Origin of the sequence: Enterococcus sp. DIV1096b, assembly GCF_050498765.1 — a bacterium.
In the GTDB taxonomy this organism is placed as follows: domain Bacteria; phylum Bacillota; class Bacilli; order Lactobacillales; family Enterococcaceae; genus Enterococcus_D; species Enterococcus_D entomosocium.
The window spans coordinates 1-115,343 of sequence record NZ_JBMHEK010000001.1 but is presented as its reverse complement, the minus strand read 5'-3'; the positions used below and the strand labels follow the sequence as shown (position 1 = coordinate 115,343).

Annotated in this window: 100 protein-coding genes, 1 pseudogene and 1 other annotated feature; of the genes and pseudogenes, 25 read left to right on the top strand and 76 right to left on the bottom strand. The window is 44.6% G+C overall.

Features of this window, described 5'->3' with window-relative positions; genetic code table 11:
• The first annotated feature begins 400 nt into the window (after positions 1-400).
• Positions 401-1,165 (top strand): flagellar motor stator protein MotA, encoded by a 765-nt coding sequence (gene motA, locus IGJ17_RS00505; protein WP_005232810.1) that lies wholly within the window; start codon positions 401-403, stop codon positions 1,163-1,165.
• A gap of 13 nt (positions 1,166-1,178) precedes the next feature.
• Positions 1,179-1,943 carry an OmpA/MotB family protein gene (locus IGJ17_RS00500; protein ID WP_008376629.1) on the top strand — a complete coding sequence of 255 codons (765 nt, stop codon included), beginning with the start codon at positions 1,179-1,181 and terminating at the stop codon, positions 1,941-1,943.
• 146 nt (positions 1,944-2,089) lie between these two features.
• On the opposite strand, the gene IGJ17_RS00495 is transcribed toward IGJ17_RS00500, so the two are convergent.
• Entirely contained in the window at positions 2,090-4,135 is a 2,046-nt protein-coding gene (locus tag IGJ17_RS00495) for a methyl-accepting chemotaxis protein (RefSeq protein ID WP_008376630.1), read from the bottom strand.
• 283 nt (positions 4,136-4,418) lie between these two features.
• Complete coding sequence (locus IGJ17_RS00490) at positions 4,419-5,228, bottom strand: aldo/keto reductase family protein (protein WP_144330744.1); 810 nt, start codon at positions 5,226-5,228, stop codon at positions 4,419-4,421.
• Positions 5,229-5,400: 172 nt separating this feature from the next.
• On the opposite strand from IGJ17_RS00490, the gene IGJ17_RS00485 reads away from it, so the two are divergent.
• Positions 5,401-5,793 (top strand): YbaN family protein, encoded by a 393-nt coding sequence (locus tag IGJ17_RS00485; protein ID WP_005232815.1) that lies wholly within the window; start codon positions 5,401-5,403, stop codon positions 5,791-5,793.
• An 81-nt stretch (positions 5,794-5,874) separates the two neighbouring features.
• On the opposite strand, the gene ppdK is transcribed toward IGJ17_RS00485, so the two are convergent.
• A complete protein-coding gene (ppdK, locus tag IGJ17_RS00480) occupies positions 5,875-8,508 on the bottom strand; it encodes a pyruvate, phosphate dikinase (RefSeq protein WP_429961014.1) in 2,634 nt (877 codons plus the stop codon).
• A gap of 190 nt (positions 8,509-8,698) precedes the next feature.
• On the opposite strand from ppdK, the gene IGJ17_RS00475 reads away from it, so the two are divergent.
• From IGJ17_RS00475 to IGJ17_RS00465, 3 genes are read left to right on the top strand one after another with little or no spacing between them, the layout of a single operon-like run.
• Positions 8,699-9,334, top strand: a complete 636-nt coding sequence (locus IGJ17_RS00475; protein WP_005232817.1) for a helix-turn-helix transcriptional regulator — start codon at positions 8,699-8,701, stop codon at positions 9,332-9,334.
• A gap of 12 nt (positions 9,335-9,346) precedes the next feature.
• Positions 9,347-10,165, top strand: coding sequence for a pyruvate, water dikinase regulatory protein (locus IGJ17_RS00470; protein WP_005232818.1), 819 nt, complete (start codon positions 9,347-9,349; stop codon positions 10,163-10,165).
• Positions 10,155-12,026: a fructose-bisphosphatase class III gene (locus IGJ17_RS00465; protein ID WP_005232819.1), complete on the top strand. Its 1,872-nt coding sequence runs from the start codon at positions 10,155-10,157 to the stop codon at positions 12,024-12,026. The genes IGJ17_RS00470 and IGJ17_RS00465 overlap by 11 nt, the downstream gene beginning before the upstream one ends.
• 33 nt (positions 12,027-12,059) lie before the next feature.
• Here the strand turns inward: IGJ17_RS00465 and IGJ17_RS00460 are convergent, their stop codons facing one another.
• The 7 genes from IGJ17_RS00460 to IGJ17_RS00430 form a co-directional block, all read right to left on the bottom strand.
• Positions 12,060-12,473 (bottom strand): phosphate-starvation-inducible PsiE family protein, encoded by a 414-nt coding sequence (locus tag IGJ17_RS00460; protein WP_005232820.1) that lies wholly within the window; start codon positions 12,471-12,473, stop codon positions 12,060-12,062.
• Positions 12,474-12,771: 298 nt separating this feature from the next.
• A complete protein-coding gene (locus IGJ17_RS00455) occupies positions 12,772-13,338 on the bottom strand; it encodes a hypothetical protein (protein WP_005232821.1) in 567 nt (188 codons plus the stop codon).
• Positions 13,339-13,607: 269 nt separating this feature from the next.
• Positions 13,608-14,111: a general stress protein gene (locus tag IGJ17_RS00450; RefSeq protein WP_008376644.1), complete on the bottom strand. Its 504-nt coding sequence runs from the start codon at positions 14,109-14,111 to the stop codon at positions 13,608-13,610.
• A 240-nt stretch (positions 14,112-14,351) separates the two neighbouring features.
• Positions 14,352-16,454: an SH3 domain-containing protein gene (locus IGJ17_RS00445; RefSeq protein WP_429961013.1), complete on the bottom strand. Its 2,103-nt coding sequence runs from the start codon at positions 16,452-16,454 to the stop codon at positions 14,352-14,354.
• A gap of 221 nt (positions 16,455-16,675) precedes the next feature.
• On the bottom strand, positions 16,676-17,905 hold the full coding sequence (locus IGJ17_RS00440; RefSeq protein ID WP_429961012.1) for an L-lactate MFS transporter: 1,230 nt from the start codon (positions 17,903-17,905) through the stop codon (positions 16,676-16,678).
• A 90-nt stretch (positions 17,906-17,995) separates the two neighbouring features.
• Positions 17,996-20,422, bottom strand: a complete 2,427-nt coding sequence (locus tag IGJ17_RS00435; protein WP_429961011.1) for a flavocytochrome c — start codon at positions 20,420-20,422, stop codon at positions 17,996-17,998.
• A gap of 18 nt (positions 20,423-20,440) precedes the next feature.
• Positions 20,441-21,046: an NADPH-dependent FMN reductase gene (locus tag IGJ17_RS00430; RefSeq protein ID WP_008376652.1), complete on the bottom strand. Its 606-nt coding sequence runs from the start codon at positions 21,044-21,046 to the stop codon at positions 20,441-20,443.
• Positions 21,047-21,309: 263 nt separating this feature from the next.
• Here IGJ17_RS00430 and IGJ17_RS00425 point away from each other — a divergent pair, with 263 nt between their 5' ends.
• Positions 21,310-22,224, top strand: coding sequence for a LysR family transcriptional regulator (locus IGJ17_RS00425; RefSeq protein WP_086294335.1), 915 nt, complete (start codon positions 21,310-21,312; stop codon positions 22,222-22,224).
• A 65-nt stretch (positions 22,225-22,289) separates the two neighbouring features.
• On the opposite strand, the gene IGJ17_RS00420 is transcribed toward IGJ17_RS00425, so the two are convergent.
• The 3 genes from IGJ17_RS00420 to IGJ17_RS00410 all read right to left on the bottom strand — a co-directional run bounded on the left by IGJ17_RS00420 (position 22,290) and on the right by IGJ17_RS00410 (position 25,510).
• Positions 22,290-23,231 (bottom strand): FAD:protein FMN transferase, encoded by a 942-nt coding sequence (locus tag IGJ17_RS00420; protein ID WP_086294334.1) that lies wholly within the window; start codon positions 23,229-23,231, stop codon positions 22,290-22,292.
• Between the two features lie 136 nt (positions 23,232-23,367).
• Positions 23,368-24,576, bottom strand: a complete 1,209-nt coding sequence (locus IGJ17_RS00415) for an NAD(P)/FAD-dependent oxidoreductase (RefSeq protein ID WP_005232831.1) — start codon at positions 24,574-24,576, stop codon at positions 23,368-23,370.
• Positions 24,577-24,607: 31 nt separating this feature from the next.
• Entirely contained in the window at positions 24,608-25,510 is a 903-nt protein-coding gene (locus tag IGJ17_RS00410) for a prenyltransferase (protein ID WP_008376658.1), read from the bottom strand.
• A 93-nt stretch (positions 25,511-25,603) separates the two neighbouring features.
• On the opposite strand from IGJ17_RS00410, the gene IGJ17_RS00405 reads away from it, so the two are divergent.
• Positions 25,604-26,584 carry a polyprenyl synthetase family protein gene (locus IGJ17_RS00405; protein WP_005226544.1) on the top strand — a complete coding sequence of 327 codons (981 nt, stop codon included), beginning with the start codon at positions 25,604-25,606 and terminating at the stop codon, positions 26,582-26,584.
• A gap of 54 nt (positions 26,585-26,638) precedes the next feature.
• Here the strand turns inward: IGJ17_RS00405 and cydC are convergent, their stop codons facing one another.
• From cydC to IGJ17_RS00380, 5 genes are all read right to left on the bottom strand, one after another.
• A complete protein-coding gene (gene cydC / locus IGJ17_RS00400) occupies positions 26,639-28,399 on the bottom strand; it encodes a thiol reductant ABC exporter subunit CydC (protein ID WP_086316736.1) in 1,761 nt (586 codons plus the stop codon).
• Positions 28,392-30,113, bottom strand: coding sequence for a thiol reductant ABC exporter subunit CydD (gene cydD, locus IGJ17_RS00395; RefSeq protein ID WP_005232835.1), 1,722 nt, complete (start codon positions 30,111-30,113; stop codon positions 28,392-28,394). The genes cydC and cydD overlap by 8 nt, the downstream gene beginning before the upstream one ends.
• Entirely contained in the window at positions 30,110-31,129 is a 1,020-nt protein-coding gene (gene cydB / locus IGJ17_RS00390; protein ID WP_005232836.1) for a cytochrome d ubiquinol oxidase subunit II, read from the bottom strand. Before cydB ends, cydD begins: the two co-directional genes overlap by 4 nt.
• Entirely contained in the window at positions 31,126-32,556 is a 1,431-nt protein-coding gene (locus IGJ17_RS00385) for a cytochrome ubiquinol oxidase subunit I (protein WP_005232838.1), read from the bottom strand. The genes cydB and IGJ17_RS00385 overlap by 4 nt, the downstream gene beginning before the upstream one ends.
• A gap of 182 nt (positions 32,557-32,738) precedes the next feature.
• Positions 32,739-33,704 (bottom strand): transcriptional activator, Rgg/GadR/MutR family domain protein, encoded by a 966-nt coding sequence (locus tag IGJ17_RS00380; RefSeq protein WP_429961010.1) that lies wholly within the window; start codon positions 33,702-33,704, stop codon positions 32,739-32,741.
• Positions 33,705-33,799: 95 nt separating this feature from the next.
• Between IGJ17_RS00380 and IGJ17_RS00375 the strand changes: the two genes are divergently transcribed.
• The gene (locus IGJ17_RS00375) at positions 33,800-34,741 is read left to right on the top strand and encodes an ABC transporter ATP-binding protein (RefSeq protein ID WP_061053538.1); all 942 of its coding nucleotides are present in this window, start codon (positions 33,800-33,802) and stop codon (positions 34,739-34,741) included.
• Positions 34,738-35,490, top strand: coding sequence for an ABC transporter permease (locus IGJ17_RS00370; protein ID WP_429961009.1), 753 nt, complete (start codon positions 34,738-34,740; stop codon positions 35,488-35,490). The genes IGJ17_RS00375 and IGJ17_RS00370 overlap by 4 nt, the downstream gene beginning before the upstream one ends.
• An 81-nt stretch (positions 35,491-35,571) precedes the next feature.
• On the opposite strand, the gene IGJ17_RS00365 is transcribed toward IGJ17_RS00370, so the two are convergent.
• From IGJ17_RS00365 to IGJ17_RS00345, 5 genes and pseudogenes are all read right to left on the bottom strand, one after another.
• The gene (locus IGJ17_RS00365; protein ID WP_429961008.1) at positions 35,572-37,011 is read right to left on the bottom strand and encodes a glycoside hydrolase family 1 protein; all 1,440 of its coding nucleotides are present in this window, start codon (positions 37,009-37,011) and stop codon (positions 35,572-35,574) included.
• Positions 37,012-37,055: 44 nt separating this feature from the next.
• Positions 37,056-38,321: a PTS sugar transporter subunit IIC gene (locus tag IGJ17_RS00360; protein ID WP_008376678.1), complete on the bottom strand. Its 1,266-nt coding sequence runs from the start codon at positions 38,319-38,321 to the stop codon at positions 37,056-37,058.
• Between the two features lie 110 nt (positions 38,322-38,431).
• The gene (locus IGJ17_RS00355; protein WP_008376679.1) at positions 38,432-39,238 is read right to left on the bottom strand and encodes a MurR/RpiR family transcriptional regulator; all 807 of its coding nucleotides are present in this window, start codon (positions 39,236-39,238) and stop codon (positions 38,432-38,434) included.
• A gap of 149 nt (positions 39,239-39,387) precedes the next feature.
• Positions 39,388-39,679: pseudogene (locus tag IGJ17_RS00350) on the bottom strand (type II toxin-antitoxin system RelE/ParE family toxin).
• Entirely contained in the window at positions 39,669-39,998 is a 330-nt protein-coding gene (locus IGJ17_RS00345; RefSeq protein WP_008376683.1) for an AbrB/MazE/SpoVT family DNA-binding domain-containing protein, read from the bottom strand. The pseudogene IGJ17_RS00350 and the gene IGJ17_RS00345 overlap by 11 nt, the downstream one beginning before the upstream one ends.
• Positions 39,999-40,253: 255 nt before the next feature.
• Here IGJ17_RS00345 and IGJ17_RS00340 point away from each other — a divergent pair, with 255 nt between their 5' ends.
• Positions 40,254-40,610 (top strand): MmcQ/YjbR family DNA-binding protein, encoded by a 357-nt coding sequence (locus tag IGJ17_RS00340; RefSeq protein ID WP_005232842.1) that lies wholly within the window; start codon positions 40,254-40,256, stop codon positions 40,608-40,610.
• Between the two features lie 107 nt (positions 40,611-40,717).
• Here IGJ17_RS00340 and IGJ17_RS00335 read toward each other — a convergent pair whose 3' ends face one another.
• From IGJ17_RS00335 to IGJ17_RS00265, 15 genes are all read right to left on the bottom strand, one after another.
• Positions 40,718-42,160, bottom strand: a complete 1,443-nt coding sequence (locus IGJ17_RS00335) for a glycoside hydrolase family 1 protein (RefSeq protein WP_005226517.1) — start codon at positions 42,158-42,160, stop codon at positions 40,718-40,720.
• 221 nt (positions 42,161-42,381) lie between these two features.
• Positions 42,382-43,701 (bottom strand): PTS sugar transporter subunit IIC, encoded by a 1,320-nt coding sequence (locus tag IGJ17_RS00330; protein ID WP_016611642.1) that lies wholly within the window; start codon positions 43,699-43,701, stop codon positions 42,382-42,384.
• A 7-nt stretch (positions 43,702-43,708) separates the two neighbouring features.
• On the bottom strand, positions 43,709-44,989 hold the full coding sequence (locus tag IGJ17_RS00325; protein WP_086372494.1) for a DUF4038 domain-containing protein: 1,281 nt from the start codon (positions 44,987-44,989) through the stop codon (positions 43,709-43,711).
• Positions 44,990-45,034: 45 nt separating this feature from the next.
• Positions 45,035-45,892: an alpha/beta hydrolase gene (locus IGJ17_RS00320; protein WP_061053532.1), complete on the bottom strand. Its 858-nt coding sequence runs from the start codon at positions 45,890-45,892 to the stop codon at positions 45,035-45,037.
• Positions 45,893-45,904: 12 nt separating this feature from the next.
• Positions 45,905-47,353 (bottom strand): FGGY family carbohydrate kinase, encoded by a 1,449-nt coding sequence (locus IGJ17_RS00315; protein WP_142437328.1) that lies wholly within the window; start codon positions 47,351-47,353, stop codon positions 45,905-45,907.
• 1 nt (position 47,354) lies between these two features.
• Complete coding sequence (locus IGJ17_RS00310) at positions 47,355-48,296, bottom strand: transketolase family protein (protein WP_429961007.1); 942 nt, start codon at positions 48,294-48,296, stop codon at positions 47,355-47,357.
• Complete coding sequence (locus tag IGJ17_RS00305) at positions 48,283-49,119, bottom strand: transketolase (RefSeq protein WP_005231740.1); 837 nt, start codon at positions 49,117-49,119, stop codon at positions 48,283-48,285. The genes IGJ17_RS00310 and IGJ17_RS00305 overlap by 14 nt, the downstream gene beginning before the upstream one ends.
• Entirely contained in the window at positions 49,110-50,528 is a 1,419-nt protein-coding gene (locus IGJ17_RS00300) for an L-fucose/L-arabinose isomerase family protein (RefSeq protein WP_142437330.1), read from the bottom strand. Before IGJ17_RS00300 ends, IGJ17_RS00305 begins: the two co-directional genes overlap by 10 nt.
• Before the next feature lie 31 nt (positions 50,529-50,559).
• Entirely contained in the window at positions 50,560-50,847 is a 288-nt protein-coding gene (locus IGJ17_RS00295; protein ID WP_142437331.1) for a PTS cellbiose transporter subunit IIB, read from the bottom strand.
• A 155-nt stretch (positions 50,848-51,002) separates the two neighbouring features.
• Positions 51,003-52,010 carry a LacI family DNA-binding transcriptional regulator gene (locus IGJ17_RS00290; RefSeq protein ID WP_142437332.1) on the bottom strand — a complete coding sequence of 336 codons (1,008 nt, stop codon included), beginning with the start codon at positions 52,008-52,010 and terminating at the stop codon, positions 51,003-51,005.
• Positions 52,011-52,127: 117 nt separating this feature from the next.
• Positions 52,128-54,149: a type I pullulanase gene (gene pulA / locus IGJ17_RS00285; protein WP_008376710.1), complete on the bottom strand. Its 2,022-nt coding sequence runs from the start codon at positions 54,147-54,149 to the stop codon at positions 52,128-52,130.
• 40 nt (positions 54,150-54,189) lie between these two features.
• Positions 54,190-54,828 (bottom strand): DUF624 domain-containing protein, encoded by a 639-nt coding sequence (locus tag IGJ17_RS00280; RefSeq protein WP_005232876.1) that lies wholly within the window; start codon positions 54,826-54,828, stop codon positions 54,190-54,192.
• 6 nt (positions 54,829-54,834) lie between these two features.
• Complete coding sequence (locus IGJ17_RS00275) at positions 54,835-55,722, bottom strand: carbohydrate ABC transporter permease (RefSeq protein ID WP_005232877.1); 888 nt, start codon at positions 55,720-55,722, stop codon at positions 54,835-54,837.
• Positions 55,723-55,738: 16 nt separating this feature from the next.
• A complete protein-coding gene (locus tag IGJ17_RS00270; RefSeq protein ID WP_008376715.1) occupies positions 55,739-56,671 on the bottom strand; it encodes an ABC transporter permease in 933 nt (310 codons plus the stop codon).
• Between the two features lie 148 nt (positions 56,672-56,819).
• Positions 56,820-58,490, bottom strand: coding sequence for an extracellular solute-binding protein (locus IGJ17_RS00265; protein ID WP_016611650.1), 1,671 nt, complete (start codon positions 58,488-58,490; stop codon positions 56,820-56,822).
• A gap of 205 nt (positions 58,491-58,695) precedes the next feature.
• On the opposite strand from IGJ17_RS00265, the gene IGJ17_RS00260 reads away from it, so the two are divergent.
• Positions 58,696-60,201: a response regulator transcription factor gene (locus tag IGJ17_RS00260; RefSeq protein WP_008376719.1), complete on the top strand. Its 1,506-nt coding sequence runs from the start codon at positions 58,696-58,698 to the stop codon at positions 60,199-60,201.
• A complete protein-coding gene (locus IGJ17_RS00255; RefSeq protein WP_142437334.1) occupies positions 60,195-61,898 on the top strand; it encodes a histidine kinase in 1,704 nt (567 codons plus the stop codon). The genes IGJ17_RS00260 and IGJ17_RS00255 overlap by 7 nt, the downstream gene beginning before the upstream one ends.
• 74 nt (positions 61,899-61,972) lie before the next feature.
• Here IGJ17_RS00255 and IGJ17_RS00250 read toward each other — a convergent pair whose 3' ends face one another.
• On the bottom strand, positions 61,973-62,674 hold the full coding sequence (locus tag IGJ17_RS00250; protein ID WP_005232882.1) for a TetR/AcrR family transcriptional regulator: 702 nt from the start codon (positions 62,672-62,674) through the stop codon (positions 61,973-61,975).
• A gap of 225 nt (positions 62,675-62,899) precedes the next feature.
• On the opposite strand from IGJ17_RS00250, the gene IGJ17_RS00245 reads away from it, so the two are divergent.
• From IGJ17_RS00245 to IGJ17_RS00235, 3 genes are read left to right on the top strand one after another with little or no spacing between them, the layout of a single operon-like run.
• Positions 62,900-63,226 (top strand): PadR family transcriptional regulator, encoded by a 327-nt coding sequence (locus IGJ17_RS00245; RefSeq protein ID WP_005232883.1) that lies wholly within the window; start codon positions 62,900-62,902, stop codon positions 63,224-63,226.
• The gene (locus tag IGJ17_RS00240) at positions 63,213-63,803 is read left to right on the top strand and encodes a DUF1700 domain-containing protein (protein WP_005232884.1); all 591 of its coding nucleotides are present in this window, start codon (positions 63,213-63,215) and stop codon (positions 63,801-63,803) included. The genes IGJ17_RS00245 and IGJ17_RS00240 overlap by 14 nt, the downstream gene beginning before the upstream one ends.
• On the top strand, positions 63,800-63,964 hold the full coding sequence (locus IGJ17_RS00235) for a hypothetical protein (RefSeq protein ID WP_005232885.1): 165 nt from the start codon (positions 63,800-63,802) through the stop codon (positions 63,962-63,964). The genes IGJ17_RS00240 and IGJ17_RS00235 overlap by 4 nt, the downstream gene beginning before the upstream one ends.
• A 291-nt stretch (positions 63,965-64,255) precedes the next feature.
• Here IGJ17_RS00235 and IGJ17_RS00230 read toward each other — a convergent pair whose 3' ends face one another.
• Positions 64,256-64,741, bottom strand: coding sequence for a hypothetical protein (locus IGJ17_RS00230; RefSeq protein ID WP_005226468.1), 486 nt, complete (start codon positions 64,739-64,741; stop codon positions 64,256-64,258).
• 258 nt (positions 64,742-64,999) lie between these two features.
• On the opposite strand from IGJ17_RS00230, the gene IGJ17_RS00225 reads away from it, so the two are divergent.
• Positions 65,000-66,373, top strand: coding sequence for an MFS transporter (locus tag IGJ17_RS00225; RefSeq protein WP_142437335.1), 1,374 nt, complete (start codon positions 65,000-65,002; stop codon positions 66,371-66,373).
• Between the two features lie 124 nt (positions 66,374-66,497).
• On the opposite strand, the gene treP is transcribed toward IGJ17_RS00225, so the two are convergent.
• A complete protein-coding gene (gene treP / locus IGJ17_RS00220; protein ID WP_142437336.1) occupies positions 66,498-68,477 on the bottom strand; it encodes a PTS system trehalose-specific EIIBC component in 1,980 nt (659 codons plus the stop codon).
• A 336-nt stretch (positions 68,478-68,813) separates the two neighbouring features.
• Between treP and IGJ17_RS00215 the strand changes: the two genes are divergently transcribed.
• Genes IGJ17_RS00215 through treR form a run of 3 tightly spaced genes read left to right on the top strand, consistent with a single transcriptional unit; the run spans position 68,814 to position 72,877 of the window.
• Positions 68,814-71,441 (top strand): glycosyl hydrolase family 65 protein, encoded by a 2,628-nt coding sequence (locus tag IGJ17_RS00215; protein ID WP_142437337.1) that lies wholly within the window; start codon positions 68,814-68,816, stop codon positions 71,439-71,441.
• Positions 71,442-71,455: 14 nt separating this feature from the next.
• Positions 71,456-72,106 (top strand): beta-phosphoglucomutase, encoded by a 651-nt coding sequence (gene pgmB, locus IGJ17_RS00210; protein WP_005232889.1) that lies wholly within the window; start codon positions 71,456-71,458, stop codon positions 72,104-72,106.
• A 54-nt stretch (positions 72,107-72,160) separates the two neighbouring features.
• Positions 72,161-72,877, top strand: a complete 717-nt coding sequence (treR, locus tag IGJ17_RS00205) for a trehalose operon repressor (protein WP_005226457.1) — start codon at positions 72,161-72,163, stop codon at positions 72,875-72,877.
• 300 nt (positions 72,878-73,177) lie between these two features.
• Here the strand turns inward: treR and rny are convergent, their stop codons facing one another.
• The 7 genes from rny to yfmF form a co-directional block, all read right to left on the bottom strand.
• Positions 73,178-74,752, bottom strand: coding sequence for a ribonuclease Y (gene rny, locus IGJ17_RS00200; RefSeq protein WP_005232891.1), 1,575 nt, complete (start codon positions 74,750-74,752; stop codon positions 73,178-73,180).
• Positions 74,753-74,995: 243 nt separating this feature from the next.
• Entirely contained in the window at positions 74,996-76,039 is a 1,044-nt protein-coding gene (gene recA / locus IGJ17_RS00195) for a recombinase RecA (RefSeq protein ID WP_008376737.1), read from the bottom strand.
• 102 nt (positions 76,040-76,141) lie between these two features.
• Entirely contained in the window at positions 76,142-77,380 is a 1,239-nt protein-coding gene (locus IGJ17_RS00190; protein ID WP_005232893.1) for a competence/damage-inducible protein A, read from the bottom strand.
• Between the two features lie 127 nt (positions 77,381-77,507).
• Positions 77,508-78,089 (bottom strand): CDP-diacylglycerol--glycerol-3-phosphate 3-phosphatidyltransferase, encoded by a 582-nt coding sequence (pgsA, locus tag IGJ17_RS00185; protein WP_042890631.1) that lies wholly within the window; start codon positions 78,087-78,089, stop codon positions 77,508-77,510.
• A gap of 132 nt (positions 78,090-78,221) precedes the next feature.
• Positions 78,222-79,124, bottom strand: a complete 903-nt coding sequence (locus tag IGJ17_RS00180) for a helix-turn-helix domain-containing protein (RefSeq protein WP_005232895.1) — start codon at positions 79,122-79,124, stop codon at positions 78,222-78,224.
• A 464-nt stretch (positions 79,125-79,588) separates the two neighbouring features.
• Entirely contained in the window at positions 79,589-80,887 is a 1,299-nt protein-coding gene (gene yfmH, locus IGJ17_RS00175) for an EF-P 5-aminopentanol modification-associated protein YfmH (protein WP_061053522.1), read from the bottom strand.
• On the bottom strand, positions 80,880-82,148 hold the full coding sequence (gene yfmF, locus IGJ17_RS00170) for an EF-P 5-aminopentanol modification-associated protein YfmF (RefSeq protein ID WP_005232897.1): 1,269 nt from the start codon (positions 82,146-82,148) through the stop codon (positions 80,880-80,882). Before yfmF ends, yfmH begins: the two co-directional genes overlap by 8 nt.
• A gap of 161 nt (positions 82,149-82,309) precedes the next feature.
• Here yfmF and mscL point away from each other — a divergent pair, with 161 nt between their 5' ends.
• Entirely contained in the window at positions 82,310-82,756 is a 447-nt protein-coding gene (gene mscL / locus IGJ17_RS00165; RefSeq protein ID WP_005232898.1) for a large conductance mechanosensitive channel protein MscL, read from the top strand.
• Positions 82,757-82,852: 96 nt separating this feature from the next.
• Here the strand turns inward: mscL and IGJ17_RS00160 are convergent, their stop codons facing one another.
• The 12 genes from IGJ17_RS00160 to IGJ17_RS00105 all read right to left on the bottom strand — a co-directional run bounded on the left by IGJ17_RS00160 (position 82,853) and on the right by IGJ17_RS00105 (position 93,154).
• Positions 82,853-83,305 carry a GNAT family N-acetyltransferase gene (locus tag IGJ17_RS00160; protein WP_005232899.1) on the bottom strand — a complete coding sequence of 151 codons (453 nt, stop codon included), beginning with the start codon at positions 83,303-83,305 and terminating at the stop codon, positions 82,853-82,855.
• A 61-nt stretch (positions 83,306-83,366) separates the two neighbouring features.
• Entirely contained in the window at positions 83,367-83,612 is a 246-nt protein-coding gene (locus IGJ17_RS00155) for a Veg family protein (protein ID WP_005226417.1), read from the bottom strand.
• Positions 83,613-83,699: 87 nt separating this feature from the next.
• Positions 83,700-84,263, bottom strand: coding sequence for a sigma-70 family RNA polymerase sigma factor (locus tag IGJ17_RS00150; RefSeq protein WP_142437338.1), 564 nt, complete (start codon positions 84,261-84,263; stop codon positions 83,700-83,702).
• Positions 84,264-84,358: 95 nt separating this feature from the next.
• Complete coding sequence (locus tag IGJ17_RS00145; protein ID WP_429961006.1) at positions 84,359-84,877, bottom strand: NYN domain-containing protein; 519 nt, start codon at positions 84,875-84,877, stop codon at positions 84,359-84,361.
• A complete protein-coding gene (rlmB, locus tag IGJ17_RS00140) occupies positions 84,874-85,713 on the bottom strand; it encodes a 23S rRNA (guanosine(2251)-2'-O)-methyltransferase RlmB (RefSeq protein ID WP_005232903.1) in 840 nt (279 codons plus the stop codon). Before rlmB ends, IGJ17_RS00145 begins: the two co-directional genes overlap by 4 nt.
• The gene (locus IGJ17_RS00135) at positions 85,679-86,101 is read right to left on the bottom strand and encodes a Mini-ribonuclease 3 (protein ID WP_005232904.1); all 423 of its coding nucleotides are present in this window, start codon (positions 86,099-86,101) and stop codon (positions 85,679-85,681) included. The genes rlmB and IGJ17_RS00135 overlap by 35 nt, the downstream gene beginning before the upstream one ends.
• Positions 86,098-87,510, bottom strand: a complete 1,413-nt coding sequence (gene cysS, locus IGJ17_RS00130) for a cysteine--tRNA ligase (protein ID WP_005232905.1) — start codon at positions 87,508-87,510, stop codon at positions 86,098-86,100. Before cysS ends, IGJ17_RS00135 begins: the two co-directional genes overlap by 4 nt.
• Positions 87,503-88,039 (bottom strand): serine O-acetyltransferase EpsC, encoded by a 537-nt coding sequence (gene epsC, locus IGJ17_RS00125; protein ID WP_034872105.1) that lies wholly within the window; start codon positions 88,037-88,039, stop codon positions 87,503-87,505. Before epsC ends, cysS begins: the two co-directional genes overlap by 8 nt.
• Positions 88,040-88,104: 65 nt before the next feature.
• Positions 88,105-88,303, bottom strand: a binding site (T-box leader).
• A complete protein-coding gene (gltX, locus tag IGJ17_RS00120; protein ID WP_005232907.1) occupies positions 88,300-89,757 on the bottom strand; it encodes a glutamate--tRNA ligase in 1,458 nt (485 codons plus the stop codon). It overlaps the preceding feature by 4 nt.
• A 169-nt stretch (positions 89,758-89,926) precedes the next feature.
• Entirely contained in the window at positions 89,927-91,066 is a 1,140-nt protein-coding gene (locus IGJ17_RS00115; RefSeq protein WP_005232908.1) for a PIN/TRAM domain-containing protein, read from the bottom strand.
• Positions 91,067-91,229: 163 nt separating this feature from the next.
• On the bottom strand, positions 91,230-92,600 hold the full coding sequence (gene radA, locus IGJ17_RS00110; protein WP_005226394.1) for a DNA repair protein RadA: 1,371 nt from the start codon (positions 92,598-92,600) through the stop codon (positions 91,230-91,232).
• Between the two features lie 44 nt (positions 92,601-92,644).
• Positions 92,645-93,154 (bottom strand): dUTP diphosphatase, encoded by a 510-nt coding sequence (locus IGJ17_RS00105; protein WP_005232909.1) that lies wholly within the window; start codon positions 93,152-93,154, stop codon positions 92,645-92,647.
• 188 nt (positions 93,155-93,342) lie between these two features.
• Here IGJ17_RS00105 and proB point away from each other — a divergent pair, with 188 nt between their 5' ends.
• Both proB and IGJ17_RS00095 read left to right on the top strand, forming a co-directional pair.
• A complete protein-coding gene (gene proB, locus IGJ17_RS00100) occupies positions 93,343-94,158 on the top strand; it encodes a glutamate 5-kinase (RefSeq protein ID WP_008376761.1) in 816 nt (271 codons plus the stop codon).
• Entirely contained in the window at positions 94,155-95,399 is a 1,245-nt protein-coding gene (locus IGJ17_RS00095; RefSeq protein WP_142437340.1) for a glutamate-5-semialdehyde dehydrogenase, read from the top strand. The genes proB and IGJ17_RS00095 overlap by 4 nt, the downstream gene beginning before the upstream one ends.
• 106 nt (positions 95,400-95,505) lie before the next feature.
• Here the strand turns inward: IGJ17_RS00095 and IGJ17_RS00090 are convergent, their stop codons facing one another.
• Entirely contained in the window at positions 95,506-95,907 is a 402-nt protein-coding gene (locus IGJ17_RS00090; RefSeq protein WP_142437341.1) for a DUF4809 family protein, read from the bottom strand.
• 151 nt (positions 95,908-96,058) lie between these two features.
• Between IGJ17_RS00090 and IGJ17_RS00085 the strand changes: the two genes are divergently transcribed.
• The gene (locus tag IGJ17_RS00085; protein ID WP_008376766.1) at positions 96,059-96,262 is read left to right on the top strand and encodes a hypothetical protein; all 204 of its coding nucleotides are present in this window, start codon (positions 96,059-96,061) and stop codon (positions 96,260-96,262) included.
• Positions 96,263-96,319: 57 nt separating this feature from the next.
• Here IGJ17_RS00085 and IGJ17_RS00080 read toward each other — a convergent pair whose 3' ends face one another.
• Positions 96,320-97,138, bottom strand: coding sequence for a ZIP family metal transporter (locus IGJ17_RS00080; protein WP_005232914.1), 819 nt, complete (start codon positions 97,136-97,138; stop codon positions 96,320-96,322).
• 208 nt (positions 97,139-97,346) lie between these two features.
• Here IGJ17_RS00080 and IGJ17_RS00075 point away from each other — a divergent pair, with 208 nt between their 5' ends.
• Positions 97,347-98,969, top strand: coding sequence for an ABC-F family ATP-binding cassette domain-containing protein (locus tag IGJ17_RS00075; protein WP_005226380.1), 1,623 nt, complete (start codon positions 97,347-97,349; stop codon positions 98,967-98,969).
• A gap of 99 nt (positions 98,970-99,068) precedes the next feature.
• Here the strand turns inward: IGJ17_RS00075 and IGJ17_RS00070 are convergent, their stop codons facing one another.
• The 14 genes from IGJ17_RS00070 to dnaA all read right to left on the bottom strand — a co-directional run bounded on the left by IGJ17_RS00070 (position 99,069) and on the right by dnaA (position 115,343).
• Positions 99,069-99,944 carry a DegV family protein gene (locus IGJ17_RS00070; RefSeq protein WP_086316720.1) on the bottom strand — a complete coding sequence of 292 codons (876 nt, stop codon included), beginning with the start codon at positions 99,942-99,944 and terminating at the stop codon, positions 99,069-99,071.
• 140 nt (positions 99,945-100,084) lie between these two features.
• Positions 100,085-101,377: an adenylosuccinate synthase gene (locus tag IGJ17_RS00065; RefSeq protein WP_005232916.1), complete on the bottom strand. Its 1,293-nt coding sequence runs from the start codon at positions 101,375-101,377 to the stop codon at positions 100,085-100,087.
• A 247-nt stretch (positions 101,378-101,624) separates the two neighbouring features.
• Positions 101,625-102,995, bottom strand: a complete 1,371-nt coding sequence (gene dnaB / locus IGJ17_RS00060) for a replicative DNA helicase (protein WP_005226374.1) — start codon at positions 102,993-102,995, stop codon at positions 101,625-101,627.
• 108 nt (positions 102,996-103,103) lie between these two features.
• Entirely contained in the window at positions 103,104-103,556 is a 453-nt protein-coding gene (rplI, locus tag IGJ17_RS00055; protein ID WP_005226371.1) for a 50S ribosomal protein L9, read from the bottom strand.
• A 15-nt stretch (positions 103,557-103,571) separates the two neighbouring features.
• A complete protein-coding gene (locus tag IGJ17_RS00050; RefSeq protein ID WP_005232918.1) occupies positions 103,572-105,020 on the bottom strand; it encodes a DHH family phosphoesterase in 1,449 nt (482 codons plus the stop codon).
• Positions 105,021-105,259: 239 nt separating this feature from the next.
• The gene (gene rpsR, locus IGJ17_RS00045; RefSeq protein ID WP_005226367.1) at positions 105,260-105,496 is read right to left on the bottom strand and encodes a 30S ribosomal protein S18; all 237 of its coding nucleotides are present in this window, start codon (positions 105,494-105,496) and stop codon (positions 105,260-105,262) included.
• A 23-nt stretch (positions 105,497-105,519) separates the two neighbouring features.
• Positions 105,520-106,044, bottom strand: coding sequence for a single-stranded DNA-binding protein (gene ssb / locus IGJ17_RS00040; protein WP_005232920.1), 525 nt, complete (start codon positions 106,042-106,044; stop codon positions 105,520-105,522).
• 43 nt (positions 106,045-106,087) lie between these two features.
• Positions 106,088-106,387, bottom strand: a complete 300-nt coding sequence (gene rpsF / locus IGJ17_RS00035; RefSeq protein ID WP_005226363.1) for a 30S ribosomal protein S6 — start codon at positions 106,385-106,387, stop codon at positions 106,088-106,090.
• A 263-nt stretch (positions 106,388-106,650) separates the two neighbouring features.
• The gene (gene gyrA, locus IGJ17_RS00030) at positions 106,651-109,176 is read right to left on the bottom strand and encodes a DNA gyrase subunit A (protein ID WP_005232921.1); all 2,526 of its coding nucleotides are present in this window, start codon (positions 109,174-109,176) and stop codon (positions 106,651-106,653) included.
• Between the two features lie 23 nt (positions 109,177-109,199).
• Positions 109,200-111,149 carry a DNA topoisomerase (ATP-hydrolyzing) subunit B gene (gene gyrB / locus IGJ17_RS00025; protein WP_005232922.1) on the bottom strand — a complete coding sequence of 650 codons (1,950 nt, stop codon included), beginning with the start codon at positions 111,147-111,149 and terminating at the stop codon, positions 109,200-109,202.
• Positions 111,150-111,154: 5 nt separating this feature from the next.
• Positions 111,155-112,267 carry a DNA replication/repair protein RecF gene (gene recF / locus IGJ17_RS00020; protein WP_005232923.1) on the bottom strand — a complete coding sequence of 371 codons (1,113 nt, stop codon included), beginning with the start codon at positions 112,265-112,267 and terminating at the stop codon, positions 111,155-111,157.
• Positions 112,254-112,493, bottom strand: coding sequence for a S4 domain-containing protein YaaA (gene yaaA / locus IGJ17_RS00015; protein ID WP_008376781.1), 240 nt, complete (start codon positions 112,491-112,493; stop codon positions 112,254-112,256). Before yaaA ends, recF begins: the two co-directional genes overlap by 14 nt.
• A gap of 222 nt (positions 112,494-112,715) precedes the next feature.
• Positions 112,716-113,846: a DNA polymerase III subunit beta gene (gene dnaN / locus IGJ17_RS00010; RefSeq protein ID WP_005226354.1), complete on the bottom strand. Its 1,131-nt coding sequence runs from the start codon at positions 113,844-113,846 to the stop codon at positions 112,716-112,718.
• 159 nt (positions 113,847-114,005) lie between these two features.
• Positions 114,006-115,343 carry a chromosomal replication initiator protein DnaA gene (dnaA, locus tag IGJ17_RS00005; RefSeq protein ID WP_142437342.1) on the bottom strand — a complete coding sequence of 446 codons (1,338 nt, stop codon included), beginning with the start codon at positions 115,341-115,343 and terminating at the stop codon, positions 114,006-114,008.

The following is a 115,343-nucleotide window of genomic DNA, read 5'->3' as shown; positions in this document are numbered from 1 at the left end:
GCAATTTCGTCCCCAGTTATAAAAAGCAAACGATCGATATAAAGCGTTTTACAAGCATATCTACGCCTTTTGATCAAAATCAGTTTTTTGATAAAAAAACAAGTATTATTCGAAAAATTGATTAAAAAATTTTCATTTGTGCCTGTTGACATGACAAACCCTGAGAAACGCTTCACGAAAAAAAACGGTACCATCTATAAATATTCACAAAAATTGCAAGCTGTACCATTTCAACAATTTGACGAAACTTGTCAAAAAAAGAACAAAAAAAGGAGAGACAGAAAATTTATTTTAGTTATTTTTTGGATTATTTTTTTTTGCTATTAAGAATGATTTTAATTCACCGATAAAATAAATGAGGGTTTAAAACCTGGAAATAGAATTTAGGAGGACGCAACAAATGGATTTTTTCTTGCTGATCGGTATTATTTTAGGATTGATATCTGTGGTGGTTGGGATGATTGTAAAAGGTGCCAATGTGGCCGTTTTGATCAATCCGGCAGCCGCGATTATCATTTTCGTCGGTGTGATCGCAGCCGTTATCAATTCATTTCCCAGCAGTGATATCAAAAAAATCCCGAAGATCTTCGGCGTTCTGCTGAAAAATAAAGAATACGACTTAAAAACAACCATCAATACCATCGTTGAATTAGCTAACCAAGCTCGGCGCGATGGCCTACTATCTCTTGAAGGTGCTATCCAAAACTTAGAAGATCCTTTTTTAAAAAAGGGCTTGGAAATGGTGGTGGATGGCATCGCTGCCGAACAGATCCAAGAAATCATGGAAAATGAGATCTATGGGATCGAAGAACGGCATCGCATCGGCTCGGCTATTTTTAAAACCGCCGGCACGAGTTCCCCGACCTTAGGGGTGTTAGGAGCCGTGATCGGGCTGATAGGGGCGCTAGGCAATTTAGAGGATGTAGAAGCACTGGGTCATATGATCTCGGCGGCTTTTGTGGCGACCCTTTATGGTATTTTCTTCGGTTATGTGCTGTTCATTCCTTTTAGCTCACGATTAACTTTGAAATCGGAGCAAGAAGTCCAAATGATGTCGATCATCGTTGAAGGGGTCTTAGCGATCCAAGCCGGACAATCGCCGAAAAGTATTGAGAAAAAATTATACAGCTTGATCGATCCGAAAAAACGGCAAGAACAATTATAAAGGGTGAAGCGACATGAAGCGAAAAAAGAAACATGAAGAACATGTAGACGAAGCGTGGCTTTTGCCTTACTCGGATATGTTGACCTTGCTGCTGGCCTTATTCATCGTCATGTTTGCCATGGCGAAAGTCGATGATGAGAAGTTTCAAGAAATCCGAAGCGAATTCGGCACCATCCTTTCCAGCCACCACAGCAACGCCTCCGTCATCGGGTCAGTGATCGATATGGGCGAGACCACGCCGCGAAAAAAAGCCGCCACTTCTGCCGAAGCACAAGCGCAAGAAGCAGCGGTCCGGACCCAACTGGAAAATCAGCAGCTAGAAAAAATCAGCGACCAGCTGTCACAAGAACTCGCCGCTTCTGGCTTAAAAGATCAGACAGAAGTCCGCTTGGAATCCGATGGCTTGCATATCACGCTAGCCAGCAGCATCTTGTTTGCCTCTGGTAGCGCCGAGATCACGGACACCACTCGTCAGTCACTGGATCTACTATCGGACTCACTGAAAAAACTAAAAGCCAACAAAATCGTGATCGCCGGGCATACCGATAACGTACCGGAAAAAGGCAATGGCCGCTACCAATCTAACTGGGATCTTAGTTCCGCTCGTGCGATTACCGTTATGGAATACTTCATCAGCAAAGGCGCCGTTTTAGAAAAAAATGCTGCCATCCAAGCCTTTGCCGATACCGAACCGAAAGCCGATAACAACACCCCACAAGGCCGCTCGGAAAACCGCCGCGTGGAGATGATCATTCAGCGGACCGAAACGACACAATAGCTCGTAATAAGGTTTTATAAATATCATTATGAAAAGCCAAGATGAGCAACATTCGTCTTGGCTTTTTTGTAGTCTCCTCCTCAACAAACAAAAATCACTCATCAGCCATTCTTGCGAATAGCTGATGAGTGATTTTTTTGCTTGATTTATTTCTCCACTTCAAAACGATTGGTCAATCGCTTCAACTCTTCTGCAATGTCTCTGAGGTCGGCCACATGGTTGGTAAATTCATCCATGGTTGCCAAGACTTCTTCTGCATTTGCGGAAACTTCTTGTGTGCCAGCGGCATTTTCTTCCGTTGATGCGGAAATGTTTTCTAAGTTTTCCAGTACACTGTTTTGAATATTTTCGATACGGGCACTGGCTGCTTCAATATGATGGATGCCTTCGATCATATAGCTACTGCGTTGGAAAACTTCTTTTGAAGATGAGATCGCTTCTTTGATCAAGTTGGTTTGGCGAACGCCGCCTTTGACAGACGCCGACGTTTGTTTGACCATTTGACTAGACTGCTCACGAATTTCTTCAATGATCGCTTCGATCTCTTTGGTAGAAGCTTTGCTTTGTTCCGCCAATTTACGGATCTCAGCAGCCACGACGGCAAAGCCTTTGCCAGACTCGCCAGCACTTGCGGCTTCGATCGATGCATTCAAGGCTAGCAAGTTGGTTTGGTAAGAAATATCGTTGATGACCCCAATGATCGAGTTGATATTTTGGATACTATCATTCATTCCCGTCATATTCGACATCAAGCGCTCCATCTGTGCCAACTCTTGTCGCCAACTGTCATCGACTTGATCCATGATCGTTAAGTTTTCTTGATTGATCTTCGTAGATTCTTGCGACTTGCTGCTCATGCCGCCAACATTTTCTCGTAATTCTTTCACGACTTGCGAAAGGTTTTGCATTTGAGACACGCTGTATTCTGTTTCTTGGGCTTGAGCACCGGTCACTTCAGCAATACCCGTAATGGTTTGAGAGACTTCTTCTGTCGCAATATTGGTTTGTTTTGACAATTCTAATAAAGAATCCGACATTCCTGCGACACTGTTGCTTTCTTTTTGTACTTTTTGGATCAATGCACCCGTGCCTTCGATCATCACATTGTAATTGTCCGCCATTTGCTGGATCTCATTGCCTGCTTTGTCTGGATAAACAACTCGGCGTGCCCATTGATCCCATGTCCATTTTTCGCCTTTGGCTCTTTTGGTTTTGCTCATCTTCTCTAGTTTGCCTTCACCGACTTTTCTAAAGTAGCGATTGAAGCAATCGATGATTGCTGCGACTACTTTGATCGCGGCATAAGAAACCAGTCCTACAAAGAGCAGCATCAAGATCGTAACGATAATGGTGGTACGGACCAACGCTCCTAACTCTTTGTCTAGATCACTAGCTTTGACTTCGGAGTACGCCCAAACATTGGAATCAGCAGACTTGTCATACAACACATCATTGACTTTATTCGAGTCGCCTAAACCAACCATGCCTGTCGGATCTTTGGCTTCTTTGATTTTTTGGAACACTTCTTCTTCTTTGATATTCTTACCGATTTGCTTGGTATTTTTTGAGGTCACGATGACCCCAGATTCTGAAACTAAGGTGACATTCCCAGTCCGCCCCACGGTAAAGGAAGACAAGATGTTTTGAATGCTTTCATAGGAAACATCGACGCTTAAAACCCCCACTTGATTATGGGAATTTTTGACCCGGATCGAAGCCGACGTCACAAATTGATTCGACACCGTATCTAAATAAGGTGCTGTCCAATACACTTCTCCTTCGGCTTTTACAGCCCCTTTGTACCACGGCCGAATTGTGGGTTTATAGTCATCCGGTAAGGGATTGAAGGTCACATACTCATCATCTTCTGTCCCAAAAGTTACTGCTAAGAAGCTGTTGCTCCCAGCAATCGCTAAAGAAAGATCTGAACGGATACGTCCCATGCTGAATTCTGTTTTCATCGCTGGCAGTTCAGCCATTGATTTCAATTTGCTTTCCGTCGATCGGCGCAAACTCTTTTCTTCCGCCAAGATCAAATTGACGGCACTTTCTTTGTTCAAATCATTTCGTTCAATCAATAAGTTCTTGGTGGTTAGATAGGAACTTGTCAGCATGACAATGATCGGGATCCCCGCAACCAGCATCAAGGTGATCATCACATAAATTCCTATCGTCTTTTTTCTTTTTTTCACAACTGTGCCACTCCTTCATTTCCAATTTCACACGATCCACTGAAGACTCGTCCGTAGACGACCCTTAGTAAGGATAATCGGTCATTTCTTTGAATATTTAAGAGGATTCATTGTCAGAAACGGCTGCAAGCGCATTTTCTTTTTTGCTAAGGCTTACGGTTGCTGTTGTAACGAATAGAAAAGCTCCTCAGTCATCAAGGAGCGTTACGACTGCATAAAAATAGCCAGCACGGAAGTTTCCGCACTGGCTGTAGGGTCCCTTTAATAGGACCGCTTCTATTGCCTATAATTCTTTGATGACGGCTTTTTCTTCCGCCGTCAAAGCGAAATCAAAGAGCGCTAAATTTTCGGCTTGATGTTTTTCTGAATGGGATTTCGGAATCACGATCACCCCACGCTCGATTTGGTAACGCAAGACCACTTGGCTCCAGTTTTTTTGATGCGCTTCCCCGATTTGGGTCAAGGTTTCCCGTGCCGCTTCCGAAATCCGGGAAAGCGGACCCCAGGCTTCTGGAACTACCTGATTGTCTAAGGAATACGAGATGATCGCATCATTCCACTTGCCTGGATGCGATTCGATCTGATTGACCGCTGGTTTGATCCGACTGTTTGCCAATAAATAGCTGAGTTCTTCTTCTTGGAAATTGGACACCCCGATCGCTTTTAAGACTCCTTTATCGACATAAGCCTCAAGAACCGCCCAGACAGCGGCGATCTCTGCCAAGTTGTCCCACGGATGATGGATCAAATAAAGATCGATCGATTCCGTCTGCAAGGCTGCTAAACTCGCTTCGACAGACGCTTTCACGGCAGCTGCATCTTGTGTATGCTCTGGTTTGCCAGGAATCTTAGAAGTCAGGAAAAATTCGCTGCGGTCAATCCCGCTTTCCTTGATGGCTTTGCCAACCACGGCTTCGTTGCGGTAAGAAATCGCCGTATCAAAATGCCGATACCCAAGCTTGATGGCAGTCAATAGCTCTGTCGTATCATCATTGATCGCACCTTGGTATTCTCGGTTTTCTTTCCCAAATGTATTCGTCCCGCTGCCGATCACTGGAATCTGAATGCCGGTATTCAATTCAATCGTTTCCATGCTGCTTCCCCCTTTGTGTTGTTTCTAGTCTATCAAAAAAGCAGGAGTAAGGGGAAGAAAAACTCTTATTGCCGCTAAAAAACGGGGAAAAGCACAAAACGCATGTTCAAGCAGCCCCTCCTCCGTTATACTGAGGGTAAGATACGAAACACCCAAATAAGGAGGGTTACTTTTGAAAAAAACACTGTTTTTTCTTTGTGGATCACTGACATTCGGTTTAGGTACTTTAGGAATATTTTTGCCTTTCTTACCTACAACCGTCTTTTACTTGCTGACGGCTTATTTCTGGCTGCGGAGTTCCGATACCTATTATCAACGCTTAGTTCAATCAGAAAATTATCAAAAATACATTGAAAAACCACTCGTACAAAAACAGCTGAGCACCAAGGCAATGGTTCGGATGTTTGCCATGATGCTGGTAGTCTTTGCAATTCCTGCACTGCTGATCCCTAATCTGCTGGTACGTTTCGTCCTCGCTGCCATCTACCTCGCCCATGTCATTGGGATCACTTGGTATTTAAAAGGACGCAAACCTGCGATCCAAAAAACGGATCAGCCCCTGTAAGGACAAAGCTGTACGTACACACCGTAATCCACCAAGCAAGTGAACCTTGCTAGTGGACTGCGGTGTATTTTTTCTCCTATTTTAGCGGGTGCTCACTGACGCCTCTTCGATGATGGGGGCTGATTGGGCGATCGCTAACCAAGCAGCAGGGATCCGGTATGGGGAACAAGAAACATAGTCGATGCCGATCTCTCGCAAAAACGCAATAGAATAGGGATCGCTGCCGACTTCGCCACAAACACCGATCGAGTGCTCTGGCTGCCGATCTCTTACGCCGGCGATCGCTTGACGCATCAACGCGCCAACACCTACCTGATCTAAGTGCTGGTAAGGATCTTCTTGTAAGATCCCCGACTGCAAATAGGCTTGGATAAAGCTGCCGGCATCATCCCGCGAAAAGCCAAAGGTCATTTGGGTCAAGTCATTGGTACCAAAACTAAAGAACGCCGCCTCTTCAGCACACTCCCCAGCAATCAAGCACGCTCTAGGCGTCTCGATCATCATCCCGATCTCGATGTGCAACGGTTGCTGAAGGGTTGCTTCTGCTTGAGCGATCACCTGTGTCAAAGTCTCTTTCAACACCTGCAGCTCTGCGGGCAAACTGATCAGGGGCAATAAGATCGCCGCCTCTACCTCGACTCCTTGCTGCCGCAACTCCACAGCCGCTTCACAAATCGCCGCTGTTTGCATTTCATAAATTTCTGGATAGCTGAGTCCTAAACGGCTGCCGCGATGCCCCATCATAGGATTGACCTCTTGCAGTTCGTCAATTCGCCGCTCGATCACTGCCAATGATTTTTTACTGCGGCGGGCCATCTCAAGGCGTTCATGCTCATGGGGCAAGAATTCATGGAGTGGTGGATCTAATAACCGAATCGTGCATTTCTTTCCTTGCGCGGCCTGCAGCATTTCTTGGAAATCGGCTTTTTGATAAGCCTTGATCTCAGCCAAAGCCGCCAATCGTTCCGCCTTCGTTTCTGCCAAGATGACTTCCCGCATTTTCCACAAACGCGCTTCCCCAAAAAACATATGCTCCGTCCGTGCTAAGCCGATGCCCGCTGCACCAAAGGCCAGCGCAGCCTCAATGTCATTTTTCGTTTCCGCATTTGCGTAAACCTTTAGATCTGCCTGGGCTTGTGCCCACGTCAAAAGCTGATCCAGCAAAACCCGCTCCTGTACACTGGTCATAGGCAGCTGCCCTTGATACAGTTTGCCAGTGCTGCCGTCTACGGAAAGTACGTCACCTTCTTCAATCCACAGCTCGCCGCAGCGGGCCTGTTTCAAAAATGCATCGACACTTAATGCCTCGCACCCTACCACACAGCAGACCCCCAGACCACGGGCGACCACCGCCGCATGAGAAGTCATCCCCCCACGAGCGGTAATGATCGCTTCACTCACCACCATGCCTTCAATATCTTCAGGTGAGGTTTCCTGCCGCAGCAGCAGGACTTTTTCTCCTGTGCGGCTGGCTTTTTCCGCCGCCTCTGCAGTGAAATAGACATGTCCTGAAGCTGCCCCTGGACTAGCCGGCAAGCCCTGCGCAAAGGCTTCGGCTTGCTGTAAGGCTTCGGGGGCAAATAACGGGTGCAACAATTGATCGATCATTTCTGGTGTGATTCGGTCTAAGGCTTGCCTGATGGTGATCCGACCTTCTGCGACCATATCCGTTGCAATTTGCGCTGCCGCAGCGGCGGTTCGTTTGCCGTTTCTTGTTTGCAAGACAAACAACTGGCCGTCATCGATGGTAAATTCAATGTCTTGCATGTCTTGATAGTGATCTTCCAAACCCTCAGCCAGTTGCTTTAGTTCCTGATAAATCACAGGATGTTGTTGCGCCAACGCTTGGATCGGTTGTGGTGTACGAATGCCAGCAACCACATCTTCCCCTTGAGCACACACTAGAAATTCGCCGAAAAGTCCCGGTTCCCCGGTTGCTGGATTGCGGGTGAAGGCGACACCCGTCCCACTATTTATCCCGCTGTTGCCAAAAACCATTTCTTGAATCGTTACGGCAGTCCCTAGATCGTCAGGGATCCGATGGAGGGAACGGTAGGTCTTAGCCCGTGGGTTGTTCCATGAGCGAAAAACTGCCGTGATGGCTGCCAATAATTGCTGAAACGGGTCTTGGGGGAACGCTTCTTGGGTATGTTCCATATAAATACTTTGAAACACGCGGCAGATCATTTGCCAGTCATTGCCGGTCATCATTTGGTCTGACACATAATTCTGCCGTTTCTTATAATCTGTCAAATAGGCTTCAAAGTGTTCTTTTTCTACACCTTTCACCACATCCCCATACATCTGGATCAAACGGCGGTAACAATCATAAGCAAAGACGGGGTCCCCCGTCTGCTGAGCCAACCCTTGGACGGTTTCATCATTCAACCCAAGGTTTAAGATCGTATCCATCATCCCTGGCATGGAAAACTTGGCACCACTGCGGACAGAAACCAATAACGGCGAGTGCAGTCCGCCAAATGTTTTGTTCCTGCGGACTGCCAATTCTTCGATGGCAGCTTTGACTTGCTTGATGATCGCCTCAGGAAGAACCTGTTCTTCTAAATAGGTCAGGCAAATGGTGGCCGGGACGATAAATCCCTGAGGAACAGGCAAACCCAAATTGGTCATCTCCGCAAGATTTGCCCCTTTCCCGCCTAATAATGCTTTTTGCTCTTTCGTGCCTTCTGAAAACCATACGACTGCTTTTTCCATCATGTTCCTCCTTTTAAATGTTATATACTATTTCGATTAATTAGCAGTATATAGTATGGCACATTTAATCGTCAAGCCAAAAAAAGAAAACTTTTAAGGGATTTATCCTTTTTAAAAGAGAAGGATTGCCTTTTCATTCGGAAAATCATATAATCAATAGCATAGCACATAAAAGAAAGAAGGTGACACATTGGAATTAAGCCAAAGACAAATGAAAATCATTGAGATCGTCAAAGAGCATCAGCCGATCAGTGGGGAGACCATTGCGAAGCAGTTGGGTTTGAGCCGCGCAACCTTGCGGAATGACTTATCGATTTTGACCATGACCGGTTTATTAGACGCTCGACCGAAAGTCGGCTATTTCTATACAGGACAAACCGTTGAGCCTTTGCTTTTCGAAAAACTCTACCATACCAAAGTTGCAGAAGTCATGATCCCACCGTTGCTGATCTCACAAACGGTCTCCGTTTATGAAGCAGTCACGACTTTGTTTATGTACGATGTCGGTTCCCTCTATGTCAAAAATGACCAAGACGAACTGATTGGGGTACTCTCCCGCAAAGATCTGCTGCGCTTTGCGATCAGCAATGCCGCACCGGAAAAAACACCCGTAGCGATGATCATGACTCGCATGCCAAACATCGTGACCATCACACCGGAAGAAACGATCTTGACGGCTGGTACGTTGTTAGGACGACATGAAGTCGATACCTTGCCAGTGGTCGATCCACAGGAACCAAAAAAAGTCATCGGCAAAATCACGAAGACGCGGCTGATGAATTACTTTATTCAAGCAGGCAATGACAGTGACAACACACACTTTTAGGGGGCAAAAACAATGAAGAACGTTCGAATATATTTGATTTCAGATTCCGTAGGCGAAACGGCACAAAAGCTGATCGCCGCCGTTTCCGCGCAGTTTCCCACGATCGACCTTTCAGATATCCAGCTCTTTCCCTTTACTAATGATGAAGAGAGCTTAGGCGAGATCCTCAAAGATGCCTTGCTAGACAAATCGATCGTCGTTACCACCTTAGTCAATAAAGAATTAGTCGCTTTTGTTGATGCCTTTGCCAAACGGACTGGTTTGCAGCATGTCGACTTTATGTCGCCCTTGACCACGATGCTGGAAAAAACATTCGGTGTAGAAGCCGTCCAAGAGCCTGGTGCCTTGCATCGCTTGAACCAAGCATATTTCAGCCGGGTGGCCGCGATGGAATTTGCGGTGAAATACGACGACGGCAAAGACCCACGGGGATTTCTCGATGCTGACTTTGTCCTATTAGGGGTTTCGCGAACCTCAAAGACCCCATTGAGCCTATACATGGCAAATCGCGGCTACAAAGTGGCGAATCTGCCTTTGATTCCTGAAGTCGCTTTGCCAGCCGAAGTGCACCAAGTAGACCCACGGAAAATGGTCGGTTTGACTACGAATCCAGAATCCCTTACGGAAATCCGGCGGTCCCGGATGCATTCATTGGGCTTGAAAGAAGAAACCCATTACACCAATTGTGAACGAATCGAAGCAGAATTAGCCTACGCGAATGAATGGTTCAAAAAGCTGAACATTCCGGTGATCGATGTCAGCAAACGCTCCATTGAAGAAAGCGCGATGCTGATTGAAGAACAAGCCAAAGAACAGGCCCATGTTCAATAAAGACACCTTGGCAAACCTGACCGAGATCATCAACTTGGAAGCCATCCAGCAGCTGCCGAAAGCTACCGAGCATTTTGTCAGCGATCTGCATGGCGAATACGATGCCTTTGACCATATTTTGCGGAATGGTTCTGGCAGTATTCGAGAAAAAGTCGAGACTTTGTTTACCGGTGTCTTGACGAAAGAAGAACAGACCGAACTCTGTTTTGTCATTTATTATCCAGAGGAGCTATTACAAGAACAGGCCTGGACCCCTGCCGATTGGCGCTTGAAGATGGCACAGCTAGTGAAAGTTGCCCGCTTTACTTCCAGTAAATACACACGCTCCAAGGTACGCAAAGCATTGCCGACTTCTTTTGCTTACATCTTAGAAGAACTGTTGTACCAATATGATGCCGACTTCAATAAAGAAGCTTACTATCAGGCGATTTTTGATAAGATCATTGAATTAGAGGCAGCCCCGCTTTTTTGCCAAGAACTGGCGTACTTGATTCAGCGTTTCGTAGTGGACCATCTCCATGTCTTAGGCGATATCTATGATCGAGGACCGGCGCCAGACAAAATCGTCGATCGCTTGATGACTTTGCCTTCACTGGATATTCAGCTAGGCAACCATGATATCTTGTGGATCGGTAGCTTTTGCGGCTCGCTGCCCTGTTTGGCCAATACGATCCGCATCGCTGCTCGCTACGGCAATTTGGCATTATTACAAGATGGTTATGGGATCGATCTATCAAAAGCACTGGCTTTTAGCCAAAAATATTACACAGAAAATGCCGGCTTTTATCCGCAAAAAACAGTGGACCCTTTATCAAGCCAGCAAAAAAAAGCCGCCATGCTTTTGCAGCAGGCATTTGCCATCATCCAATTCAAAGTCGAAGCAGCCGTGATCCAGCGGCGACCGGCATTTGCGATGGCAGAGCGCTGCTTATTGCATCGCTTGTCTCAAGATCGACAACAAATCCAGCTAGACCAGACCTATCCTTTGATCAACGGCTGTTTTCAACTAGTAGATCCCGATGATCCTTACCGTTTGACAGCCGAAGAACATGAAGTACTGCAAGATTTGCTGAGCCAATTTCAACGCTCGCCCCGCTTAGCTGCGCATATGCGCTTTTTGGTCGAGCATGGTACATTGTACCAGCGCTTCAACGACAACCTACTGTATCACGGCTGCCTGCCTTGTCGGGAAAACGGCGATTTCCTGGCCTTTACTTTCCAGCAGCAGCCCTTGGCAGGCAAAGCGTTGATGGACTTTTTTCAGCAATGTTTGCAGGAAAGTTTTGCCCAACCAGAAAACCAAACAGACCTTGCCACCGATATGATCTGGTATCTTTGGTGTGGCGAAGGCTCTTCCCTCTTCGGCAAAAAAGCCATGAAAACCTTTGAGCGCTACTTTATAGAAGATCGCAACACTCATAAGGAACAAAAAAATGCCTATTATTCTTTAAGGGAAAACGAAGACTTCTGCTGCCGTGTCCTAGCTGCCTTCGGTCTGCCGTCGACAGGTCACATCATCAATGGCCATACCCCTGTCAAAGTGCGTAAAGGCGAGACGCCCATCAAGGCAAATGGTCGTTTGTTGGTGATCGATGGCGGACTCTCTCGCTCCTACCAATCAGTCACAGGCATTGCCGGTTACACGCTGTTGTCAAATTCCTTCGGCATGACCTTGGCGGCGCATCAACCCTTTACAGATCGCCAGCAAGCCATCCAGCAGCGACGTGACATCGTCACTCAGAAAAAAATCGTCGTGCGGCAAACGGAAAGAACAACGGTAGGCCAAACAGATATCGGCAAGCGGCTGCAGCAAGAAAGCCGAGTACTTTTTGAAGAATTAAAAAATCATCCGATCCCTTGACGAGTCATTCGTCAACCAATCGGATGATTTTTTTTACAGTCCTTTGGAACTATGAAAGGCTTTGAGTTTTTCCAACGCCTGCAGCACAATGATCAAGACCAAGATCGCTAACGCCAAAAAGAGCGTTTCTAACCCTTTTCCTTGCGCTAAAAGCAGCTCTCTTAAAATTGCTGTGATACTGATCAAAATCAAGTAACGCACCGGAATATGGTGACCTTCTTTTACGTAACGCAATAACATCAAAATAATTTCCAGTAAAATAAACAATGTCGCGATCTCTTCGATCAATAAAGAAAGATCGCTAACTTCATGCAGTGGGATCACATGGACAACGATTTTGTAGATCGCTTCCGCCATCACCACCAAAACCAACAGAACCAACAGTCCTAACATAATATCAACCACAACACTAATCAATTTTTCGAAGTGCTTAAAATACTTTCCCATAACACCCCTCCTCGCACTTATTATAGCGAAACTACTCAGAATCACTTTATGATATGCTTGCAAGTGCAGCTTTTTTTATGGAGGCAGTGAATAAAAACGTAAGACAGCTCTTTTCTGTTCCAGCAATCCTCCAAAAAAACCTTCCTCTTTGCTACTTTTTGAAGTCTCAGAGTGAGGAATCGCGCATCCTTCGTACACTTGGTGTGTTCGTGGCTCTGACCATAAGCAAATAAAAAAGCTAGGCTCAAGGCCTAGCTGAAATGGTCCCTTTAGATGAGATTGATTTTTACAGTCAGGCTCAGTGAGCCCCTTCGACTGTTAGATCAACATTTTCACTCGTATCTTCCGCAGCTTCGTCGTCGCTATTGGAGGTTTCTGAAGACGGCTCAGTCGTTTCACTGCTGGAGCTGCTTGTTGTAGTACTGGTCGAACTCGTACTGGAAGAGCTTGAAGAACTGCTGCTAGCGCTACTGCTAGAAGTATCGCTGGTGGTGGTTGATCCGCCACTCGGCGCGGTACTCGAACTGCTTTCGCTACTTGCAGAAGTGCTGACGCTAGGCTCTGTCTCTGCTTCACTTACGGAAACAGACGTGCCTTCATTTGTCGACGCTTCGATCGAGCGACTAGTCGTTGAAGGCGATGTGTAAGAACTAACACTGGCTTCATAAAAAATCTGACTGGAATCAGAGGTTTCTTCGATACTGCTGCTTGCTGTCTGGTAAGGTGGCTCGGAGGAACTACTGGAAGAATCTCGTACAAAGGGCGCAGCCACAAAGGCATTGGCGTCTTGATTGATCGCCACACTCAAAAAAACCGCAACAAAACAACTGACTAATGCCGACTGCATATTGAACTTAAATTTCATCGCACTCCCCATCCTTTCCCCAAAAATGTGGTTGGCTCTTCCGACAACGCTCTATCTCATTCTTATATTATACAAAAAAAAGCAATCGTCAACAAATTAAGTTTTATTTTCAAAGATGACAAAGACATGAATGCCCGTTGCGCAACAAAAAAAGCCCGAGGGCGACGGTCGATCACCTGCGGGCCCATCCCTTCACTAAGGGTTGGCAGGTGCGACGGATGCTTGTTCCTCTGGCTTTAATGATTCCTTTATTGTTTAACCCCTTCTATTTATAAGTTACGCAGATGGTTGGGGTCATGGATCGGTGCTTCAATATCGCTGTCTCCCATGCGGGGCGTTGGATGGACGGACTCATCTGGCATTGCTGTTTCGCCTGGTAACGGTTGATCGATGATCGGACCAGTATCTGCATCACGATCGGTTATTTTGTCCATCGGCTGATAATCGTAGACGCCGACAACGAGTTTGTCTCGTTCAAGGTCATCACGATAACCATATAATGGATCATGCTCATCATGCCTATGATCGGAATCGCCGAAAGAAAAAGCATCTTTGATTTTTTCCCAAAGCGAACGATCTTCATCCTCACTAGCTGCCTGCTCCACTTCCACATCATCGATGGATTCTAACCCAAATTGATCGATGACTGTTTGATTGGCAAACAGCACGATATCCTCTTTGCCATAGCCTTCGTTTGTCAATTGCTCAATAACCGGTAATACTTCTGTTCGAGTGTCGTAACTGCCAATAATCGTTAGGTTTCTGTTGTGCATGTGAAATCCTCCTTATTTTGTGTACGCTTCGATCGTTCTGGTTCTGAAGCAATTCTTTTAAAACTAGCAATTTCTATTGCTTCTTTCATTCTAACGCAGGGTTCTATGATTGACCAAATAGTTTGATTGCGCTTACGAAAAAAAAGTAGTTTCTTGAAAAACCGCTAATAGCTTAGTAAAAGCTTGATCCATCATAAAAAACCGCGTGAGCCAATGGCTTGCACGCGGTTTTTTTGCTTGTTACTTGGAAACGATCAGTTTTTGACCGACAAAGATCGTATAGCTGCTGTTGATGTTGTTCCATGATGCGAGTTGGCTGATGCTGGTGTTGTATTTTTGTGCCAGTGACCATAAGCTGTCCCCTGATTTCACCGTGTGCGTCTTCGTTGAACTGCTGCTGGTATTCGTATTAGAAGACCCACTGCTAGCAGACGTCAAGTAAGCACCACTGACCCAGCCTTTGCCAGAAACATAATACCATTTGTTCGTGCCATTGACGGTCGTCCCGGTTTTTGTTGCGGTAACCGTGACGGTTGCTCCTTTACTTAAAGAACCAGTAATACTACTGCTGGTAGAAGCATCGGAACGAACATTTAAAATCTCGGTGGTTTTCATTTGCTGATTTGTGGTTGTTGAACCGTTATTATTGGAAGAGCTGCTGGTTGTTGTCAAGTAGGCACCACTGACCCAACCTTTGCCAGAAACGTAGTACCACGTTTTATTGCCTTCCACTGAAGTGCCGTTCTTTTTCGCTGTCACGGTAACGGTCACCCCTTGACCAAGCGTTGTCACGACACGGCTGCTGGTAGAAGCATCGGAGCGGACATTCAATGCGGCCGTCGTTTTCATTTGTTGATTGATACTTGAACCATTGTCTTCTTTTTCCGCTTCAGAAGCATTATTGTTGGTCACTTCAGTAAGGTAGGCACCGCTGACCCAACCTTTGCCAGAGACATAATACCAATTTTTGTTGCCATTGACTGATGTGCCGGTTTTCATGGAAGTGGCAGTAAAGGTCGTGCCTTTGCTAAGTGACCCTACCACTGATCCGCTAGTGGACGCGCTAGAACGAATATTCATCGCTTCCGTCGTCTTCATTTGCTTGTTGATCGTCGTACCGGAATTGCTATTGTCAGAACCGGTGTTGCCTGATCCGCTATTGTTGTTTGAAGAGTCGGTCGAAACCTTCGTCAAATACGCGCCGCTGACCCAACCTTTGCCAGAAATCTTATACCACGTGGTGTTGCCATTGACGCTGGTGCCGGTTTTGGTCGCCGTTGCCGTAAACGTCGTATTAGCTGCTAACGAACCAGTAATAGAGGCACTGGTGGAAGCATCGGAACGAATATTCATAGATGACGTGGTTTTCATCTGCTGATTGATCGCTGTTTCATCACTGACGATCGTTTCATTGCTATTGCCGCCACCTGTGTTTGAGCTGCCAGTATCATATTGCGTTAAATTATACGTACTGATCAAATTGTTTAATTTGCTGGCATAAGAAGTATCGGTTGCATACCGCCCTTGTAGCCAAGCGGTCGCTTGTGTGTAAGAGGTCGTATTGCTTTTCCATGCACCGCTGTAATAGTAGTTGCCGCTAGAAAAACTCGTGTTACGCAACACATATGCATTGTCTTCAAAAGACTCTTTTAATGATGGGTATTTCCGAAACTTAGCGCTGATCAAATAATAATTGCCGGAACCATCATCTTCATAGGTATCCATCGTCACGTATTGGCCGTTGTAGCTGCCTTTGATCCCAAACATATTGTTGGCCGTGGTCGTCAAAGTCGAGGCGCCCCAACCAGATTCCAAAATCGCTTGTGCCATCATAACAGAGGCATACAGATCGTTTGCTGCCGCCACTTCCGTTGCATAGCCGCAAATCTGACTGATAAAGGCAGCCGGATCGATCGTTGCCCGTGAAAATAATGCCCGACTAGTCAAATCAGAAAGGGCTGATGGTACTTCATCTGCTTCTAAGACATCATCACTAGCGACTGTTGTGCGTTCTGTCGTCGCTGTTTCTGATCCCTCAGTAACTGCTTCAGCTCCTGACTCCTCTGTTATTTCCGAAGTTTCTTCGGTCACAACAGGTGCTGTCGTCGATTCTGTCGTTTCCTCAACCGGCGTGCTGTCGGTTTCTGGTGTAGTGTTTGTTGTTTGTTCAACGACCTTAAGGTCATTGCTGGTTTCTGTCGTTGCCGTTTCAGCCGCATTCCCTAAGGTCGGGATAAACGTTGATCCCGCTACTAAAGTAGTAGCCATCGTAATACTTTTTTGGGTATATTGCGTGCGCTTCAAGCGCTTTTCTAAGCGGCGTCGTTCTTTACGAATTGTCATTTAATCCCTCCGTCGTATTAGCCTTTTTTTATTGTAACACGATTTATTAAAAAATGGGGGGTTAAGATGAAAAAACAGTGAAATAAACGAGATAAATTCTTGCTATGAAACAGTTTTCTCTTTTGCTTTATCAGCCAATACTCTGTTCTAAAAAAAGAAAAAAGAGTTGTTTTAGCACCAAAAAAGCAGCCTTTATCAAAAAGACTACTTTTGGTGAATTGTTATTTAATAACAGGTGCGGGCTTTTTGGCTTTTTTTAGCATCGCATAGCCTATGTTGAGAACAAGCCCAAAAACTGCTAAGAAAATTGCCGTATAGAAGGCTTTTGTATAATCTCCTTGGTTACTTTCTGCGATTGCTGCTGCCACTCTGGGGCCAAAGAATGCCGCCGTAGAATAACCAATAAAGACGATTCCATAGTTGACCCCTTGATTGATCGGTCCGTAATTTTCCATAACGATCGATGGGAAAACCCCCATCACGCCCCCGAAGCACAGTCCTAAACCGATGATCCCGACAGTGAAGATCACAGTTGTTTGACCAAGCGTCAATAAGAATAAGGACAATGCCACCACGCCATAGATGATCATCAACGTATTCGTCCGACCAATTTTATCAGAAACGGTGCCCCAAAGGACACGACCAAAACAGTTGCTCAATGAGTACAAGCTGACATAAAAGGCAGCGGCCGCTGCCGTCAAACCAAACATACTTTGCCCAATCACTGAGGCGTTGGAAGCAATCATCAAACCTGAGAAAGCCCCTACCCCTAACATAACAATAATCAAGTAAAAAGTTGGTGTCTTCAGCATGTCCAACCAATTTAGATTGATTTGAGGACCATTTTTTCCTTGATCCGCTGGTTGCCAACCTGCTGGACGGTAATTTTCTGGTGCTTTACGAATAAATAGACTAGCCACCAAGACAATCACGATATAGGCAATTCCTAAAATCCGAAACGCCGCTAAGACATCTTGTGATTCGATCAAACGATTCGCAATCGGTGCGGCAATAATCGCTGCCCCACCCATACCTGCTGTGATCAAGCCCGAAGCCAGTCCCCGTTTATCCGGGAATAACCGAATCGTATTGCTTAAACAAGCCGAATAGGCAAAGCCTTGCCCTAAACCAGCAAAGACTCCATAAGTCAGGTACAGCATAGCGGGTGAGTTGACCAAACCCGTCAGGAAGAAACCCGCTCCGAACAACACGCCTCCACCAGCGATGACCCATCTAGCGGCTCCTCGGTCTGTCAGCAAACCACCCAAAATCATGGTAATCGGGCCAACTGCGGCATTGATGGTAAAGGCTAGCATGATCTCTTCCATGGACCAACCTTTTAATTGACTAAGAGGTCCTGCAAAAACACTAAAGGCGTAAACAGCGCCCGTACACAGTAACACTGCGGTCGAAGCGACCAGAATCAGCCAGCGATTGATTTTTGTTTCCATTTTTTCTCTCCTTTGTTTTAAGCATGTTACTTTATTCACATGTTTTTTCAAAAGCTAGCGCGCGTGACGAGTCACAACGTGCAAGGCTTTTTATTCGAGATGTTCTGCGACTGCTGTCTTTCCAGCAATCCGGCCAAAAGTAAAGATGTCTGTCAACGAATTGCCGCCTAAGCGATTGCCGGCATGGATCCCCCCAGCAACTTCTCCTGCTGCATACAGTCCTTCAATGATTTGATCTTCCTTCGTCAACACATGGGTTTGCGGATCGATCTTCAATCCTCCCATCGTGTGGTGAACCGCTGGTTTTCTTGGTGTGGCATAGAAAGGCGCTTTTTCCACTTTCAAGTCGAAAACATCTTTGCCAAACTCTGGGTCTTTCCCAGCATCCACATAGCTGTTGTATTTCGCAACGGTCGCCTCTAAGACGGCTGGATCAACATTGATCTGCTCTGCCAGGCCAGCCAAGGTCTCACTGCGGAACAGCGTACCAACAGCTACTTGCTTATCGATTTTTTCTTGGCTCGTGTTATAAGCGGTTTTCTTGATCTCTTCATCCGCGATCAAATAGAACAATCCGCCATTATCGATCGCCGCTTGGGTCAATACATCGCGGCTTTCGTACTCATTGACAAAGCGCTCCCCCTTTTGATTGACCATCACAAAGTTAGCTGGCGGCACTTGCAGCCCACTGAATAAAGCCCCTGTGTTCGGATCAGATACGGGCATCATTTGTGAAAAGCCCATGCCAACAAGGTCCGCGCCAGCACTTTCCCCTAGTTTGATCCCGTCACCAGTGATCGCTGGTGAATTTGACGTTTTGATATCGTCTTCGATCTCTGTCCAATAGGTATTGTATTGTTTCAACATTTTGGTGTTCGCTCCGAACCCGCCGGAAGCCAAAATCACTGCTTTGGCATGGATTGTGATTTTTTGACCGTTACGGCCTTCCCCGATGATTCCAGTAACCTTACCATCTTCGATCAATAATTCTTTGACAGGCGTATCGGTTAAGATCGTTCCGCCATGTTCTTTCACGAATTGATGCAAAGCCGATACAAAGGCATACCCTTCGTTTTTAACTGGTTTATGCCCACGGCGCCATTTCGCTCCTACTGGCATATCGACATTGTTCATATCAAATTCTACGCCGATTTCTTCTAACCATTTCACTGAGGCCAATGCTTGATCCGTCAAGATTTTCACTAGCTCGTACTTCCCATAGATCGGTTGCCCATTCAAATCTTTGCGTTTTCCGCCTAGATAAGTTTGGATTCGATGCCACAAAGCAGAATCAAACAAGTATTCTTTTTCTGGCGTCGTTTCTGAAAGATACGCAGTGATTTGTGCCTTCAAAGCTTTGAAGTCTGGCAAGTATTCTGCATCGATGTCTTGTTCATCGATCGTCAGCACTTCTTCTAAAGCACTGCGTTCGCCAGGCAATGCGGAGAAGCCGTTTTGCCATTTTGGATCCGCAGCATTCATCGGTCCGCCAGTACGTACAGTATTGCCACCAATCGCTGGGAATTTTTCTACTAAGATCACGTCTTTATTGGCTTGCAGCACACTGGCAGCTGCACTCAGACCTGCGCCGCCACCACCTACGACAACGACATCGGTAGTGTACGTTTCATCTTCTGTTTGCAAAGCACTGGCGGCTTTTGGACGTTTGCGCAAGACATCTGGGTTCGCACCAGCCATTTTCACGGCTTTTGCTACGCCATCAACGACACCGTTACTAGTAACCGAAGCACCAGAGATCGCATCGACATTTAAGGTTTGCCCTTCAATGATCTCTTGAGGGATCCGTACGAAAACGACATCAGCGATCCCTTCTGATTCACCAGACGTATCGATATCGATGGCTTCGATCCGTTCTTCGCTCAATTTGACGACCATTGGTAGATCCCCGTTATGTCCTGGTGCTGTGACGGTGTATTCACCAGGCTCATAAACGACTTCTTCTGGTACGTTCAACAAATTAGCGACTTCCGTAAACCGAACGAACTTGCGGAAACAGCTTTCCAAAAAGTCGATCGTTCGTTGATCTTTTAAATTGCCTTGTTCATCAAAGGCTTGATGCGCACGCCCCAGCAAGAACTCATTTCCTGGCATGACTGTCGCATTGACACCTGGAGCGTCAAGGATTTGGCGCAAATGAAGCTGTGCTCGGGAGGAGCCTTGCACATCGTAGGATGCGCCGACGATCATCACTGGTTTGCCATCAAAGGGATGGAGATTGAAGGAGAGCCATTCCAAGACGCTTTTCAATGCGGAAGGAATCGAATGGTTATGCTCTGGTGTTGCGATAATCACTCCATCGGCTGCTAAAATCTTGCTATTTAACCGTTGGATCACTTCGCTATTGGTTTGATCTCGTGTTTCATTGAACATTGGAACATCCTTGATTTCCAGCAGTTCAATTTCTGCTAGGGCAGCAAATTCTCGCTGCATAAACGCTACTAATTGGCGATTGGTCGATTTTTTGGCGTTCGTTCCGATTAGGCCGACAAATTTCATGACTAGTTCCTCTCTTTCTTATGCTTGTTCCCACGAAAATTTCTTTGCTCGTTCTTTAGCCGTTGAATATTCACTGACCAGACGGTTCGTGATTTCGACGAACAAGACAAATTCATTGAAACAGTCTTCTAGTTCGGCAACTTTTTCGTTATCGATCAAGTTTCCTTGTTCATCGAAGGCTTGCATGGAATGCCCTAACAAAAATTCCGCACTCGGCATGATTCGGGCTTTTACTTCAGGCGCATCTAAGATCTGACGCAAGTGGGCTTGGGCTCTCGATGAACCTAATGCACCAAGAGAAGCACCCGTGATCATCACTGGTTTATCGATCAAAGGCCGCGTCGTATAAGAAAGCCATTCGATCATGCTTTTTAACACCGCTGGGATCGAGTGGTCGTATTCTGGTGTACTGATGATTACCCCATCTGCTGCTTCGATCTTCTCTGACAAGGCTTGGACTGCCGCTGGTGCCGTCCGATCTTCTGGTTCATTAAATGCCGGCAGATCACTGATTTCGCAAAGTTCGATCTCCGCTTGGTCACTAAAATGGCTTTGAATAAATTGCAGTAAGCGACGGTTGGTCGAACGCGTCGAGTTGGTTCCTACGATTCCAATCAATTTCATTATCATCTCTCCTAATTGTGAATAATTTAACATTTAACAAAAAATAAAAAGTTTTTGACCATTGGCTTTGATTTCTTTTTTCAATCGTTTCTCAAGTTGTTTTTTACGACCTATTGAGATGAAAGGCTTCTTCCTAAACAAAAAAATCTTCCCCAAGTACCCATTAAGTGTACGGCTGAATTCTTTATTTGTGAAATATTTATTTAATTATCCATCGATAACAAATTTGTTATAATGAGAAAAATGACTAGGAGGACAACGCGATGGCACTTAAAGATTCCCATCTGATGCTGCAATACCTCGATACCTTGTTAAAGCATAGCAACTACACCAAAGCCGCCAAAGATCTCTACATTTCACAGCCTTACTTGACGCAAACCGTGAAACGAGCCGAGCAAGAGCTAGGGACCCCCATCATCAATCGGCAGCCGGGACATTTTCAACTGACGGAAGCTGGTAAAATCTATTATCAATATCTAGAAACCTTGGAAACAGAATCTGCCAAATTGAAAAGTCGGCTGTCTTGGTATACCGCGACCGAGAAGCGTTCTTTGCGCTTAGGCATCTTGCCAAGCCTTGGTTCTTACCTGCTGCCGCTCTTTTTGCCTGCGTATTATGAACACTATCCCAACGTGCACTTTTTCTTGCGGGAAGACCTGCCGAAGCACAATGAAAAACGCCTGCTGAATGGGCAGCTGGACTTTTTTATCGGACAAAATCCTGAGACGATCGCACCGAATCTAACGGTCCACAGTACCAATCAAGAACGGTATCTAGCGATCATTCCGCCTTGTTCTTCCCTGTATCAACCAGAGAAGCGGTATTTAGCGCCTGATTCATTGGCCGTCAAAGACTTGCTGCAAAGTCCATTGATTTTGACCGCCAGCGGCTCGGCGATTCGGCGCCAAATCGATCAATTGCTGCAAAAATACAAAGTAGAGGCGACGGTTCTCATAGAAAGCAGCAATATTTATACAGCAGCGGCATTGGCAGAAAACAACCTTGGGATTGCGATCGTACCAGAAAGCGTGCTACAAGCAGCGACCGCGACCCCTTTTAATCTTTATCCAATGCCAGAGGAACTCTTGTCCCTCACCTATTTTATTGCCCACCAAGCCGAACGGGCATTGTCAAACAGCGAAGCCGCCTTGATCGAGGCCTTTTTGCACCACGTCTAGCTTTCCTTTTTTACAAAAAAAACAAGCAGCGATCACCTATATTCCTAGGTGATCGCTGCTTGCTTTCATTCTGCTGTTGGCGTTTCGATCAAACGTGCTAATTCTTGCGGATAGATCAATTCACCTTGTTTGGTAATGACTAATCCAGTGATCCCTTCTAACGGCGCCAGCTCCTGCAAGATGGCTTGTGGCTCTTTGCCAAATAAGCGGGTCGTCCAAATCTCTCCATCAACCGATTTGTCGGATAGAATCGTGACACTGGCAATGGCTGACTCTAACGGATAGCCCGTTTCTCGATCAAAGATATGATGATAGGTCTTGCCCGCTACCTGATAGGTTCGTTCATAGATCCCTGATGTAACGACTGACTGATTGTGTACCTTCAACGCGGCGACAAAATTCCCTCTTGGCAAGAAAGGATTTTGGATCCCTATCCGCCAATAGCCATCAGCATGGCTCGGGGCATCGCCGTAAGTCACCACATTGCCCCCAAGATCGATCAAAGCGGCTGTGACACCGACCTGCTTGAAATACGCCATCAACAAATCAGCAAAATACCCTTTCGCAACGGCCCCTAGATCAAGCTTCATGCCGGCAGCTAACCCAACGGTCTGCAGCGTTTCATCCAAAACGATCTTGGCGGGATCAGTCTTTGGCAGCAGTTCAGCGATTTTCTCAGGCGTTGGTAGATGGGCATCTTGAAACCCGATTCGCCATTCCTGCACTAAAGGACCGATGGCAATATTTAAGTAGCTATCTTTTGGCAAGCTATGGGTTTTCCCTAGTGCGATCAATTCAACCAATTCCGGTGTGGCGGCGATCGCTCCTTGTCCTGCCTGCTGATTGATCTGCATCAACTCAGACGTCGGGTCATTGGCACTAAAACGCTGTTCAAAGGCCACGGCTCTTTTCGCTGCTTCCTCTAAGATCACTTCTGGGGTTTCATGCTGCACCCAAATCGTGATCACCGTTCCCATTCCCTGTAACACTCGTTGACCTTCTGCCATTGTCCTTGCTCCTTTGTCCTCTTCTTTTGGCTATCATAGCAGTTTCTGGGAGAAAAAAGTAGTCTGCGGGATGCCGCCACTGCTTTTTTTGAAAAAAAACTGCGAGGTCACCCTCGCAGTCTGCTGTCTCTATTGCTCAATGATAAAAGTCGAAGCGGCCTTTCGCCAATACTTCTTTGACCCCACCGGTTTGGTACAAGGAACGGTCCATAATGGCTTTTTTCACCACGGAAGCGGGATAGCCTTTGATGCCCATTTTCCCTACTAAGCCAAAGGCATGGGTATTGCCGATAGACGCCACTGAACCTAATGATTCAAAGTGGAAATCTGTTGGTTTTTCCCCGTTCATTTGACGTAAGATATTTTTACCCGCATGCTGCCCCATCTTCAAAGCGATTTGAGCCGTTGTTGGATACGGGCGATTGGTCGCTGGGTCCATGACTGCTGAAACATCACCGACAACATAGACGTTACTATGATCAGGGTCTGTTAGGTCTTGATTGACCATCACGCGACCCCGACGAGCAGAAAAGTCTGATTCAGCCATCACATGGCTGCCGCTGACGCCTGTGGTCCAAACGATGGTTTTGGCTGATAATTCAGCTGTTGCTCCTGTATCGGCATCATCTTGATAGACAACGACACCCGGTTTGATTGATTTGATGGGTTTACCAGTCAGGAAGTTCACGCCCCATTTAACGAGATTTTTGATCCCATAATCCGATAGTTTTTCATCAAACATCGGTAATAAACGAGTCACTGCTTCGACACAATACAGTTTGATGTCTTCTGGCTTGACGCCTGCTGCTTTCGCAAAGGTTTTACGGTTTTCCACCAATGAACCTAGCAATTCGATTCCGGTAAAACCAGCACCGCAGACAACGATTTTTAGGTAGTCAGGATTTTGTGTTTCTTTGTATGCCTTCATTTGTTTCAACAAATGATGATAGATGTTTTCTGCGGAGTCGACATCCACCATTTCCAACGCATGCTCCTCGACACCAGGGATCCCAAATGATTCTGATTCAAAGCCTAACGCCACGATCAAATAATCATACGTGCACGTGGATTGATCTTTAAAAACGATCACTTGCTGGTTACGATCGATCGACGCAACTTCCTTTTGAACAAAGCTCGTCTTTTGGGGACGAACGACATCATTGATGGGATAGCAAATGCGGTCTCTTGGTTGCGTACCAGCCGCAACTTCATGAAGATCGGTTGCCTCATAATGATAATCGTTTTTGTCGATCAATGTGATGTGAAACGCTTCTTTTGCTCCTTGCAGTACGTGCAATGCTCGCAATCCAGCATACCCTGCTCCTAAAATGACAACTTCCTTCATGTTTCCTTACTTCCTTTCTTTGCTGTAAAAATTATAAAATCAAACCAATCGCAAAACTCAGCACTTGTACGCATGCTCCGACCGCAAGGATCCGAACGGCACAAATGAAGGTCTCTCTTTTGATTTGTTTTTGCATAAATCGTTTTGTCTGTTGCCAGACAAAGGGCGCCGCGAAAAAGGTCAGAACCAGTGACCAAGGCGCAATGTTGAGGGCAACTGAGGCAATGATCGCAACAAACGCCAAGACGTTCATCGCGATAAATAATTTCAACGCACGGGCTTTACCAAGGTAATGCACCAGCGTATAGCGCTCATTTTTTTCATCCTCTTCCAGATCACAAATGTTGTTTGCCAGCATCAAGTTGGCGATCCATAATGTGTTGGGCAATGAGATCAAGAAAATACTGCCAATCGTGGCAATGTTCCATTCAAAGGTTTGATAGGCATTGAGATAGACACAGATCAATGAGATCATAAAGCCCATCGTAAAGCCGGAAAAGAACTCGCCTAAAGGCAAACTAGAAAGCGGCCGTGGACCAGAGGAATAAAAGATCCCGACTAGGTAACAATACAGCCCCATCCAAAAGAGCGGCCAGCCAACCACCATTGCCAAGGCGATCCCCATGGCGGCGGAAAGGATGATCATGGAGACCATCAACCAAAAAACCAATTTGACAGACAACTGCTCCCGACCAATAATATTGGTTTTTTCTTTGTAATCATGCCCTTCTGTGGCATGATGGTAATCGTTGTAGTTATCTAAAATATCCACCGCCATATTGAAAATCAGCATGGCAATGAAATACAATAAGACATAGCCAAGATGAATCGTTTGATAATTGTACCAGCTGTAGCAGACACCAATAAAAAATGGCAAAATACTGGCGGTTTTTGCTTTAAATTCGACAAGTTCTAAAAATACAGGTAGCGTCACAACTCCACCTCCTTTAGTGAGTGCATTAAACTAGTCAATCACGCCCCTTTACGCTAGAATAAGGGCTGAATGACTGTTAGAAAGGGTTATACTATGTTTGACTTTTGGATCGATTATCCGACGATCGAACAACGATTGAAAACCGTATGTTCCATCATTGAAGAACACGTTACTGTTCGTAACAAAGAGATACAAGATGTTTTGATCGACTTTACTTATTCAGGTGGAAAAATGCTGCGGCCAGCGCTCTTTTTTTTGTTTGCTGACTTAGGCGATCCCCATTATAAAAAAACCGACCAATTAACAAAAATTGCTGCTTCTCTAGAAATTTTACACATGGCCACTTTGATCCATGATGACATTATTGACGATTCGCCGCTGCGCCGCAGTCAAGTCACTGTTCAAGCCAAATATGGCAAGGATATCGCGGTCTACACGGGTGATCTTCTGTTCACCCAATTTTTTGAGCTTTTGATCGAAAGTATGAATGGCTCCCCGTTTTTAAAAACCAACGCACAAGCCATGAAACGACTCCTTTTAGGCGAACTTGATCAAATGCACACTCGCTACAACATCCATGAATCGATTGACGACTATCTACAAAGCATCAACGGCAAAACCGCTGAACTGTTTTGGCTCGCTTGTCTCGAAGGCGCTCATTTTGGCGGTCTCGACACAGAAAACCAAGAACGAGCTGGTGAGATCGGTCGCAACATCGGGATCGCCTTTCAAGTATTCGACGATATTCTCGACTACACCTCTGATAGCGGCACCTTGAAAAAACCGATTCTAGAAGATTTGGCGCAAGGGGTCTATACCTTGCCGCTGCTATTTGCCAAAGAACAGGCACCTGCAGCATTCGCTCCTTATTTGAATAAAAAAGCAGCACTCTCCTTGGCAGAAGCCCAAGAAGTTGCGGATCTTGTCGTCCGTTACGGCGGTGTCGAAAAAGCGCGCGCTTTCGCGGTCACCTACACGCAAAAAGCCTTAGACGACATCGATCTGCTGCCAGAAGCACCTAGCAAAGCCAAAATTCGTTCATTAACTGAACTGCTCTTGCAGCGCAATTACTGAGCCATAGCGCAATGATAAGAAAAGCGTCCATCACTGATTGATGGACGCTCTTTTTTATCGTCGTCCTTGGTCAATGGCCAATAAGTGTTGAAAATGTTTATTTTCTGCGGCCAATTCGGCAGGTGTTCCGCTCATGGTCAACTGACCATCTTCAATAAAAAGCACACGATCCATCATCGAAATTCCTTGCAAGTGGTGGGTGATCCAAATGATCGTTTTGTTCTCCAGCACTTGGAAAAAGGTTTCAAGTACGCCTTGCTCCGTGATTGGGTCTAAGCCGACGGTTGGCTCATCCAATAAGATGATCGGGGTGTCTTTTAGCAAGATCCGCGCCAATGCCAAACGATGCCGTTCCCCGCCGGAAAAACGCAAGCCGGCTTCATCCACCATCGTCGCCAAGCCATTAGGCAAAGCTACCACCATTTCTTTCAACCCGACTTGCTCCAGTACGCGCCAGACTTCTTCTTCCGAAGCCGACTCATTGCCTAGCCGAATATTATTCAAGACGGTCGTATGGAAAAGATAGGGACTTTGATTGATGACACCGATCAAGTCACTGATTGACTCACTCAATGCCGTCACTGGCACGTCATTTAAGGTGATCGCCCCTTGCGTCGGTTGCAGATCGCCTCGCAACAAGGAGGCAAATGTACTTTTCCCAGAACCGCTGCGGCCAAGGATTGCTAGTTTTTGATGCGCAGGAATCGTTAGATCCAGCCCATGAAGCACTTCTTTGCCTTCAGGATACTGAAAATGCAAGTCCTTGACTGTGATCGACACGAGACCCGTCACTTCAGGTACTAACGGTTGCTCCATGGAGACCTCTTGGCGATTTTCTTCTGGCAATGCATTGAAGCGATCGATGGAGTCTTTGTACCGATTGGTTTCTTGAGCAGCTGACGGTAATGGCGCAAATGCATCAACTAAAGGAAAGACACACAGGACAAAGGCAGCGATCCAGTTGGCTGCTCCTCCGTGGTTACCTGGAAAGCGAATGCTGGTCCAAAGCAGCAATGCGACAGCGATCACCCCAAAGATGCTTTGTAAAAGAAAATCACGCCGGCGATCAAAGGACAGCATCTGTTCATCCACCGCCCGCAACTGCGTTTCCAGTTCCTTATGGGCAGCCACGTACTCGCTCCCTCTTTGAGAGAAGACCCAATCAGAAACCCCTAATACATTATCCGTCAGTGTCGTATACAAGTTGTTTTTCATATGTTTTTGCTTTTCTTGCCGCGCGCCGTTGATGATCACCGACCAAAGTGGCAAGACAAAGACGATGGTTCCTAATAGCAGCAGCATCACCAAAGCAAACCACCAAGAAAAATAGCCGAGTCCAATGATCAAGAACGCATACAAGATCCAAGCGATCACGGTAGGAAAGATCGTCCGCAAATACAGGTTTTGAATATGGTTGATATCTTCTGCCAATAAGCCCAAGATATCCCCCGTGCGATGCGCTTGCTTAAAGAAGATCGCATCTTTTTCTACTACGTTATACAATTTCAATCGTAAATTAGAAGTCATGCGTAGCACCCAGCTATGACTGGTCAACCGTTCCAAATAGCGAAAAACTGGACGGCCGATCCCAAATGCTCGGGTCAGTACGATGGGGATGTAAACCAATAGAATGTTTTCCGGGATCGACGCCGAGCGGCTGATCAGGTACCCAGAATTAAACATCAGTGCGCCACCACAGAAAAAGGTCAAGAAGCCTAGGAATAAGGCCAACGCCAAAACGTTTTTGTATTTTGACAAGAAAGGCTTGACCCAGGTATCGGTTTTCAATGAGCGCAATAAGCCGATTTTATTCAAGCTGTTCCCTCCTCATTCCATTGACTAGTTCTGTAAAAGCACCTTGCTTTTGCTGCAGTTGTGCCAAGGTTCCTTGTTCCACGATTCTTCCTTGATCCATCACGATGATTTCATCCATTTCTTCCATCCAGTGCAAGCGATGGGTTGCAAAAAAGACTAACCGGTTTTCCATCAGCGGCAGCATCCGTTCCTTTAAGGCAACTTCAGTTTCAATATCCAAATGTGCCGTTGGTTCATCAAACAAAAGAATCTTTCGTTGCTGATCTAAGAAGGCACGGGCTAAAGCGATCCGTTGGGCTTGTCCACCACTTAGATGCCGTTCCCCTTCTCCTAACATCGTGTCCAACCCTTGCGGCAGCTCTGCCAAAAGCTCAGTCAAGCCTGCCACTTCAATGGCTTTCAGTACGGCTTCTTTGGTAGCTGTCGGCTGATAAAACGCGACATTTTCCTGCAAGGTCAACCGATAGATATAAGGATTTTGCGGAATATAGATCAGCTGTTCTTGCCAGCTTGCTTGGCGAAAGGCCGTGGTTTGGGCTCCTCCAAGAGTGATCTCGCCACTGTCTGGCACGAGAAAGCCACTCAAAGTATTGATCAAGGTAGACTTGCCAGAACCGCTCAGACCGATGATCCCGATCTTTTTGAAGCCAGTCACGTTCAAGTTGATATCCCTCAAAGCTGCTTTTTCCTCGTAGGAAAAAGCCAGCTGATCAATCGTTAACTGGGCGTCTTCCTGCCAACGAGGCACCGTTACTGCCGGTACTTGGGCTTCCGGCTGATGCAAGATCTCCGTCACCGCAGTCATCGCATTTTTCCCGTCTAAGGTTGCATGATAATCACTGGAAAAGTCGCGGATTGGCAAGAAATATTCTGGTGCTAAAATCAAGATAGTTAACGCCGGAAACAGCAAGATCCCTTCATTGATCAGCCGCAAGCCTAGCAAGACTGCCACGACGGCAATCGATAAGGTCGTGAAAAAGTCTAAGGCGAAGGTCGATAAAATACCGACTTTTAATGAAGCCATCGTCGCTTTCCGAAACCGTTCGCTGGAAGCAAAGATACTTTTGCCATATTTTTTACTGACCCCAAACAATTTCAGCGTGTCGATCCCTCGCAAAGAATCGATGAAATGATTGGACAATAATTGAAACGTCCGGTATTGTTTTTCCGCTTTGCTTTGGGCGGCATAGCCCAAGATGATCATAAAAATGATGATCAAGGGGAACACCAACAGCAAGACCAAGCCGGATTCCCAATCCAGATAAAAAACGAGTGCCAAAATGACCCAAGGAATGATCGACATATTCATGATTTTGGCAAGAATCAATTTCAAGTAGTTTTCGACTTGGTTGATCCCTTCCAAGACCATCGTTGTTACATTTCCCGTCCCTTGCTGTTGTGCGATCTGAGGACCGACACGAAACAATTTCTCCAATAATTGATCCCGCAGATCGGCAGCTTGCTGGTAACTGTAATCATCGAGTCTTTTGGAACGGAAATAGATAACGGCTTGCCGGGCGATAAACGAACAAAAGAACAGCAGAATCCAGCCCCACTGTTCCTCTAATGGTCGTCCTTCCCATAAGCCAGTGATGGCACGTGCCAATCCATACGCCTGCCCAATAATGAAGAGCGCCTGCAGGAACGAAAGTCCCGCAAGCAGCCCTAAAAGTTGTTTCATTCCTGGGAGCTTCATGATTTGTTTATCAATCATTTATACCCCTCCAACGCCTCCGTATGACTGATCCGCTTACGGAAGATATAGTAACTCCAAGCCGTATAGGCCAAGACGAAAGGCAAGATCGTCAGTGAAAGATAACTCATGATCTTCAATGTGTAGCGGCTTGAAGACGCATCAGCGATCAACAGGTCATAGCTTGAATCGATCGAACTGATCAAGACTCTTGGGAATAACCCTGTGAAGATCAATGCCACCAAAGCGATCAACGTCAAGCCGCTCGCAATGAAAGCCATCATTTCTTTGCCTTTAAAGACGCCGATATTTGCAATCAGTGTCAGTACAACGATCACAAGCAACAAACCAAGCGTTGTCGCAAAATGATTCTCAAAGAAATCCGTTTGGAAGTAAAGCATCACAGCAAAGACGATTAAGCCTGCATATAGGATGCCATAAAAAATACTTGCATAGTTGCGTGCCCGTGCCCGAATCGGACCTTCCGTTTTCAAAGCGATATAGTTTAATCCGTGCAAGTAGCACAACAAGGTCAACGCGATCCCGCCAACGATTGAAAAGGGATTGACGTAATCCGTAAAGGTTGCGGTCATGTTGCCATCTTCACCCAAAGGCATTCCTTGGATCATGCTGACAAACATCAGACCGAAGAAAAACGGTACGATCGTACTGCCGATCGTCAACGTCCAGTTCCAAATGTTTTTGTGCTCTTTCGGGAAGTTCGCTCGAAACTCAAAGGAGACACCACGAATGATCAACCCAACTAAGATCAACAGCAAAATCAAATAAAACCCGCTGAACAAAGAAGCATACCAGTATGGAAATGAGGCGAACATCGCTCCGCCGGCGGTCAATAGCCACACTTCATTGCCATCCCAGACAGGCCCGATCGTTTTAACGATCTGGTCTTTTTCCTCTTCATTGTGAGCCAATGTCTGCACAGACATCCCCACACCAAAGTCAAACCCTTCTAAGAAGAAGAATCCGGAAAATAAAAGCCCAATCAACGTGAACCATAGTAATTGCAGACCGGTCATCCTTCAAACGCCTCCTTATCAAATGGGTCTTCGTACCCATCTTGGTTGTCTCCTTGGCTGATTTCACCAAAGGCTTCTTTTTCAGGTCCATGATCCATTTCCCGTTTCACAAGATAGACCATTGTTCCGCCTAAGCCAGAGAATAAGAGGAAGTAAACGATATTTGAGATCAAGAGAGAGGTCACGGAAACGTTTGGTGACACACTATCTTCGATCGTAAACAAGCCGTAAACCGTCCATGGGTAACGCCCTAACTCCGTGATCAGCCAACCAGCTGTATTGGCAATAAATGGGGTGAACAAAGTGATTGCCACTACCCAAAGTAACCAGCGTTTTTCAAAGAGCCATGGTTTCTTCTTACGCGTAAAATACAACCCCAGACCAGAAACCAACAGCATCAAGGCACCAAAACCAGCCATGATCCGGAAGCTCCAAAAGAGTGTGTTGACCGGCGGGTAGTAATTCCGGTCGCCGTAGGTTTCAATCAATTGCTGATTGACCGTATCCATCCCATCGATTGAGCCGAAGGGTTCATTGAAGGCTAAGATACTCAACATATATGGAATCGAAATACCGAAAACTTGGTGATGTTCCGCTTCATTCGCCCAAGCAACGACAGTCCAAGCCGCAGGACTCCCGGTATCTTCATAAGTTCCTTCCATTGCGGCAAATTTCATTGGTTGTTCTTCAACCAAGTATTTCATTTGTTCATCCCCGGCTAGCAAGACGGTGAATGAACCGAACAATGCCACCGCAAAACCGATCCGCATTGATTTTTTGAAGAAGTCGCGGTCAATGTCTTTGTCTTTCTTCAACAGACGAAAGGCTGATAAACCAGCAACAATGATCCCACCCATCGTGATGGCAGCGGTGATCACGTGTAAAAACTCATACCACACTTGTGGATTTGCCAATAATGCACCGAAGTCAGTCATTTCTGCCCGGCCATTGTTCAAGGTATACCCTACTGGATGCTGCATAAAACTATTGGCAGCTAAGATCCAAAACGCCGATAGCATCGAACCAAGCGTCACCAACCAGAAAAAGGTGGCGTGCAGCTTGGGACTGACCCGATCCCATGTAAAGATCCACAGTCCTAAGAACGTCGATTCTAAGAAGAACGCCAACAAAGCCTCCAAAGCCAAGGGCGCACCAAAAATATCCCCGACAAAACGAGAATAGTCTGACCAGTTCATCCCAAATTGAAATTCTTGAATGATCCCTGTCACGACCCCGACAGCAAAACTTAATAGAAAAATATTTCCCCAAAACTTCGTCATCCGGCGATATTTTTCATCTTTTTTGATCACATAAAGTGTCTCCATAATTGCAACGACGACACCAGTTCCGATCGAAAACGGTACAAAGAAAAAGTGAAAAATCGTCGTCATCGCAAACTGGATTCGCGCTAGTGTCACAATATCCATCCTACATCCTCCTATTTCATAAAAAAGTGCATTAAAATAATTCTAAAGAAAGAAAAATTCCAACTTCGAATATACTCCTCTAATCAGTAAAAAAGAAGCAAATTGCTTGCATTTACTGATTTTTAATCACTTCCTCTCCGATTCTTAAACATAAGGCGCTTTCATCAGCGGAATATAGCTTTTTAGGGCTCTTCCCACCCGTAACGAGTTCCCTCAGAAAGCAAAGGATCACTCAATAAAATTCCCGGGAAATCCTCCTTTAAAACAAACGTGCTTAATGACTGATACATGGAAAACGTGGTCTTCATCCCTAATCTTTCCAATTGATCTAACGTTTGTTGCATTAAGTCCGCCGCTTTTGGCTTGTTTTGTTTTAATAGACATGTCCAGCCTTCAAAAAACGGCATAAAGATCGCTTGCTCAATGTGTTCTTTTTCATAAACATGATCTCGCCATAAATGAAAGGTCTTTTCCGCATAATCCACCTCATCAAAAACAGCAAAGACGGAAAACACCGTCTCAAACGTGTTGTATAGAATATCTTTGTTGCCGGGGATTTTTGCAAAGCGCTGACTCTTTTTGATGGCGATCGTCAAACAGCGCCAAAGCAAAGCTGGCTCCATCGAAACTGCTACGCGGGCAAATAGCCGCAGCTCATAAACACCCCATGTATCGGTATTCAGCAAGTAATGTTTCGCAGAGTCCAAACAATAATTGTGTTTCGGGTACGCCTCCTGGATGGGCGCCCCTTTAAAAAGCTCCTCTTTCATCAAGTAGTCAAAACGGATCAGTTGTAAGAAGTGGTCCAGCTCCAAGGAGTAATGTCGTTGAAAGTAGGCGGTCAGCTTTTGATATTTCTTTTTTAGTTTAGGTACTTCATCAATAGATTCGATCCCCATCGAACGGACATAGTCGACCATTAGCTTTTGAGCCTCCGAATGATGCTCCCCCGTATGCAGCAGTTGAAATTCGGCAAAACTCACTTCTAGTTTATCTAGCAAACGATGAAATCGTTCGCAGGAAATCGTCGTTTTGCCATTTTCAAATTGCGATAACAAAGACATCGACAATTGTTCGTCCACTAATTCCTTCAATAGTAAGCCTTTGCTTTTGCGAAGCTCTTTCACTGTCGCACCATAATTGTTCATTTTTTCACCTTCTTTTTCAATATATTGAAATAAGCAGTTGCTTTTCCCGAAGAGCCTTTATAGTTGAATTATCTTATAGAAACGAGGGAAAAGCTATGGATACCCATGTAAAAAAGAAAATGCTTCACGTGAAACATTTACAAAAAAGTTTCAAAGACAAAACCGTTTTGAAAGAGGTCACTTTTGACGTCACTCCTGGCGAAGTATTTGTCTTATTAGGATCAAACGGTGCTGGAAAAACCACTCTAGTCAAAATTTTGTCTACCATCCTGCCTTTTGATCAAGGAACCGCGCTGATCGATGGGATCGACTTGACCAAAGATCCAGCAGCGATTCGCGAGAAAATCAGTCTGACGGGGCAATTTTCCGCCGTCGATCAAGAACTAACCGGACGAGAAAACTTGCTGATGATTGCTGCCTTGCGCCATGTCAAAAACAAACAGTTGATCGTCCAACAGTTGTTAGAGCGTTTTGATTTGGTGGATGCCAGCAACAGACTAGTCAAAAACTATTCTGGTGGCATGCGACGGCGCTTAGACATCGCCATGAGTTTTATCGGCGAACCTGACCTGCTCTTTTTAGATGAACCGACGACCGGGTTAGACCCGCAAAACCGCTTAGCCACATGGCACATGATCAAAGAGATCGCCGCTCAAGGACGAACGATTTTCCTGACGACCCAATACCTAGAAGAAGCTGAATTTTTAGCAGACCAAGTCGCCATTTTGCATGAAGGGAAAATCATCTTGCAAGGAACACCAACGGAAGTTAAAGCACTGCACCCTTCGCAAACGATGGAAATCAGCGTATTGACAAAAGAACACTTGCAAACCGTGCGTCAGCATCTGTCTGATTTTCCGCTGCAAGTCAATGAGTCCAGTCTCTCTCTGGCATTTCCCGTCAGTCAAGACTTCCAGCATTCCTTCACGCTGTTGCAGGAACTCAATCAACTACCGATCACCATCACCAGTTTTAATCAAAAGAATGCTTCTTTAGAGGATATTTTTCTAACACTTGTCCAAGGAGGAAACCAATGAAAGCAATTATAGAAACCAACACCTTATTCAAGCGCAATCTCTTGCTATCGATTCGCAGTATGGAGACTCTGCTAAGTGGAATTTTGACCCCAGCGATTTTAATGATCCTCTTCGTCTATGTTTTTGGTGGCGCTATGAACGTCGGCGATACTTCTTATGTCGATTTTGTCGTTCCCGGTGTCCTCGTCCAATGTATCGCCCAAAGTGCTTCCTCCGTTGGGGTAACGGTGACGGAAGATTTGAAATCCGGCATGGTGGAACGGCTGATGACCTTGAATATTTCTAACTCAGCCTTTTTAAACGGCCATGTCTTCGCCGCGACCCTTCGGAGCTTGATCAGTACCTTGGTCGTATTGATCGTTGCCATGGTCATCGGTTTTCGCCCTCAAGCCACAGTTGCTGGCTGGGGGCTCGCCTTCCTATTGATCTTTTGCTTCACCTTCGCTTTTACTTGGGTCTCAGTTCTGGTTGGTCTCATCGCCAAAAGCCCCGAGACAGCTACCTTGTTTACTGTCTTGATCACCCTGTTGCCCTACTTAAGCTCTGGTTTCGTCCCTACGGAAACCATGCCGCGCCCGTTAGCCATTTTTGCTGAATACCAACCAATGTCGCCGATCATCCATTCTTTGCGAGGGCTTTTGTTAAACTTGAAAGATACCACCTTGGTCAGTGCCTTTAGCTGGTGCGGCGGTATCGTAGTCGTGAGCTGGTTCTTGGCACGAATGCTTTATCAGAAACGGATACGCTAATGACGCCGGCTACCTTTTCTGACTCTCTTATAAAAAAAGCGGCAACGATCAAGCTTCTGCTTCGTCGTTGCCGCTTTTTTTTTAATCGAGGACTTCTCCGTTAGAAGCCGTCACTTTCTTATACCAGTCAAAGCTGGCTTTTTTGTACCGTTTTCCTGAACCATTGCCCCAATCATCTAGATCCACGTAAATGAACCCATACCGCTTGCTCATTTCTGATGAGGAGCAGCTAACAAGATCGATCGGTCCCCAAGGATAGTAGCCGATCAGTTCTACGCCATCATAGATTGCTTCTTTCATTTGTTCAATGTGCTGTTTCAGAAAATCAATGCGATACGTATCATCGATCGTTCCTTCTTCATTCAATGTCTCATAAAAACCCATACCATTTTCTGTGATCATGATCGGCAATTGGTACCGATCATAATACTCATTCAAAGCAATCCGTAACCCAATTGGATCAATCGCCCAGCCCCAGTCATTGGCTTCTAAATAAGGGTTAGGCGAAGCTGCGTCTTCTTTCCCGTAGTTTTCACTATGAATGATTCGCGTGTAGTAATAGGAGAAAGAAACAAAATCGACCGTATGCTTGAAGTCCGCTTCATCGTTTTCCCCAAATTGAATCTCGATGCCGTTTTCTTCAAAAAAGCGATAGGCATAATTCGGATAAGTTCCCCGCGCAAGTACATCTGAATAATAATATTCCATTTGATTATTTTTGAGAGCACTCAGAACATCCAACGGTTTACAAGTAGCTGGATAAACATTGCCATAATAAGACATCATACCAATTTGAAAAGAAGGATCAATTTCTTTCCCTACTTTGATCGCTCTCGCACATGCTACCAATTCATTGTGAACCCCTTGGTACTTAGCTTGCTTCAGATTGTCGGCTCGGTCAGCGGGAATACCAAGGTGGTTAAATGATTCATGGGTAATCAAGTTCATTTGATTGACTAAGATCCAATATTTGACTTTTCCTTGGTATCGCTTGAATACGACTTGCGCAAAATGAACAAAGAAATCAATCAGTTTACGATTTGACCAGCCATCATAAGCCATCGCTAAATGGATCGGCATTTCATAATGAGACAAGGTGATCAAGGGTTCCATACCGTTTTCAAGGATACAATCGATCAATTCGTCATAAAAGCGCAACCCTTCTTCGTTGGGCGTTTGTTCGTCTCCCTTTGGAAAAATTCTCGCCCAGCTAATAGATGTTCGAAACGAATTCATGCCTGTTTCGGCTAAGAGTGCCAGATCCTCACGAAATGTATGGTAAAAATCGATCCCATCCCGTTTGGGGTAACGCCCTTCTTGATCATTTAAAGCAAATTCAACGTCTGCCGTCGTTATTTCTTTGTTGCTTTTCTTTTTTATATCGATATCATTACGAAAGCGATTGATGTCTGCCACGCTCCAGCCTTTTCCCCCTTCAAGATAGGCCCCTTCTAATTGATTTGCGGCAACTGCACCTCCCCAATAAAAATCGGCAGGAAATTGCTTCTTATTTTTCTTCATGTCATTGCTCCTCTTCTAAAAATTTGATTGCTCATCTCATAGACTTATGCTTCGGTTTGACCTTCTTCAAGCACTAATTTGCGCTCGTAGGCCTTGAAGAAAGGATAATAAATACCCAAATAAATCAAGAAATTCACCACAACTAAGACAGCACCGCGAATGCTGGCTGTTGCGATCACTGCTGAAAAAATACTCGGAACCGTCCACACAGCCGCTAATGGATACGCCATTCCGGGAACAAGATTGGACACAAACGCGAAATAGGTCACGAAAGTGGTCACGATTGGTGCCACGACAAAGGGAATCGCCAGTGCTGGATTTAAAACGATCGGCAACCCAAACAACAGTGGCTCATTGATGTTGAAGACCCCAGGAATAAAGCTGAGACGACCAAGTTGTTTTAAAAATTTTGATTTGGAGAAACACATCATTGCGCAAAGTGCTAAGGTTCCTCCGCCACCGCCGATCCATAAGAAAGTAAAGATAAACGGCTGTACCCCCAGATTAGGAATCGCTTGTCCGGCTTGTGCTGCTGCCATATTTGCTTCAGAATTGACTAGCCAGATCGGCAACATCACCGTCGCTAATATTTGCGGATGAATCCCGAATAGCCACATGATACAAGTCAATCCTACATAGACCAAGGGTGCTGCTAACGAGTTGGAAGAAACACTTAATAAGGGTGTGATCAAACTTGCAATCAGGGCATTGATGTCAAAGCCGATCAAGTGAACAATGATCCAAACGATCGTCATTGAAAAAAACACGGGAATAATCACTTCAAAACTGCTGCTGACATTCGTAGGTACTTGCTCTGGCAGTTTAAACCCGATATTGTATTTTTTACAAAGGCGCATGCACTCGACTGCTAATATAGCGGTCAAAATACTGGCGAACATGCCTTCTCCTCCAAGATATTGCGTAGAGATAAACGTTCCTTCATCTAAAGAAGTGAAGGTCAATGTAGTAAAAAAGGTAAAAATTGCAGAAACGCCCCCTGCCAAACTATCCAGTTGGTAGCTTTGCGCTAATCGTGCGCCGATGCCAAAAGCTGCATAGATCGAAAGCAGTCCCATACTCATATTGAAGGGAATGATCAGTTTTGCCACTAAGTCGGGATGATTGCCCATAAACGATACATAGGATTGAGGCCATGGAATGTACGGTATCAATAAAAAGATCGATCCGATCACTGTGATTGGAATCGTTGCGATCAATCCATCGCGAACAGCACTCAAGTGACGTTGATTAGAAAGTTTCATCATTGGCGGCATCACTTTGGTTTCAATAAATTGCATTAATTTATCCATCAGTAAATCCTCCTAAATTTTTTAAGATATATCTTAACTTGAATATAAGCGCTTTCTCATAAGGAAACAATAAAAGCTATTTTCCAAAAATGGAAAATAGCTTTTTACGTTTACTCTTTTCTCATATTCATAATCATAAAAATCATCCATAGATGAAGCACTTTTTGCGAGTAATAATTCGATGACATCAATGGAACGACCTCTTTAAACAAGACACGCTCTTCAAAGAGATTACTTTGAGCGGCTTGCTCGCTGAACGTCAATAAAACTTTCTGACAGGCCGTTTTTTCAAGCAAATAGGCCTTTTTATCGATCCAGCTGCCTGTTAGATTGATCACAAAACAAATATCTGTTTCCCGCAATACTTGATCAATCAGCTGATCTTCCGCATTACGGTTTACTTCAAAAACGATATAGCCCATTTGACTAAGCAGTTCCCGCAGGAGATTAACAACCGAAAAAGAATAGCTGTTACCCAAAATCGCCACTCGTTTTTTTCGTTTCATTTCTTCTGCGATCCGTGTGCATTGGTGTTGATCAAATTGGTCAAAAATCTGTTTTTGGACCATGTACTCTCGGGCTAAAAATTGGTCAACCATTTCAGATACTTTACTCTTTGTATCGAGATTCGCTAGCATCCCTTCAAACATCGTATTTGCTAAATGGTATTCTTGTTCAAAATAAATCGTGAGGTCATTACGCATTTCTTTAAAACTAGCATAACCAAGTTTCTTACAAAATTTAGTGATACTGGCAGGGGTCGTCTGTGCAGCATAGGCGATTTCTTCAATATAGATCGCAGGAAATTCATCGATTCGCTCAATTAAAAGTTTTGTTATCAAAAAATTCAAATCGTATTTTTTGCATTTAAATAGATGTTCATTTAAACGAATGTATACTTGACTTGTCGTTTTCATAGCGACCACCTCACTTGCTTATTTACGCTGCCGGTTTCTTCTATCTTAGCATAGGCATCCATTTCTTAGAACCTTTCACTTATTGTACTTTTTAATAGAAATCAAAAAAAGAGTCCGCCTACGCGCAACTCTTCGATTCGGGTCCCCAGTTATTTCATTAACTGCTTTAACTGTTCATAAAAATTCTCATGGGTGCCACATAACAAGACTGGAATCACTTGGTCATCGATCACATCATAAGCAATACGACAGGTTGTCCCTGCATACTTAAAACCCTTCGACCAGATTCCAGCTAAATCGCCAGTTTTTTTGATCGCCGCTATACGGTTCGACAGCTATTTCATCATAAATGACATGAAGAAACTTTTGTTTCAGCGGTTTCTCCTTCAACTTTTTTAAATAATTCACTACTTGTCTAGATGGAATCACCTCATAAGCCAATTTCAGTTGCCAACTCCTCTTTGGTCATTGCTTTCCCGTCGGTAGCAGTATCCTTTGCAATTGTCTTAAATGAAGAAATCAGCTTACTCTTACGCGCTTTAAATTCGGATAAAATATCTTCGTGTTCGTATCCCTCATTAATAATATCAGTCAAGATATCTTCACTGAAATCATCGAATGGTTTTACCGGTTCAATAAATTCATACAAGATTCCATTTTCTACTAGCTTTGCTTCTACTTCCACACCATTGGGAATACCAAAGTCTTTGGGCACCGTCAACATAATGGAATTCCCTTGTTTTCTTGTTTTCGTAATCATCGTTGCACTCCTCTCTCTGTTTTTGTAATTACTCTGTAAGAACATTATATCGTAATCGAATGTAATGACAAGTAATGCCGAAACCTGAGTGTCAAATTGAGAAAATAAACCGCCTGCTACTTTACCTTATTTATTACTATCGATGCAGCAGGTGATACGGCTCATTAAACCAAAGAGCCCAATCTCCTTTTCCAGCGAAATATTGGCAAAAATACAGTATACTGGAGTTGAATGAATAAAAAGGCAGGGATACCCATGGATCTTAAAAACCGTCTGATCGCATTCGCTCAGACCTTCAATGATGTTCAGATCGACCATCCATTTGCAAAGTTTCCCGAGTACCAAGTCTTGCGGCACCGTAAAAGCGGCAAATGGTTTGGCTTGCTGATGACTGTAGAAAAGCAGAAATTAGGCCTGGAAGGAACGGGAATGATCGAGATTTTAGATGTCAAAGCAGCGCCCGAAATGGTTTCGATCATCAATCAAAGTCACGGCTATTTACCCGCTTATCACATGAATAAAAACCATTGGCTCACCGCATTACTAGATGGCTCTGTATCAGAAAAACAACTCCAATCTTTGTTACGAGACAGCTATGAACATACCCGTTAAACCCAAATATCACAAAAAACCGATCAACGATGCGCCAGTATAGGAGCACCGTTGATCGGTTTTCTTTTATAACGGATCCTGCGTCATCAGTGAGTCTAACGAAACACTTAGGCCAACTCTTCTCCGTTTGTTGCAATAACTTGTTTGTACCAATCGAAGGATTTTTTCTTGGAACGATCCATCGTGCCGTTGCCTTCGTCATCAAAGTCAACATAGATAAAGCCATAGCGTTTGCTCATTTCGCCTGTTGAAGCACTGACAAGGTCGATACAGCCCCATGGCGTGTAGCCGATCAAGTCTACGCCATCAGCAATCGCTTCCCCCATTGCTTCAATGTGGCGGCGCAAGTAATCGATACGATAGTCATCTTCGATCTTACCTTCTTCGTTAAAGGTATCAATGGCTCCTAAGCCGTTTTCCACGATAAACAACGGTTTTTGATAACGATCATACAATTCATTCAACGCGATGCGCAGCCCTTCTGGGTCGATTTGCCAGCCCCATTCACTTGCTTCTAAGAATGGATTGCGGACGCCGCCTAACAAGTTTCCTTGCACTTCATCTGCTTCTTCTGTGGTGATATCCACGGCAGAAGACATGTAGTAGCTGAAGCCAACATAGTCAACAGTATGTTCAGCGATCAAGGCTAAGTCTTCTTCGGTAATTTCAAGATCCTCTTTATTGACGCCGTGTTCTTTGTACAAACGATCCGTAAAGGATGGGTATTTTCCACGTACCTGCACGTCGGCACAGTAGTAGTTGAAGGCTTGATTATGGATCATCGTCGCCACTTGGTTGACTGGGTTCGCATCAATGCTGTAAGTCGTTGCATAAATGATCATACAACCGATCTGTAACTCTGGGTTTAATTCATGGCCGATTTTGACTGCTTTACTGCTGGCAACAAATTGGTTGTGCCACGCTTGGATCACGTTTGTAAAGTCGCTGGCACCCGTGCTGTTGACCATTCCTTGACTCAATGCAGAGAAATGGAAAGCAGAGTTGATCTCATTGAAGGTCATCCAGTATTTGACTTTGCTGTGGAACCGTTCCAAGACGACTTTTGCAAAACGCTCATAGAAATCGATCAATGCTCGATTTTTCCAGCCACCGTATTCTTTGGCTAAATGCAAAGGCATTTCATAGTGGGAGATCGTAACCACTGGCTCGATCCCGTATTTCAAACATTCATCGATCAGCGCATCGTAAAATGCTAGCCCAGCTTCGTTTGGTGTCGTTTCATCGCCTTTTGGAAAGATACGTGTCCAAGCGATAGAAAAACGATAGCTCTTGAAGCCCATCTCTGCAAACAACGCAATGTCTTCTTTGAAACGGTCATAATGGTCGATCCCGCGATGATTTGGATAAGTGTATTTGTCCTCATCGATCGTCCAATCAAACGTATCACTACCTAAAATCGCTAAACGCTGTTTGCCGCCAGGCATTGCATCCGCCACTGACAATCCTTTGCCATCGCGATCGAACGCCCCTTCTAATTGATTCGCTGCGGTCGCGCCGCCCCATAAGAAATTTTCTGGAAATTTTGCCATTTGCTCGTTCTCCTTTTGTTTTCTTTTGATAAACCTACCTAGCTGGTTACTGAAAAATCTCCGATAAAAAACAAAAAACCTAAATAAGAGCCGCTGCTAAAACGAGAATAGCGCTTTCTTATTTAGGTCTTGCCTGATCGAGTCAGTAACAATCCACGTGGGTTTTCTTTCTTTAACTATAGCACTAACTCATTGGCTTGTCATCATAAAATCGGTTTCTTTTAAACCGTTTCCCCCGTTGCATCGATACTTTCAGTTTGTGGGTGACCCTCCGCTTGCGCAGCTTCTGCTTCTGTTTTTAATTTTCCTTTATCTAAGACTTTAACAAAAGGAATGTACAGCAAGCAGCCTGCCAAAACGCAAACGACTTGTAGAACTGCGACCTGCCAGCCTCCAGCTAGAAACCCATTTAGAAAAATCGGTGTGCCAAAGGGAACTTGTACGCCACTAAGTCGTGGAACGATCCCACTCCAGATCGCTAGGTACGCCACAAGCACTTGAACCAATGGTGTTAATATGAACGGAATCGCCATGATTGGATTCAAAATCAGCGGTAAGCCAAAAATCACCGGCTCATTAATGGTGAACAATCCAGGAACGGCACTTAGGTTAGCGACTGTCCGTGATTGTTTTGATTTCGCCAACAGCAAAATAACGATAATCAATGACAATGTTCCCCCAGCCCCACCAATACCAGCAAACAAATCATAAAACGACTTGCTCAAAATATTTGGCAGCTCGGAACGAGCAACACCGCTAGCTAAAGCATCCATATTTTCCACATCCATTGGTAAGTACAAAGCGGTGACAAAGCTACCCACCACCAACGAACCATGGATACCGAAGAACCATAGCACCATTTGGATCAGTACAATAAATAGCAACGAACCGACACTAGAAGACAAGCTTTGCAGCGGCATTGCCAAGATTTGATAGATGAAATCTGAGAATGAGCCATAAGAAGTAAAACTGAATGCCCAGCTAATGACGATCGCGGTAAACCCAGAAATAATTGCTGGAATCAAACCGGCGAAGGTATCCGTCACAAATTGCGGCACGCCTGCTGGCATTTTGATGGCGATATTTTTTTCTAAAATAAAGCAGTACAAACGAGCAAAAACTAAGCCGCAGATCATAGCGGTAAACAAGCCTTGAGCGCCGAGTTTGCTCATGTCGAGGGTCGTTGTTTCCTCCAAGGTGACCATTGGCGTCATCATCAAAAAGGCAAACAACGAAACGATGCCGGCAGGGACTGCCGACTGCTTAAATTCTGTCGCTAAACGGTGACCGACAAGAAAGGAAGCGTACACTGAGATAACCCCAACGGTCATACTGTAACCGACGGAAAAATAACCGCCAATATTGATCGAGTTGATAAAATCTGTCCACCCTTGAATCGGCAAAACTGCTAACAACAAGGCGATCGAGCCAATAATGTTGATCGGCAGCGTCGCCATCAACCCGTTTGAAATTGCCTTTAAATACCGATTGTTGGAGATTTTATCTGCAAATACTAACACCTTATCCATATATTTATCCATTTTCTTTTCACTCCTTTATTTGGATGACGAACAATACATCTTCGTGACAATTGTGGGGATGGAAAACAGTGATACCATCAGTAACTGTCAGTTTTGGTTTCAAGAAACGATTGGTGTTCAAATCGATCAATGTGACGGGCGCTGTAGAAAGATCTCCTTGCAGGCGAACTGTTGTATTGCTTGGCAAGTAAAGCAAGGCATCCTTCCTTCCTGCGATAGCTGCCATACGAATCTGTTCATCTGCATCGATCAAGCGCTCTTGGCAAGGCACAAGCTCCTGAATATTTAATAATTCAAATAATTGCTTGATAAAGCCATAATCATCTGCCCCAGGAAAAGACAAAGCTTCTGGCCAAATCATCGGACGGTCAAACGCTTCCCCGATTTCTTCCGCAAAGGTTGCCGTCGGGGTTTGCCAACTCCAGATGCCGTGGGCACCGTACGTGATCCCAGCCGAGCCGCCGGCTAACAATGATTGCCATGCTGCTTTGCGGACATCTTTTTGACCAAATCGACCGTATACGTGACGGGCATAGCCCATTTGTTCATAGCAAGGTTCTGAGTTGATGATCGGCAGTTGCGGTTCTCGTTTATAAAAACGCTCTGCCAAATAATAAGGCATATTCAAAAAGGCGCTGTTATGACCTGATTGGTATAAAAATAAGTCCAAATGTTCGACGATAGGTTCAGGGATTTCTTCAAAACGTCCCTTGATATGAATCGTTTTCAAGGTATTGGGCGAATGCTTTTCAAAGAAAACTAAGGCTTCTAGATACGTATCGATGGTTGGCTGTGTTGGGAAGTCCGTATCGCCACCAATAAAGTAGATCGGATGGAAGGCATCAAACGTCTTAATCACTTTTTGATAGTAGGCCTGGCGGCAATCCTCCGGCAACACGTTGCGTTCTTTGTCCAACTGGCTAGCCCAAGTGCCAGCAACATAGTTTGACCACAAGACAACCAATGCTAAAGTAAAGCCTTTCTCATCGGCAATTTTACAAAGACGCTGAGCCCGTTCGAAATAGGCATCCTCCCAAACCGTAAAATCAAAGACGCCCGCATCAAGGGGAAACGGCAAGCAGTCAAATTGACCACGGCTGCGATCCCATTGCGGTAACACATTGATTTGAAGGGTATTGAAGCCCTGCTCTTTGCGTTTGTCTAAGTAGGTGATCCAGTCATTTTCTTGAATACTAGTAAAGGCACTCCAGCAAGTATCGGCTAAATAAAAGAAATGCTGTCCGTCTCGCAATAAGGTGCGGTTATTTTGGCTTACGGTGATTTTCACGGTGGTGCTCTCCTTTCATCGGCACAAGTTGTGCACTGGCGGTTATTAATCAATATAACTACTGAGCCAGCCTTCGCACAGCTCAAACCATTTGGCGACATGGGCATTGAGGTGACTTGACTTGCGTGCCGTTGTTCGATCCGCTAATGCCAGTCCGTGTTCGCCTTTTTCAAAAATATGCAGTTCGAATGGAATTTCTGCTTCTCTTAATTTGACTGCCAACTTCAACGAGTGCGCCACATCGACTAAGACGTCTTCCGTCGTATGCCAGAGAAACATCGGAGGTGTCCACTGATCGACATGATGCAAAATGTTCATGGATTGAATGGCTTCTTCCGTCGGTTGTTTACTCCCAAAAAAGCGCTCGTTGGCAGTTAAAGGTGTTTCGATTAGACGAGCGGCAAAGCCTAGCTCATCGATTGGGAAAGCATGCTCTTGATAAACCAATGGGTAGCCAGCGATCGCCAAATTCACTTTCAGTAAGTCACTGCTGACGCCCAACACTTCTGCCAGCTCAGCATCGTGCCAGCGCGTCGCTAACTGTAATGCTAGATGTCCGCCTGCTGAAAAACCGCAAACGATGATTTGATCCTCATCCACCAACCATTCTTGAGCATGCTCACGAATGATTTTGACGGTTTGGGCGGCTTCCATCAAGGCATTGTGGGGAACGTTTTTCACCTGATCACCGGTGGTGTACCATAAAACAACGCTATTTAGCCCGATACTATTGAATTTCAAGGCAATGACTTCCGCCTCTCGATCACTGGTAAAGGCGTAGCCGCCGCCTGGACAGACGATCACTAGCGGTCGTTTCTTGCCGACATTGTACTCTTTGGATTGGTGCAATAAATAGGTATCCACGTAAGCCGTTTGATTCAGTTGAATTCGTTGAATCTCCATATAGTTCCTCCTTTATCCTTCACTAAAAGCAGCTGACTTCTCAATGAACCGTTTCCATTTTTCATATTTCAAACGGATCACGGCCTGTTCGGCTTGCGGAACGATCGTGGTTTGCTGAATAGCTGGTTCATTCATAGTTGGATTGGCAACAAGCATTGTGCCGATGGCTGAAAATTCTTCGACTTCGCTGACGATGACGGGTTTATTGATCAAAGTCGCCAATAAGCTCATCAAGGTGCGGTTTTTCGAAACACCGCCATCGATCATTACCTGATTGATCAGTCGTTCAGCGACTTCTTCCATCACATCGATCACTGCTTTGATTTGAAAAATGATGCTTTCTAAAACGGCTTTCAACAGCTCATGAGTCGTCGTTGTGCGTTTCATGCCGACAAAGCTGGCAGTCATCGTATTATCCCAAAAAGGGGCACCCATTCCTTGCAATGCTGGGATAAAATAGATGTCTTCTTGACTGTCACTGGTCAGCACTTCTTGACAGATCTCAGCTACATCTGGCAGCGGAGCCACTTGCTCACTGAACCAGTTGATGGCGTCACCACAGGAACGGATGATGCCTTCTAGCGCAAATGCTGTTTCCTGGCTAGTTTGCCAGCCGACCGTCGTCAAAATGCGGCGATCCCGCAACGTCTGCTCCTGCTGCACTTGCATCATGATCGAACAACCGGTGCCCATCGTGATTTTTACATCCCCAAGGCTTTGACAACCTTCCCCAAATAATGCCGCTTGTGAATCGGCTAAGATCCCTTTGATAGGGATTCCGTGATAGCTACCGAAAACCGTATCAGCAGGTTGGATCGCTGGCAAGTCTGCTAAATGGATGCCAAAAAGTTTGACGAGTTCTGCATCCCAACGGCCCTCTTCAATATTGTAAAACAATGTTCGGCAAGCGTTGCTGGCTTCTGTCGCAAATACTGTCCCTTGCGTTAAATTCCACAACAGCCAGCTGTCCATCGTACCGATCGCCAACTCGCCAGTTCCCGACTTTTCCTTGATGGCCGATAATTCTTGGGCCAACCATTTCACTTTGGTGCCAGAAAAATACGGGTCTAAGCGCAAACCGGTCTTTTGATTGATCGTCCTTTCCCAGCCTTGTGCCGTCAATTCTTCACAAATCGCGGCGCTGCGGTTGCATTGCCACACGATCGCATTGTACAGGGGATTGCCAGTCAATCGATCCCAAGCAACGATCGTTTCTCGCTGATTGGTCAATGACAAGGAAACGATTTGATCTGCAGTGATCGCTTGGTCTTGAAACACTTGTGCCAGCAATTCTTGGACATTTTGCCAAATCTCGAGGGGATCATGTTCGACCCACCCGACTTTTGGATAAATTTGGCGATGTTTTTTATCGTAACGCTGCAGGATTTTCCCTTCTTGAAACAGTAAGAGCTTGGTACCGGATGTACTCTGATCTAAAACAAGCTGATAGGTCTTGTCCATCTTAAGCTCCTAGAAACGCAACCGCTGTTTTCGCTATGGAGGCACCGTCTAAGCCATAATGGGCAAACAGTTCTGCCGAAGAACCAGTAATCAAGGCTTCATCCGGAAAAGCAATGATTTTTTGTCGAATGTCCGTTTCTTCTGTCAGTGTTTCCGCCACGGCAGCTCCTAAGCCGTTGTATTGACTGTGTTCTTCCACAGTGATCACGGTGCCTGTTTCTTTCGCCACTCGTTTGACCGTTTCTGAATCAAAGGGCTTCAAGGAATGAACATTTAAAACGGTAGCAGTGATGCCTTGTTTTTCCAATAGCTCAGCAGCATCCAACGCTTGGCGCACGGCTTCGCCAGTGGCGAGCAATGCGACATCTTGACCGCTTCTCAGCTCAATGGCTTTGCCGATCTCAAAAGGATAATCTGCAGAATCATAACAATCTTCAACAGGATTGCGACCGAGACGGATATAGGCTGGTTCATTTGATGCCGCTAAGGCTTTAAACATTTGGATCGTTTCAAAGCGATCTGCTGGCAACAGCACTTGCAAATTAGGGATCGCTCGTGCCACTGCGATGTCTTGCAAGGAATGATGACTCATGCCTAATGCCCCATAGCTGACACCGCCGCTGATGCCTACGAGTTTGACATTTTTATTCGAATACGCGACATCGACTTTGATCTGCTCGATACTGCGCATGCTGAGAAAACAAGCAGGGGATGCAACGAAAGGGCGTTTGCCCATATGGGCTAAGCCGGCCGCAATACTGACGATGTTTTGCTCTGCGATCCCTACTTCCACCAATTGTGCCGGTAATTCCTCGGCAAAAAGTGCTAACGAAGCGGAACCACGAGAATCACTGGTCAACACCGTGATCGCAGGATTCTTTTTTCCTTCTTCAATCAATACGTCGCACATCGCTTGGCGATTGGCAATATTATTTTTTCCCATGAGTCAAAACCTCCATTTGCTGATCAAGTTCGGCAATGGCTTGTGCAAGCTCTTCTGCCGTTGGCACTTTATGATGCCATTGCGCTTGATTTTCGGCTGCGGAATAGCCTTTGCCTTTGATGGTTTTAGCAATGATCAGCTTCGGTTGATTGGGCTGATGCGGTTTTTCTAATGCAGCCACCAAGGCAGCCATATCATTGCCATCAACGATATGCACATCCCAACCAAAGGCACGCCATTTTTCATCTAGCGGCTCCACTGCCATCACATCTTCCGAGGCTCCAGTGATCTGCAAGCCATTGCGATCAATGATGGCGGTCAAATTGTCCAGCTGGTAGTTGGCAGCCGCCATGGCTCCTTCCCATACCGAGCCTTCTGCTAATTCGCCATCTCCCAACAACGTATAGGTTTGATACGTGCGGTGATCCAGTTTGCCTGCCAAGGCGATCCCTACTGCGACGGGTAAGCCGTGACCTAGTGAACCAGTATTCATCTCAACACCAGCTACTTTATTGTTTGGATGACCGATCAGTCTTGAACCAAATTGCGAAAAGGTGGCTAATTCTTCTTTCGGCAAAAAACCTTTGTCCGCTAAAACGGCCCATAGTACTTCTGCCGCATGTCCTTTACTTTGGATATACTGGTCACGATCTTGCTTTTGGGGGTCTTTCGCATCGACATTCATTATCCGATAATACAGGGCCACTAAAATATCGGTACAAGAAAGATCCGAACCAGTATGACCCGTTTTTGCTTGATAGATCAGCTCTAACACGGATTTTCGAATCGTTAAAGCCTTCATCTCCAGCTCGTTTATTTCCATGATTGATCCCCTCTCAAGTATGCTTTGACGTCTTCTTCGATTGGATCATAAAAATCTGGCTGCACACCGATGTATTTGCATGCTTCGTACAAGATCGGCACCACATTTTTTCTGACCGCCGCAACGTGATGAATATAAGGGCCCTCAACGAGTTTGAATTCCAAGCGATTCAAATTCGCAAATTCCAGATAGAGATAGGTCCCTTGATTGTATGGTCCATCAATCCCTTTACCAGTGCCCATCAGCAGTGAGTACTCGCCGTTGTCCCCATCAAAGCGACACAGCGTATACTCGTCTTTGATTGCCCGAAAAGCGACTGATCCTGGATAGTCAAAAACAAAATGTCGTTGCGGCAAGATCGGTTTGGTCTCTGCGGTGGAATAAGCAAAAACTCCTAAGTGCTGCAGCAATTCGCCATTCTCGTTTTCTGGATGGCGGCAGTTGACATCCGCAAAGATTGCTCGGTGTTCCCCCAACGAAGCGGCTTCGACCAACAGTTCCGAGATCGCCCCATGGACATCCGTCTCACAGACAAAAGGTAAGCCTTCTTCTTGTAACAGCGACAAGGAGGCATACGGTAAAATACCGATTTCGTCTTGTAAGGCCGTCCAACACTGGATGACCCCTGCATTGCAGCCGTAGCTTTCACATAAGTTTTGCAAAGCCACTTTAAGGGCTGCCACCATCTCCAAATCTTTCGCCGAAATTTGGACTTCCGTATTGGTTTCAAAATAATCAATGACTGCTTGCAATTTATCTGGCTGCTGTTCTTTGACTTTCTTGATTTCTTGCACCACTTCTTGGATCGGTGCTGGTGATAGCGAGATATTGAAACGCTCCAATAGTTCGCCTTCGTTGCAGATCACGGTCCAAAAATCAAAGGGGCGTGGGCCAACTTGCAAGATTCGTGTTTGTTTGAAGGTCTTGACGACATTGCAGACTTTGATAAAGTCTTGCAAGCCGCGGGCAAATTCCGGTGAATCAATATCAGAATTTTTGACATAGGTGAAAGGTACCTTGAAACGGCGCAAGACTTTCCCGATAGCGAAAAGACCGCATTGCGTATCCCGCAAACGTGAACCATCGGCGGCTGGTGTCTCGTCTTTGGGTCCCCATAATAAGACGGGAACATCTAGTTTTTTGGCTAGACGAGCACAGGCATATTCCGTTCCAAAGTTTTCATTGGCTAGAAAAAGACCGTCGATTTTTGCTGCTTTGAATTTTTCGGCGATTTTTTCAACCCCTTCATCATCGTATAGCAAGCCGTCTTCGTTGATATCTAAAATATCTACATAATCAATGGCCAGTTCGTCCATTTTTTGTCGTGTCAGATTGGCGTACTCAACGGCTGCTTCTGCACTAAATAAATTTCTTCTAGTCGGGGCGAACCCGATTGTTACTTTATCCATAAAACCACCCTTTGCGTTTTAGTATATTTAGCTAAATTTTTATTTCTTCGGCGACTCGTACTACATTTCTGCTCAGAAATTCCTCATCCGTCAGTAAAACGATTTTTTTATTAGGAAAGGCTGTTGCGACTTTCGCTTGATTGAAGCGGGTTTGAGGAGCTAAAATCAAAAAATCATAGTCATTTCCCACCATAAATATTTCCGAAAAAGGCGCGGAATTCACTTGGTAATGCTGATCATCCGCTAGTTGTTCTTTGAGCGCTTTGACGAGCAGTGCGCTGGAGAGTCCAGTTGCACAAAAGAGACCGATCTGTGTCATCTATTCACTTCCTCAAAATGTAATCCCTTACTTTTTACACCTTAAATATAGCATAAGCTAAATATTTTGCAATAGTTTTAGATAAATATTTTTGTTTAATAACTAAAAAAAAACAAAACACTTGCTAAACGTTTTGTCTTCTTCTTATTTTTTTCTTATTTGATGCTTTCGCGTTCGACGATCGTCGTGGCGACCAGCATTTTCAGATGGTTTTCATCTTCACTGGTGATTTTCTCGATCAAGCGTCGCACGGCTTGGCGACCAAGGTACACTTTATCTACTTTGACGGTGGTCAGCGGTGGGTTGCAAAATTCCGCCAAAGGAATATCATCGAACCCAACGATGGCCAACGGAAGATCGGGGAACACTTCGCGAATGGCTTTCATTGCACCGATGGCGATATTGTCATTGACCGCAAAAAAGGCGCTTGGTAACGGCCGCTGATCGGCACGCAAGGATTCCAAATAGACCTTCATGTCTTGATATGAGCCCTCCAAGGTGGGTTCTACTAAGGCTTCCGTCTCTTCATAATGGATCAGATCATGCTCTTGGATCGCTTGAATAAACCCTTGCTTGCGTTCACGGAAATTGTTGATTTGAAAGGTTGAGTTAATGATGCCAATGTCTCGGTGGCCTTTTTCGATCATCTTTTCAACGATCTCATAGGCGCTGTCACGATTATTGATGGCGACAAAATCAAAGTCCTGCGAATTAAAAATCGTATCTAAAATCACTAAGGGTACTTCCAAATGACGGAAGACTGCTAAATCTTGTTTTTCCAATTCCGTTCCTAACAATAGCAAACCATCTACTAATTCTGGGCGAATCTTTTCGATCGGGTCTTCCTCTGGCGCCAATGTGATATGGGAAATGACCAATTCATAGCCTAACGCGCTGCATTCCATTTCGATCCCCCGGATCAATTCAGAAAAGAAAGGCGTATCCCCTACGACATTTCCTTGTTTGTTCATTACAACAAATTTGATCTTTTGGCTTTCCGTTTTTTTAATTTCTCGCTGATCAAAATACCCCATCTCACGAGCGATCTTCAAGATCGCTTGCCGTTTTTGTTCACTGATCCCCTTACGATTGTTGATTGCATTAGAGACAGTTCCGCTGGAAACGCCAGCTTTTCGGGCAATATCAGAGATCACAACTTTCATTTGCTCACCGCTTTCTGCTTCTCATTCTGTTAAAAGTATAGCAAAAGAATTGTTTTTTTACTACCAAAAAAGCTAAAACAAACTAAAATTTTTAGTTTGTTTTAGCTTCTACTTTGATTAGTTACTTTGTTCCGCCAAAATGCAGAAGGACAAGGGGTCGATGGTTATTCTTGGCGCTGCTACGCCGCGAAAAGTGATCCCAGCTCCTTTGGGGTCAGCAATGATGTGCCAAGAAGCATTTTCTGTTGCCGTCGGTAAGTCAAAGGACCAGGTTTCTTCCGTGCTATTGAGTATAACGAATAAAGAACGCCATGGATGCTGTTCGTCACGATTGGGTACTTGATACGCCAAGCGATTTTCATCCTTTGTCTCATAAAAGACCATGCTTTCAGCCGTTTGGGTCGTGGCATCTCTCAATGGTGCATAGGACTGCCGCAATGCCCACAAGCCCCGATACAGCTCGCGCAACTCTTTGAAGGTTTTGGCACGTGACCAATCCAGCTGATTGACTGCCAGTGGCGAACGGAAGGAATTTTCATCGCCTTCTTTGGTACGGCCAAATTCTTCCCCAGCTTGAGTCAGCACTGCTCCTTGGCTAGTAAACAAAATGGCTGCTGCTAGTTTGTTGCGGGCTAAAAGCTCAGGATCAAAACCATAATTTCTTTCCTTCACTGAAGCCTGCATGGTTGCCACCAGTTTGTCCCATAAGGTCAAATTATCATGGACTGAGGCATAGGCGATCACTTGGCGGGGCGATTTTGCCCAGCGCTCGGCGCCTTCTTGTGCGGCAACTTTCGTATTTCCTTGAATCGCCGTTGCCAAATTTGCTGCATAAAAGGTTTGCTTGACTTGCGGTTGACCATTCATTCCTTGAATAAACGCGCCGTCTGTTTCTTCAAAGACATCGCCTTTGATACTGTCTCTTAAATCATTGCTAAAAACCGCAACGCCTTCTGACAGTGCCCAAACATTACTTTTATTTGCTGGGATATTCGGCTGAATAATTTGATTGCTGCCGGCATCCCATGGCTCGCCGTATAAAATCACATGGCTGAAGCCGGCATCATCTAGGCGTTGCCGCAACTGGTTCATGGTTTCCACATCGATCAGGCCCATCAAATCAAAACGAAAGCCGTCGATTTTGTATTCTTGCGCCCAATATAAAACTGAATCAATGATAAATTTACGCATCATTTTCCGTTCAGAAGCCACTTCATTGCCGCAAGCAGAACCGTCCGCAAAATTCCCTGCATCATCTTGACGGTAGTAATAATCAGGCACCGTCAAATTAAACCATGATTCTTCCGTGATCGCAGTGTGATTAAAGACCACATCCATCACAACGCCGATGGCTTCTTCGTGCAGCGATTGGATCATTTGCTTGCATTCACGAATCCGCGCCTTGGGATCACTAGGATCAGAAGCGTATCGTCCTTCAGGTACATTGTAATTTTTCGGATCATAGCCCCAATTGTAGGCAGACGAAGTTTCATCATTGTCAAAATCGAAGATCGGCAGCAGATGAACATAATTGATCCCCAGCTCTTTTAAATAGGCCATGCCAGTTGGTTGACTTTCATCTCCCACCAGATGGGTCTTTTTTTCAGTGAAGGCTAAATATTTTCCGCGATTTTCTGGTGAAATACCGCTGTTTTCGGCACCACTGAAATCTTCGACATGCAATTCCCAAATATAGGCATCTGTGATCGACTGCTGACCGACGCCGTGACTTTCCTGCCAACCTTCAGGATCTGTTTCCTTTAAATCAATGATCGCACCGCGGTTTCCGTTGATCCCTACTGCCTTGGCATAAAGATCCATCGCTTCTATTTTCTGCCCATCTCGTTGAAACTCAAAGGTATAAAACAGCTCCTTGACGTTTTCTTCCGTCGTGACTTGCCAACAGTTGTCTTCTTGAACCATTGGCAGCGTCAGCAGACGATCGTCAGTCCCAGCAACACCGCTTTGATAAAGCAATACTGAAACGGCCTCTGCCTCTGGTGACCAGCATTTGAACGTGGTTTGCTGTCCTTGAAAAGTCACACCAAGATCATTCCCGTGATACGTATGTTCTTCTAAAAAACCGATCCTGCGATCGATCGCAATCTTTTTTTCTCCATACTGCGTGTTTTGTCCCATCAAAATTCCTCCATTCAACGTTTCTAACTATAAAAGCCAGTTACTTTTCTGCTATTTCTACCTTCTCATATTTCTTGAAAATTGCCAACAATAACTGACAGCGTGCATACAAAAAACAGCTAAGACCAAAAAAGCAGGCAATGTACATGCTGAAAACCAGTGCATAGGGTGAAAGAAGCATGATGACAATAGGGGCTGCAGTCAGAATATGAAGACTAAGTATTTTAAAAGGGTGCTTTGCGGCGACTTTTATGCTGTTCAAAAGGATCGTTTTGATTCCGCTATCGTAACGTGCGAGTAAGAAAAACGAAACTTGGAAAAATTGAAGCCACATGAACGTACAAATTACTAAGCCTACGGTAAAAAGATCAGGCGTCCCTTTTAGTTGGAAATAATACAACCAATCAGCAGTCAAAAGCCACAAAGAAAAAAGTAGACTGATCCAGATAAGAGTGCTCTTTCGAAAGCTTTGGCAAAAGACCGACCAAAACTGCTGAACAACAGCCGGTGCTTTTCCTTCTATCAGATCAGTCGCCACTTTAGAACCCGCAGTAATGGCTGCACCGATCGTGAAGAGCGGCAAACTAAAAAACAAGAGTAGTACATTTAATAGGAGCAACTGGCTGAATTTCCAAGCGATTCGTGCGAAGAAGTTTTCTGAATGAAAAAAGTGTATCATGTGGGTTTACTCCTTTACTGATCCGACAACGATTCCTTGAACGAAATATTTTTGTAGAAGCGGATAAATAATCAATAACGGCACCACTGCCACCACGATCTTCGCTGCATTCAAGTTTCGATCAGAGACCGCTAGCAGACTTTGTAGCTGCTCGGAAGTCAAATTCCCAGCTTGTTGCATTGTTTCAGCAATGTTGACTGATAGTGTTTGGATATAGGTCATTAAAGGATAGTTTTCAGTCTTGGTCATATAGATCAGTCCACTGAAAAAATCATTCCAACTACCGACAATACTGAATAGAGAAACAGTTGCCAAACACGGCAAAGACATTGGAATATAGATTCGTCCCAAAATCTGCAGTGGGTTGGCCCCATCGATCCGAGCAGATTCTTCCAATGATTTGGGAATTCCCCGAAAGAAATTCATCACCAAGATCACACTGCCGATAGGGACTGCACTAGGTAAAATCAGGGACCAAATCGTATTCAATAATCCTAGATTGCGAACGACCAAATACGTTGGGATCATGCCGCCACTGAAGAGCATAGCGAAAACCATCACACTCATGAATAATTTTCTCGTTCGAAATACTTTTTTTGATTTAGATAGCGGATAAGCCATCGTTACGATCATCACCAAATTCAGCAATAAAGAGATCACCACACGAATGACTGAAATACCAAAAGAACGCCAAAACTGCTGATCGCTCATGATGCGCTCATAAGCCGCTAAGGTCAGATCTACTGGCCATAGCCCCACAGCATTTGCCGCGACGGCACTGCTGCTGCTTAAAGAAAGTGCCACGACATTCAACATCGGTACTAAACAAGAAAGAGCCAAAACAATGACGATCAAATAAATTACTGCATGCCGTATACTAAATTTTTCTTTCATCTCTTTTTTCCTTTCCTTAAAACATCACTCTGTCAGTCTTCTTCTCCGCAATTTTGTTGGAAGACCAAATCAAGAATAGACCGATCACCGATTTGACCAGACCAACGGCGGTTCCTAAGCTATAGTCTCTACCGATCAGACCGATTCGGTAGACATAGGTATCGATAATATCGCCGCTTTGATACACAACCGGAGAATACAGGTTATAAATTTGGTCGAAGCCGGCATTCAAGATATTAGGCAGCGACAAAATCGTCATCAGCAAAATAAAAGGCATCATCCCCGGCAGGGTTACGTGCCAGACTTTTTTTGACCAAGAAGCACCATCCATCGTTGCTGCTTCATATAATCCCGGATCAATCGAGGTAATGGCAGCAAGGTACACGATTGAACTGTAACCAAAACTTTTCCAAACATCGGTCCCGATCAGCAAACGAGGAAACAGCTGATTACTACCCAAAAAGTTTAATGGTTCTACACCAAAGTTTTGTAAAATCTGATTCACCGTTCCATCAAGACTGAATAAATTGACCACTACTGAAGCCAATATGACCCATGAAAGAAAATGGGGCAAATATACGATGGTCTGAATGGAGCGTTTCATCCACTTTACACGTACTTCATTTAATAGAATCGCAAAAAGAATCGGTACGATCGTATTAAAGACAATTTTCCAGAAAGCGATGAAAATCGTGTTTTTAGTTACTAAGAAAATATCCGGTAAACTGAACAAATAGCGAAAGTGCTCGAATCCCACAAATTCAGAACCAAATACACCTTTCGCTGGCACATAATCTTGAAATGCCATCAACAACCCAAACATAGGACCATAAGAAAAAATCAAAATAAAAATTATGCCTGGTAAAATCATCCCTAGAAAGAAAAGCTGATCTCGAGAAAACCACTTTTTCTTTTCTTTTTTGCTTTCTTTTTCAACAGAAAGTTCCATTTACTTACTCCTCCATAAATTTTTTGCCTCACCAGCCGCTTGATGAAAAAATTCGAACAAAGAAAAGGCACCTGCAGTCGGTTTTCCTGCATACAACCTTGCTTTTCTTTGTTCGAAAGACGAGTGTCAGAACCGCTGGAGTGGCCGCTTAATTATCTGCTCGCTGATCTACTACTTCTTGCATTTCTTCAAGTATGGCTGTCCCACCTTGGCTATTCCAGGTTTCAACATAGTTGTCGAAGTTTTCCAGGGGTTCTTCTCCAGTGATAAACTTAATGAAGGTCTCTTCCTCCAGTTTCCCTACTTGTGCGCCGTTTCGTTCATTGGCTTTGATCGAATCAAAACGCGGTGGTTTCACTTCATTCAAGCGTCCTTGCTCTCTGATACCGCCCATCACATTATTGACGGCTAAATAGCGGGAGGCATAGCGGGTCCAGTCCACCGGATCAGTTTCTTCAGGGCTATCCAGATATTGCTTGATTTTTTCGGCGTTTTCTTTGATGAAGAAGTTGGAGATATCCTCGATAGATGTTTCGCCAACCGCCGCCTTGGAAGCTTCTACTGCATCATCAATCTCACTATAGGCTTTTAAGAAAACAACATTCCATGGACGAACCGTCCCATCGACATCCACTTTCGCATAGTCATAAATTTCCGGAAACTCGGCTTCAATATCTTCCGAGTTGGCAACTTCACCATAAATCAGATTGATCATCTCCATGATTTTTTCCGGCTCAGAAAAACCTTTGCGCACCACGATGTATTGCCCAGTGCCGCGGTTAGCCACGGCATTGACCCCTCCATCGCCGTTAGCATTTTCAAGGGCATAAGGAACAAATTCAGCATTTGGATCATTTTGTTTGGCTTGTACTAAGCCCCAGTCAGGCATGTGCCAAGGACCAAAAGCGATGCCCGTTTCTCCATTAACCATCATGGCATGGATATCGTCATACGTGCGGGTACCAAATTGCGGATCCATGAACCCTTCATCTTGCCAGTCCTTCAGTAGCGTTAGTGCTTCTTTCATTTCTGGCGTATTGGATCCATAAAACATCTGCCCATTCTCATCTTGGAGATACGATTTTGGGTAGGCTCCAAACGCATTCATGATGGCTGTTCCGGTATATGCCGTGCCGCCATGATTTGGCGAAGACAACCAGAAGGCCAATGGCAAACCAACTGCTTTTCCGGTATTGGCTAAATCATTTTCTTGAAAAGCAATCGCTGTTTCCTTCAACTCATCCAATGTAATTGAGCGATTGCCATCTTTATCCAGTTCAATACCTAGCTCATCTAGCCAGTCCTGGCGCAACCAGACAAGATTGGGCCCGAAGTCATCGCTAGTAGATGGGATCGCCATCAAGCGATCATCAAACGTGGCTGCTTCTAACTGAATCCCATCAAACGAATCATAGATGTCTTTTAGAAAATCGTCGGCATGCTCCTCAAATACTTCGGTCAAGTCTTCCACTAAATCATTGTTAACTAATTCTTCCAATTCATCTCTTGATCCGACGATCATCGTATCCGGTAGTTCCCCTGAAGCGATCGCTAGCGATACTTGACGATCATAGTCTTCCCCATGGGCTTCAAAGGCACTCTCCAGCTCGATGCCCAAGCGTTCTTGAATCAATCGAGTATATGCGTTATTGCTGTAAGAATCCCCCTCAGGCAGTTTCGAGTTCGGTGCGGTCTGGCGTCCGATCGTAATCACGGTATCCCCATTTTCATTGGTCTTTGCTTCTTCTGAACTGCATCCTGTCATAATAAGTGCTGAAGCAACTGCTGTTAACATTGCTGTCCCCCGCCTAAATTTCATTGTTTTCCTCCTCAAACTTTTTTGATATCCTTATTATACGCAATCGCTTCCACAGAAAATATAGCACTTTTTTCAGATTCATAGCACGATTTCCAGAAAAATAAAACGTTTACAAATCCACTCTGTTGCTTTTTTTGTTTATCGCTTACTATAGAAAGAAGAAGCGACTGCGTAATTTTCTCTATACGAAAGGACGGCGAAAACCATGTACCGACTGCTGCTTGCTGATGACAGCTACGATCAAAGAGAAGTGATCAAATACTTCTTGAGTCAGCATGAAAAAGAATGGCTGATCGAAGAAGCCAAAAATGGCCGCGAAGCCTGGCAACTTTTTCAGGAACAGCCCTTTGACTTGATAATTACCGACGTAAAGATGCCCTTTATGGATGGACATGCCCTCGTAGCGAGAATCAAAGAAGCAGTTCCTGAAATTCCTGTGATGTTTATCAGCGGCTTTGAAGATTTTCATTATGTAAAAAAAGCCATACAGTTACAAGCGGTTGACTACCTCTTAAAACCAATCGACCCTGATGATTTTTATGAACAAATAAATAAAATCATTCTTTTTATTGATCAACAAAAGCAGCGCGCTTACACAAAAACAATCGCACAAACCCATTACTTGAAAGAGATTTTGAGTAAACTTTTTTATGGCTATCCTTGGCATTCACTGCCGAAGGAAGAGCAATCGATTGCACAAGATTTTTTTAAGACTCATCCCTCTTTTTTTCTCGTTACTTGGCCGCTGGATTCTTGGAATGCGCCGGATTTTGTCCCTTCGCTATCTGCTGCATTTCCTGAAATGTTCAGTTTGTTTTTAGCTCCAGCACAACTGCTCTTTTTTAACGAACCTTTGCCAAAAAGGGAAATCGAAGAGCGAAAAAACAACTTAACTACCTATTTTTCCGAACAGTTTCAGCAAAAAATAACACTTTTTGACAGCGGACCAGTTCCCCACCATTCAGGGGTGTATGGCACCTATCATGACTTACTGAGAACCAGTCAGCGGTCTTTTTATCAGCAAAACAAAGGGAAAATCTGCCAGCTGCTTCCGGGAGATCACTACATCGTCAAGAAAGCGCTTTTCGAAAAAACCGTTTCGTATGTGAATCAATACGAAAGTAAAAAAGCCCACGCGCTTGTGAAAACAGTTTTCGACTGCTTTGAAACAAATGGACGTGAGGAACCAACCAATGCCAAGTTTTATTTTGCGACCTTTTATCAAACAATCATCGATCAGTGCACGATCACTTTTGATGCGGAGTGTGGCGCTAATCAGATTGGAAAAATACTGGAAGCGCCAAGTCTGCAACTAATTGCGGATATTTTTGATGCCCTCTTCCATTATATCCATGATGCCTTGCTTCAAATCAACGGGAGCCAGTCAAATGACTATGTGCGCCAAGTAAAATCCTATATATTCGCTCATTTTCACCAAGAGTTGAGCTTGGAGCGGTTAGCAAAGGAAGTCAATATCAATCCTAACTACCTAAGCGAATTATTCAGTACTTCTGAAGGCATGGGTATCACCAAATACATCAAGTCTTACCGTATCAAACAGGCTCAGAAGCGTTTAAAGAACTCGAACTGCAGCATTCGAACTATCTCCAAACAAGTTGGCTTTAATCATTATTCCTATTTTTGCAAAACGTTCCGAGAAATTGTCGGAATGACGCCGGATGCGTATAGAAAGAGAGGTCCCTCTTGTTAAGAAAAGTCCACGATTGTGTTAAAAATTTTCGTTTTCAAAAAAAGATCGCCCTTATTTCAATTCTTTCAAGCATTGTTCCTCTGATCGTTTTGACCTTTGTCGGGGTATCTATCATCCGAGCCTTTATCCAACAGCAGGAAAAAAGTGCTTACTCCGATAATCTCAAAAGTATCAGCTATCAGTTAGAGAGCAAGATCCACACCTATCGGGACAGCCTGCTCTTTTTAGCCAACAATACCGCCTTGACGCAAGAGCTTTCTAGTCAACGCTTCTCAAACTTTGATCAATACAATCTCTTTCAAAATACGATCGTGCCTTTGTTTCACAGTGTTCGTTTTCCGCAAGCAGATATTAAAGGCATCACGCTATACACCACGATCGATCTTTATGATCATGGGCAATACGTCAAAAAAATCACGGCTGATACAGCACTGCCTTTTCTAAAAGAACAACCTTCGACCGAGATTCGAACGTATTTTGACAAAGAACGGGAGGAACTTTCTTTTTATACCAACCTTTTTTTAAAAGGCCATACCGCAGATTCCTTAAACTACATCGTTTTAACCATCGATCGAGCAGCATTGTTCACGAATCTTGATGCAGTCACTGAGGAACCTTACGATTTGACGATCCAGTCAGAGACCGGGCAGACGCTTTACCGCATTGATTATTTGACGAAGCAGCAGCGTACTCAAAAACAGTGGTTGGTTGGAAGCGCAGTTATTGAAGAAGCCCCTGTACTGCTGGATAATCATTGGCAAATCGTTTTTGTTAAAACCGCACAGTCATTTTTCAGCAGTCTACTGTATCTAGTTGGTGCGGCACTCATTATCTTTGGTTTTGTATTATTGATATTGGTTTTATCCAGCTGGTGGCTAGCAAAAACCGTGGTACAGCCGATCAATTCTTTGGCCCAGCAAATGGCTTCTTTATCAATGGATCAATTCAAAATCCAGCACACATATTCTTCAAAAGATGAAGTCGGACAGTTATACACCAATTTTCAAAAAATGCTAGATAAAATCGCTGAGCTGATCAATGAAGTATATGAAGCCGAATTGAAACAAAAAGAATACGAATTGCGGGCTCTGCAAGCCCAGATCAATCCGCATTTCTTTTATAATTCCTTAGCACTGATCAGCAATACTGCCACACTAAACGGCAATCACGAGATCCGTGAGATGGCTCAGCTGCTGTCTCGATTCTACCGTCTCAGCCTAAACCAAGGATCCAACCGGCTATCCGTCAGCAAAGAACTCGATCTGACGATCACCTATGCTAAAATTCAGCAAAAAATGCATCACCATTCCTTTGATTTAGTCCTCGAAATTGACTCAAATATCGATGAATATCCGATGATCAATCTACTCTTGCAGCCGTTTGTCGAGAATGCCGTCTTTCATGGGCTTGATCATATTGAAGATGACCGCAGAGGGGTATTGACGATCCGCTGCCTCAAAGAAGGACAATGGCTACGGTTTGAGATTCAAGACAATGGTCCCGGGATTGATCCTGAACAGCTAAAACAACTGGAGGAACCTTCTGATCAACATTATGGTATCAACAATGTACGCCAACGGCTAGCATTGTACTATGGCACGCAAGCTTCCTTATCGATTCAATCAGTAAAAGGTGAAAACACCACAATTGTTCTACTCATACCGCAAGACTTACCTCCTCAAAAAAACCGTCAGTGAAGAATGTTTAATCACTAACGGTTTTTTGGTGTCAAAATATTCAGATATTTATTTTAATGCTTGATTTCAAGTACCTATTCCTCTACAGCAAACGTACCGACCTCTAATAATCCTTGCCGACCCTGGTCTCGCGTCACGCCTTTTGCTTTCTTTAACATTCGTTCCCAATACTCCATGGTATCTTTTATAAAATCCTTGTTGCCGTCAGTACACCCTTCACGAATAAACAGCAATACCAAACCGCTAAAAAAAATCAAGGCTTCTTCATGGTATTTCCTCAGATCGTTTTCTTGCTCACATTGAAAAACAGTTGATTCAGCGATTGCTTCTTGAAAATATGCAAAAGAACGCTCTTTTATGTAAGGACCACAACCAATATCATTTAAAAATAATGCAAAAAAGAGGGCTCGATTGCGACTGGCGAACACGTAATAGTCATGCCAAAAACAGTATAGAGGATCCAGTGTCATCACCGTCTCTTTTTTTGCTTCATGAATGTCATGGAAGACATCATCGACCATTGCCTGTTTATAATTTTGCATGTTTGAAAAATTCAAATAGATTGGTTGGGTCGATGTTCGTGCATATTTAGCAATGTCGCGGACAGTGATTGGCCGATAAAGATATTCCACCAGATATTTTTTTAAACAGTTGATCAAATATTTTTTCGTAATCGTTGCTTTTCTCATAATACCCCTTCCTTTCTTGAGGCGATCAGCTCTCGCTAACGCTCCTCTACTCTCACTTGCTTTCTTCCAGTGAAACACCACCAACACCCAATTTTCTTACTGAAAGTAATCTGCATACTTCTACTTTAACAAAAAAGAGAACGTTAACATATACTTTCTGCCGAATTTCTTAATTTTGTTTTATATTTTTGACCATTTTCCTGAAAAACTTCCCTGTTTTCCTCGGCTAAGTCTTAAGACTGATTTTTTTGATACTACTTGTGAAATGATACTATGTAATGTATAGTATGGATATGAACAGGAGGAGAGCCTTTGGATGCCCAATTAAAAAAAGGATTATTGGAAATTTGTGTTTTAGCCTATTTGCAGCACGGGGACTCTTATGGCTATGAATTAGTCAAAAATATTTCTCCTTTACTACCAATCTCAGAATCCACCCTCTACCCTATCTTGAAGCGCTTAGAAGCCAGCCGAGCGGTTGAGACTTACAACAAGAGTCATCAAGGACGGACCCGAAAATATTACCGCCTGACCAAACTTGGCAAACAGCGGATCGACGATTTTTTAACCAACGACTGGCCCCAATTGACATTGATCCAGCGATTTATTAAAGGAGGAACACTAGATGAACAGAGTTGATTTTATCAAGGCATTGGCTGCAGAATTATCTGAAAAAGTCAGACCTAGCGAGATTCATCAGCTGATCAACTATTATGACGAGATGATCGAAGATTTGATGGAAGAAGGATACACTGAAGAAGAAGCCGTGGCACGCCTTGGCTCCCCAAAAGAACTGATCCAAACAGTCACAGAAACAGAAGAGGTCGTGGTAGAGATTCCCCGCCGCTTTCATCCCTTTTTGCTCTTGATCTTAGTGCTAGGCTTTCCATTGTGGGGCAGCTTATTGTTAAGTGCCGCTTTGCTGATCCTAAGCTTTTTAATAATCATCTGGTGTGTGCCTTTCACCACTGGCATGATTGGTGTCACTACGTTTATCGGTGGGATTGCTAGCGTTGTCTTAAGTCCCATGCTGATGGCGGATGGTTTCTATCTCTTTTTAAGTCAGTTAGGCGTGGGGATTTTCTTATTTGGTTTAGGGCTTCTTTGTCTGATCGCCACTTATAGTATGAGCCGACCTTTTTCACGTCTTACCCACTCCCTTGTCGTTTGGCCAAAATCATTTGTTCAAAACTATCGAAAGAAGGCAGTCCTATGATCAAAATCAATAAGCGCTTTTTCGTTTTTCTCAGTCTGTTGTTTATTATTCTCGGACTGGTCATCACCTTTATCGGTTTTTCAATGTCAGGGTACTCACCTGATGCCTACCATATTGAGCATCGTCGTTGGTATCAACTGATTGGTTTCTACACAGACTAATCGGCAAAAACAATTATAAGTTGTTTTTTTCGTCAGAAAAACTAGCAATTTGCATTAATTTCATGTATCGGTGAAAAAATTGAACTTCTCTTTTTGACGGAACCATATTACTATATAGGTACATCCTGTATCCTATTTCATAGGGTAACCAAAAAAACCCATACCATCCTATGGGTTTTTTTGCTGTCTATAAAAGCAAAAAAACGTGCCGCAAGTCCAGGTATCGCCAAGCCAGCTGTTTTAGCTAACCTTGGCAGAACCCGTCTGCAGTACGTTTTTTCTAATGATCGATTATTCCCCTAGTACTGGCTGTTCTTGCACAGTGCCAATAGGAAACAAGGCGCGAAACACCCGGCGAACGATTGGACCTGCAATGAACAATTGCAACGGCAATGCGACGATCACATTTTTCCCAATGTTGCTTAGCCAATTGACGAACACCGAGTGATCAGGGTTTGGGTGCATCAACGCACCAAAGAGTGACATACAGATCACCATGCCGGCGATCATCAATGAAGAAATCAACCCAATTTTTTTCCAAGTAGCTGATTGATGGTCCAAAAATCGAAACGCCAAACCTTTTGCCGGACCAGAAACAATGAACCAATCCAAAATAAAGGCGACACAAAGGGCTAATGGTAATTCATTCCATGCCAATTGGAATGCCAATGCCGAAACACCGACTTGAAACATGAGGTTATAAACACTCATAAAATACACCATGAAAATACACATAAGTGTCGTATAGATCAAACTTTCTTTTTTATTGATGGGCATGTTACAACTTCCTTTCTCTTTTTCGTACTCGACTATTCTAGCAGAAGAAAATTTTTCGTGTAAGTAAAAGTTTGAAAACTTTCAAAAAAGTTTTTTGCTATTTTTTTATCCACTTCTCTTGACACTTTCTTATGAAGTCAGTAGAATAGCGATAGATTAAATCGTACAGATAACAAGCGGGTTCGCTTGTCGAGAGAGAGGCGGTTTCTATGAGAATAGAAACGGTCTCTTTTTTTGCGAATTTTTAGAGGTGAGAATATGGAAAACAACAAAAAACTCGTGGGGGCGATCCTCGCAACCGGATTGATGTCATTTGCAGGCGTGCTGATTGAAACAGCCATGAATGTAACGTTTCCGACATTGATCGATCAATTTACGCTTTCAACATCCGATGTCCAATGGGTGACGACCATCTACTTACTGGTCATCTCCATCATTGTCCCAGTATCGACCTACCTTTTGAAACGCTTCTCATTGAGAACCTTGTTTCTAGCTGCCAACGCCTTCTTCCTTGTTGGCTTGGTGATCGACTTTTTATCGCCGACGTTTGCCATTTTGCTGATTGGCCGCTTTTTCCAAGGTGCCAGCACAGGGATCGCACTGCCTTTGATGTTCCACATCATTTTGACTTACTCCCCCTTTGAAAAGCGGGGAGCGGCGATCGGCTTAGGGAATTTGACCACTTCCATCGCTCCAGCGATCGGACCGACATATGGAGGATTATTGACCGCCCATTGGTCTTGGAATGCGATCTTTCTTTTCTTGATCCCAGTCTTACTGATCTCCCTAGTACTCGGTCTTTACTCGATCCCTAAGACGGCTGGGGCAAAAGACACTTCCCTGGATTTACTGAGTGTATTAGGAATCGTCTTGATGTTCAGCGGCTTCTTATTGTTCTTGAATCAAGTAGGCACCTTAGCGAGTCTACTGCCGCTGCTTTTCGGTTTCATTGGTGCTGGCTTGTTTTATCAACGTTCAAAAGGTCCAAACCCTTTGATTCGTTTGGCTGTTTTGAAAAACTGCAGCTTCAGTTTGTTTCTTTTCGGCTTTCTCGTTTGTCAGTTCCTTTTACTGGGCATTTCCTTTGTTTTGCCGAACTTTGTCCAACTCGTCTTGGGAAAAGATGCCTTTACTGCAGGATTAGTTATGCTGCCCGGGGCGGCCATCGGGGCGGTCCTTGCGCCGATCTCTGGTCGGTTGCTGGATAAAGTTGGACCGAAAAAACCGATCCTGTCTGGTTTGACTTTGATTGCCATTGGTTGGCTTGCCTTAGCCCTTGTTTTGCGTTCTCCTTTCATTTGGAGCCTAGTTGCCGGACATGTCTTTTACATGATCGGGATCGGCTTAGCCTACAGCAATATGATGACCACCGGCTTAAACAAGCTGACTCCTGCGTTGTACGCGGACGGTAATGCGATCTTTAATACGCTGCAGCAATTTTCTGGTGCAGTGGCGACGGCTGTGGTGGCGACCATTATCAATTTGGCACAAAATGCGACGACCGATTACACCCAAGGGACGGTCATCGGCTCTCAAATCGCCTTATTCTTTTTGTGGGCCCTGGTCTTACTGACTTTCCTATTAACGATTAACTATTTCCGCAAAAACACCGACCAAAAAGCTGTCAGCTAACTGCGGCTTTGCCAATTGAAAAACAACGAAAAAAAGCCGCCCTCCCTTGAGGACGGCCCATAAAAAAATCCGCTTCCGATTCCCCTTCTTAGTCAAAGGGCGCTCTCGGAAACGGATTATTTTTTTAGTTTAATTCAGCTGAACCAACCGCTGTTTTGGCTGTCACTGTGCCTGTAGTCGTCAATGAAAGCTGACGCACTTTTTCGGCATTCGTGATGACCGTCAAAACATCTGTCTGTTTGCCAGCTGCGATAACGGCATCTAGATCCATCACTGCAAGCTTCGTTTCTGGTGTGACCGTATCACCTTCAGAAACAAGAACCTCAAATGGCGCACCTTTTAGTTCTACAGTATCCAAGCCCATGTGGACGAGAACTTCCGCGCCACCAGGCGTTAAAATCCCGATTGCATGTTTCGTTTCAAAAATGCTAGAGATCGTACCTGCAACAGGAGCATAAATCGTTCCGTTCGTTGGCTGAACAGCAAAGCCGTCACCCATCATTTTTTGAGAAAAGACAGGATCAGAAACTTCAGTGATGGCAACCACTTTCCCATCAGCTGGGGCATAAAGGGTTTCTTCTGAAACTTGTGTTGCTTCTGGGGCTGCAGTTGTCGGTGCAGCAGTCGTTGGTGCAACAGCCGCTGCTGCAGCTGTATCAGCAGCCAATTGCGGTTCTAATTTATTTAAGAAGGTAACTTTTCTAAAGACGATAGTGCAAACAAAAGTGATCGCAATCGTCACCGCCATTGAGATGAAGACCATTGGATAGTTTTCAATTTTAAATGATAAGAAGCCAGGCAGTCCCCCTACACCAATACCTAATGCACGGGTATTCGTTGCAGTGATCAGCATTCCACCGAAGGCAGAACCTACCATTGCTGCGACAAATGGGTAAACATATTTCAAATTGATCCCGAACATCGCTGGTTCAGTAACCCCCATGTAAGCAGAAATCGTTGCTGGAACAGAGACTTGTTCTTCTTTTTTATTGCCACGGTGAAGGAACCAAATCGCCAATACTGCCGTACCTTGCGCAATATTTGACAGCATGATCATTGGCCAAAGGTTTGTTGTACCAAAATCCGCTACTAATTGAGAGTCGATCGCTAGCGTTGTATGATGCAATCCGGTAATAACCAAAGGCGCATACAAGCCACCGAAAATGAAACCAAATAACCAGTTTAATGGTGAGGTCAAGCCAGCATTTACGACCCAAGAAATGCCTGATCCGATTTGCCAACCGATTGGACCTAATACCATGTGAGCTGCTAAAATAGTTGGCAGCAATGAGAACAATGGAACGAAGATCATTGAAACCGCTTCTGGAATCCATTTCCGGAAGAATCTTTCAAGATAAACCAATAAGAAACCTGCCAGCATTGCTGGGATCACTTGTGCTTGATACCCAATTTTATCAATAGTGAAGAACCCGAAGTCCCACGTATAATTTTGAGCAATTTCTGCAGCAGAAGTTGAACTTACTGAATAAGCATTTAATAATTGCGGTGAAACCAATGTAATCCCTAAAACAATCCCTAATATTTGCGTGGTTCCCATCTTACGTGTAATACTCCAGGTAATCCCTACTGGTAGAAAGTGAAAGATCGCTTCACAGGGCAGCCATAAAAAGCCGTTGACACCGTTCCAAAAAGTAGAAGCTTGCGTAATCGTTTGTCCACCTAGAGCTTCTAACGGTACACCTTCTAAGAAATTTCTCAGCCCTAGCATCAAACCACCGACAATAATCGCTGGTAATAACGGGGTAAAGATCTCAGCTAACGTAGCAATCGCTCGTTGCACGATATTTTGATTGTTTTTTGCAATCGCTTTGCTTTGTTCTTTAGAAACACCTTCTATTCCTGATACATCGGTAAAATCATTGTAAAACGTTGAGACATCATTGCCGATAATGACTTGGAATTGTCCCGCATTCGTAAACATCCCTTTGACACTTGGAATTTCTTCAATTTCCTTTTCGTTTGCTTTTGTCTGATCGTTCAAAACAAAACGCATCCGTGTCGCGCAATGTGTTACTGCGGCGATATTTTCTTTGCCGCCAACATATTCCAGCAGCTTCTCAGCATCATCACGATACTTTCCCATAATTAATAAACCCCTTTCATATCCACTTGTATATATATGTTTTAATTACGCACTAATCATAACTTGATAGTTTTGATATTGCAAGCGTTTCAAACCAATTTTTTCCACTTTTTCTACAAACAATACAAGTGAATAGAAAAGGTACCGTATTAAAACCTTAATAAATAAACGTTTTTTAAAATATTTGATTAATATAAAATAATATTGCCAATGACTTTATTTACTGTTTATTTAACAAAAAAGAATAAAAAAACAGGTGAGATAAATTGAAATAGCTTACAAATTACGTTATAATCATCTTGCATGTATAGACAAGTTTAAAGGAGGACAACTATTGTGAATACGATTATATTGTCTAAGGAAGAATGGCTGTTAACGGATCAAACCGGTACGACCTATCCGTTTTCTGGGACAGACAGTGAACGAGTTGCTGCACTGACCGCGCAGCTGCAGAAAATGGAAGGTGGCGGGATCGTCTCTGAATCTCTGGTGTTTACGAATGAAGAAGGGACTTTTTCACTGGACCAATGGTTGACAGAAAAATTGAATCGTCCCTTTGTTTGCACCACGAAAGAACAGTATGAAGAAAAAAGTGCTGAAATTCCTTGGAACCTCGAATACTATGGCTACACCCCTGGTAAAGATGAATACTCGGTGGAGTCACTTTTAACCGTCGGCAACGGCTATCTAGGGCTGCGAGGCACGACGCCTGAGATGACCATTTGTGAAGCGAACTATCCAGGGCTGTATTTAGCAAGTCTTTACAATACGGTGGAATCTGATGTTTCTGGTCATACCATCAGCAATGAAGACTTCGTCAATGCACCGAATCTGCAAAAAATGTACGTGAAGATCGATGATGAAGTGATCGACATTGCCAACAATCAGCTTCTTTCCTTTAAACGGACATTAGATCTGAAGACCGGCTTGTTCCAATCAGTGGCAGAAATTGAAACAAAAAAACAAAAGCGTCTGCGAATCGAAACGAAGAAAATCGCCAATATGCAAGACGTTCACCAATATAGCTTGGTCTATCAGTTTACCCCGCTGAACTTTTCCGGCACCGTTACTTTCGTCAGTGAAGCCGACGGATCGGTCTATAACTATAACGTCGCTCGTTACCGTAGCTTAACCAACCAGCATTTGACCGTGAAAGAGACAGCAGCTGAACAAAACAAAGCGCATTTAGTGGTCACCACTAACCAATCACAGATTACCGTTGTCCAATCCTCTGAACTGTTTTCACAGGACCTGCCATTGGCTGAGCTGCACGCTGAAACAAACGACCAGCTCGTCCGTCAGCAAGTAGCCCTTGAGGTGACGGAGGGACAAACTTATCGGGTCGAAAAATCAGTCACTGCTACCGCTTATCGCCAAGAGGATCCGCAACCGGCATTTACGTTTTCTTCCTTAGCATTACCTGATTTTGCGACGATGTATACCGCCTCAAAACAAGCCTGGGCTGAATTATGGGCGAAAGCGGCCATCGAAGTCACTGGTGACTTGATGTCACAAAAAATGCTGAATCTGCATACGTATCATCTGCTGGTCTCCGCAGCACCGAATGCTTATCAGGAGTCCTTAGATGCCAGTATCACTGCCCGTGGGCTACATGGTGAAGCCTATCGCGGTCATATTTTCTGGGATGAACTGTTTATCTTACCCTTTTACATTCTACATTTTCCTGACACCGCCAAAGAAATTTTGCTGTATCGCTACCGCCGCTTAGCTGCTGCCAAAAAAGACGCCCAAAAAGCCGGTTACCAAGGCGCCATGTTCCCATGGCAATCAGGCTTGGATGGCAGTGAGCAATCCCAAGAACTGCATTTGAATCCTATCAGCGGCGAATGGAAAGAAGACCACAGTCGCTTGCAGCGTCACGTCTCCTTAGCGATCGCTTATAACATTTGGCAATATTGGCACAACACACAAGACCGTCCCTTTATGGAACAATATGGATTAGAATTGATGTTAGAAGTCGCCCATTTCTGGCAAAGTGCTGCCACCTGGGATGATACTGCTCAACGTTACTTTATCGATAAAGTCATGGGACCAGATGAATTTCATGAAAGCTACCCAAATAGTGAACAAGGCGGCTTGAAAAACAACGCCTATACCAATATGATGGTAGTATGGTTGTTTGAAGAGATCGAGAACCTCCAACAACAACTATCAGCAGAGAGCTTCCAAGCAGTATTGGAGAAAACGGCTTTAACCCCAGCGGATATTGCTGCTATGGCAGATATTCGTACCAAATTAGGCTTAGAGATCGATCACGAAGGCATCATCGCACAGTTTGAAGGGTACTTCCAGTTGGAAGATCTGGATTGGGCCCATTATAAAGAGAAATATGGCAACATTTATCGGATGGATCGCATCCTAAACGCTGAAGGCAAGAGTGCTGACAGCTACAAAGTCGCGAAACAAGCCGATAGTTTGATGATTTTCTATAATTTCTCAAAAGAGCAAGTCAATCAAATTTTGGCGGATCTTTCTTACCAACTGCCAACAGATTATATTGAAAAAAATCTCCATTATTATTTGGCTCGCACCTCCCACGGCTCGACTTTGTCGCGGATCGTTCACGCTCAGTTAGCGGCAATGGTGGATGATCAGGAATTGGCTTGGTCGTTATACCAAGAAGCCCTCTCTTCTGATTATCGTGATATCCAAGGCGGTACTACAGCAGAAGGCATTCACGCCGGTGTCATGGCCGCTACGTTGTTTATTCCGTTAACCACTTTTGCTGGTATTGATATTCGAGAAGAGCAACTGCAGATCACACCAAACTTGCCAAAAGCTTGGGACAGCTTAGCCTTTCAGCTAGAAGTTCGCGGCACCCGCTTTGCAATGAATGTTACACATGAAACATTGACGATCACCGCTGATCAGCCAGTCACGATCTTAGTGAATGGGCAGCAAGTTTCTCTAGAAGCAAAGAAAGAAACAACGATTACTTACTAAAAGGAGTGTTACACATGAAAAAAGGTTTTGTTTTTGATTTAGACGGCGTTATCACGGATACAGCTAAATACCACTACATCGCATGGAAAGAATTAGCTGCGGAGATTGGGATCGAGATCGATTTGAAATTCAATGAGCAGTTAAAAGGCATTAGCCGCATGGATTCTTTAGAGCGAATCTTAACACTAGGCAACAAAAATGATGCCTACACAGAAGTCGAAAAAGAAGCCTTAGCGACAAAGAAAAATACCCACTATGTACAATTATTACAAAGCTTGACTCCTGATGATCTATTGCCGGGGGTAAAGACGTTCCTTGATGAAGCCAAAGCAAAAAATATTCCTTGTGCCATCGCTTCGGCATCCAAGAATGCGCCGTTTATTTTGGACAAACTAGGTGTCATGCAAGACTTTGATACGATCGTTGACCCAGCAACCTTGAAAAAAGGCAAACCAGATCCAGAAATCTTTATCCAAGCAGCGCTGGCACTAGGCATTGAACCGGCAGAAGCAGTTGGCTTTGAAGATGCTCAAGCAGGGATCGACGGCATCAAAGCTGCTGGTATGTACGCGGTAGGCGTTTATTCAGGAGAAGAACTACACGGTGCAGATGTGATCGTTGAAAAATTGACGGATCTAAACATTGACGAACTTTTGGCGAAATAGTCGATTGCATTTCCAAATTGGCCTCGCTATAATAGCCAAAGAGGGGGCAATCCGATGAACAAGTTCAAAGAGATATTTTTAGATTTAGAACAAAAAATTCTAGCAAACGAATACCCTCCGCATTCTTTGCTGCCTAGCGAAAACCAATTGATCAAAACTTATGGTGTCTCCCGCGAGACTGTCCGTAAGGCATTGAATTTATTGCGGGATGCTGGTTATATCCAAAAGAAACAAGGGAAAGGTTCGATCGTTTTAGACTTGAATCGCTTTGATTTCCCGATTTCTGGCTTGACGAGTTTTCGTGAGCTGCAAGATACCCAACGCATTCCTAGTGAAACAAAGGTTGTCGAGATCCGTAAGATCGCCGTTTCGCCAAAGCTGCACGAGACCACTGGTTGGCCTGTCGCTTCTGAGGCATGGAAACTGATCCGTCAGCGGAGAATCGATGGAGAAGTGGTGATTTTGGATAAAGATTACCTTGATGCTTCTATCATCGAAGAGTTGCCAGAAAACCGAGCGAAAGTATCGATTTTTGATTACTTTGAAAATGATCTTGGCCTTGAGATCGCTTATGCACAAAAAGAAATCACTGTTGACCCCGTCAACAAAGAATTGCGGGATCTAATGGATCTGCGTCCTGAAGATCAGCATGTCGTTACGGTTCGCAGCCTCGTGTATCTAGAAGACACGCGCTGTTTTGAATACACCGAATCGATCCACCGACTGGATAAATTCCGCTTTGTGGACTTTGCCCGTCGACGCAAGATTTGATGGACGTATAGACGTGAAAAAGACAAAACAGACCTAGACTTCACCGAGAAGTCTGGGTCTGTTTTATGTTTCAATCCCCCCCTCTCGAGATGATGCTGGATCGATCCTTCCTCTTTTCGCCTCTGTCGCTAACGATTCATCCTTTTGCTTTCCCGGCGTTTGGCTGCCGACGAATAAAAAAGGCTCAATCATTTATGGGACTGATGAAGCACAGTTGATTTTGAACAACTCAGTCGTCCTTATTAACAGTCAGCCACACAAAAAAAGCAGTACCCTCTGAGAGGATACTGCTTTTGCTTGCTATTTGGCGTAATCCGTTGCGCGGGTCTCGCGAATAACGGTTACTTTGATATGACCTGGGTAATCCAAATCGTCTTCGATCTTCTTGCGGATGTCGCGAACCAATCGTACAGCATCCAAATCAGAAATCTCTTCTGGTTTGACCATTACACGGACTTCACGTCCGGCTTGGACGGCAAAACTGGAATCGACACCTTTGAAGCCGTTGGCGATATTTTCTAGGTTTTGCAAGCGGCGAATATAATTTTCCAATGATTCGCTGCGGGCACCTGGACGGGCTGCTGACAAGGCATCTGCGGCTGCAACTAAAACAGAGATAACCGATGTTGCTTCAACATCTCCATGGTGAGAAGCGATCGCATTGATCACCACACCATTTTCTTTGTATTTGGCAGCTAACTCAGCCCCGATCTCAACGTGAGAGCCTTCGATTTCATGGTCAAGGGCTTTCCCAATATCATGCAAGAGTCCGGCACGTTTGGCTAACTGGATATCTTCACCTAATTCTGCGGCAAGAACACCGGTTAGTTTTGCGACTTCGATCGAGTGGTTCAAGACGTTTTGTCCGTAGCTGGTACGGAAACGCAAACGACCTAAAATCTTGATCAAGTCTGGATGAAGGGTGTGAGCACCGACTTCAAAGGCTGCTTGTTCCCCATATTCACGAATATGCTCATCCATTTCTTTCCGAGATTTTTCGACCATTTCTTCAATTCGAGCTGGATGGATCCGGCCGTCTTGAATCAGTTTTTCAAGGGTCATACGAGCAATTTCACGGCGAATCGGATCAAATCCTGATAAGACGACTGCTTCTGGCGTGTCATCGATGATCAAATCGATCCCTGTCAATGTTTCAAGGGTCCGAATGTTCCGACCTTCTCTTCCGATGATTCGACCTTTCATCTCATCATTTGGTAATGATACGACCGATACCGTGGTTTCAGACACTTGGTCTGCGGCACAACGTTGGATTGCTAGGGACAAGAGATTTTTTGCTTTTCGATCTGCTTCTTCCTTCGCACGCTGTTCAGATTCTTTGACCATGATCGTTAATTCATGGTTCAATTCCTCTTCCGTTGATTTCATGATCAACTCTTTTGCTTCATCTCTAGACAGCGCGGCGATGCGCTCTAATTCTTTCTGTTGTCCATCGATTAAGTTTTCTACTTCTTTTTCTCGCTCGTCAATTAATTGTTGTTTCTCACTAAGTCTGCCTTCTTTATCTTCAAGTGAGCGTTCTCGTTTTTCCAAAGAATCGTCCTTACGATCAAGTACTTGTTCTCTTTGGAGTAAACGATTTTCTTGTGATTTTAAATCAAGTTTGCTTTCTTTCAACTCACTTTCAATCTCTGACCGATACTTCTGATTTTCTTCCTTAGCTTCTAACAATGCTTCTTTTTTAAGAGTTTCTGCTTCTTTCTTAGCGCTTTCGATAATTCCAGCTGCAGAATTTTGGGCGCCGTTGATTTCTTTCTCATGACGAGATTTCGTCACATAAACTCCTAATCCAAGACCGACAATTAAACCGATGATAGCGAGGAGAATGTAAAGTAGTTCCAATGAATCCACCTCCATACTATCTTTTTAAATATTTTGTAATTTTGATTAACAAAGGATAACAAAATTATCAATTCGCTACTTCTTATGTGGAAATCCACATACGTTTATTCTAATGTTTGAACACAAGAGTGTCAACTTTAAATAATAAAGTAAACTTTCGCAACCCTTCCTTTTTACGGATGTTTTTTCAACAATAGATGAATCTAGCAAAAAGCCACAAAAAAGCCAAACAACGAGGTTGTTTGGCTTTTTCAAGACTTATTCGTCTAATGGTAATTCTTCTTGCGCTTCCTCGAGGGTTACGGTCTCTCCTGTTCCAATCCCGTAAGCATCGCGGACGCGAGCAGAAACTTCTAGCATCATTTCTTGGTGTTCACGCATATAGTTTTTGGCGTTTTCACGACCTTGACCGATACGATCCCCTTTATAGGCATACCACGCACCGCTTTTATCGACGATGTCTTGTTCCACGGCCATATCCAATAATTCACCTTCTTGGGAAATACCTAGACCATACATCATGTCGACTTCCGCTACTTTAAATGGTGGCGCTACTTTGTTTTTGACTACTTTGATCTTCGTGCGGTTCCCGATGATATCTGTACCGGATTTCAATTGCTCAGCACGACGTACTTCCAAACGGATGGTTGAATAGAATTTCAACGCACGTCCACCAGGTGTCGTTTCTGGATTCCCAAACATGATCCCAACTTTTTCGCGAATTTGGTTGATAAAGATCGCGATCGTTTTCGTTTTGTTGATGGAACCAGAAAGTTTCCGTAATGCTTGTGACATCAAACGAGCTTGCAAACCAACGTGGGTATCACCCATTTCACCATCGATCTCCGCCCGTGGGACTAAAGCTGCTACCGAGTCAATAACTACGATATCAACCGCACCACTTGAAACTAAGGCGTCAGCGATCTCTAATCCTTGTTCCCCTGTATCTGGTTGTGATAACAAAAGATCATCGATATTTACACCTAATTTTTGCGCATACTGAGGATCTAACGCATGTTCGGCATCGATAAATGCTGCTGTTCCGCCATTTTTTTGGACTTCCGCAATGGCATGTAAAGCAACTGTCGTTTTACCAGAACTTTCTGGGCCGTAAACTTCTACGATCCGTCCTCGTGGGTAACCACCTACACCTAATGCAACATCCAAGGCCAATGAACCACTTGGGATCGTTGAAATTTGTTGATCAACTTTTTCGCCAAGCTTCATGATGGCACCTTTACCATAGTTCTTTTCAATCTTCTTTAGTGCAGCATCTAAGGCTGCTTTACGATCATCTGCCAAACGGATAATCCTCCTTATATTCATCACTTTCGTGTGTCGTTCATAAGATAATAATAGTCCTTCTGAAGGGAAATTGCAAGAAAAAACGAACAAACATTCGCATCAATTTAATAATTCCTTACGTATTTGATTTAAGCCTGCCATGACAGCACTATGCCGAATATAGGCGCGGTCGCGGTTGAAGTGATACAGCTGGCTTGAGACGCCTTTGTCAGAAGCTAAGGCGATCCAAACAGTGCCTTTGGGCTGGCCTTCTAGTTCGTCTGGACCAGCAACACCGGTGAAGGCCACCGCATAATCGGTCTCTGCTTGTTTGCGGGCATAGACGGCCATTGCTTCCGCACACTCCTGACTAACAGTCCCATAGCTTTCTAAAAGCGCTGAATCGATGCCTAAGAGCTTGCTTTTTGTTCCAGCAGAATATGTCACGAATCCACCGGGAAACACCTCAGAGACGCCAGGAATCCCTCCTAGGGTCGCTTGAAACAAACCAGCGGTCAAACTTTCCGCTGCGGTGACGGTTTTCTTTTTCTCGATTAGTAGATCGACGACTGTTTCTGCCAGCGAATTTTGTTCCCCATATCCATAGAAATACGCACCGACCCGTGCTTGGACGGTTTCTTCTAATGCATCCAATTGTTTGATCCCTTGCGCCTCGTCTGCGGTTTTGACCGTCAGACGCAATGTGACCTCATTGGGTTTGGCATAAGGGGCGATGGTGGGATTGACTTGGTTCTCGATCAAATCGGCCAATTCTGTGACCAACGCCGATTCCCCGATCCCGTAATAGCGCAAAACGCGAGAAAGCAAGACTTCTTCTTGGGGAAACTGCTCTAACAGAAGTGGTTTTGCGTGGGTAAGAAACATCGCCTGCAGTTCACTTGGCGGTCCTGGCAGCAGCAAATAACTGGTAGCGGCTGTCTGATAAAAAATCCCGATCGCTAGTCCATTGGGGTTTGGCAAAGACACACCGTCTTTGAAGACTAAGGTCTGCCGCAAATTGTTTTCCGTCATCCTCCGTTGACTGTTTTCAAAGAAGGCTTTCAATTGGTGATAACCTGGTTCATCTCGCACTAATTCCTGTCCCACATGGCGGGCAGTGACTTGTTTCGTCAAGTCATCGTCGGTGGGCCCTAAGCCGCCGCACAGCACGATCAAGTCGCTGCGTTTGTCGGCGATCGTCAGCAATTCCTCTAAGCGATTGGGGTTGTCCCCGACAACACTATGATAAAAAACATCGATCCCTAGACTTGCCAGTTCTTCTGACAAGAAGGTCGCGTTCGTATTCACCACCTGTCCTAAAAGTAATTCGGTCCCGACTGCAATAATTTCTGCTTTCATTCTTTTACTCCTTCATTTATCAGATACGTAAAAGTCTTTCATATTGACAAAAAAAGTCCAGAAAACTTCTGAACTTTCGTGACTTGTATCCTTGTTTTTATCGCTTCTTTATCTAGATCTAGAAATTTTACATAGAATCTTTAAAAACATTCGTATTTTTTATGAAATAATCGACCCCGGAATAGATCGTGAAGATCAGGCATAGATACAACATGATTTGATCGACAGGTAAACCGATCATTGAAAAGGGAATGTTGTTCAAGAACAAGAAAATGATCGCAACCATTTGTGTCGCGGTTTTGATTTTCCCCGGCCACGCAGCAGCCATGACTTCGCCGCTTTGTTCCACTAACAACAAGCGTAAACCTGTCACTGCCAACTCACGGCAAACGATGATCGAAACTACCCAGCCTGGGGCTTTGTTTAATTCGACCAGCATGATAAAAGCCGTCATGACGAGCATTTTATCTGCTAACGGGTCAGCAAACTTCCCGAAGTTGGTAACAAGGCCTCTGGAACGAGCGATCTTGCCATCTAGCCAGTCCGTAATGCTGGCTGCCGCAAAAAGGATCGCTGCAATAAGGTGCGTGTTTTCTAATTGTGTCGTACCAACGGTCATCGTGCCAAGATCGATCGGCAAAACCAAGACCAAAATAAAGATGGGGATCATAATGATCCGTAATACAGTTAATTGATTGGGTAAATTCACGAAATAGACTCCTCTCTGCCGACTATTGTACGAAATAACGGCAAATCATGCCACTACTTCTGCTTTTCACCAGTCGGGTGCAACAGATAACTTTTTAGCTAATGATACCTCAATAAGGCGCATTTGTCAGATTTATGCCGCATCGTCTTGGTATTCAATCACGAGACGGACCGTCTTTTGTAACAATTCAAATTGTGGATCAGAAAAGTCCACTTCCTGTCCATTGGCCTTGATGGAGATATTTTGACTTGCTCCCAGGGTCAAAGTTGCATTCGTGGCGCCTTCTGGCAGCGTCATCGATTGCGTTTCCCCCGCTTGTAGAGTGTATTGGTACACATAAGCGTTGTCAACTTGTACACCGACCCAACAAGAAGCATCTAGCCCAGTAAATGCCAATTCAATAGGGTTTTCCGCATCTTTCATCGTGATCGTGATCGACGATTGCGTCGAATCACTGGCAGTCATCGTCATTTTCGCTTCGCTGGATTCCGTCGTACTTGAGGACTCCGTCGCTTCACTCGAAGTACTGGTTTCTTCCGTACTTGTCGTGGTGGAAGCTGTAGACGCCGAATTTTCTACCACGAGAGAAGAACTCCCTTGGATCATCGGTGTTGTATTACGGTCTTGCCAAGCCATGTAGCCCACGATACTCACGATCGTAATGGCAACCAGGCCTAATAGAATCATCGGCAAATAGCGGACGACAAATGAGCCGCTTTTTTCTTCTACGTGCTGTGCTTTTCGTGAGCCGCTGACGGTTTCAGGCTGCGGTCTTTTTGGTAAGGGGGCGTCTAACGTATCTTTGCCATCAAAAACGGCCACCAATTTGTCGCCGTCTTCTCCAACCGCTGCTGCATATTGGCGAATAAACGCGCGGACATAAAAAGTGCCTGGCAATTGATCAAAACGTTCCGCTTCAATTGCTTCTAAATAGCGTTTTTGAATCTTTGTCATTTGTTGTAATTCAATCAATGAAATGTTTTTATCTAAACGGGCTTGCCGTAATTTTGCTCCAATCGTTGTTTCGTTGGCCACTCGATCATCTACTCCAGTCTTTTATTCATCTTTAAAAAAAGCCCTAAAATCGCTTCGCTGCTTGTCGTAAGGTCAGCAAAGCTGCTCTATCATTTTAAAACAGGGGTTCCCTGTATCAGTCAATAAAAAAAACTCCGTCACGCCGATTTCCATCTGGGCGCGCCGTCTACTAAATATAACATTTTTTCCGTGATTTTTTGCAAAAAAACAAAAAAAGATTTTGCTCCAATAATTAAAGAATACCATAAAAGAAAAAGTCTGAGGATAGCCTAACCACAACTCGCAAACAAATTTTAATACTTTTCGCCAAATTGGCATCAAATTGCAAGAAAAAACCACCCTTTGACGCAAAAAGAAAACACTGAATGATCTAGGAGGTGGGCAGCCCTTGAGCTGTTGGGCCTTCCTCCTTGAATCATTCAGTGTCGCTTAGATGACAGCTGTTTGACAAAACCAGCCTTCGCTTAGGCTTTTTCCGTTGGATACATGTAAAAACGGCTAAACGCTTTAGGATCGATAAAGGAACGAGCCGCTTGCTGAACATCTTCCAAAGTGATCGATTGGATCACTTCCGGTAGATCAAAGAGCGTCGTTTCACCGAATAAGCTTTGGGTAAACTGGTTTGCAATAAACTCCAATGAGTTCAGTGATTGGAAATATTTCCCTAGCATTTTCTTCTTCAATAACGTCAAGTTTTCTTCATTAATCTCTGGGTCGTGCTGGAAATTCATTACGATCGCTTCGATCTCTGCCAACATTTCTTTTGGCTCTTCAGAATCCCCCGAGAAATCGGCAAAGTAAAAGCCGCGATCCAAGTTCACTTCAAATCCAAACGTGTCATCGATGATGCCTTGATCATACAGACGCAAATAATTGGCGGAAGTATTGCCTAAAACCAATTGGCAGAAAAGGTTCAACGCATTTTTGAAGCGTAAGAGCTCTCTTCCTGATTCCGGCAGTTTGTTCAAGTCCCCTTTGATTCCTAACACGCCTTTAGCACGTGTCACTGGCATGGTAAGACTTGATTCTGCTTGAATATCGGCAAAGGTTTCTTCAGGAAACTGGCGAATGATCGCTTGCGTTTCTGGAAAGGTCTTGGCCGCTTGATTGGTCCGAATCCACGCCATCGTTTCTTCCGGATCGATATTGCCTACCACAAAAAGTGTCATGTTGCTTGGGTGATAGAAGGTATTGTAGCAAAGATACAAGTCTTCTGCGGTGATCTGCGCAATGCTTTCCACCGTACCAGCGATATCGATATGCAGGGGGTGCTTCGGATACAAATTTTTGATGATGCCGAAAAACTGCTGCCAGTTCGGATCGTCATCATACATTTGGATTTCTTGGCCAATGATCCCTTTTTCTTTTTCAACGGTTTCTTCTGTGAAATACGGGGCTTGAACGAAATCAATCAACGTTTCAAGGTTCAGCTTGATTTGATCGGTTGCCGAAAAAAGGTAGCTGGTTTTCGTGAAACTGGTAAAGGCATTGGCAGAAGCCCCCTGCTGACCAAAGGTTTGAAAGACATCGCCGTCTTCTTTTTCAAACAGTTTGTGCTCTAGAAAATGGGCAATGCCATCTGGAACTTGATGCAATGCTTCGGGTGAAAACCCGAAATGATTGTCGACAGAGCCATAGTTCGTACTGAAAAGTCCGTAAGTTTTATGGAAATCGGCTTTTGGCAGCAAATAAACTTTCAAGCCGTTTGGCAATACTTCTTCATAAAGGGTCTCATTGATTTGCTGATAGACTTTTTTATTCATGGGTCGTCTCCTTATCCAGGAAGAATACAGCTTGCAAGGACACGTTTTTGGCCAATGCTTGGACATCTGCTACGGTCACTTGAGCCAATTTCTGCATAAATTCATCTTCCGTCATTTTCGTATTCGGTACCCACTGATTCAGATAGGCTGTTTCGATCAGTGCTTGTGGGTTATCCAACGAAAGCAAGTACTGGTTTTTCAACATCGCTTTTGTTTGTGCCAGTTCTTCCGCTGTGACTTCGCCACGCTGCAAGCTTTGCAGCTGTTGTTCGATCAATTTGAAGACCTTGTCGCGGTTTTTGCCGTCGATTCCTGTTTGGACCGACAAGTACCCGCGAAACGTATCGATACTGCTGGAAGCATAATAAGCCAAACTTTCTTTCTCTCGGACATTCATAAACAGTTTTGAATGAGGGAATCCGCCAAACAACCCGTTGAAGACCATAAAGGCGATCCGCTCGGCTTGGTCATAATACACGCCAGTATGATAGCCTAAGTTCAATTTGGCTTGAATGATTGGTTCCCGCAAGATTTTCTCGCGAATGATATTTTCCGCCGCTTGCTGATAAAAGACCGGTATTGCTTGGTCTGGCCGATCGGTAAAGGCCATGTTCTGGAAAATCTCCGCGACTTCTGCTTCAACCACATCGCCGATCACAAAAAGATCGATTTGGTCATTGTCCATCATTGAGCGATAGGTTTGGTAAAGCTCTTTTGCGGTCACAGCTTCTAAGTCTTGGGGACGGCCAAAGCTCGGATACTTCTGATTCTGATCGTTTTCGAAATACAACTCTTGCAGCCCTAAAGAAGCCAATGCTTGCTTATCTTCTGCCACGCTGTTCATATAGGCGATCAAGTTGTGCTTTTCGATGGTAAAGTTCTTTTCCTCAAATTGCTCCTCGTGGGCATTCGGATGGAACAAAACTTCTGCTAAAAAAGCGGCTGCTTGCGGCAAGACGGCTTCATCTGACACATACTTCCCGTTGACAAAGGACATCGCTGCATTGATTTGATGCAGATTGCCCCGTTTGTTGACATTCATTCCAAAGCTGGCACCGTAAAGCTCCGCCAGTTGACTGCTAAATGCGGTCTGCGTCGGATAAGCCAAACTAGTCGTTTCTAATAAACTAGTCAATAAAGTCCGTTTGGCGGTCATTTCGGCCTGCAATGGTGCAGTGAACCGAACGAAAAAACGGATCGTTTTATACTTTTTGGTCGGCAGCACCGTTAACCGAACACCTTTTTTTAATTCAATAGACATGTGACACCCCTTCTAGAAGCAAAATTATCTCTTCAATTATAGCATAGCTGACAAACTTTCTCCTTGGCTCATTGATCAAACCTGCTGCAGCGAGCGTTTTTTTTTATAAATCTTGCATTTTTCGCTATACTGTCAGTAAGATTTAGAAGGGAGGATACAGGATGATTAAAGAATTTAAAGAATTTATTTTACGAGGAAACGTCATTGACTTGGCGATCGGGGTCGTGATCGGGAGTGCCTTCACCGCAATCGTCACTAGTTTAGTTGAAGGATTGCTGACACCATTGGTTTCATGGATCTTATCACTCTTCGGTAACGCCGATGCCTTTTCTGGCTTGGTCTTTGAACCCGCCAAAAATGTAGTCTTTGATTTTGGCCGCGTCATCACTGCCATTATTACGTTCTTGATTACCGCATTTGTCTTGTTCTTGATTGTCAAAGCAGTGAACAAATTACGCAATCTGAAACAACAACCTGAGGAAGACGAAGTACCAGAAATCACTGCAGAGGATTATTTAGAAGAGATTCGTGATCTTTTAAAAGCGCAAACGCCTACTGCCAACACCGTTGATCCACGTCCAACATCATTGGACGATACGATCAGATAAGAAACCGGCTCTTTGTCATTAAGGACAAAAGAAGCAATTCGGATTCATCCGATCCATCAATCATAGCACTAAAAGAAGCAAGCACGGCGAACCTCTCTAGAGAGTCGCTGTGCTTGCTTCTTTTTTCATCCCGACATGCAGGATCCCGTCTTCATAAAAAGGCGGTGTAATGGTTTTAAAGCCATACTGGCCGTAGAATTTTTCTAAGTGGGCTTGTGCTTCGATCTCAATAGGCAAAGCCGGATAACACTGCTCAATGCGATGCAAAACTTCTTTGATCAGACGATGGCCTTCTTTTTGCCCCCGGTATGCCGGTGCCACAATGATCCGACCAAAATGCACCGTTTGTTCCTGCTGGAAAATACGGGCATACGAAACGACCTGCCCGTCCTCATCAAGGGCCCATAAATGTTTGGCCTGTGCATCGATCGCATCGATCTCCTGATACGCACACGCTTGTTCCACCACAAAAACTGCTGTGCGCAAACGGGCAAGTTGATAAAACTCCACCCCAGTCATTTCCCCTAACTCTTTTAGAAAAAACGCCATCCCATCACTCCTTATCTTGTTGAACCAAAAAAGAGTCAACAAAGTGTCAACTCTTCTTGTTTCAAACAGCTTCCGATAAAAATTCAATCTCAACAGTTCTGGTTAAAATATCTGAATAACTATAAGAAACCCGCTCGAATGAATTCTCGTTTGGATCCAAATCTACAACAAAAACTGAAGGATAAGTTTCTGTCAAAACGCCGCGACGTTCAGTTTGACGCTTACGTCCAGTCTGAGCAACTAGCATAATCTCACTACCGATACGGCCTTCTAAATCTTTCTTGATTGTAGCTAAAGTTGTTGGCATCGCATTCACCTCGAGCATCATTATACCACGAAATGCAGAAAATTTCAAGTTTACCATAAAATAATTCTACTTTCAATAAGATTTTTGTTAAACGTCTTTGATAAGCGCTATCAATTTTGTCCTACCGCGACTGAAAGCGCTTTTTATTTTTTCGTAAGACAGCTTTTCTTGAGCCGCAATCTGATCAAGTTCTAATCCTTTTAAATAATTCATTATAACCATTCTTTCTAAAGACGATAAACTTTTCGGATACGCTACCAACGATTCATTAACAAACAAATAGGTCTCTGCAGTTTCCGCACAGCGATTATGATCGGTCAAAAACCGATTGCCTTCTTGTGAAAGCTTTTCTTCCAGCGAGCAGGCATCGACTTGGGCTTTGCGTTTTTGGGCATGCTGCGCCCGCAACAAGCTGCAGATACGATTTTCAAAGGATCGCTTAAACAAGATACCCAGCGTCGTTCCTTTGTCCTGATCGTAAGTCTTTAGACACTTATTAAAAACGATCCGGCCTTCTTGCAGCCAATCATCTAAGTCATAATCCCGCAGATAATATTTTTTATGCAAAATCTCAACGATCGGTCGATATTTTCTGAACAACTCTTCAAATCTATCAGAAGGGTGTGATACTTGTCCTTCTTCCCTGCGCATCGATATCACTCCTTTTGTTTTTGCTTCATTTGCTACAAAAGGAGCGTATCATAAATGGCTGGGACATCTTCTAATTTACCAGACCAACTTTGTCCCTAACTAAGGTCGCGCAATTTCTTTTCAAGTTCAGCTAATTGTTCCGGTGACCAAGGGGAATTGCGCCGGAAATTTTCAAACCGCAAACCGGTTTGATGCTCGTAGATGTCTTTTTCCGTTTTTTCCACGCTTTTGTACAATTCCCGTGCCGAAGTTCGTAAGGCACCTTGAGAGAAGATCACCCACTGTTCGGCTAAATCGCTGGTAGCGACGGTGACTTGCGTCAATCGATTGTTTAACTCACCAGCGATTCGTTCAATGTAGCTGTCGGCGGTCTCTCCTTCTTCGGTAAAAATAACTTCCAGCTGATATTTGGTGTAACTTTGTGTCACACCAGGCACCAGTTGGGCATCAAAAACAACGATGATTCTCAAGCCTTCATATTTTGCATAATTCGATAGCCGGTTCAGCAAAGCTTCTCTCGCATCTTCTAAACGGTCCTGATTTTTCAAAAGAACCAGCTCCGGCCAAGCGCCAATCATATTGTAGCCATCCACGATCAGCAAAGGGGTTTTCATTGGGATGCCCCATTTCGGCTAGTAAAGGCCTGATACATCAACAAGCCTGCCGCCACACTGGCGTTCAAGCTCTGCACGTGCCCGGTCATTGGGATCGTCAGCATTTGATCCACTTCTTTTTTCAAACCTTCCCCCATGCCGCGACCTTCGTTACCGATGATCAAACCGACCGCCCCTTGGGCATTCCATGTGCGGTAATCACTGCCACTCATATCAGTACCGAAGATCCAAAAACCAGCTTTTTTCAGCTGCTGGACTGCTTGGGTCAAGTTGGTCACTCGAGCCACAGGGATATGTTCCACTGCGCCGGTCGATGTTTTCACCACGATCGGCGTGATCCCCACCGCACGGTGTTTCGGAATGATGATCCCGTCTACGCCGCTGGCATCAGCGGTTCGCATGATGGAGCCGAAATTATGGGGATCTTCTAGATTATCTAAAATCAGATACAGCGGCTGTTCTTTCGTTTGGGCCAACAATTCATCCAAGGTCAAATACTGGTAAGGGGTGATCGCCAAGATCATGCCTTGATGGACCCCTTGGTCACTCATCGTATCCAGCTTTTGTTTTGGCACCCATTTGACAGGAACTGCCTGTTCCCGTGCCATTTCTTTCAGACGATCGATCTTTTCTCCCCTTGCCTCTTCAGAAAGAAACAGCTTGTTGCCTCGCCCTTCTTTCAAGGCTTCAGCAACCGCATGATAGCCAAAGACAAAATTATCTTCGATGGCTTCTCCCTCGGCTTCTTTGCGGCGATCCGGTCTATTTTCTTTTCTGGCTTCTGATTGGCCAGCTGTTTTTTTATTTGGACGCTTTCTTTGCGGTTTTTCTCGCATCTTCTTCTCCTACTTTCTTTATACACCAGTCTACCAGCTCGTCTAAGCGTTCTTTTTGCTGCGTGAGGTGCAAATACCCGATCAGCGATTCAAAGCCAGTAGCGATGCGATACGTCGTGACATCGGCATTTTTGGCACCCGTATGACTTTTACTATTACGGCCGCGGCGATAAAAATCATGTTCTTCTTCGGTCAGGATCTCTTCATCCAACATCTTTTGGATCAACGCCGCTTGGGCTTTGGCAGATACATAGTGGGTCGCCATATGGTGCAGTTGGTTTGGTCGGGTTTGGCCTTGGGCGACTAAATAATCGCGAATATAGACTTCATAGACCGCATCCCCCACATAGGCCAATGCCAAACCATTCAATTGTTTATAATCTCTCATACTTCTCGTCTCCATCGGGTTCCTTGCGGGGTATCTTCTAAGATGATCCCTTGTTCTTTCAACTCATCACGGATTTGGTCGCTGCGGGCAAAATCTTTGGCTTTGCGAGCGGCGATTCGTTCATTAATCAGCTGTTCGATTTCTTCATCTAGCAATTCTTCTGATACAAAATAAATCCCGAAAATCGTCAGCCATTCGCTGAACTTGGCTAATCCAGCGGTTAATAAAGCCAAGTCTGTTTCTGGGTCTTCGCTAGCTAAGTTCAGCCACTTCGCCAATTCATAGACCACTGTGATCCCATTAGCCGCGTTGAAATCATCGTCCATTTCTTTGATGAAACGTTCTTCAAATTCTTCCAGAACCGGTGCATTGACTTCCTCATCGCTGGCTTGATAGTGACTGCTATTCAAGCGGAATTTGGCATTTTCATAGGTCGTACGCAATTTTTGCAGATTGGTTTGTGCTTCATGCAAGGTAGTCTCGCTGTATTTGATTGGTCGGCGGTACTGAGTCGTTGCCAAAAAGAAACGCAGCACCTGTGGATCAACTTTTTTGACCATCTCATGCACCGTGACGAAGTTGCCCAGCGACTTACTCATTTTTTCTTCGTCTTCACCGATCGTCACATAGCCATTATGCATCCAATAGTTGGCAAAGGTCTTGCCGGTTTTTGCCTCGCTTTGGGCGATCTCATTTTCATGATGAGGGAAGGTCAAGTCTTGTCCGCCTCCATGTATATCGATGGTCTCGCCTAGGTGTTTGGTCGCCATCACTGAGCATTCGATATGCCAGCCGGGACGGCCGGCTCCCCAAGGAGATTCCCAAGCGATCTCATCGCCTTTTGCCGCTTTCCACAAAGCAAAATCCAACGGATCTTCCTTGATTTTTTGTTCTTCACCGGTTCGCTGGCTTGCGCCGACTTCCAGCTCGTCGATGGATTGGTCGCTTAATTGCCCATAGTGAGCAAATTTACGGGTACGGTAATAAACATCGCCATTGACTGGATAGGCATAGCCTTTTTCTACAAGAGCAGCAATAAAGGCAATGATGTCTTCAATATGATCCATCACACGAGGATTCATCGTAGCAGGTTTGACATTCAGCGCTGCAGTATCTTCATTGAAGGCGTTGATAAAACGCTCTGCCACTTCTGGGGCCGTCGTACCTAATTCTTTTGCTGCACGAATGATTTTATCATCGACATCGGTAAAATTCATCAAATAGTCCACTGTATAGCCGCGGTATTCGAAATAACGACGTACGGTATCAAATGAAACAGTACTGCGGCCATTCCCGATATGGATATAGTTATAGACGGTGGGTCCGCAAACATACATTTTTACTTTCTTTTCTTCCAATGGCTGAAACACTTCTTTTTCTCGTGTCAGCGTATTATAGATTTTAATCATCGTGGGTAACCTTCTTTCCTTTGATTCGAACGATCTTTGCCGGGATGCCGACAGCAGTTGCTTCTGCGGGGATATCCTTCAAAACCACTGCATTGGCGCCGATCTTTGCATATTCACCGATCGTGACAGGACCTAAGATCTGCGCATGGGCTGAGAGAAACGCACCGGTTTTAACCGTGGGATGACGCTTGCCCCGCTCTTTGCCGGTTCCCCCCAGGGTGACTCCGTGAAACAAGACGACATCATCTTCAATGATCGCCGTTTCCCCAATCACGACCCCCATCCCATGATCGATAAAGACCCCTTGACCGATCTGGGCACCAGGATGAATCTCGATCCCGGTCAAGAAACGCCAAAACTGGGCCGTCAGTTTTGCCAAAAAATACCAGCGATGCTGAAACAAAAAGTGCGCCCAACGATGCCAAAATAAGGCATGGAATCCCGGATACGTGATGATGATCTCCAACGTTGATCGCACCGACGGATCGTGTTTTTTTGTTGCCGCAATTGCTTTTTTGAACCAAGTCATCTTCTCACCTGCTTTATCCAAACTTCTTGATACGAAAAAAGCGTCTTTCAAATAAGTTTCCTTATTCAAAAGACGCTTTTTTGCGTGGTCCCACTTTTGTTCGCAGTTCGGCACTGCCTTCAAGCGGGTAACGTCCGCTGCTTCGTCTTTGACTTGCGCCAAAGCCACTCCTAGGTGCATTTCCTAGCCTTTTTTGACCACTCTCACCTTCCGTGGCCTCTCTGAAAAAAATCGGCTAGTACTTCGTCTATTCGCTGTGTTTATAACACGTTATTCAAATGATCAAGGGCTTTTTCTTTCCCTAATAATTCAACGGTATCCGGTAGTTCTGGTCCATGGGTTTGGCCTGAGACTGCCACTCGGATCGGCATGAATAAATTCTTGCCTTTGATGCCTGTTTCTTTTTGGATCTCCTTGATAGCTGCTTTGACTGCTGCAGCTTCAACGACTGGCATCGCCAGCAATTTTTCTTTAAATGCTGTTAAAACCGTCGGTACGGTTTCCCCTGCCAAGACTTCTTTGGCTGCATCATCTAATTCAGGATGTTCTTCGAAGAACAATTCCGAAAGATCGACGATTTGAGCCGCAAAACTCATTTGTGGTTGATACAAGGATACGATTTTTTTCAACCAAGCAGCTTTTTCTTCGGTCAATGTTTCTTCGATGCGGCCAGCTTTTACCAAGTAAGGAACGCACATTGCCGTCAATTCATCCAAATCCATTTGTTTCATGTATTGGTTATTGACCCATTCCAATTTCTTGGCATCGAAGGCAGCTGGTGATTTGCTCAACCGTTCAGGATCAAAGATTTTGATCAATTCTTCTTGAGAGAAAATTTCTTCCTCCCCAACTGGTGACCAGCCTAAAAGTGCAATAAAGTTGAACATAGCATCTGGCAAATAACCCAATTCACGGTATTGCTCGATGAATTGCAGAATCGATTCGTCCCGTTTGCTTAATTTTTTCCCAGTTTCGCTATTGATGATCAACGTCATATGCCCGAATTCCGGTGCTTGCCAGCCAAATGCTTCATAGATCATCAACTGTTTTGGTGTGTTGGCGATGTGGTCATCTCCACGCAACACATGGGTGATTTTCATATGATGGTCATCCACTGCTACTGCAAAGTTGTAGGTCGGCATGCCATCACGTTTTTGGATGACAAAATCGCCACCGACATTATCTGATTCAAAAACGATCTCGCCTTTGACCATGTCATGGAATTTGTATTCAGTATTGCGAGAGACACGGAAACGAATCACTGGTTTCAAGCCTTGTGCTTCTTTTTCGGCTTGCTCTTCCGGTGTTAAGTTGGCACATTTCCCTGCATAATGAGGCATTTCGCCACGCGTTCTTTGGCCTTCGCGTTCGGCTTCCAACTCTTCTTCCGTACAATAACACTTATACGCACGATTGCTTGCGAGCAATTGATCGATCAGTGGTTGGTAGATATCGCCGCGTTCTGATTGACGATACGGCCCATATTCCCCTGGATTTTCAGGTGATTCGTCCCAATCCATCCCTAACCATTGCAAGTTTTCAAGCTGGCTTTTTTCACCATCTTCAATGTTTCTTTTTTGATCGGTGTCTTCGATTCGGATAATAAATTCACCGTCATTGTGACGAGCAAACAAATAATTGAATAAAGCCGTCCGAGCATTCCCGATGTGTAAATGTCCTGTTGGACTTGGCGCGTAACGTACACGTACTTTTGTCATTGTTTTCCTCTTCCTTCATCTGATTTCCAAGCCAGCCAAGCTGCTTGGGGCTTATTGTTCAGTTTAGTGGGAAAGACCCGCGTAAAAAACAGAACCCTCAAGTTGAATTGTACAATCAATAACCCAATTAGTAAAGGCAGCTGGCATATTTTACGCCAGCTGCCGAGGATTATTTCTCTGATTTTGATCCTTCTTTGTTGTCGATGCCGCGACCAGAATGGGCTGGTTTGGCAAAAATCATCCGCCCAGCTGCCGTTTGCAAGGCGCTGGTGACGATCACTTCGATGTGTTCGTTCATGTAATGCTGACCATCTTCCACCACGACCATCGTCCCGTCATCTAGATAAGCGACCCCTTGCTGCCGCTCCGTGCCAGCTTTCACTACTAAGACGTGCATGCTTTCTCCTGGAATCACCACTGGTTTGACCGCATTGGCCAACGCATTGATATTCAAGACCGGCACATTTTGAAATTCAGAAACTTTGTTTAAGTTGTAGTCATTAGTCACAACGACACCATCCAGCAATTTCGCTAACTTGATCAGCTTGCTGTCGACTTCGGAAATGTCTTCAAAATCGCCTTCGTACATCTCAACTGCGATGCCTTCTTCTTTTTGCAAAGCATTCAAAATATCCAAGCCGCGACGGCCCCGGACCCGTTTCAAACTATCGCCAGAATCTGCGATGTATTGCAATTCATACAAAACGAAATTCGGGATCAGCAGGACGCCTTCCAAAAAGCCGGTTTTGGCAATATCATAGATCCGGCCATCAATGATCACGCTGGTATCCAAAATTTTATATTTGTGGAAATGGTCCGCGATTTTTCTTTCTAGCATCTGCTGTTCATCTTGCTCTTGAGGCTCTGCCTTTTTGTTTTTCGGGGCAAAGACTTTTTTCCATTCATCGATCCGTGTCGTCCCGATCTGAAAACCGAGATACCCTAACAGGACCATCACTAAGATTGGGGCGATCCCGTTGATAAAAGGAATATCCCAATTGTAAAAAGGAATCGACACGATCACACCGATCATCAGACCGATGATCGAACCAATTGCGCCAAACAAGAGATAGGTTAAGCTCAATTCGCTTAGTTTTTCTTCAATTTTGCGAATACCGGCTGCAATATATTTCGCTAATAGTAAAGATAATAAAAAGAAAATAAGGGCTCCAAGCAAACTATTAGTGATGTTATTATTCAGCCATTCATTTTGGGTTTGCCCAATGGCTTGCCATGCGATGGGCATCAGTGAGATCCCTAGACTTGCTCCGGCAAGTACCATTAGTGCGGTAATGACTCGTTTCTGCATACATGTTCCTCCATACTCCAGTAGGTTTCTTTTGTTCAAAAATCCGTGCTGCCAAACTGACTCCTTCCACCAGTCAGCGGCTGTCGGTTGGTTCAATGAATGAACCAGCAGCGTCAGGGCAAGAGGAAGGGAGATTGCCCCTTGCTCTTGCAGTGACTCCACTTTAACGGAAGACTTTCCGTAAGGTTTCGGCTAAGGTAGACACGCCTTCGACTTCGATGCCTTTTGGCGGCTGCCAACCAGTCAGATTGTTTTTAGGCAAATAAACTTTTGTAAAGCCCAGTTTCTGCACCTCTTTGACCCGTTGTTCGATCGCATTGACTCGGCGAATCTCACCCGTCAAGCCAATTTCACCGATAAAACACTCCGTCGGGCTGGTGCCTTTTTCTTTATAGCTGGAGGCGATACTAACAGCGATTGCTAGATCGATCGCGGGTTCATTTAATTTGACCCCGCCGGCTGCTTTTAAGTAGGCATCTTGATTTTGCAGCAGCAAACCTGCCCGTTTTTCTAAAACCGCCATGATCAGCGAGACCCGGTTGAAGTCTAGCCCCGTCGTCGTGCGTTTGGCATTGCCGAACATCGTTGGCGTGACCAGTGCTTGGATCTCCACCAATATTGGCCGACTGCCTTCCATTGCCACTACGATCGCCGATCCGGTTGCGCCTTCTAAGCGTTCTTCCAAAAAGACTTGTGACGGATTAGCGACTTCTTTCAACCCGCCTTCTTCCATTTCAAAAATCCCGATCTCATTAGTGGACCCAAAGCGGTTTTTGACGGCCCGCAAAATCCGAAAGCTGTGGTGCTTTTCGCCTTCGAAATACAAGACGGTATCCACCATGTGCTCCAGCATCCGCGGTCCTGCGATCGAGCCTTCCTTCGTCACGTGGCCAACGATAAAGATGGCGATGCCATTGGTTTTAGCGATTTTCAGCAATTCTGCGGTCGTTTCTCGCACTTGGCTGACACTGCCTGCCACACTGGTGATATCCGGTTGGGTCATGGTTTGGATCGAATCGATGATCACATAATCTGGGCGGATGTTTTCGATCGCTTTACTGATCTCTGACATGTCCGTTTCCCCATAGAGATAAAATTCCGTGTCGATGGCGCCTAAGCGCTGCGCCCGCATTTTGATCTGCTCGGCACTTTCTTCTCCTGACACATACAAGACCGTTCCGCCGATCGCTGCTAATTGCTGGGAAACTTGCAAGAGCAGCGTCGATTTTCCGATCCCGGGATCCCCACCGATCAAAATTAAGGAACCTGGGACCACGCCGCCGCCTAAGACGCGATTCAACTCAGCGAGTTTCGTTTGGACCCGCGGTTCTTTTTTCGGTACGACATCGGCAATTTTCGTCGGCTGCATCTTTTGCCCCGTCAATGTCGTACGTACACGACGATCAGCGGTTTCTTGGATCACTTCTTCTACCATTGAATTCCAGCTGCCGCAATTGGGGCATTTTCCTAAATATTTAGGGGAACTATACCCGCAATTTTGACAGACAAATTGACTTTTTGCTTTTTTTGCCATTGATCTCCTCCACTACTTCTATCAAACAGACCCCCAGGCAGGATTTACTGATTCGAGGAGCCAAAGCCGCCGGTTCGGCTGGCAGTGGTTGTATCTTGATCAGCTTTTAAGAACGGCAAGAAAATTCCTTGGCCGATCCGCTCGCCTTTTTTAATGACGACATCTGTGGGGCCGAAATTGGTAAACTGGAACATAATATGCCCTTCATTATCTGGATTGTCATAGTAATCGCTGTCGATGACGCCGACACCATTCGTCAAGACTAAGAAACGTTTCAAAGGATTGCTGGAACGATTTGTCAGCTGCAAATACTCGTCTTCCCCCATATAGGCTTTGATCCCAGTGGGAATCAAGGTTGGCTTCAACTGTTTTGCGGTCTCTTTCGCAAAAAGCGCTTTGACCCCATCGATCACGCCCGCTTTCCAAATGCTTGGCACCACGATTTCTTCCGCGGCTTCAAAGTCATAACCAGCCGCATGATGGGTGGCACGTTGAGGCAAGGTGATGCTTTTTTCTTTATATGATGTAATAATTTCAAATCCTCGTAATTTCATGGGTTCCTCCAATAATAAAACATATAGCTATTTTAGCATAGGAAGAACTATTTTCTTCATGGAAAACACAATTATCGAAAAGTCTTTACAATTTCTTCGTTTAAAATAGCTCAAAAAGAAAAAAGAGCATGACGAAACGCCCGTTTGCGAGTACAATAGAAAAAATATCAAAAAATAGGCGGTGGCATATGCGCGCAGATCTTTCAAACAAAAACCGAATCGTTGTAAAAATCGGCACCAGCTCGTTGATTTATCCCAATGGTGCCATCAATCTAGCTGGCATCGATGAATTAGCCTTTGTCTTAGCAGCTTTGCAAAACCAAGGCAAAGAAATCATCTTAGTTTCTTCCGGGGCGATCGGTGTTGGCATGAACAAGTTAAATTTGAAAGAACGACCCGTGGAGATCCCACAGCAGCAAGCCGTGGCAGCCGTTGGCCAATCGGAACTGATGACGATCTACAACCAGCGTTTTCAAAGCTATAGCCAGCAGACTGCACAAATCCTGCTGACCAGAGACATCATCGAATTTCCCCAAAGCCGTCAAAACGTTAGCAACACCTTAGAGCAACTACTTACGATGGGGATCATCCCGATCATTAATGAAAACGACACGGTGGCAGTAGATGAATTGGACCATCTCACCAAATTTGGCGACAATGACCAGTTGTCAGCGATCGTCGCTCAGTTGACGAAAGCCGAGCTTTTGATCATGCTTTCTGATATCGATGGCTTTTATTCCGCCAATCCGCTGAATGATCCTGATGCCGTTTTGTATTCCGAGATCAATGAAATCACCCCGGAACTTTTAGAACAAGCTACGGGAAAAGGCAGTCCTTATGGAACCGGCGGTATGACCAGTAAACTAAAAGCCGCCCAACGCATCTTAGACTTGAACAGTCACATGCTGCTCGCTAACGGCAAGCAACCGAAAATTATTTTTGACTTGCTCGCAGGGGAACCTGTCGGCACCCACTTTTATCAACGAACGGAGGATGAGCAATGAGCAACTTGCAAACGATCGGTCAACAAGCTCAAGCAAGCGCCCAGACATTAAGCTTACTGAGTGCCAGTGAAAAAAACCACCTACTGGCAGCGATGGCCGATGCTTTAGAAAAAGCTACCGAGAAGATTTTAGCTGCTAATCAACAAGACCTAGCTGCCGCAAAAGCCAAAGGAACCAGCCAAACGATGCTGGATCGACTGTTGCTGACAGAACAACGGATCACCGAGATGGCTAACGGCATCCGAGAAGTCGCCCAATTGCCCGATCCAATCGGTGCCGTGGATAAAATGTGGCGCAATGCTGACGATCTTTTGATTGGTCAACAACGAGTGCCTTTAGGGGTCATCGGCATCATCTACGAAGCTCGTCCTAATGTCACCACTGACGCCGCTAGTCTGTGTTTCAAATCAGGAAATGCCGTGATTTTGCGTGGTGGAAAAGAAGCCTTCCACTCCAATCAAGTCCTCGTGACTATTTTACAAGAGGCATTAGCTGCCAATGGACACTCCCGCCATGCGATCCAGTTTATCGAAGACACGAGCCACGAAACAGCGGCTGAACTAATGCGTCTGACGGATTACTTGGATGTTTTGATCCCCCGTGGGGGCGCCGGCTTGATTCGTCGCGTCAAAGAGACCGCCACAGTACCAGTGATCGAAACCGGCACTGGCAACAATCATATCTACATCGATCAAGCCGCCCAGCTGCCGATGGCACTGGCGATCGTCACGAATGCAAAAACGCAACGCCCTTCTGTCTGCAATGCCATCGAAACGATCCTCGTCCATGAAGCAGTGGCAGCGGAATTTTTGCCAATGGTAGAACAGCAATTTGCCAATCAAGTCGAATTGCGAGGAGATGAAAAAGCGTTGGCGTTTTTAAACAATGCACAGCTTGCCACTGAAGAAGACTGGGCAACCGAGTTTTTAGACTATATCTTAGCGATCAAAGTGGTGGCTTCGCTAGAAGAAGCCATTTCTCACATCAATCGCTACAATACGAAGCACTCTGAAGCGATCATCACTGATGATTATTTCGCTTCCCAACGCTTCTTGAAAGAAGTTGATGCGGCGGCGGTTTACGTCAATGCCTCGACCCGTTTCACGGATGGCTTTATGTTTGGCTTTGGTGCCGAGATCGGCATCTCGACGCAAAAACTACATGCCCGTGGGCCAATGGGGTTAGAAGCACTGACTTCCACCAAATACATTATTTATGGCGAAGGACAGATCCGTAAGTAACGATATGCAAAAACAGCCCCCTGCTGTAGTGTCCCCCAAAAAGTTCGATCAAAAGCGAACTTTTGGAGGTCGGTACACCCGTGCAAGGGGTTGTTTTTGCGTCTTCTTATGCTTGTGCAGCCCGCAAAACGAAGGAAAGCGGGTCGATGCCAAACAATTCTGTCAGCACCCGATTGGTTGTGGCAAAAACGTCTGCTTCACAACTCTTTTTCGGACAAGCAATCGTCTGTCCTTTGCTGGAAAACATATCCTGGCGGCTGCCTTCTATGAAAATCACTTCTTGTGTTCCCTTGCGATAGATCAGCCCTTCGTCTTCTTCCAATAATAAGCGAGTTTGCCACTGATTGATTTGGGCGATGGGCATCACCAAGGAAGCAACATCCAAGTTTTCTAACGAAAAACAACGACCATCTGGCAGCTGCAGCATGAAGGTATTGAGTTCATAAGGCAAACAAGCATTACACCCTCCTTCTGTGATGACTTGGCTCGTGAGGATTTCTACGTTCATTCGTTTCGTCTCCTTTCATGAATGCTTCATGTTTAGTTTATCACAAAACCTATGGCCCACGGCGGAGCAATTATTCCGCCTTAAGTTGGATGTTTTTCTTCTTCCTTCTTGCTATGCTAAGGATAAGAAAAAAAGTCTAGGAGGAGTCGCTATGAATACAGAAAGTTTATTAGGAAGAATCGTTACTGTCGTGGCAGTTTTAATCGCAGCATCTCTTGTTTTATCTGTCGTATTAGGCATTGTTGGTGGGTTGATCGGATTGATCTTCCGTTTCGGGATTCCTTTACTGCTGGCCGTTTTGATCGTTCGCTGGTTAACCTCGATTCGCCAAAAACCAAGAAAATATTATCGTTAATTGCAGGAAAACCAAAACCACCTGACTTTCCAACAGTCAGGTGGTTTTTTCTATCCATCAGCCTAATGCGACATCTAGAACCATCATTAAGATAAAGCCTAACATGACGCCAAAAACCGCAAAATGGCGGCGACTCGTCAAGGTTTGCTGCGCTTCTGGAATCAATTCTTCCACCACCACATAAATCATAGCACCCGCTGCAAAAGCCAACGCATACGGCAAGACAGCGGACATACTCGTTACCAACAAAGCCCCGATCACACCCGCGATCGGTTCAACGATCCCAGATGCTTGCCCATACATAAAGGCTTTGGTTCGGCTTAACCCTTCTTGGCGCAAGGGGATCGAAACGGCTGCGCCTTCTGGAAAATTCTGGATCCCGATCCCGATCGCTACCGAAAGTGCTGCTAAGATCGCAGCTCGCGGATCATCAGCACTAGCCGCCGCCCCAAACGCTACCCCTACCGCCAAGCCTTCCGGGATATTATGTAGTGTGATGGAAAAAACCAGCAAGATCGTTCGCTTCAAATGACTAGGCAATCCTTCTGTTTCATGATTCGGACCAAAATGCATATGTGGGAGTGTCTTATCTGCTGCATAAAGAAACAAACCGCCCAAACCAAACCCGATACTGACCACCAGCCACGGAATGTCGCCATTTTCTTCGGCTCGTGCGATCGCAGGATCTAATAACGACCAGAAACTAGCGGCGATCATCACTCCAGAGGCAAACCCCAGCATTGTATTCAGGACATTTTTATTGATTTCTTTGAAGAAAAAGACTAGCGCTGCCCCAAGCGCCGTCATACCATACGTAAAGATCGTCCCCGCCAGCGCTTGCTGCCATGGCGACAATCCAACCAACCAATCCACCATTCGTCTGCTCCTTTGTCTGACTATTCTACCAATACTCTAGCATAGGAAGCCGTCAGGTTCTACTAGGAAGGCAGCAGCAGCCAAAATTTTTCTTTCACCAGCCCTAAGCCTTTCCCGATGAAATCCTCGGCTTTACTTGAAAGTTTCAACATTCATCGCTATAATGCTAGGAGACTCCATGTCAATTTATATAAAGTGAGGAAAAGAATTGATTACAGTAAGTGATGTAAGTTTGCATTTTTCAGACCGCAAACTGTTTGATGATGTTAATATTAAGTTTACGCCTGGTAATTGTTATGGTTTGATTGGTGCAAATGGTGCTGGTAAATCAACTTTTTTAAAAATTTTATCTGGTGAGATCCAACCTTCGACCGGGAACGTTTCTTTAGGTCCTGATGAACGGATGGCTGTCTTGAAACAGAACCACTATGATTACGAAGAGTTTCCAGTGATCGAAACGGTCATCATGGGCCATAAACGTCTCTACGAAGTGATGAAAGAAAAAGACGCGATCTACATGAAGGAAGACTTTTCTGATGAAGATGGGATTCGTGCCGCCGAACTAGAAGGCGAATTTGCGGAACTTGATGGTTGGGAAGCAGAGCCAGAAGCAGCCGTTCTTTTGCAAGGCCTGAACATTCCCGATGAATTGCATCATGTCTTGATGAAAGATCTAACTGCTGGTCAACGGGTAAAAGTCTTACTCGCACAAGCCCTTTTCGGTAAGCCAGACGTCTTGCTCCTAGATGAGCCTACCAACGGATTGGATATCCAATCTATCAACTGGTTAGAAGAATTTCTAATCAACTTTGACAACACTGTCATCGTTGTTTCCCATGACCGCCACTTCTTAAATAAAGTTTGTACCCATATGGCCGATCTAGACTTCGGCAAAATCAAATTGTTTGTCGGCAACTATGATTTCTGGTTGGAATCAAGCCAATTAGCGGCGAAATTACAATCACAATCAAATGCCAAAAAAGAAGAGCAGATCAAAGAACTGCAAGACTTTATCGCACGCTTTAGTGCCAATGCATCAAAATCCAAACAAGCAACGTCTCGGAAAAAAATGTTGGATAAAATCACCCTTGATGATATTCAACCTTCGTCCCGCCGTTATCCGTTTGTTGGTTTTAAACCAGAACGTGAAATCGGGAATGACTTGCTGCAAGTCGACAATGTCAGTGTGACGATCGACGGCAAAAAGATTTTAGACAATATCTCTTTCACCTTGAATAAAGACGACAAAGTCGCTTTTGTTGCCAATAGCGATATCACCACCACGACGCTATTCAAAGTCATCATGGGGGAAATCACTCCTGATACAGGTAGTGTTCGTTGGGGCGTCACCACGCAGCATGCCTACTTGCCAAAAGATACGACCAGCGAATTCGATACGGATACCCCGATCGTTGATTGGCTGCGTCAATACGCAAGCAAAGAAGAAGACGACAATACCTTCTTGCGCAGCTTCCTAGGTCGCATGTTATTCTCTGGTGATGAAGTATTAAAACCCGTCAACGTTCTTTCCGGGGGCGAAAAAGTTCGCTGTATGTTGTCGAAAATGATGCTTTCAAAAGCCAACGTATTGGTGTTGGATGATCCAACCAATCACTTGGACTTAGAATCGATCACCGCATTAAACGATGGTTTGATGGCCTTCACCGGCTCATTGTTGTTTGCTTCTCATGACCACCAATTTATTCAAACCCTTGCGAACCGTATCATTGCGGTCTCTAGCAAAGGCGTGGTGGATCGTGCCGAAACGACCTACGATGAATTCTTAGAAAACAAAGATGTCCAAAAACGCGTAGCAGAAATGAATCAATAATCTGCTTCTACAAAAAAGAACGCTCCAGTTGCCTGCCACCAAGGCTGCAACTGGAGCGTTCTTTTTATTTTGTCTAATACTTCGGGCATGTTGGGCAGGTTACGCTTGTTCTAAACGGGCTTTGCCGAATGAAAACAGCGCCAAGCAGCCGTAGCCGGTATGACTGGAGATCGTTGGACCTAATGGATAATGATGAATAATAATGTCAGGAACTTTTTCGGTCAAACGCTTGATGACTTTCTCCGCTGCTTCGGCATCGCCAGCATTGGCAAAATAAACCGTATTGGTTTTTGATTCGTGAAGATTGGCGATGGTTTGATCCACGATTTTTTGGATCGCTTTGTTGCGTCCCCGCACTCGATCAACACTGCGTAATTTTCCCGCGGTATCTACGGTAATGATTGGTTTCACATTCAACAATCCACCGATCGCTGCGGCTGTTTTAGAGATTCTGCCGCCGCGTTCCAATTGTTTTAAATCATCGACGGTGACCCATGAATCTAAACGCAGTTTATTTTCTTCTACCCATTGGCTGACTTCCAGCAACGAACGCCCTTGGGCTTTTTGTTGAGCTGCTTCAGCCACTAAGAAGCCTTCGCCTAAACTAGCAGAGCGCGTATCGATCAAGGTGATCGCGACTTCTTTGTATTCTTCTTTTAGTAAGGCTACGGCTTGGACGGCACTTTGGAATGAGCCGCTCATTCCTGAAGAAAAACCTAAATAAAGGATCGGTGTGCCCGCTTCGACATATGGCCGAAAATATTCCATATAACGTCCGACATTGATTTGAGAAGTCGTCGGTTGCGCATGCTCTTTTAGTTTTCCTAAAAACCATTCCGTATCAAATTCTTTGCCCATATCATCGATATATTCTTTGCCATCTAATTCAATCAGCATTGGAATATAGGCGACATCTAGCTCCGCTAATCTTGCTGCTGGTAAATCACAGCAGGAATCTGTCATGATTTGAAACATGGTTTCACCCCTCTCGTTACCCCCTATTATAGCAAAAAAAGAACAAGACAGAAGAAATTCTCATCAAAAGCAGCCAAACTTATCGTTGACCGCTTCTGACACAGAAGTTCTTTGTCTTGTTCTGATGCTTTCGCGTCAGGTTAAATTTGCGCCCAAACACTTTCTAAGATGTTGGTTTGGCTGCGGTCTGGCCCTACCGAGAAGGTCGAAATGCGGACACCGACTAATTCAGAGATGCGGTGAACGTAATTGCGTGCATTTTCTGGCAGATCTGCCAATGTTTTGCAGCCAGTAATGTCTTCAGACCAGCCAGGAAGTTCTTCATAGACTGGTTTGCAGCGGTTCAACTCTTTCAAGCTTGCTGGATAATGATAGATCAATTCGCCGTCTAGTTCATAAGCGGTACAGATTTTCACGGTTTCTAAACCGCTCAAGACATCGATCGAGTTAAGGGATAGGTTCGTGATCCCTGAGACCCGTTTTGAATGGCGCATCACGACGGTATCAAACCAGCCCACACGACGAGGTCGTCCTGTCGTTGTCCCGTATTCACGACCGATCTTACGAATTTGTTCACCTGTTTCATCAAACAGTTCCGTTGGGAATGGACCATCTCCTACCCGAGAGGTGTAGGCTTTGCAGACACCAACGACTTTGTTGATTTTTGAAGGGCCCACACCACTACCGATGGTGACACCTCCAGCAACGGGGTTGGATGACGTTACGAAAGGATAGGTTCCTTGGTCGATATCCAGCATCACGCCTTGTGCCCCTTCAAATAAAACTCGTTTGCCTTCATCTAAGGCATCGTTAAGGATCACCGAAGTATCCGTCACATATTTTTTGATTTGTTGGCCATATTCGTAATACTCTTCAAAAATATCTTCAAAGGCGATTGGCTCTGCATCAAACATTTTCACGAATTGACGATTTTTTTCTTCTAAGTTGATACGCAGACGTTCTTCAAAAATTTCTTTGTCTAAAAGATCAGCGATCCGAATGCCGACTCTGGCCGCTTTATCCATATAGGCTGGTCCGATCCCTTTGATTGTCGTACCGATCTTGTTGTCACCTTTGGCATCTTCTTGCAGCTGATCCAAATGGATATGGTAAGGTAAAATAACATGTGCACGATCAGAGATCTTCAAGTTTTCTGTTATTATATTGTTTTCTTTCAAGTATGCTAATTCTTTAACTAATGATTTCGGGTTCACAACGACCCCGTTTCCAATGACACTGATTTTATCTGCATAAAAGATCCCTGAAGGAATCAAATGCAGTTTATAGGTCACACCGTCAAATTTAATCGTATGGCCGGCATTGTCTCCACCTTGATAACGTGCAATGACTTCCGCGTTTTCACTCAAAAAGTCCGTAATCTTTCCTTTACCTTCATCGCCCCATTGTGTACCTACTACTACTACAGATGACATATAATGACCTCTTTCTTTAATTAGTGCATTCCTTAAGTATTGTAACAAGATTCGCAAGCTCTTTCAATCTAAAATCGAATAATCGTTTTAAATTCTCATTTTTCAGGGGTAAAAAACGAACTATTTTCTTTGGAATAATTATTTATACACGTAAAAACGAATAAAGTCGACACATAAAAAAAGCCCTACTACCATCAGCGCAATGCAGACGGCAGCAGGAGCCATTGTTTTTCAAATAATTGGTGTCTTACCCGAACTCTTCTCGTGGCGAGACCGAGGAGAATTTATTGTATTCTTTGATGAATAGAAGTTCGACCGTCCCCCGGGCACCACTCCGGTTTTTTTCAATAATGACTTCGATCACATTGTTGTTTTGTTGTTCTTCTGGTTCATCGTCATCGTCGCCTTCACTGCGGTAGTAGTCATCCCGATACAAGAAAGCAACGATATCGGCATCCTGCTCGATCGACCCTGATTCCCGGATATCACTTAAAACAGGACGTTTGTCTTGTCGCTGTTCCACACCCCGAGAAAGCTGAGACAGTGCAATCACCGGCACTTTCAATTCCTTCGCCAGTTTCTTTAATTGGCGAGAGATCTCAGAGACTTCTTGTTGGCGGTTTTCGCGACCCGTTCCTTCAATCAACTGCAAATAGTCGATCAAAATCAAGCCGAGATTGCCTTTTTCTTGCGCCAGTTTCCGACAACGCGCCCGGATCTCAGAGATCTTGATCCCGGGGGTATCATCGATATAGATATTGGCGTTAGAAAGACTGCCCATGGCAACGATCAAATTCCGCCATTCTTCTTCTGAGAGCTGCCCCGTCCGCAAGTGACTAGCCTCAATCGAGCCTTCCGCACAAAGCATCCGGTTGACCAATGATTCAGCCCCCATTTCCAGACTAAAGATCGCTACGGAACGATCGGTTTTCGTTCCGACATTTTGCGCGATATTCAAGGCAAACGCGGTTTTCCCTACCGCGGGGCGGGCAGCGAGAATAATCAGCTCTTCTTTTTGCAGCCCCGCCGTCATTTTGTCTAAAGCCGCATAACCCGTAGGTAATCCGGTGATTTCTTCATTGTTTTGCGCCAATTGATCGATCGTTTCGATCGTCCGATTCAAGACTTCCGCTATCGATTGGAAGCCATTACTGTTGCGCTTTTCGGATACTTCTAAAATACTTTTTTCTGCTTGATCAATGATCGACTGCACATCTTCATCTTGTTCAAAGCCTTTGGTTACGATACGGCTCGCTGTTTGGATTAGATTGCGCAGCGTGGCTTTGTCGTCAACGATCTTCGCATAATAAGCAATACTTGCTGCTGATGGTGAAGCTTGACTCAATTCAGTCAGATACGTCAGACCGCCAACATCTTCAAGACTATTGCTTTTTTCAATTTCTGCTTTCAACGTGATCAAGTCGATCGATTCACTCCGGTCGTTCAACTGGATCATTGCTTGAAAAATTATTTGATGGCTGCGGCGATAAAAATCTTCTGGGGCGATTACTTCCATTGCATCGATGATCGCATCGGCATCTAAAAAGACTGCCCCTAGGACCGCTTGTTCCGCTTCAATATCTTGTGGGGGAACTTGATTTTGCCAAACTTCATTCATGCCATTCGCTCCTTCGTCCATTCATTCTACAAGATTCCCATCCAAAGTACAAGATTGCTTGGACGTTTGCCGAAAAAAACCCCAACATGTGACTGTTGGGAGTAATACTTATTCTTGAATGGTATGAACATTGATCGTTGCTGTTACTTGTGGGTGCAATTTTACAGGTACTTGCGTAAACCCTAATGCACGAATCGGCTGATCCAATTCGATTTTGCGTTTATCGATTTTGATTTTGTATTGCTTGTTCAAAGCATCGGCAATTTGTTTTGATGGGATCGAACCGAACAAGCGGCCATCTTCCCCTGCTTTGGCATTGATCTTCACGACGGTTTCTTCTTTTTCAAGAAGTGCTTTTAGCTCTTTCGCTTCTGCTAAGACTTCCGCATCTTGTTTTTCTTTGGCTTTTTGTTTGCCTTTTAATTCTGCCATGCTTTCATTGTTGGCAGGTTTGGCTAAGTTGTTTTTGATCAGGAAGTTTTGTGCGTAGCCATTAGGGACTTCCTTGATATCGCCTTTTTTGCCTTTGCCTTTGACATCTTGTAAGAAAATAACTTTCATCTTGGTCACTCCTTGTTATTGTTCATTTTTCGTTAATTCCGCTCGCAACTGGTTTTCTACATCGCCAATGCTGCTGTTTTTTATTTGCGTGGCTGCGTTGGTAAAATGTCCGCCGCCGCCTAATGCCTCCATCAAGGTTTGTACATTGACTTTTCCGGTACTTCTAGCACTAATACCGATCAAATCTCCTGGCTGTTTCGTAATGACAAACGCGGCATGGATCCCATTGATCGATAGCAGAGTATCGGCCGCTTTTGCAACGGTGACACTATCGTACACCCGATCTTCATCCGCTGCAGCAATCACGATATCTTCTCGGAAATGCTGGCTGCGAGAAACCAGTTCACTGATCATCAAATAGGAATCTAAATCCGTACTCAACATGTATTGAACCAATGACGTATCTGCGCCTTGATTTTTCAAATAGCCAGCAATATCAAAGGTCCGACCAGTGGTTCGCACCGTGAAGTTCTTCGTATCCACGTAGATTCCCGCTAATAAAGAAGTCGTAATAAATTTAGGGACTTGCGATCTGCGAGAAGCGCGATACTGGATCAATTCTGCTACCAGTTCCGATGCTGAAGACGCGGAAGATTCAATATACGTCAATAATGGCTTATCGGGAAACTCATCCCCGCGACGATGGTGATCGATCACTGCGATTTTGTCAAATTCATCATAGACCGCTTGCGAGATCGACATCGACGGCTTATGGTAATCTACCATCACTAAGACACTTTCTTCATTTGATAAATTGACTGCTTCTTCCCCAGTGATCACAAATCGTTCCAGCTCGGGGTATTTTTTCAATTCTTCCAATGCCCGCTGAATGTCGGCGGTGATCTCTTTCGGATTTAAAATGATGTAGCATTCTTTGTCGCTCATCATCGCCATGTAAGCCACCCCAAAAGCCGAACCTAAAGCATCCATGTCCGGGTAACGATGACCCATGATAAAGATCCGCTGGTTTTCAGCAAAAATCTTTCTCAACGCCGTACTCATGGCACGAGAACGAACACGTGTTCTCTTCGGCGTACCATCCGTATTACCGCCAAAGAATTGCGGTTTTGCTTCTTCTTTGGCTTCTTTTAAAACGACTTGATCGCCGCCACGAACTAACGCAATGTCGAGATTGTTTTGTGCCACTTCACCAATCTCTTCAAAAGACTCTTCCCCATAGGAGATTCCCATACTGATCGTTAATGCCAGATCATTTTTTTCCGCAACTTGCCGTACTCTAGTCAAAAATTGGAATTTTTCTTCCTTCATCCGCTCAATATCTGAATACTTCGCGACGAAAAGAAACCGCTCGGAATTGATTCGTTTGTAAAAAACATGATTCTCACTTGCCCAATCAGAAATCAGTGTCGTGATCAGCGAGTTCAAATAAGAAACTTGTTTGTCGTCTTTTTTCTCAATCAAATCATCGTAATTATCAATTGAAATCAACCCAATTGCTGCCATCTTTTTTACCCCTCAATGTATCATCCCATTTTTTTGAAGCTTTGTTCCTTATTTTACCACAAAACAATCAAATAGGCGATTGATGCAAAAAGTTCCACGTGAAACTTTTTTGGTGAGATAATCATGGGAAAATTTCTGTCACTCGTTATTTTATCTGTATATAAAATAACAAGTATTTCTTCAGTAGATAAAAAAATTGACAAGCTTCAAAAGAAACTTGTCAATGAAAATCATTCGATTTATTCTTCGCCTACGAATGGAAGTAATCCCATAATACGCGCACGTTTGATTGCAATGGTAAGTTTGCGTTGGTTTTTCGCACCAGTACCAGTTACACGACGTGGTAAAATTTTACCGCGTTCTGAAATGAAACGTTTTAGTAATTCAATATCTTTATAATCGATATGTTCAATATGGTTTGCAGCAATGTAGTCTACTTTACGACGTTTGCGTCCGCCTCTTCTTTGTTGTGCCATCCTATTTCCCTCCTATCAATTTCTTAGAATGGTAAATCATCGTCTGAAATGTCGATTGATGAGTTTCCGAATGGATCGGAGTTGTCTCGATCAAAATTAGGCATTCCTGATGGTTGAGAGGATTGAGTTTGATTTGAGTTATTGTTACCAAATCCAGAAGAACTATTTGAGTTATACGTATTGCTGCTGCCAGATCCGCTATCAGTTGTGCGTCTTTGCTCGGAAGCATTTCGCGATTCTAATAATTGGAAGTTGTCAGCAACGACTTCTGTTACATAAACACGTTGGCCTTGTTGGTTGTCGTATGAACGGGTTTGAATACGTCCAGTAACCCCTAATAAAGTTCCTTTGCGTGCATAGTTTGCTAATGTTTCCGCTGGTTTTCTCCAAATAACACAGTTTATGAAATCAGCTTCGCGCTCTCCACTTTGGTTGGTAAAATTGCGATTTACCGCCAAGGTAAAGGTTGCGACACCAGTGCCATTAGAAGTGTAACGTAAATCAGGATCTTTGGTTAGTCTTCCTACTAGTACAACATTATTAATCAAAGTTCATCATCTCCTCATCGCTTTTGTTTCATGTGAAACAATATTATGCTTCTTCTTTGACAATCATGTGACGGATAATGTCATCATTGATTTTCGCAAGACGGTCAAACTCGTTGATTGCACTTGCAGTTGTTGAAGAAGAAACTTTAACGATGTGATAGATACCCTCACGGAATCCATCCATTTCATACGCTAGACGGCGTTTTTGCCAATCTTTTGATTCGATAACTTCAGCGCCGTTATCAGTTAAGATTGAGTCAAAACGAGCGATCAATGCGGCTTTTGCTTCTTCATCAATGTTTGGACGAATGATATATAAGATCTCATATTTCGTGTTTTCCATTGATTTTTCACCTCCCTGTGGACTTTGGCCCCTAGTTTTCTAGGAGCAGAGAGAGTGGTCTAATTAGACTACTCACAAATAATTATTATACACTTTTTTCGTCCCTACTGCAAGCTATTTTTTTGCGTCCCTGCATCTACCCATCACTGCAAACAATCGCTTACACTGATAAATACGTCAGCTGCTGCCGATTTTTTGAAAAAGAGTAAAAAGACAGCAAGCTGCAGGTTCGCAGGTTGCTGTCTTCCTAGAAAATGTATTGCTTATTCTTGTGTATCCGTGGTGTCTTCCGTTGTTTCTTCCACAACTGGCACGTCTTGTACCGCTGTTTCTTCGGCAGTCGTTAGTTCTTCTTCGACTTCCGGTTCAACCGTTGCCATCGTCACTACTTTGGCATTGTTTTCCATCTTCATCAAACGAACCCCTAAGGTTGCCCGACCAGTTTGGGAAACAGTCGCTACATTGAAACGAATCAAGACGCCTTTATTGGTGATCACCATGATGTCTTCCTCACCGCTGACCGTCGTCAAGCCGGCTAATGGACCGTTTTTCGCCGTAATGTTGGCTGTTTTGATCCCTTTTCCGCCACGACCTTTGATTGGGTATTCAGAGCCTTTGGTGCGTTTGCCATAGCCGTTCTCAGTGATGACCAAGACTTCACTGTCTTCTGTGATCACAGCGGCACCTACGACGTAGTCTCCATCTCTTAGACGAATGCCTCGCACACCAGCAGCTGTTCGGCCCATATCCCGAACAAGGGCTTCTTTGAAAGTCACAGAGTAGCCATCGTGGGTGCCGATGATCACGACATCTTCGCCATGGGTTTCGATCACGTTAACCAACTCATCATTTTCCCGAAGACCGATCGCAATCAGACCATTGGCACGGATATTTGAAAAGGCCGTCACTGAGGTCCGTTTGACCACACCTAGACGCGTCGTGAAGAACAAGTAGCGTCCTTCTTGAGGCCCACCAGAAGCCGAAATGATCGCTTCGATCCGTTCGCTAGAATCGATCCCTAGCAGATTGATCACAGGGATACCTTTGGCTGCCCGACCATACTCAGGAATTTCATAGCCTTTGGCTTTGTAAACTTTCCCTTTATTGGTGAAGAACAGTAATGTGTCGTGAGTCGAACAAGAAATCAACGTCTTCACGAAGTCTTCATCGTGGATCCCCATTCCTTGAACGCCACGTCCGCCGCGACGTTGTGCACGGAATTCAGACTTAGCTACTCGTTTGATGTATCCATTGTTCGTCAAAGTAATGACGATTTCTTCTTCTTCGATCAAGTCTTCATCTTCAAGACTTAAGACTTCCCCAACCAATAATTCAGTCCGGCGATCATCGCCAAAGCGTTGGCCTAATTCTTGCAACTCCGTTTGGATGATCTCTAGGACTCGTTGTGGATTTGCTAAAATGTCTGTCAAATCAGCGATAAATTCTAACAAACCTTGGTACTCGTTTTCGATCTTGTCGCGTTCCAAACCGGTCAAGCGACGCAAACGCATATCTAAAATTGCTTGCGCTTGGCGATCGGACAATTTGAAGCGCTCCATCATGCTATTTTTTGCTTCATCATCAGAATTTGATGCCCGGATCAAAGCAATGATCTCATCGATATGATCCAATGCGATCCGTAACCCTTCTAAGATGTGGGCACGGGCTTCTGCTTTGTTTTTATCAAACTGTGTCCGACGAGTTACCACTTCTTGTTGATGCTCGATGTAATTTTCTAAAATTCGTTTCAAACTCAAAATCTTCGGCACGCCTTTTTCAATGGCTAACATATTAAAGCCAAAAGAAGATTGCAGTGCAGTCATTTTGTAGAGATTGTTTAAGATCACCGACGCACTGACGTCGCGACGAACGTCGATAACGATCCGCATGCCTTCACGAGACGATTCATCCCGCAGATCGGTGATTCCTTCGATCCGTTTGTCACGGTGCAGCTCAGAGATCCGCTCGATCAACTTCGCTTTATTGACCATATACGGCAATTCAGTCACTAAGATCCGTTCTTTACCGTTGGGCATTTCAGTCACTTCGACTTTTCCGCGAACAGTGATCGAACCTTTCCCTGTTTCATAGGCACGGCGAATACCGGATTTTCCCATGACGATCCCGCCGGTTGGGAAATCTGGTCCCGGCAGGACTTCCATCAATTCACTTGTCGTGACTTCTGGATTTTCCATCAATAGATCGATGGCTGCAATAACTTCATTCAAGTTATGAGGCGGGATATTGGTCGCCATCCCAACAGCGATCCCCGTCGTCCCGTTGACCAAAAGGTTCGGGAAGCGTGCTGGTAATACCGCTGGTTCTCGTTCTGTATCATCATAATTGCTTTGGAAATCAACAGTATCTTTGTTGATGTCCCGCAGCATCTCCATCGCCAGTTTGCTCATGCGGGCTTCGGTATACCGCATCGCAGCGGCACCGTCACCATCGACTGAGCCAAAGTTTCCGTGGCCATCGACTAACATGTAGCGATAGCTGAAGGGCTGTGCCATCCGCACCATTGATTCATAGATCGCACTGTCACCATGGGGATGGTATTTCCCCATGACATCGCCGACGATCCGGGCTGATTTTTTATGGGGCTTGTCTGGTGTGACCCCTAATTCATTCATTCCATATAAAATTCGGCGGTGAACCGGCTTTAAGCCATCCCGCACATCTGGTAAAGCCCTAGCAACAATTACACTCATTGCATAATCGATAAAGGACTCGCGCATTTCACTGGTCAGATTGACGTCATGAATATTTTGTTTTGCTTCTTCACTCAAGCTGTTTCCTCCTCTACGATTGGCTAGATGTCAAGATTTTTCACGTAGTGCGCGTTTTCTTCGATAAAGGCCCGTCTTGGTTCGACGCGATCCCCCATCAGCATTTCAAAAATTTGATCGGCTTCAATGGCATCATCTACGCTGACCCGCAGCATCATCCGATTGTCAGGATCCATCGTGGTTTCCCATAACTGGTGGTCATCCATTTCCCCTAGACCTTTGTATCGTTGAACTGTTGGTTTTGGTGTCGCAGGTAGTGATTCAATCGTATTTTTCAAATCTTGTTCGGCATTCTTGCCGGGTTGGATATAATGGATATTTTTCCCTTGTTTGACACCGTACAATGGCGGTTGTGCGATATAGACATAACCGGCTTCAACGATGGGACGCATATAACGATAGAACAGCGTCAAGAGTAGGGTCCGGATATGGGCACCATCGACATCGGCATCGGTCATGATGACTAGCTTGTGGTAACGGGCTTTTGCTACATCAAAATCAGCACCAAACCCGGTACCCATTGCCGTAAACAATGAACGGATCTCTTCGTTTGCTAAGATTTTGTCCATGCTGGCTTTTTCGACATTTAAAATCTTCCCACGGATCGGTAAGATCGCTTGGAATTCCCGACTGCGGCCTTGTTTTGCTGAACCGCCGGCAGAATCTCCTTCGACGATAAACAATTCGCATTTTTCTGGATCATTACTGGAACAGTCGGCTAATTTCCCAGGTAAGTTACTGATTTCTAACGCACCTTTTCGGCGAGTCATTTCCCGGGCACGTTTGGCTGCTTGACGGGCTTTTGATGCCAAAAGTCCTTTTTCCACGACTTGACGACCCACATTCGGGTTTTCCATCAAGAATTTCGTGAAATGTTCGGAAAAGAGACGATCGGTGACTGTCCGCACTTCGGAATTTCCTAATTTGGTTTTCGTTTGTCCCTCAAACTGAGGATCTGGATGCTTGATGGAGATAACCGCCGTCAAGCCTTCCCGAACATCTTCTCCGGTCAGGTTTTCGTCGTTTTCTTTCATCAATTTTGACTTGCGGGCGTAATCATTGATCACCCGGGTCAAGGCAGTCTTAAACCCGAATTCATGGGTTCCGCCTTCATAGGTATGGATGTTGTTGGCAAAACTTAGCAGGTTGCTATGGTAGCTATCGGTATATTGCATGGAGACTTCAACCGTGATTCCTTGTTGTTCTCCTTCTAAATAGATCGGATCTGGGAAAATCACTGTTTTACTCGCATTCAAATGCTCCACATAGCTCTTGATCCCGCCGTCGTAATGATATTCTTTCAAAACGGGTTTTTCTTCCCGTTTGTCTTCGATCGAGATTTTTAAACCACGGTTCAAGAAGGCTAATTCCCGAACCCGCGTCGCTAATTTATCAAAATTGAATTCCGTTGTTTCCGTAAAGATCTCTGGATCTGGAACAAAGTGGACGGTCGTTCCGTGGCGGTCGGTTTCATCGATCACTTTTAAGTCATCAACGACTGCTCCACGATGGTATTCTTGATAATACACTTTGCCTTCTTTATAGACTTTTACGTCTAAAGTCGTGGACAACGCATTAACGACGGAGGAACCTACCCCATGAAGTCCGCCGGAAACCTTGTAGCCGCCGCCGCCAAATTTCCCGCCGGCATGCAGGATCGTAAAGACGGTTTCTACCGCTGGACGGCCTGTCTTGGCTTGGATATCAACGGGGATCCCCCGACCGTCATCGACGACCGTAATACTATTATCTGGTTCAATGATCACTTGAATACTTGAGGCAAAGCCTGCTAGTGCTTCGTCGATCGAGTTATCGACGATTTCCCATACTAAGTGGTGCAAACCTTCTGAACTGGTAGAACCAATGTACATCCCAGGTCGTTTGCGGACGGCTTCTAGTCCTTCCAGCACTTGGATCTGACTGGCATCATAGGCTTTCGCACGTTCAACTAAGCTTTTTTCTTCTTCTGTCATTCAGTCTATTCTCCTTTAATATGTCCTTGCTCTACATAAAAAATCTCTGCTTCCACAGACATTTTGTCTTTTACATGTTCTAATGTCGTTGTTGTCAGAAAGGTCTGAACTTTTCCTTCAATGGTTTCCAATAAATGCAGTTGTCGGGAATCATCCAGCTCACTCATGACATCATCTAATAAAAGGACGGGATATTCCCCTGTTTCTTCTTTCATCAAATCGATTTCTGCCAATTTGACACTTAGGGCCGTTGTTCGCTGCTGTCCTTGCGAACCAAAGGTCTGAACATTTTTCTCATTGATCAAAAAATCCAGATCGTCTCGATGGGGGCCTGCCAACGTGACTTGCCGAAATCGTTCACGGTCTTTGACTTGTGCCAAGGCTTTGACAAATTGCTGTTGGATCTCCTCCAGCGAGGTCGCCTCACCGGGCACATTTGATAAATAGTCGATCTGCAAGGTTTCTTTTCCTTGGCTGATCTTTTGGTGCAGCTGATTTGCCCAATACGCCAAGCGCTGAACAAACCGTTGTCTGGCTAAAATGATTTTACTGCCGAAAGCCACCAGCTGTTCCGTCAAAACATCTAAATAGATCTCATCGGTCTGTTTTTTTTCATTCAGCTGTTTTAAGTATTGATTGCGCTGTTTCAAAACGGATTGGTATTGAACGAGATCATAGAGATAAATTGGATCGATCTGCCCAATTTCCATATCGAGAAATTTGCGGCGGACTTGGGGACTTCCTTTTACAAGGGAGAGGTCTTCTGGAGCAAATAAAATGACATTCAGCTGCCCTATGTAACTACTGAGCTTTTTTTGCTCAATGTGGTTTACTTTCGTTTTTCGTCCTTTTTTTGACAAAAACAGTTCTAACGGGATCGTTGAGCGTCCCCGACTGACACTGCCAGAGATCCGCGCACCTTCCGTGTCCCAACGGATAAGTTCTTGCTCGCTGGAGGTGCGGTGGCTTTTGGTCATCGCCAATACATAGATACTTTCTAAAATATTGGTTTTTCCTTGCGCATTTTCGCCTAAAAAAATGACCAGACCTTTCTCAAAAGTCAGTGTCAGCGAATCATAGTTCCGATAATTGCTTAAATGCAACTCATTCAGCCGCATCTGCGTCTTCCTTCTTCACCATAAAAAAAGTACCTTCATCAGGTAGCTCAACACGCATTCCCGCATACAATTTGCGCCCTCGTCGATTTTCCGGCTCGCCGTCGACAAAAACGGTGTGCTCTGCAAGGTACCATTTCGCTTGGCCGCCGCTGCTGATCACACTGACTTCTTTGAGCATTTGTCCAAGTGTCATATATTCCGTTTCTAACGGTATTTGCATTTTCATAATTCCCCTCAATTCTATCAAAGAGCGTTTAGCTCTATTATACTCTTTTTTTGCCAAGAAAACAAATTCATCGGCATATTTTTCATTCTCAGAAGACTTACTGCTTTTAGACAAAAAAGAAGCCAAAAAAGAAAAAAGGGCTTAAAAACGATTTTAAGCCCTTTTAACTCATTTATTCATTTTCAGATGATTGTTTCAACTTTTTTCAAAAGACATGAAAAACTAGTTGGTGCGCACCGGTGTGATCAGCTGGATAAAGCTGCCTTTGCTCTCTGTTGGCTCCAACGTAAAGGGACGGATCGCTGAGATAAAGCGGATCACGATGCTGGTGTCACCAAATGCTCGTAGTGCAGCTTTCATATAATCAGGATTGAAAGAGATCTCTAATGGGTCGCCGGTCACTTTTTCAAAAGAAAGGTCTTCTTCCACTTTCCCGATTTCTGGTGAGTTTCCATATAAGACAACAGCTTCCTCGGAGATCGCCAAACGAACGATGTTGTTACGGCCTTCATGGGAAAGCAATGACGCCCGTTCGATAGCCTGTAACAATTCTGGCACAGAAAATTCAATTTCAGTATTGAAGCTTGAAGGGATCAGACGGTTGGTATCTGGGTAAGTTCCTTCCAATAAACGAGAATAGAATTTCATAGTTTTCGTTTGGAACAATACTTGGTTATCCATAATGCTGATTTGGATCGCTTCTTCTTCATCTGTTAAGGAACGAGAAAGTTCCGTTAGGCTTTTGCCGGGAATCACGATATTGAAGGCTGTTTCCCCGCTTTCCAAGGGAATCACCCGTTGACTCAAACGGTGTGAGTCCGTCGCAACAGCTAATAATTTTTGATTTTCTAAGACAAAGTGGACCCCAGTTAAGATTGGACGGCTTTCGTGTTGCGAAACCGCAAAGACCGTTTCACTAACAACCTTATTCAACACGTGCGCTGGAATCTCGATCGAATCTTGACTTTCGACAACTGGTAAATGTGGATAACTATCGGCATCCAAGCCGTTGACGGTAAAGTTAGCTTTTCCAGAAGTGATCGCTACTTGATTATTGTCTAAAACTTCTAACGTTAAGGTACTTTCAGGCAAACGACGAACGATTTCGCTGAAGAAACGTGCTTGTAAAACGATTGCTCCTGTTTTTTCGATTTGCATTTGCGCTTTTTCGTTTTCCACACTTAAAAAAGTTTCAATGGAAATATCGGCATTGCTCCCAGTCATGGTCAATCCTTTTTCTGAAAGGGACAATTTTACTCCGGTTAAGATCGGGATGGTGGTTTTGGTTGAAATCGCCCGTTGGACAGTTTGTAATTCTTGCATGAACTCTGTTCGGTTTAAAGTTAGCTTCATAGCGATACTCCTTTAATTTATAGTTATTAAATAAAAGTAATAGTAGTAATAGGCTTGTTAGTAATGTGGATAACTCGAGAAAAGAGTGATTAGACTAACGAAAATGCCTGTGAATAACTTGTGGACAACTTTTTTGGTTCTTCTTTTCTTATCCACAGATCAGCTGAAGAGAATTTGTTTGATTTCAGCGATCTCATTTTTGATCGTGGGATCTGTTTCGACTAAATGCTGAATTTTTTCATGGGCATGAATGACCGTGGTATGGTCTTTGCCACCAAATTCGCCACCGATTTTTGGTAAAGAACTATCGGTCAATTCTCGAGAGAGATACATCGCGATCTGCCGTGGGACCACGATGCCTTTGACCCGTTTTTTCCCTTTTAAATCATTGACATGAATGTGATAGTATTTTGCGACTTCTTCTTGGATTTGCAAAATCGAAACTTGGGTCGAGCCATGGCTTGATTTCAAGGCTTTGATGGCTTCAGCTGCCAAGCTCGTTGTAATGTCTGAGTTTTGCATCGTAGCAAAAGCTTGCACCCGCACGAGTGCTCCTTCAAGTTCTCGGATATTCGAATCGATCTGCCCAGCGATATAACTTAAGGTATCGTCGGGGATCTCCAAGCGTTCGGCTTCGGCTTTTTTCCGCAAAATCGCAGTCCGCGTCTCTAGATCCGGCGGGGTGATATCAACGGATAAGCCCCAAGCAAAACGGGAAACCAAACGTTCCGGCAAAGTCGGGATCTCATTTGGCAAACGATCACTTGTCAGGACGATCTGTTTATTATTGCGATACAGTTCTTCGAAGGTATTAAAGAATTCTTCTTGGGTTCCTTCTTTATTGACTAAGAATTGAATATCATCCACCAGCAAAAGATCAACATTGCGGTATTCGTTTCGAAAATCTTCCATTTTGTTCTTTTGAATAGAAGTAATGAAATCATTGGTGAAATTTTCACTACTAACATACTTGATTTTGGCAGTGGGACGTTTCAGCAACATTTGATGACCGATCGCGTGCATCAAGTGAGTTTTCCCTAAACCAACGCCACCATAGAAGAACAGCGGATTATAAATAGACCCAGGATCTTCTGCAACAACTAAAGCAGCAGCGTGGGCCATCTGATTGCCTTTCCCGATGACAAAGGTATCAAATGTGTATTTTTCATTTAAGATCGATTTCGGCGGCCGCTCGTTTTCTTCTGCAGCTGTTTGAATAGTAGAAGGGGCTGTTTTTAAAGCTTCTGCTTCTTCGACAGTCACAAAACTAGGAATCAATTCTTCACCAGTTTTCATAAATCCCATTTCAACAATTTTGGCAGCTAGATTTTTTTCCCAATAAGATTTATGAAGATCGCTGGGTACTTCGATCAGCAGCTGATTTTTTTCAAACGACAAGACATTGGCAGTCTCGATCCAAGCACTATAACTGGCCGGATTCAGCTCTTCTTTAAAGGAACGTTGAAGATCTTGCCAAATAGAATCAGCAGATGGCAT

What these genes read in the sequence shown, in the direction of transcription:
- motA (WP_005232810.1), top strand. Translation starts at nt 401, where the DNA reads ATGGATTTTTTCTTGCTGATCGGTATTATTTTAGGATTGATATCTGTG.
- IGJ17_RS00500 (WP_008376629.1), top strand. Translation starts at nt 1,179, where the DNA reads ATGAAGCGAAAAAAGAAACATGAAGAACATGTAGACGAAGCGTGGCTT.
- IGJ17_RS00490 (WP_144330744.1), bottom strand. Translation starts at nt 5,228, where the DNA reads ATGGAAACGATTGAATTGAATACCGGCATTCAGATTCCAGTGATCGGC.
- ppdK (WP_429961014.1), bottom strand. Translation starts at nt 8,508, where the DNA reads ATGGAAAAAGCAGTCGTATGGTTTTCAGAAGGCACGAAAGAGCAAAAA.
- IGJ17_RS00470 (WP_005232818.1), top strand. Translation starts at nt 9,347, where the DNA reads ATGAAGAACGTTCGAATATATTTGATTTCAGATTCCGTAGGCGAAACG.
- IGJ17_RS00465 (WP_005232819.1), top strand. Translation starts at nt 10,155, where the DNA reads ATGTTCAATAAAGACACCTTGGCAAACCTGACCGAGATCATCAACTTG.
- IGJ17_RS00460 (WP_005232820.1), bottom strand. Translation starts at nt 12,473, where the DNA reads ATGGGAAAGTATTTTAAGCACTTCGAAAAATTGATTAGTGTTGTGGTT.
- IGJ17_RS00455 (WP_005232821.1), bottom strand. Translation starts at nt 13,338, where the DNA reads ATGAAATTTAAGTTCAATATGCAGTCGGCATTAGTCAGTTGTTTTGTT.
- IGJ17_RS00450 (WP_008376644.1), bottom strand. Translation starts at nt 14,111, where the DNA reads ATGCACAACAGAAACCTAACGATTATTGGCAGTTACGACACTCGAACA.
- IGJ17_RS00445 (WP_429961013.1), bottom strand. Translation starts at nt 16,454, where the DNA reads ATGACAATTCGTAAAGAACGACGCCGCTTAGAAAAGCGCTTGAAGCGC.
- IGJ17_RS00440 (WP_429961012.1), bottom strand. Translation starts at nt 17,905, where the DNA reads ATGGAAACAAAAATCAATCGCTGGCTGATTCTGGTCGCTTCGACCGCA.
- IGJ17_RS00435 (WP_429961011.1), bottom strand. Translation starts at nt 20,422, where the DNA reads ATGAAATTTGTCGGCCTAATCGGAACGAACGCCAAAAAATCGACCAAT.
- IGJ17_RS00430 (WP_008376652.1), bottom strand. Translation starts at nt 21,046, where the DNA reads ATGAAATTGATTGGAATCGTAGGAACCAACTCGACGCGTTCGACCAAC.
- IGJ17_RS00425 (WP_086294335.1), top strand. Translation starts at nt 21,310, where the DNA reads ATGGCACTTAAAGATTCCCATCTGATGCTGCAATACCTCGATACCTTG.
- IGJ17_RS00420 (WP_086294334.1), bottom strand. Translation starts at nt 23,231, where the DNA reads ATGGCAGAAGGTCAACGAGTGTTACAGGGAATGGGAACGGTGATCACG.
- IGJ17_RS00415 (WP_005232831.1), bottom strand. Translation starts at nt 24,576, where the DNA reads ATGAAGGAAGTTGTCATTTTAGGAGCAGGGTATGCTGGATTGCGAGCA.
- IGJ17_RS00405 (WP_005226544.1), top strand. Translation starts at nt 25,604, where the DNA reads ATGTTTGACTTTTGGATCGATTATCCGACGATCGAACAACGATTGAAA.
- cydD (WP_005232835.1), bottom strand. Translation starts at nt 30,113, where the DNA reads ATGATTGATAAACAAATCATGAAGCTCCCAGGAATGAAACAACTTTTA.
- cydB (WP_005232836.1), bottom strand. Translation starts at nt 31,129, where the DNA reads ATGACCGGTCTGCAATTACTATGGTTCACGTTGATTGGGCTTTTATTT.
- IGJ17_RS00385 (WP_005232838.1), bottom strand. Translation starts at nt 32,556, where the DNA reads ATGGATATTGTGACACTAGCGCGAATCCAGTTTGCGATGACGACGATT.
- IGJ17_RS00380 (WP_429961010.1), bottom strand. Translation starts at nt 33,704, where the DNA reads ATGAACAATTATGGTGCGACAGTGAAAGAGCTTCGCAAAAGCAAAGGC.
- IGJ17_RS00375 (WP_061053538.1), top strand. Translation starts at nt 33,800, where the DNA reads ATGGATACCCATGTAAAAAAGAAAATGCTTCACGTGAAACATTTACAA.
- IGJ17_RS00370 (WP_429961009.1), top strand. Translation starts at nt 34,738, where the DNA reads ATGAAAGCAATTATAGAAACCAACACCTTATTCAAGCGCAATCTCTTG.
- IGJ17_RS00365 (WP_429961008.1), bottom strand. Translation starts at nt 37,011, where the DNA reads ATGAAGAAAAATAAGAAGCAATTTCCTGCCGATTTTTATTGGGGAGGT.
- IGJ17_RS00360 (WP_008376678.1), bottom strand. Translation starts at nt 38,321, where the DNA reads ATGGATAAATTAATGCAATTTATTGAAACCAAAGTGATGCCGCCAATG.
- IGJ17_RS00355 (WP_008376679.1), bottom strand. Translation starts at nt 39,238, where the DNA reads ATGAAAACGACAAGTCAAGTATACATTCGTTTAAATGAACATCTATTT.
- IGJ17_RS00345 (WP_008376683.1), bottom strand. Translation starts at nt 39,998, where the DNA reads ATGATTACGAAAACAAGAAAACAAGGGAATTCCATTATGTTGACGGTG.
- IGJ17_RS00340 (WP_005232842.1), top strand. Translation starts at nt 40,254, where the DNA reads ATGGATCTTAAAAACCGTCTGATCGCATTCGCTCAGACCTTCAATGAT.
- IGJ17_RS00335 (WP_005226517.1), bottom strand. Translation starts at nt 42,160, where the DNA reads ATGGCAAAATTTCCAGAAAATTTCTTATGGGGCGGCGCGACCGCAGCG.
- IGJ17_RS00330 (WP_016611642.1), bottom strand. Translation starts at nt 43,701, where the DNA reads ATGGATAAATATATGGATAAGGTGTTAGTATTTGCAGATAAAATCTCC.
- IGJ17_RS00320 (WP_061053532.1), bottom strand. Translation starts at nt 45,892, where the DNA reads ATGGAGATTCAACGAATTCAACTGAATCAAACGGCTTACGTGGATACC.
- IGJ17_RS00315 (WP_142437328.1), bottom strand. Translation starts at nt 47,353, where the DNA reads ATGGACAAGACCTATCAGCTTGTTTTAGATCAGAGTACATCCGGTACC.
- IGJ17_RS00310 (WP_429961007.1), bottom strand. Translation starts at nt 48,296, where the DNA reads ATGGGAAAAAATAATATTGCCAATCGCCAAGCGATGTGCGACGTATTG.
- IGJ17_RS00305 (WP_005231740.1), bottom strand. Translation starts at nt 49,119, where the DNA reads ATGGAAATAAACGAGCTGGAGATGAAGGCTTTAACGATTCGAAAATCC.
- IGJ17_RS00300 (WP_142437330.1), bottom strand. Translation starts at nt 50,528, where the DNA reads ATGGATAAAGTAACAATCGGGTTCGCCCCGACTAGAAGAAATTTATTT.
- IGJ17_RS00295 (WP_142437331.1), bottom strand. Translation starts at nt 50,847, where the DNA reads ATGACACAGATCGGTCTCTTTTGTGCAACTGGACTCTCCAGCGCACTG.
- IGJ17_RS00290 (WP_142437332.1), bottom strand. Translation starts at nt 52,010, where the DNA reads ATGAAAGTTGTGATCTCTGATATTGCCCGAAAAGCTGGCGTTTCCAGC.
- pulA (WP_008376710.1), bottom strand. Translation starts at nt 54,149, where the DNA reads ATGGGACAAAACACGCAGTATGGAGAAAAAAAGATTGCGATCGATCGC.
- IGJ17_RS00280 (WP_005232876.1), bottom strand. Translation starts at nt 54,828, where the DNA reads ATGATACACTTTTTTCATTCAGAAAACTTCTTCGCACGAATCGCTTGG.
- IGJ17_RS00275 (WP_005232877.1), bottom strand. Translation starts at nt 55,722, where the DNA reads ATGAAAGAAAAATTTAGTATACGGCATGCAGTAATTTATTTGATCGTC.
- IGJ17_RS00270 (WP_008376715.1), bottom strand. Translation starts at nt 56,671, where the DNA reads ATGGAACTTTCTGTTGAAAAAGAAAGCAAAAAAGAAAAGAAAAAGTGG.
- IGJ17_RS00265 (WP_016611650.1), bottom strand. Translation starts at nt 58,490, where the DNA reads ATGAAATTTAGGCGGGGGACAGCAATGTTAACAGCAGTTGCTTCAGCA.
- IGJ17_RS00260 (WP_008376719.1), top strand. Translation starts at nt 58,696, where the DNA reads ATGTACCGACTGCTGCTTGCTGATGACAGCTACGATCAAAGAGAAGTG.
- IGJ17_RS00240 (WP_005232884.1), top strand. Translation starts at nt 63,213, where the DNA reads ATGAACAGAGTTGATTTTATCAAGGCATTGGCTGCAGAATTATCTGAA.
- IGJ17_RS00235 (WP_005232885.1), top strand. Translation starts at nt 63,800, where the DNA reads ATGATCAAAATCAATAAGCGCTTTTTCGTTTTTCTCAGTCTGTTGTTT.
- IGJ17_RS00230 (WP_005226468.1), bottom strand. Translation starts at nt 64,741, where the DNA reads ATGCCCATCAATAAAAAAGAAAGTTTGATCTATACGACACTTATGTGT.
- IGJ17_RS00225 (WP_142437335.1), top strand. Translation starts at nt 65,000, where the DNA reads ATGGAAAACAACAAAAAACTCGTGGGGGCGATCCTCGCAACCGGATTG.
- treP (WP_142437336.1), bottom strand. Translation starts at nt 68,477, where the DNA reads ATGGGAAAGTATCGTGATGATGCTGAGAAGCTGCTGGAATATGTTGGC.
- pgmB (WP_005232889.1), top strand. Translation starts at nt 71,456, where the DNA reads ATGAAAAAAGGTTTTGTTTTTGATTTAGACGGCGTTATCACGGATACA.
- treR (WP_005226457.1), top strand. Translation starts at nt 72,161, where the DNA reads ATGAACAAGTTCAAAGAGATATTTTTAGATTTAGAACAAAAAATTCTA.
- rny (WP_005232891.1), bottom strand. Translation starts at nt 74,752, where the DNA reads ATGGAGGTGGATTCATTGGAACTACTTTACATTCTCCTCGCTATCATC.
- IGJ17_RS00190 (WP_005232893.1), bottom strand. Translation starts at nt 77,380, where the DNA reads ATGAAAGCAGAAATTATTGCAGTCGGGACCGAATTACTTTTAGGACAG.
- yfmH (WP_061053522.1), bottom strand. Translation starts at nt 80,887, where the DNA reads ATGAATAAAAAAGTCTATCAGCAAATCAATGAGACCCTTTATGAAGAA.
- yfmF (WP_005232897.1), bottom strand. Translation starts at nt 82,148, where the DNA reads ATGTCTATTGAATTAAAAAAAGGTGTTCGGTTAACGGTGCTGCCGACC.
- mscL (WP_005232898.1), top strand. Translation starts at nt 82,310, where the DNA reads ATGATTAAAGAATTTAAAGAATTTATTTTACGAGGAAACGTCATTGAC.
- IGJ17_RS00160 (WP_005232899.1), bottom strand. Translation starts at nt 83,305, where the DNA reads ATGGCGTTTTTTCTAAAAGAGTTAGGGGAAATGACTGGGGTGGAGTTT.
- IGJ17_RS00155 (WP_005226417.1), bottom strand. Translation starts at nt 83,612, where the DNA reads ATGCCAACAACTTTAGCTACAATCAAGAAAGATTTAGAAGGCCGTATC.
- IGJ17_RS00150 (WP_142437338.1), bottom strand. Translation starts at nt 84,263, where the DNA reads ATGCGCAGGGAAGAAGGACAAGTATCACACCCTTCTGATAGATTTGAA.
- IGJ17_RS00145 (WP_429961006.1), bottom strand. Translation starts at nt 84,877, where the DNA reads ATGAAAACCCCTTTGCTGATCGTGGATGGCTACAATATGATTGGCGCT.
- rlmB (WP_005232903.1), bottom strand. Translation starts at nt 85,713, where the DNA reads ATGCGAGAAAAACCGCAAAGAAAGCGTCCAAATAAAAAAACAGCTGGC.
- IGJ17_RS00135 (WP_005232904.1), bottom strand. Translation starts at nt 86,101, where the DNA reads ATGAGAGATTATAAACAATTGAATGGTTTGGCATTGGCCTATGTGGGG.
- cysS (WP_005232905.1), bottom strand. Translation starts at nt 87,510, where the DNA reads ATGATTAAAATCTATAATACGCTGACACGAGAAAAAGAAGTGTTTCAG.
- epsC (WP_034872105.1), bottom strand. Translation starts at nt 88,039, where the DNA reads ATGACTTGGTTCAAAAAAGCAATTGCGGCAACAAAAAAACACGATCCG.
- gltX (WP_005232907.1), bottom strand. Translation starts at nt 89,757, where the DNA reads ATGACAAAAGTACGTGTACGTTACGCGCCAAGTCCAACAGGACATTTA.
- IGJ17_RS00115 (WP_005232908.1), bottom strand. Translation starts at nt 91,066, where the DNA reads ATGCAGAAACGAGTCATTACCGCACTAATGGTACTTGCCGGAGCAAGT.
- radA (WP_005226394.1), bottom strand. Translation starts at nt 92,600, where the DNA reads ATGGCAAAAAAAGCAAAAAGTCAATTTGTCTGTCAAAATTGCGGGTAT.
- IGJ17_RS00105 (WP_005232909.1), bottom strand. Translation starts at nt 93,154, where the DNA reads ATGAAATTACGAGGATTTGAAATTATTACATCATATAAAGAAAAAAGC.
- proB (WP_008376761.1), top strand. Translation starts at nt 93,343, where the DNA reads ATGCGCGCAGATCTTTCAAACAAAAACCGAATCGTTGTAAAAATCGGC.
- IGJ17_RS00095 (WP_142437340.1), top strand. Translation starts at nt 94,155, where the DNA reads ATGAGCAACTTGCAAACGATCGGTCAACAAGCTCAAGCAAGCGCCCAG.
- IGJ17_RS00090 (WP_142437341.1), bottom strand. Translation starts at nt 95,907, where the DNA reads ATGAACGTAGAAATCCTCACGAGCCAAGTCATCACAGAAGGAGGGTGT.
- IGJ17_RS00085 (WP_008376766.1), top strand. Translation starts at nt 96,059, where the DNA reads ATGAATACAGAAAGTTTATTAGGAAGAATCGTTACTGTCGTGGCAGTT.
- IGJ17_RS00080 (WP_005232914.1), bottom strand. Translation starts at nt 97,138, where the DNA reads ATGGTGGATTGGTTGGTTGGATTGTCGCCATGGCAGCAAGCGCTGGCG.
- IGJ17_RS00070 (WP_086316720.1), bottom strand. Translation starts at nt 99,944, where the DNA reads ATGTTTCAAATCATGACAGATTCCTGCTGTGATTTACCAGCAGCAAGA.
- IGJ17_RS00065 (WP_005232916.1), bottom strand. Translation starts at nt 101,377, where the DNA reads ATGTCATCTGTAGTAGTAGTAGGTACACAATGGGGCGATGAAGGTAAA.
- dnaB (WP_005226374.1), bottom strand. Translation starts at nt 102,995, where the DNA reads ATGAATGAAGTTTGGCAAAATCAAGTTCCCCCACAAGATATTGAAGCG.
- rplI (WP_005226371.1), bottom strand. Translation starts at nt 103,556, where the DNA reads ATGAAAGTTATTTTCTTACAAGATGTCAAAGGCAAAGGCAAAAAAGGC.
- IGJ17_RS00050 (WP_005232918.1), bottom strand. Translation starts at nt 105,020, where the DNA reads ATGGCAGCAATTGGGTTGATTTCAATTGATAATTACGATGATTTGATT.
- rpsR (WP_005226367.1), bottom strand. Translation starts at nt 105,496, where the DNA reads ATGGCACAACAAAGAAGAGGCGGACGCAAACGTCGTAAAGTAGACTAC.
- rpsF (WP_005226363.1), bottom strand. Translation starts at nt 106,387, where the DNA reads ATGGAAAACACGAAATATGAGATCTTATATATCATTCGTCCAAACATT.
- gyrB (WP_005232922.1), bottom strand. Translation starts at nt 111,149, where the DNA reads ATGACAGAAGAAGAAAAAAGCTTAGTTGAACGTGCGAAAGCCTATGAT.
- recF (WP_005232923.1), bottom strand. Translation starts at nt 112,267, where the DNA reads ATGCGGCTGAATGAGTTGCATTTAAGCAATTATCGGAACTATGATTCG.
- yaaA (WP_008376781.1), bottom strand. Translation starts at nt 112,493, where the DNA reads ATGAAAATGCAAATACCGTTAGAAACGGAATATATGACACTTGGACAA.
- dnaN (WP_005226354.1), bottom strand. Translation starts at nt 113,846, where the DNA reads ATGAAGCTAACTTTAAACCGAACAGAGTTCATGCAAGAATTACAAACT.
- dnaA (WP_142437342.1), bottom strand. Translation starts at nt 115,343, where the DNA reads ATGCCATCTGCTGATTCTATTTGGCAAGATCTTCAACGTTCCTTTAAA.